98 protein-coding genes (1 of these 98 running past the window's edge) are annotated in these 111,019 nt (G+C 59.6%); 36 read left to right on the top strand and 62 right to left on the bottom strand.

All coding sequences use genetic code 11. The features are described from left to right. Window positions 1-735: 735 nt before the first annotated feature. The 3 genes from ISP19_RS04890 to ISP19_RS04880 all read right to left on the bottom strand — a co-directional run bounded on the left by ISP19_RS04890 (window position 736) and on the right by ISP19_RS04880 (window position 3,204). Window positions 736-948, bottom strand: a complete 213-nt coding sequence (locus ISP19_RS04890; RefSeq protein ID WP_239556523.1) for an EF-hand domain-containing protein — start codon at window positions 946-948, stop codon at window positions 736-738. Window positions 949-1,154: 206 nt separating this feature from the next. Continuing rightward, a complete protein-coding gene (locus ISP19_RS04885; RefSeq protein WP_204680222.1) occupies window positions 1,155-2,489 on the bottom strand; it encodes an ATP-binding protein in 1,335 nt (444 codons plus the stop codon). After that, a complete protein-coding gene (locus tag ISP19_RS04880; protein WP_284384672.1) occupies window positions 2,482-3,204 on the bottom strand; it encodes a response regulator in 723 nt (240 codons plus the stop codon). Before ISP19_RS04880 ends, ISP19_RS04885 begins: the two co-directional genes overlap by 8 nt. A 295-nt stretch (window positions 3,205-3,499) precedes the next feature. On the opposite strand from ISP19_RS04880, the gene ISP19_RS04875 reads away from it, so the two are divergent. From ISP19_RS04875 to ISP19_RS04865, 3 genes are read left to right on the top strand one after another with little or no spacing between them, the layout of a single operon-like run. Further along, window positions 3,500-4,333 (top strand): sterol desaturase family protein, encoded by an 834-nt coding sequence (locus ISP19_RS04875; RefSeq protein WP_239556521.1) that lies wholly within the window; start codon window positions 3,500-3,502, stop codon window positions 4,331-4,333. A gap of 60 nt (window positions 4,334-4,393) precedes the next feature. Further along, a complete protein-coding gene (locus tag ISP19_RS04870; protein WP_204680220.1) occupies window positions 4,394-4,723 on the top strand; it encodes a hypothetical protein in 330 nt (109 codons plus the stop codon). Window positions 4,724-4,741: 18 nt separating this feature from the next. Next, window positions 4,742-5,407 (top strand): DUF3313 domain-containing protein, encoded by a 666-nt coding sequence (locus tag ISP19_RS04865; protein WP_204680219.1) that lies wholly within the window; start codon window positions 4,742-4,744, stop codon window positions 5,405-5,407. Between the two features lie 24 nt (window positions 5,408-5,431). Here ISP19_RS04865 and ISP19_RS04860 read toward each other — a convergent pair whose 3' ends face one another. The 21 genes from ISP19_RS04860 to ISP19_RS04765 all read right to left on the bottom strand — a co-directional run bounded on the left by ISP19_RS04860 (window position 5,432) and on the right by ISP19_RS04765 (window position 21,055). Next, on the bottom strand, window positions 5,432-5,827 hold the full coding sequence (locus ISP19_RS04860; protein ID WP_204680218.1) for a hypothetical protein: 396 nt from the start codon (window positions 5,825-5,827) through the stop codon (window positions 5,432-5,434). Window positions 5,828-5,954: 127 nt separating this feature from the next. Further along, window positions 5,955-6,305: a hypothetical protein gene (locus ISP19_RS04855; RefSeq protein ID WP_239556519.1), complete on the bottom strand. Its 351-nt coding sequence runs from the start codon at window positions 6,303-6,305 to the stop codon at window positions 5,955-5,957. A gap of 353 nt (window positions 6,306-6,658) precedes the next feature. Continuing rightward, window positions 6,659-7,372 (bottom strand): glutathione S-transferase family protein, encoded by a 714-nt coding sequence (locus ISP19_RS04850; RefSeq protein ID WP_204680216.1) that lies wholly within the window; start codon window positions 7,370-7,372, stop codon window positions 6,659-6,661. Between the two features lie 139 nt (window positions 7,373-7,511). Beyond that, window positions 7,512-8,300, bottom strand: coding sequence for a nucleotidyltransferase domain-containing protein (locus ISP19_RS04845; protein ID WP_204680215.1), 789 nt, complete (start codon window positions 8,298-8,300; stop codon window positions 7,512-7,514). 105 nt (window positions 8,301-8,405) lie between these two features. Continuing rightward, window positions 8,406-8,630: an Imm32 family immunity protein gene (locus ISP19_RS21610; protein ID WP_425489214.1), complete on the bottom strand. Its 225-nt coding sequence runs from the start codon at window positions 8,628-8,630 to the stop codon at window positions 8,406-8,408. 90 nt (window positions 8,631-8,720) lie between these two features. After that, window positions 8,721-9,218, bottom strand: coding sequence for a hypothetical protein (locus ISP19_RS04840; protein ID WP_204680214.1), 498 nt, complete (start codon window positions 9,216-9,218; stop codon window positions 8,721-8,723). A gap of 150 nt (window positions 9,219-9,368) precedes the next feature. Continuing rightward, on the bottom strand, window positions 9,369-10,010 hold the full coding sequence (locus tag ISP19_RS04835; RefSeq protein WP_204680213.1) for a DUF6348 family protein: 642 nt from the start codon (window positions 10,008-10,010) through the stop codon (window positions 9,369-9,371). 238 nt (window positions 10,011-10,248) lie between these two features. Next, window positions 10,249-10,944, bottom strand: a complete 696-nt coding sequence (locus ISP19_RS04830; RefSeq protein ID WP_204680212.1) for a hypothetical protein — start codon at window positions 10,942-10,944, stop codon at window positions 10,249-10,251. 274 nt (window positions 10,945-11,218) lie between these two features. Beyond that, window positions 11,219-11,755 (bottom strand): SRPBCC family protein, encoded by a 537-nt coding sequence (locus ISP19_RS04825; protein WP_204680211.1) that lies wholly within the window; start codon window positions 11,753-11,755, stop codon window positions 11,219-11,221. Between the two features lie 118 nt (window positions 11,756-11,873). Further along, window positions 11,874-12,170, bottom strand: a complete 297-nt coding sequence (locus ISP19_RS04820) for a hypothetical protein (protein WP_204680210.1) — start codon at window positions 12,168-12,170, stop codon at window positions 11,874-11,876. A 173-nt stretch (window positions 12,171-12,343) separates the two neighbouring features. Further along, entirely contained in the window at window positions 12,344-12,913 is a 570-nt protein-coding gene (locus tag ISP19_RS04815; RefSeq protein WP_204680209.1) for a hypothetical protein, read from the bottom strand. Next, window positions 12,910-13,854 (bottom strand): hypothetical protein, encoded by a 945-nt coding sequence (locus ISP19_RS04810; protein WP_204680208.1) that lies wholly within the window; start codon window positions 13,852-13,854, stop codon window positions 12,910-12,912. The genes ISP19_RS04815 and ISP19_RS04810 overlap by 4 nt, the downstream gene beginning before the upstream one ends. Before the next feature lie 244 nt (window positions 13,855-14,098). Then, a complete protein-coding gene (locus tag ISP19_RS04805) occupies window positions 14,099-14,374 on the bottom strand; it encodes a hypothetical protein (RefSeq protein ID WP_204680207.1) in 276 nt (91 codons plus the stop codon). A 249-nt stretch (window positions 14,375-14,623) separates the two neighbouring features. After that, window positions 14,624-14,890 (bottom strand): SEC-C metal-binding domain-containing protein, encoded by a 267-nt coding sequence (locus tag ISP19_RS21605; protein ID WP_204680206.1) that lies wholly within the window; start codon window positions 14,888-14,890, stop codon window positions 14,624-14,626. A 185-nt stretch (window positions 14,891-15,075) separates the two neighbouring features. After that, window positions 15,076-15,336, bottom strand: a complete 261-nt coding sequence (locus tag ISP19_RS04795) for a hypothetical protein (protein ID WP_204680205.1) — start codon at window positions 15,334-15,336, stop codon at window positions 15,076-15,078. 24 nt (window positions 15,337-15,360) lie between these two features. Beyond that, window positions 15,361-15,813, bottom strand: coding sequence for a hypothetical protein (locus ISP19_RS04790; protein ID WP_204680204.1), 453 nt, complete (start codon window positions 15,811-15,813; stop codon window positions 15,361-15,363). Window positions 15,814-15,928: 115 nt separating this feature from the next. Next, a complete protein-coding gene (locus ISP19_RS04785; RefSeq protein WP_204680203.1) occupies window positions 15,929-16,396 on the bottom strand; it encodes a hypothetical protein in 468 nt (155 codons plus the stop codon). An 8-nt stretch (window positions 16,397-16,404) separates the two neighbouring features. Beyond that, window positions 16,405-17,301 (bottom strand): DUF4747 family protein, encoded by an 897-nt coding sequence (locus tag ISP19_RS04780; protein ID WP_204680202.1) that lies wholly within the window; start codon window positions 17,299-17,301, stop codon window positions 16,405-16,407. A gap of 92 nt (window positions 17,302-17,393) precedes the next feature. Continuing rightward, a complete protein-coding gene (locus ISP19_RS04775) occupies window positions 17,394-18,125 on the bottom strand; it encodes a TSCPD domain-containing protein (protein ID WP_204680201.1) in 732 nt (243 codons plus the stop codon). A gap of 200 nt (window positions 18,126-18,325) precedes the next feature. Further along, window positions 18,326-18,811, bottom strand: a complete 486-nt coding sequence (locus ISP19_RS04770; RefSeq protein WP_204680200.1) for a histidine biosynthesis protein HisIE — start codon at window positions 18,809-18,811, stop codon at window positions 18,326-18,328. Between the two features lie 96 nt (window positions 18,812-18,907). After that, a complete protein-coding gene (locus ISP19_RS04765; protein WP_204680199.1) occupies window positions 18,908-21,055 on the bottom strand; it encodes an adenosylcobalamin-dependent ribonucleoside-diphosphate reductase in 2,148 nt (715 codons plus the stop codon). Between the two features lie 360 nt (window positions 21,056-21,415). Between ISP19_RS04765 and ISP19_RS04760 the strand changes: the two genes are divergently transcribed. The 4 genes from ISP19_RS04760 (at window position 21,416) to ISP19_RS04745 (ending at window position 26,778) form a co-directional block, all read left to right on the top strand. Beyond that, the gene (locus ISP19_RS04760; protein WP_204680198.1) at window positions 21,416-22,789 is read left to right on the top strand and encodes a Do family serine endopeptidase; all 1,374 of its coding nucleotides are present in this window, start codon (window positions 21,416-21,418) and stop codon (window positions 22,787-22,789) included. Between the two features lie 202 nt (window positions 22,790-22,991). Next, window positions 22,992-24,386 carry a substrate-binding domain-containing protein gene (locus ISP19_RS04755; RefSeq protein ID WP_204680197.1) on the top strand — a complete coding sequence of 465 codons (1,395 nt, stop codon included), beginning with the start codon at window positions 22,992-22,994 and terminating at the stop codon, window positions 24,384-24,386. A gap of 90 nt (window positions 24,387-24,476) precedes the next feature. Further along, window positions 24,477-25,175: an HAD family hydrolase gene (locus ISP19_RS04750; RefSeq protein WP_204680196.1), complete on the top strand. Its 699-nt coding sequence runs from the start codon at window positions 24,477-24,479 to the stop codon at window positions 25,173-25,175. 217 nt (window positions 25,176-25,392) lie between these two features. Beyond that, window positions 25,393-26,778, top strand: coding sequence for a leucyl aminopeptidase family protein (locus tag ISP19_RS04745; RefSeq protein ID WP_204680195.1), 1,386 nt, complete (start codon window positions 25,393-25,395; stop codon window positions 26,776-26,778). Window positions 26,779-27,060: 282 nt separating this feature from the next. Here ISP19_RS04745 and ISP19_RS04740 read toward each other — a convergent pair whose 3' ends face one another. The 12 genes from ISP19_RS04740 to ISP19_RS04685 form a co-directional block, all read right to left on the bottom strand. Next, the gene (locus ISP19_RS04740; protein WP_204680194.1) at window positions 27,061-29,319 is read right to left on the bottom strand and encodes a carboxy terminal-processing peptidase; all 2,259 of its coding nucleotides are present in this window, start codon (window positions 29,317-29,319) and stop codon (window positions 27,061-27,063) included. Window positions 29,320-29,336: 17 nt separating this feature from the next. Then, window positions 29,337-30,347, bottom strand: coding sequence for a lipoyl synthase (lipA, locus tag ISP19_RS04735; protein ID WP_204680193.1), 1,011 nt, complete (start codon window positions 30,345-30,347; stop codon window positions 29,337-29,339). Between the two features lie 8 nt (window positions 30,348-30,355). Further along, window positions 30,356-31,024 (bottom strand): lipoyl(octanoyl) transferase LipB, encoded by a 669-nt coding sequence (lipB, locus tag ISP19_RS04730; protein ID WP_204680192.1) that lies wholly within the window; start codon window positions 31,022-31,024, stop codon window positions 30,356-30,358. Window positions 31,025-31,291: 267 nt separating this feature from the next. Next, window positions 31,292-31,579, bottom strand: a complete 288-nt coding sequence (locus ISP19_RS04725) for a YbeD family protein (RefSeq protein ID WP_204680191.1) — start codon at window positions 31,577-31,579, stop codon at window positions 31,292-31,294. Between the two features lie 28 nt (window positions 31,580-31,607). Then, on the bottom strand, window positions 31,608-32,846 hold the full coding sequence (locus tag ISP19_RS04720; protein ID WP_204680190.1) for a D-alanyl-D-alanine carboxypeptidase family protein: 1,239 nt from the start codon (window positions 32,844-32,846) through the stop codon (window positions 31,608-31,610). 65 nt (window positions 32,847-32,911) lie between these two features. Further along, a complete protein-coding gene (locus ISP19_RS04715) occupies window positions 32,912-33,814 on the bottom strand; it encodes a septal ring lytic transglycosylase RlpA family protein (protein WP_204680189.1) in 903 nt (300 codons plus the stop codon). Then, window positions 33,811-34,761: a lytic murein transglycosylase B gene (gene mltB, locus ISP19_RS04710; RefSeq protein ID WP_204680188.1), complete on the bottom strand. Its 951-nt coding sequence runs from the start codon at window positions 34,759-34,761 to the stop codon at window positions 33,811-33,813. Before mltB ends, ISP19_RS04715 begins: the two co-directional genes overlap by 4 nt. A 227-nt stretch (window positions 34,762-34,988) precedes the next feature. Beyond that, entirely contained in the window at window positions 34,989-36,104 is a 1,116-nt protein-coding gene (gene rodA, locus ISP19_RS04705; RefSeq protein ID WP_204680187.1) for a rod shape-determining protein RodA, read from the bottom strand. Further along, window positions 36,101-38,125 (bottom strand): penicillin-binding protein 2, encoded by a 2,025-nt coding sequence (gene mrdA / locus ISP19_RS04700; RefSeq protein WP_204680186.1) that lies wholly within the window; start codon window positions 38,123-38,125, stop codon window positions 36,101-36,103. Before mrdA ends, rodA begins: the two co-directional genes overlap by 4 nt. A 163-nt stretch (window positions 38,126-38,288) precedes the next feature. Continuing rightward, a complete protein-coding gene (gene mreD, locus ISP19_RS04695) occupies window positions 38,289-38,777 on the bottom strand; it encodes a rod shape-determining protein MreD (protein WP_204680185.1) in 489 nt (162 codons plus the stop codon). Continuing rightward, complete coding sequence (mreC, locus tag ISP19_RS04690; protein ID WP_204680184.1) at window positions 38,774-39,781, bottom strand: rod shape-determining protein MreC; 1,008 nt, start codon at window positions 39,779-39,781, stop codon at window positions 38,774-38,776. The genes mreD and mreC overlap by 4 nt, the downstream gene beginning before the upstream one ends. Before the next feature lie 227 nt (window positions 39,782-40,008). After that, window positions 40,009-41,055, bottom strand: a complete 1,047-nt coding sequence (locus tag ISP19_RS04685) for a rod shape-determining protein (RefSeq protein ID WP_204680183.1) — start codon at window positions 41,053-41,055, stop codon at window positions 40,009-40,011. Between the two features lie 326 nt (window positions 41,056-41,381). Between ISP19_RS04685 and ISP19_RS04680 the strand changes: the two genes are divergently transcribed. The 8 genes from ISP19_RS04680 (at window position 41,382) to ISP19_RS04645 (ending at window position 49,028) form a co-directional block, all read left to right on the top strand. After that, complete coding sequence (locus ISP19_RS04680; RefSeq protein WP_204680182.1) at window positions 41,382-42,317, top strand: carbohydrate kinase family protein; 936 nt, start codon at window positions 41,382-41,384, stop codon at window positions 42,315-42,317. Between the two features lie 24 nt (window positions 42,318-42,341). After that, entirely contained in the window at window positions 42,342-42,701 is a 360-nt protein-coding gene (locus tag ISP19_RS04675; protein ID WP_239556517.1) for a DUF1304 domain-containing protein, read from the top strand. Between the two features lie 25 nt (window positions 42,702-42,726). Beyond that, a complete protein-coding gene (locus ISP19_RS04670; RefSeq protein WP_204680181.1) occupies window positions 42,727-43,398 on the top strand; it encodes a M24 family metallopeptidase in 672 nt (223 codons plus the stop codon). 114 nt (window positions 43,399-43,512) lie between these two features. Further along, window positions 43,513-45,678: an elongation factor G gene (fusA, locus tag ISP19_RS04665; RefSeq protein WP_204680180.1), complete on the top strand. Its 2,166-nt coding sequence runs from the start codon at window positions 43,513-43,515 to the stop codon at window positions 45,676-45,678. Between the two features lie 93 nt (window positions 45,679-45,771). Then, window positions 45,772-46,029, top strand: a complete 258-nt coding sequence (locus ISP19_RS04660) for a type II toxin-antitoxin system Phd/YefM family antitoxin (RefSeq protein ID WP_204680179.1) — start codon at window positions 45,772-45,774, stop codon at window positions 46,027-46,029. Next, the gene (locus tag ISP19_RS04655; RefSeq protein ID WP_204680178.1) at window positions 46,017-46,322 is read left to right on the top strand and encodes a type II toxin-antitoxin system RelE/ParE family toxin; all 306 of its coding nucleotides are present in this window, start codon (window positions 46,017-46,019) and stop codon (window positions 46,320-46,322) included. The genes ISP19_RS04660 and ISP19_RS04655 overlap by 13 nt, the downstream gene beginning before the upstream one ends. A gap of 93 nt (window positions 46,323-46,415) precedes the next feature. Continuing rightward, complete coding sequence (locus tag ISP19_RS04650) at window positions 46,416-48,017, top strand: peptide chain release factor 3 (protein WP_204680177.1); 1,602 nt, start codon at window positions 46,416-46,418, stop codon at window positions 48,015-48,017. Between the two features lie 105 nt (window positions 48,018-48,122). Further along, a complete protein-coding gene (locus ISP19_RS04645; protein WP_204680176.1) occupies window positions 48,123-49,028 on the top strand; it encodes a CPBP family intramembrane glutamic endopeptidase in 906 nt (301 codons plus the stop codon). Window positions 49,029-49,033: 5 nt separating this feature from the next. Here ISP19_RS04645 and ISP19_RS04640 read toward each other — a convergent pair whose 3' ends face one another. The 3 genes from ISP19_RS04640 to ISP19_RS04630 all read right to left on the bottom strand — a co-directional run bounded on the left by ISP19_RS04640 (window position 49,034) and on the right by ISP19_RS04630 (window position 52,948). Continuing rightward, window positions 49,034-49,507 carry a hotdog fold domain-containing protein gene (locus ISP19_RS04640; RefSeq protein WP_204680175.1) on the bottom strand — a complete coding sequence of 158 codons (474 nt, stop codon included), beginning with the start codon at window positions 49,505-49,507 and terminating at the stop codon, window positions 49,034-49,036. Window positions 49,508-49,572: 65 nt separating this feature from the next. Then, entirely contained in the window at window positions 49,573-52,041 is a 2,469-nt protein-coding gene (locus tag ISP19_RS04635; RefSeq protein WP_204680174.1) for an acyl-CoA dehydrogenase, read from the bottom strand. Window position 52,042: 1 nt separating this feature from the next. Further along, complete coding sequence (locus ISP19_RS04630) at window positions 52,043-52,948, bottom strand: alpha/beta fold hydrolase (RefSeq protein ID WP_204680173.1); 906 nt, start codon at window positions 52,946-52,948, stop codon at window positions 52,043-52,045. 113 nt (window positions 52,949-53,061) lie between these two features. On the opposite strand from ISP19_RS04630, the gene ISP19_RS04625 reads away from it, so the two are divergent. The 5 genes from ISP19_RS04625 to ISP19_RS04605 all read left to right on the top strand — a co-directional run bounded on the left by ISP19_RS04625 (window position 53,062) and on the right by ISP19_RS04605 (window position 57,771). Beyond that, a complete protein-coding gene (locus ISP19_RS04625; protein ID WP_204680232.1) occupies window positions 53,062-53,640 on the top strand; it encodes a TetR/AcrR family transcriptional regulator in 579 nt (192 codons plus the stop codon). Window positions 53,641-53,786: 146 nt separating this feature from the next. Beyond that, on the top strand, window positions 53,787-55,556 hold the full coding sequence (locus ISP19_RS04620) for a phosphoenolpyruvate carboxykinase (GTP) (RefSeq protein WP_204680172.1): 1,770 nt from the start codon (window positions 53,787-53,789) through the stop codon (window positions 55,554-55,556). A gap of 283 nt (window positions 55,557-55,839) precedes the next feature. After that, window positions 55,840-56,391: an RNA polymerase sigma factor gene (locus tag ISP19_RS04615; RefSeq protein WP_204680171.1), complete on the top strand. Its 552-nt coding sequence runs from the start codon at window positions 55,840-55,842 to the stop codon at window positions 56,389-56,391. Beyond that, a complete protein-coding gene (locus tag ISP19_RS04610; protein WP_204680170.1) occupies window positions 56,388-56,846 on the top strand; it encodes a hypothetical protein in 459 nt (152 codons plus the stop codon). Before ISP19_RS04615 ends, ISP19_RS04610 begins: the two co-directional genes overlap by 4 nt. Before the next feature lie 19 nt (window positions 56,847-56,865). Next, window positions 56,866-57,771 (top strand): DUF4097 family beta strand repeat-containing protein, encoded by a 906-nt coding sequence (locus ISP19_RS04605; protein ID WP_204680169.1) that lies wholly within the window; start codon window positions 56,866-56,868, stop codon window positions 57,769-57,771. 102 nt (window positions 57,772-57,873) lie between these two features. On the opposite strand, the gene ISP19_RS04600 is transcribed toward ISP19_RS04605, so the two are convergent. Further along, window positions 57,874-58,746, bottom strand: coding sequence for a hypothetical protein (locus tag ISP19_RS04600; RefSeq protein WP_204680168.1), 873 nt, complete (start codon window positions 58,744-58,746; stop codon window positions 57,874-57,876). A 361-nt stretch (window positions 58,747-59,107) separates the two neighbouring features. On the opposite strand from ISP19_RS04600, the gene ISP19_RS04595 reads away from it, so the two are divergent. Next, window positions 59,108-61,921 (top strand): bifunctional diguanylate cyclase/phosphodiesterase, encoded by a 2,814-nt coding sequence (locus ISP19_RS04595; protein ID WP_239556515.1) that lies wholly within the window; start codon window positions 59,108-59,110, stop codon window positions 61,919-61,921. Window positions 61,922-61,998: 77 nt separating this feature from the next. Here ISP19_RS04595 and hslO read toward each other — a convergent pair whose 3' ends face one another. Further along, complete coding sequence (gene hslO / locus ISP19_RS04590) at window positions 61,999-62,892, bottom strand: Hsp33 family molecular chaperone HslO (protein WP_204680166.1); 894 nt, start codon at window positions 62,890-62,892, stop codon at window positions 61,999-62,001. A gap of 317 nt (window positions 62,893-63,209) precedes the next feature. Between hslO and mtgA the strand changes: the two genes are divergently transcribed. The 3 genes from mtgA (at window position 63,210) to ISP19_RS04575 (ending at window position 65,649) form a co-directional block, all read left to right on the top strand. Then, complete coding sequence (gene mtgA, locus ISP19_RS04585) at window positions 63,210-63,956, top strand: monofunctional biosynthetic peptidoglycan transglycosylase (RefSeq protein WP_204680231.1); 747 nt, start codon at window positions 63,210-63,212, stop codon at window positions 63,954-63,956. A gap of 251 nt (window positions 63,957-64,207) precedes the next feature. Beyond that, a complete protein-coding gene (locus ISP19_RS04580; RefSeq protein WP_204680165.1) occupies window positions 64,208-65,176 on the top strand; it encodes a glycosyltransferase family 2 protein in 969 nt (322 codons plus the stop codon). A gap of 44 nt (window positions 65,177-65,220) precedes the next feature. After that, window positions 65,221-65,649, top strand: a complete 429-nt coding sequence (locus tag ISP19_RS04575) for a CBS domain-containing protein (protein WP_204680164.1) — start codon at window positions 65,221-65,223, stop codon at window positions 65,647-65,649. A 24-nt stretch (window positions 65,650-65,673) separates the two neighbouring features. Here the strand turns inward: ISP19_RS04575 and ISP19_RS04570 are convergent, their stop codons facing one another. Beyond that, window positions 65,674-66,978, bottom strand: a complete 1,305-nt coding sequence (locus ISP19_RS04570; RefSeq protein WP_284384670.1) for an NTP/NDP exchange transporter — start codon at window positions 66,976-66,978, stop codon at window positions 65,674-65,676. Between the two features lie 35 nt (window positions 66,979-67,013). Here ISP19_RS04570 and ISP19_RS04565 point away from each other — a divergent pair, with 35 nt between their 5' ends. Beyond that, window positions 67,014-68,687: a GMC family oxidoreductase gene (locus ISP19_RS04565; protein WP_239556513.1), complete on the top strand. Its 1,674-nt coding sequence runs from the start codon at window positions 67,014-67,016 to the stop codon at window positions 68,685-68,687. 164 nt (window positions 68,688-68,851) lie between these two features. Next, window positions 68,852-70,168 (top strand): serine hydrolase domain-containing protein, encoded by a 1,317-nt coding sequence (locus ISP19_RS04560; protein ID WP_204680163.1) that lies wholly within the window; start codon window positions 68,852-68,854, stop codon window positions 70,166-70,168. A gap of 106 nt (window positions 70,169-70,274) precedes the next feature. Here the strand turns inward: ISP19_RS04560 and ISP19_RS04555 are convergent, their stop codons facing one another. The 7 genes from ISP19_RS04555 to ISP19_RS04525 all read right to left on the bottom strand — a co-directional run bounded on the left by ISP19_RS04555 (window position 70,275) and on the right by ISP19_RS04525 (window position 77,197). Continuing rightward, window positions 70,275-71,330, bottom strand: coding sequence for an energy transducer TonB (locus ISP19_RS04555; protein WP_204680162.1), 1,056 nt, complete (start codon window positions 71,328-71,330; stop codon window positions 70,275-70,277). A gap of 376 nt (window positions 71,331-71,706) precedes the next feature. After that, window positions 71,707-72,246 (bottom strand): met regulon transcriptional regulator MetJ, encoded by a 540-nt coding sequence (gene metJ / locus ISP19_RS21540; RefSeq protein ID WP_204680161.1) that lies wholly within the window; start codon window positions 72,244-72,246, stop codon window positions 71,707-71,709. A 581-nt stretch (window positions 72,247-72,827) separates the two neighbouring features. Then, complete coding sequence (gcvH, locus tag ISP19_RS04545; protein ID WP_204680160.1) at window positions 72,828-73,223, bottom strand: glycine cleavage system protein GcvH; 396 nt, start codon at window positions 73,221-73,223, stop codon at window positions 72,828-72,830. A gap of 105 nt (window positions 73,224-73,328) precedes the next feature. Continuing rightward, window positions 73,329-74,429: a glycine cleavage system aminomethyltransferase GcvT gene (gene gcvT, locus ISP19_RS04540; protein ID WP_204680159.1), complete on the bottom strand. Its 1,101-nt coding sequence runs from the start codon at window positions 74,427-74,429 to the stop codon at window positions 73,329-73,331. Window positions 74,430-74,520: 91 nt separating this feature from the next. Next, window positions 74,521-75,150, bottom strand: a complete 630-nt coding sequence (locus ISP19_RS04535; protein WP_204680228.1) for an alpha-ketoglutarate-dependent dioxygenase AlkB family protein — start codon at window positions 75,148-75,150, stop codon at window positions 74,521-74,523. Continuing rightward, window positions 75,131-75,718, bottom strand: coding sequence for a class I SAM-dependent methyltransferase (locus tag ISP19_RS04530; RefSeq protein ID WP_204680158.1), 588 nt, complete (start codon window positions 75,716-75,718; stop codon window positions 75,131-75,133). Before ISP19_RS04530 ends, ISP19_RS04535 begins: the two co-directional genes overlap by 20 nt. Window positions 75,719-75,799: 81 nt before the next feature. Further along, the gene (locus ISP19_RS04525) at window positions 75,800-77,197 is read right to left on the bottom strand and encodes an amidase (protein WP_204680157.1); all 1,398 of its coding nucleotides are present in this window, start codon (window positions 77,195-77,197) and stop codon (window positions 75,800-75,802) included. Between the two features lie 198 nt (window positions 77,198-77,395). On the opposite strand from ISP19_RS04525, the gene ISP19_RS04520 reads away from it, so the two are divergent. From ISP19_RS04520 to ISP19_RS04495, 6 genes are all read left to right on the top strand, one after another. Beyond that, on the top strand, window positions 77,396-79,012 hold the full coding sequence (locus ISP19_RS04520) for an electron transfer flavoprotein-ubiquinone oxidoreductase (protein ID WP_204680156.1): 1,617 nt from the start codon (window positions 77,396-77,398) through the stop codon (window positions 79,010-79,012). A gap of 24 nt (window positions 79,013-79,036) precedes the next feature. Next, window positions 79,037-79,915: a phytanoyl-CoA dioxygenase family protein gene (locus ISP19_RS04515; protein WP_239556510.1), complete on the top strand. Its 879-nt coding sequence runs from the start codon at window positions 79,037-79,039 to the stop codon at window positions 79,913-79,915. 67 nt (window positions 79,916-79,982) lie between these two features. Beyond that, window positions 79,983-82,106, top strand: coding sequence for a glycosyltransferase (locus ISP19_RS04510; RefSeq protein ID WP_239556508.1), 2,124 nt, complete (start codon window positions 79,983-79,985; stop codon window positions 82,104-82,106). 45 nt (window positions 82,107-82,151) lie between these two features. Beyond that, on the top strand, window positions 82,152-84,227 hold the full coding sequence (locus ISP19_RS04505; RefSeq protein WP_204680155.1) for a glycoside hydrolase family 99-like domain-containing protein: 2,076 nt from the start codon (window positions 82,152-82,154) through the stop codon (window positions 84,225-84,227). 201 nt (window positions 84,228-84,428) lie between these two features. Further along, window positions 84,429-85,175: an electron transfer flavoprotein subunit beta/FixA family protein gene (locus ISP19_RS04500; RefSeq protein ID WP_204680154.1), complete on the top strand. Its 747-nt coding sequence runs from the start codon at window positions 84,429-84,431 to the stop codon at window positions 85,173-85,175. A 28-nt stretch (window positions 85,176-85,203) separates the two neighbouring features. Then, entirely contained in the window at window positions 85,204-86,148 is a 945-nt protein-coding gene (locus tag ISP19_RS04495) for an electron transfer flavoprotein subunit alpha/FixB family protein (RefSeq protein WP_204680153.1), read from the top strand. Between the two features lie 67 nt (window positions 86,149-86,215). On the opposite strand, the gene ISP19_RS04490 is transcribed toward ISP19_RS04495, so the two are convergent. The 8 genes from ISP19_RS04490 to ISP19_RS04455 all read right to left on the bottom strand — a co-directional run bounded on the left by ISP19_RS04490 (window position 86,216) and on the right by ISP19_RS04455 (window position 96,805). Beyond that, window positions 86,216-87,388 (bottom strand): DegT/DnrJ/EryC1/StrS family aminotransferase, encoded by a 1,173-nt coding sequence (locus ISP19_RS04490; RefSeq protein ID WP_204680152.1) that lies wholly within the window; start codon window positions 87,386-87,388, stop codon window positions 86,216-86,218. 3 nt (window positions 87,389-87,391) lie between these two features. Then, the gene (cysN, locus tag ISP19_RS04485; RefSeq protein WP_204680151.1) at window positions 87,392-89,248 is read right to left on the bottom strand and encodes a sulfate adenylyltransferase subunit CysN; all 1,857 of its coding nucleotides are present in this window, start codon (window positions 89,246-89,248) and stop codon (window positions 87,392-87,394) included. Beyond that, window positions 89,248-90,144, bottom strand: coding sequence for a sulfate adenylyltransferase subunit CysD (gene cysD, locus ISP19_RS04480; RefSeq protein WP_284384667.1), 897 nt, complete (start codon window positions 90,142-90,144; stop codon window positions 89,248-89,250). Before cysD ends, cysN begins: the two co-directional genes overlap by 1 nt. A gap of 240 nt (window positions 90,145-90,384) precedes the next feature. Continuing rightward, window positions 90,385-92,211 (bottom strand): DUF6077 domain-containing protein, encoded by a 1,827-nt coding sequence (locus tag ISP19_RS04475; RefSeq protein WP_204680150.1) that lies wholly within the window; start codon window positions 92,209-92,211, stop codon window positions 90,385-90,387. A gap of 261 nt (window positions 92,212-92,472) precedes the next feature. Continuing rightward, complete coding sequence (locus ISP19_RS04470; RefSeq protein ID WP_204680149.1) at window positions 92,473-93,171, bottom strand: class I SAM-dependent methyltransferase; 699 nt, start codon at window positions 93,169-93,171, stop codon at window positions 92,473-92,475. Window positions 93,172-93,191: 20 nt separating this feature from the next. Beyond that, window positions 93,192-93,551 carry a GtrA family protein gene (locus ISP19_RS04465; protein ID WP_338082365.1) on the bottom strand — a complete coding sequence of 120 codons (360 nt, stop codon included), beginning with the start codon at window positions 93,549-93,551 and terminating at the stop codon, window positions 93,192-93,194. Between the two features lie 16 nt (window positions 93,552-93,567). Further along, on the bottom strand, window positions 93,568-94,713 hold the full coding sequence (locus tag ISP19_RS04460) for a glycosyltransferase family 2 protein (RefSeq protein WP_275577101.1): 1,146 nt from the start codon (window positions 94,711-94,713) through the stop codon (window positions 93,568-93,570). A gap of 94 nt (window positions 94,714-94,807) precedes the next feature. After that, complete coding sequence (locus ISP19_RS04455) at window positions 94,808-96,805, bottom strand: hypothetical protein (protein ID WP_204680146.1); 1,998 nt, start codon at window positions 96,803-96,805, stop codon at window positions 94,808-94,810. 514 nt (window positions 96,806-97,319) lie between these two features. On the opposite strand from ISP19_RS04455, the gene ISP19_RS04450 reads away from it, so the two are divergent. Both ISP19_RS04450 and galE read left to right on the top strand, forming a co-directional pair. Then, window positions 97,320-98,543 (top strand): acyltransferase family protein, encoded by a 1,224-nt coding sequence (locus ISP19_RS04450; protein WP_204680145.1) that lies wholly within the window; start codon window positions 97,320-97,322, stop codon window positions 98,541-98,543. A 130-nt stretch (window positions 98,544-98,673) separates the two neighbouring features. Next, entirely contained in the window at window positions 98,674-99,648 is a 975-nt protein-coding gene (gene galE / locus ISP19_RS04445) for a UDP-glucose 4-epimerase GalE (RefSeq protein ID WP_204680144.1), read from the top strand. A 286-nt stretch (window positions 99,649-99,934) separates the two neighbouring features. Here galE and ISP19_RS04440 read toward each other — a convergent pair whose 3' ends face one another. The 5 genes from ISP19_RS04440 to ISP19_RS04420 are packed head-to-tail and all read right to left on the bottom strand — an operon-like array spanning window position 99,935 to window position 108,785. Continuing rightward, the gene (locus ISP19_RS04440) at window positions 99,935-100,849 is read right to left on the bottom strand and encodes an NAD-dependent epimerase/dehydratase family protein (protein WP_204680143.1); all 915 of its coding nucleotides are present in this window, start codon (window positions 100,847-100,849) and stop codon (window positions 99,935-99,937) included. Further along, window positions 100,846-105,348, bottom strand: coding sequence for a glycoside hydrolase family 99-like domain-containing protein (locus ISP19_RS04435; protein ID WP_204680142.1), 4,503 nt, complete (start codon window positions 105,346-105,348; stop codon window positions 100,846-100,848). The genes ISP19_RS04440 and ISP19_RS04435 overlap by 4 nt, the downstream gene beginning before the upstream one ends. Next, window positions 105,345-106,745 carry an ABC transporter ATP-binding protein gene (locus ISP19_RS04430; RefSeq protein ID WP_204680141.1) on the bottom strand — a complete coding sequence of 467 codons (1,401 nt, stop codon included), beginning with the start codon at window positions 106,743-106,745 and terminating at the stop codon, window positions 105,345-105,347. Before ISP19_RS04430 ends, ISP19_RS04435 begins: the two co-directional genes overlap by 4 nt. Then, the gene (locus tag ISP19_RS04425) at window positions 106,735-107,565 is read right to left on the bottom strand and encodes an ABC transporter permease (protein WP_204680140.1); all 831 of its coding nucleotides are present in this window, start codon (window positions 107,563-107,565) and stop codon (window positions 106,735-106,737) included. The genes ISP19_RS04430 and ISP19_RS04425 overlap by 11 nt, the downstream gene beginning before the upstream one ends. A gap of 53 nt (window positions 107,566-107,618) precedes the next feature. Continuing rightward, on the bottom strand, window positions 107,619-108,785 hold the full coding sequence (locus tag ISP19_RS04420) for a trans-sulfuration enzyme family protein (RefSeq protein WP_204680139.1): 1,167 nt from the start codon (window positions 108,783-108,785) through the stop codon (window positions 107,619-107,621). Between the two features lie 203 nt (window positions 108,786-108,988). Here ISP19_RS04420 and ISP19_RS04415 point away from each other — a divergent pair, with 203 nt between their 5' ends. Continuing rightward, on the top strand, window positions 108,989-110,473 hold the full coding sequence (locus ISP19_RS04415) for a glycosyltransferase (RefSeq protein WP_204680138.1): 1,485 nt from the start codon (window positions 108,989-108,991) through the stop codon (window positions 110,471-110,473). Further along, window positions 110,470-111,019, top strand: partial view of a glycosyltransferase gene (locus ISP19_RS04410; RefSeq protein WP_204680137.1) — the 5' portion only. The gene runs 767 nt beyond the window's last position; only the first 550 of its 1,317 coding nucleotides appear in the window; it begins with the start codon at window positions 110,470-110,472; the stop codon falls past the right edge of the window. The genes ISP19_RS04415 and ISP19_RS04410 overlap by 4 nt, the downstream gene beginning before the upstream one ends.

The following is a 111,019-nucleotide window of genomic DNA, read 5'->3' as shown; positions in this document are numbered from 1 at the left end:
TGAAGCGATCGTATGGGTTGATGCGGATGCGTTACTGCGGCTTGGCACGTAACACGGTGGGCACCTTGCTCACCTTGATGGCTTGGAACATGGCACGAGCGGCAGATCAAGTTGCTTGATCACCGTGGCCACCGACAAGGTGGCCACGAGGAACTTCATGAATCCTTCTTTCTGACCTTTTGGGCGTTCGCTCGGCATGGATGCGGTATGCGGAAAGGGTTTTTCAAACATCCCGCGAAAGCGGGAATCCATGTTGCTTTAAGAGCAAGAGCAAGATGGGTTGACCAGCTTCGCTGTTGTAAGGCGCCTCCGCTTTCGCGGAAATGACGGCACGCAAGACTGATCTGTTTTGCAACACATATCCCCTTGTTCAAACGGCGAATAAGTGGCGATACCTCAGTGTCAGGTATGGATCATGGCCATGACGGCCAGGATGGGCATACCCCTCCTTATTCGCAGTGGCATTTATCACTGGCGTCGCTCGCATCGTCAGTCGATGCCTCGCAGACTGGAGCGACCCATCGAATTCCCGTCACTGACTGTGCGGTTACGCGAAAAACGCCGGAGCGTGAACTCCGGCGTTTTTGTGCCGACCTTTATTCCGCCACAAAAAACCACCCGCATGATGTGCAGGTGGACATAAAAGGTGGCAAGACGACACCGAGTCGTGGGGAGTGTCGGGGGTACTGATGCCGTCTTGCCGAAAAAACGTGCTAATAAACGTGCATATTGCGCTCAACCGCCGGCGCGGCTGGCCATGAAGGCCTTGATCTGGTCGAGCGTGATATAGCCCTGGTGATTCGTGTCGATATCAGCAAAGTGCTGCGCGACACGTGGCATGCCGGCCTGAGCCTCGGCCAGGGTCAGTTTGCCGTCGTGGTTGGTATCGGCAGCATCGAACCGCTGCTCCAGCATCCGCATCATTTGCTGCGCGCGCGGAGAATTCATGGAAGTTTGCGGCGCTGCGACTGCGATGGCGGGCAACAGCAACACCGTTAGAAAAATGGAATAAGTCTTACGCATAAACATGTACCTGTATCGAAGAGGGGCGGCCGCGGATTGGGCCGCGCCGGCCAGGGAGGTCGGCCGACGAAAGGCATGCTAAGGGCGAGATGTTGGGTGAATATTGCTTGCGTGACCCGAAATGTTTCAGGTCATGACAACGCCGTGGGTGCCGTGTCGGCCGTCGACGTGGCGAGCGAGAACACCACGCGTACTTCGACGCCCGTGGGTTGGCGGCGGATCAATTGCAGCCGGCCGCCGTGCAGGCGCGCAACGCGATCGACAATTGCCAGTCCGAGCCCCGAACCGCTGACGTTGGAGCGTCCGATGTCGCCCCGCGTGAACGGCTGCAGCAAGCGCGTTTCATCGCCTTCCGGCAGGCCGGGACCGCCGTCGAGCACGGCCAGCACCATGCTGTCGTGCTCCATGTAAGTCCGTACCTCCAGGCCGATCCCGGCGTATTTCACGGCGTTCTCCATCAGGTTCTGCACCAGGCGCATCATGGCAATCGGCCGGAATGGCCATGTCGGCAGCGGATCGAGCTTTAACACGAAAGGATGGCCTCGCTCGGCAAATCCGCTGGCCACCTGCTCCACCAGTACGTTCAATTCGCCGTCAACGATTTGCTCGTCGCTGCTGACACGGCCGAAGTCGATAAATTGGCCGATGATGGCGTCGATCTGGTCGATGTACTGGCCCACGGGTAGTTCGCTGGCGTGCTTGTCCATCGCCAGCATGAGCCGCAACTTGGCCAGTGGCGAGCGGATGTCGTGCGAAATGCCGGCGAGCATGACGGTGCGGGTCGCCTCCATCTCTTCCAGGTTATCCAGCATGGCATTGAAGCGTTTCGCCACGATCGCCAGTTCGCTGGCATGCGAGGTTGGCAAGCGCGCCGGCCGCCCGCCGGCACCGACGTTCTGCGCGGCATCGGCGATGGCGCGCAGCGGGCGATTGATGTGCCGTTGGATCAACAGGGCGCCGAGCGCGGCCGATAGCACCAGGCAAAACCACAAGACCAGCGCGGAAGTGAGCCAGCGATAAGGAAGCAACGCGTTGAGCGGAAGCTTGATCCAGTAATGCACGTCACTGATGTCCAGGTGCACCCAGATGCTCCGGCGCGGCATGCTGGTCAGGCGCAGGGTGATGCCTTTGGCCAGATTCCGCCGTACTTCACGAACGAACAAATTCGCCAATGGCGTGCCGTAATCAACGATGTCGGGCGGTGGTTCGGCGAGCTGGGCGCTGAGCAAACCGGCGCGGTTCAAGCGTTCCACGTAGGCGTCGCGGTCCGTCGCAGGCACCTGTGATAGCGCCGCATTGAGGATGTTCACCTGGGTGGCGACCAGTTGCGCCACCTCCATGACCCGGGGTCGCTGCAGCAATAGATAGAGCGCGATCGTGGACATCTGCGCGATCGCGATAAGTCCCAGCAACAGCAGCAGGTTACGGCCGAACAGCGAATGTGGCCACAGGCGCAGCTTAAGCATCGCCGCCTTCCGGCGTGAACACATAGCCGACGCCCCACACCGTGCGGATATAACACGGTGCAGCCGGGTTGTCTTCGATCTTGCGGCGCAGGCGCGAGATCTGCACGTCCAGGCTACGGTCCATGGCCTCGTGATCCCGGCCCTTTACCTTGTCCTGCAGGTGATCGCGGCTCATCGGCCGGCGCGGGTTGGCGGCAAAGACACGCAACAATTGGAATTCCATGTTGGTAAGCGGGATAGATGCACCATCACGCTGCAGCTCCATGCGCGAAATGTTGAGCGTGAACGGGCCGAACTCGGTGACTTCGTCGTTACCCCACACCTCCGCGCTGTGCAGCATGTGCTGGCGGCGGCGCATCGCATTCAGCCGCGCGATCAGCTCACGCGGATCGGACGTCTTTGGCAGGTAATCGTCCGCGCCCATTTCCAGGCCGATAATGCGATCGACGGAATCGCCACGCGCGGTGAGCATAAGAATCGGAATGGTATGCCCGTTCGCCCGCAAGCGGCGGCAGATCGAAAGCCCATCTTCGCCCGGCATCATCAAGTCCAGCACCAGGGCATCGAACGGCTCGCGCTGCAATAGACGATCAAGCTGCTCGGCGCTGTCGATGGCCTGCACCTGGAAACCGTTATCGGTCAGGTAGCGGCGCAGCATGTTGCGTATTTCGGCATCGTCGTCCAGCACGATGATGCGCGGAGGACGCTCGTTCACGGACCTGCTCCTCGTCAGTGCTACGGCGCGGCCATTATGCCACCCGCCTGCCGCGACACAGGCCGTGACGGTCCCATGTAAATAGCCATCGCGCCAGGCCGTACCGCCATCGCCCCGGGCACTGCGGGCTGCCCCATGGGGCGCCACCTTCCCCATTAAGAACAAGCACTTGGGCGATGTAACACCCTGTTACAAAGTTGGCCGCGGCAGACATCGCCAAGTTACGAGTCGGGACCAAGCTGTTGATCAGGCGCAAGACCTCCAGCGCTCAACCGTTCCCACTAAGAGTCCCGTCATGTCGCACATCCTTCATCACGCCCACTCGGTTCATATCCCCGGATTTCTGCCGTTTGCCTTGATCACGGTGGTGGTCGAAATGCTGTGGCGTCTGCCGGTGATCGAAAAGGGTTACAACTTTCTTAGCGCAGGCAGCACGCTGGTCATTGCCCTGGGCCACACCCTTACCGACGCCCTGACCGCGCTGATTCTCGCGCCGGTGTTTGCATTGGTTTGGCATTTTGCGCCATGGCATTTCTCGATGCATGACTGGCGCGTCTGGGTCATAGGCTTCTTCGTCGTGGAGTTCGCCTACTACTGGTACCACCGCTTTAGCCATGAAGTGCGCTGGCTGTGGGCCAATCACGCCGTGCATCACACGCCGGAAGAGATGAACTTGCTCTCGGCCATTCGCCTGGGCTGGACGAACCTGATCTCTGCCGGTTGGCTGGTGTATTTGCCGGTGATGTGGCTGGGCTTCGACCCGCGCATGGTGATCATTCTGCTGGCGCTGGATCTGCGCTTCCAGTTCTTCCTGCATACCGAAGCGCGGATCAACCTCGGTCCACTGGAATGGATTCTCAATACACCTGCGCACCACCGCATTCATCACGCCTCGAATGCGCCGTATATCGACAAGAACTACGGCGGTGCCTTGATCATTTTCGACCGGATGTTCGGCACCTTCGCCGCCGAACGCAAAGACGAGCCCTTGCGCTATGGCCTTGACCACCCGCTTGACACCAACAACCCGATCGGCCTGGTGTTCGGCGAATGGCGCCGCCTGCTGAGCGATCTTCGACGCGCACCCAACTGGTACGCCGCCGCACGCATCGCGCTGGGTCGTCCGTAGCTCTGCTTATCCATCGCGGCGATGCCGCGTGGTGTTCCCCTTCCCACGAGACTCCTCATCATGAACAAGACACCTTACTTACTGGCAAGCTTGCTTGCCGTTGGCATCGGCGCCTATTTGCCATCCGCGCACGCCGCCGCCGTCGTCACCTATTCGTCCGCGCCGGGCTATGCCGTCACCACTGTGCATACCACCGGCCCCTACTACGGCATCCACCCCGCACCTTGTTGCTATACCGGTGTCGTAGTGACCGGCCGTGCCTCGACCATAACCGTTGCCGCGGTTCCGCCGCCGCCACCGCTGGTCCGCATGGTATATGCCGCACCCGTAGTCACCGTGTATCCCCCGCCGCGCGTGGTGTATGTGCCCACTGCGTATTACGTGCCGTAAGCAGGGATGGAACCGACCATGATCAAGAGAAATGTATTGCAGTGCTTGCTGCCCGTGCTTTGCGTGGTTGCCATGGCCGGCTGCGCGGCCACCGCCCCGGTTCAATATAGAAGCCTGGATTCCACCGCACAGCTGGCTCCGAACCCGCAGGGCCAAAACAAACACGTCCCGTTCTATTACGCGGCACCGGATGCGCAGCTGCCCCGGTACACCCAAGTGATCCTCGATGCAGTAACGGTCTACGGTGGCGAAGATCAGCAGTTCGGCAAGTTGAGCGCCGCCGAGCGGCAGCAGCTCGCCGATTACATGCAGGCGCAATTCGGCCAGACACTCGGGCAGAAGTACGTGCTGACATCGGTGCCCGGTCCCGACACCCTGCGGATTCATCTCACCCTGACCGGTGCTTCCGCCAGCGTGCCGGTGGTGAGCACGGTCAAGCAGGTCCTGCCGATTGGCGCGGTACTCGGTACACTAAAGAGTGCCGCCGACAAACCGTCCAGAACGCTTGGATCGGTCTCGTATGCCGTGGAAATCTACGACAGTCAAAGCAATCGGTTGCTGCGGGCGTTTGTCGCGAAACAGTACCCGGCGGCTGAAAACATCCCCGCCAGCCTGGGTGCCTTGAGTGCCGCCGAAACCGGTATCGAGAAAGGCGCCAAGACCTTGTTGACGCAGCTTGAGTGACGAGGCGGGTGGCCGGCTATGCCCTTAATGCCCCACCGCCGCCCTGAGGGCTGCCACATCCGGTGCCGACACATAACGCTGAAGTGTCCGCGCTGGAATGGGCTCCTTGAGGTATGCCATCGCCGTGCCATCCTTTGCCTCGAACAACTGCAAGAAGCTTTGCCGGCCGGTGGGTCCGCGTATGGCAATGGCCAGGGTGATCGGTGCGGGAGCCGTTTCCATCAATGGCCGCCAACCCGCGTCGTGTGCTCTCAGCCAACTCGACAGCTGCGCCACTTCCCCCGGGCTTAGCGATCCGCCGGAAATGCCGGGACCGTAGACAGACGCGGTCGCTATCTCGGGCGTTTTGATGACGTCGTAACAGCCCGCAAGATTGAGCACCAACGTAACGATGAGGGCGACTCGCACGACCGCTCGCATGGCAACCCCTCCCCTGCTTTGGCGGCTCCAGTCTGCGCTGTTCCAGGGGCAACATCCAGCACAGACCAGGCCTCAAAACAAACGGCCCGGGGGAACCGGGCCGCTCTCGCCATGATGACGCATGCGATCAGTAGCCGTTGCGCTGGTAGTGAATGCGATTGCTGTCGTTGTTCAACGACCGGTTGAGGTGCTGCTGTTCCTGCGCGGTGAGATGACCACCGTGCATCGCCTCATCGCGCATTTCGCGGGAAGCGATGTTGGCGTCCTGCCGCTCGTCACGGAAGGCCTGCATGGGATTGATCTGCCCGTCGGCGATACCCGCATAGATACGGTTCTGCTGATTGGCCAGCCGCTGATTCACCTGGTTGATGCGCCCGTGACCGGGGTCATAGACGGGGTAGACCTGGGCCGAGGCGGCGGTGCTGGCAAGGGCGGCCACCAAGCCGAAGGCGATCAGTTTGTAACGCATGGTGTTCATAAGCATCGTTCCTCGCATGTTCGATAAGTTGGCGGGTATCGCGGCGCCTGGACACGCGTTCTCTGCGTGCCAATGCGACCGCACGGCCACTTTCGGGATGGATGACTTACGCTGGGGGACGGGAACCTGTTGGCGGTTGACGTGTGCGGCGTATCTTTCAAGCCATTCGTCGGTGAGCTGGCGAATTTAGGTTCGCGCAAACCCGGCCTTCGTGTTTGCCAAAACGCACGCTGGCGGTGCCCGTGTTAGCGGCAATTCAGGCAGGTTTTCCGCCCATGCGCGCTTTAGCCTAGCTTTCCTAGGCCGTCAGGCTTTGACGGGCCCGGCGGAAACCATGCATGTACGAGCATGCCTCACGCATGATCCGAAGGACCGCTAATCCTCGCGTGCATCGACTCACAGTGGTTCACCAGGTTCGGTCGATCGAGGACAAACTGCCTTAGTGGCGTACGGATGTCGTAGAAGTAAATGTTCGCGACAAAGCCATAAATGGCCGCGTCGATGGAACGCGGTGATGCACCGAACATGAAGGGGCCTTGCCCGAGCAGGTCGCTGACAACCCTCAGGTCAGCGATACCTCGCTCGTAGACCTGCTCCGGTTCGTACCGCCCGATGCCTTGGTAGTAGTACCGCTGCTCGTTGTAGTCGTGCGCGGCGGCCATATCGCTTTCTGTGATCCCCGGATGAGTAGAAAGAACGAGGTGGCGAAACGACGGCCAGTAACGTTCGTCCTTCCATCTGGAATAGCTCATGGACCAATACAGGTCATCCAGGGTCCGGCGCAGCAAGTAGTCGAGATTACGCTGCGCATCGGAAAGACCTTCGTCGATCGACAACCCGTAGCGGCTCTTGAGATAGGCAATGATGGCGTCGCTGTCCCCGACGCTCTTGTCCCCATCGATCAGGTAAGGCAACTGCCCGCGCGGGGCCATCTTCGTATCGAGGATGTGCCTGTGCTCGAAGGGAATGCCGCATAGGCGCATGAAGGCATAGACCTTCAGGCCAAATGGATTGTTGTCCGCGACGCCGCACAGCTCCGGGTAGGAGTAGAGGATGGGCCTGTTCATGATGCGAGACCTCGTCCGTTCAATGCATCTTGCCGCATTAGGCAACTGCTCGCTGACCCGCTCATACGAACTCTAGCCTCCATATCGGTTAATGGAAAGCGGGAACGCCCACTCAAGAGCACTTTACATGCGACTGTTTTTAGGACCATGCCTCCGCCACACATCGACGAAAAATGTCGCCGAGGCTCTCGACAGCCGATGAACCATAGGACTTGGACGGAACAGACTTCTCTAAGCGTTCAAGTTCGCCCTCAATAAATGAGTGAATGGATGTAACCGGGGGTTCGAGCCCCATTTCTGGAGCCGCCCTTTTCTTTTCCAGCAGCTCATGTATGTCGGCCAAAAGTGCGGAATTACCCCCAACCAGATGCAGCAGTTTCTGGAACTCAATTGGCGCAGCGGTGCCGTAGCGTTCAAGCCAGCGGACAGCTAGAAGCGGCCTCAGAACGTAGAAATATTTCTTCAAAGGAACCATCTCCGCTCTTAGATATCCGCGATAATTCCTCTTGGCCATGCTTCGATAGTGATAGACACCACTCTCACACGAGTAGACCGACGGCAGAAGCTCCAAAACCCTTTCGCGAAAGGGACCAAGACTTCGATAAGTGATTGGAGACTGAATCCATTCGACAAACGCCGGATTAGATTTCCAGAAGAGCCTCAGCGCTTTTCGCAGATCCCAACCATTCAAGTCAATGTCGTCGACGATCTCATATTCGATGACATCTCGCTGCTCCTCAAGGCTAACCGACAGATACCAATCTCTCGGATGCGCGTAAATGAACCGGGCGTCGTAATCGCTGTTAGGTGATTCAAAACCCCAAGCACGACTTCCCGACTCGACCGCTAATAACACTCGAACACCGTGCTGAGCTTCTGCCTGTTCAATACGCCTATTAATCTCGGATCGTACAGACTCTGGAATCATGATCCTCGCCACCCAAAGGCCGGACACCAATATCCGCCCCCTTAGACTCGTTATCGTCTTTGCGTCCACTGTGTCCGCTATCGAAAGCGGACACAGTGGCATTCATCAACTCGTCCTGGCCACAATGAATCGAGGACTGCTTTCAAGCATGGATATTCGATCGTTAAGATGCACATGGTCGAAATCGGATCGCTCCATCTCATTTGCGATATCAGCGAGAAGCTTAGCAATAGCCCTTATTTCCTCCGGACTAGCCTGCACGGTAACCTCAATCAACAAGTCGGGCCCGTGTTGGCCGAGTGAACATTCCCTATACCCGTATAACTTCATACGAACATCGGCTTGGAATCTTCATGATGGTGTCTCATGGCATCCACTTCGGATTGCGAAAGCTGACATCGCGAATACCTCATTTCTTATCTAAATGCAATTTCCCGTGCTCGGGTCAAAAGCCACTTTCCGACCATCTTCGCGTTCGACCACCAAATGCCCCTTAACATCCAGGTAAGCCCCTTTCTCCCACTCGTAATGCGATATCGTCTCGGTTAGCTGACTTTTGCTTTGGTAAATATCACGCAGGACAATGGACTTCACCAAACCCGTCGGTCCATAGATACGAAATACCTCCGAATCCATTGCCGCTTCCTTGGGGATCAAATTGAGTCCCGGGTAACCAATGATCATGCGACGCCCATCATCGGCAACAAGTATCCATGCATACGAGCCTGGAATTTTCCACAATGGGGAAGGCAGACCTCGGCGACTAAGGGTGGTTTCCTGCGTACCAGGATCGGATGTAGCGCAATATGCCCCTGAAGGCGAGCACACAGTGACCTTGGAAGGTGGTGCAATGGGATCGTCAGCAAAAGCGCTGCTGACCAAACACGTCAAAATGGCGCATAAGAATAATTTGCCCATGATTTCCCTCCAGCATGTCGCTTTTCGTGAAAACTGGGCCAAGTACTTCCATTAAACCTCTAGAGCTAGAAGTGAATCTGTCTCCGCTCTGACGGAGGGCTAGCCCCTGCTCTTCGTACGGCAAGAGAAGCCCTCAATATGAAGTGTGACTTAGTAATCCCGAATATCCAGCGCAATAAAGCAACGCGCGCTATATCCCTGCTCCGCTGACGGCCAGCTCAACTGACCCAGCAGGCGATCGCCGCCCGGCCAGGGCTGGTTATCCAGCAACGCCTCGGCAACCACCGAGCCGTCATCGGCGCGGCGATGGAACAGGCGAATCCAATGCATTTCGCCGCTCAATGACTCTTTGCGCAGGGCATCGTGCAGGGCCGGCAACAAGCCTTCCGGCGCGGCCAAGCCATCACGGCTGAAGGTCAAGGGGCCGACGAATACATCCCAGGTCCGCACGCCGAGATCCCAGCTTTGCAGTTGAATGCGTCGATCGTCGGTGACGTACCAGCATGCGGCCAACAGCACGTGCAAGACATTGCGTTCGAACGCTTTCAGCGCGTCGCGCACACCGGCGTCGCCACGTCCGTTGCCGGCAAAGCTTTCCTCGATGTGGCGCTCTTCACTGATTACTACGTCCACATCCAGCCGACCCGGCGCACCTTCACCCCCCTCACTCCAACTCGCGCGCACAGCGGGAAAATCGCCATCCGTCATCAGCCACTCTTCGTCCAGTTCCAGCTCCACGTCATGGCGCGCGAAAAGGCGAAGCAAATCAGTTTGCAGGGTGTGATCGTTCATCGGAATAACTCGTGGGTAGCAAGCCTTGATAGCGTCTCACAAACGCGCCGTTGCTCCCAGCCCACGGGCAGGGGTTGAACCGGCCACTATTGAACTTTCTTATCCACTCGTGACCAGCCATGTCAGCGAATTAAAAAAGAAAAGCTGGCTGGGTTCAGTTCCATTAAATCTCTGACGTTAGGAGTGCACCCGACCACGTTCTACCAGTTTCTGGCCAGCCACAATCGATCAAGGCAATTCAATGCCTGGACGGAGTTTCCCTGAGGGTTATGTTTTCAGCGCATTCACCAGGTTGCTGCGATAGATCAACTGACTTATCGCCGAATTCGAACGCCGGTGTGAGAAGAGCTCCATCGGTGGCGTAACCTAAAAGGGTGACATCTTTCCATCCCTTACCTTTGAGCGATTTAATTAAATCAGTCACAGCCATGCATTGCGGGGAAACTTGCGCTTGCAGTCTTCCAGTAAAGTCCAGGTCTATAGTCAAGGTCGCTTTTCGGACACTAAAAAGGCGCTTCGGACGAAGCCCCGGCACAAATCGATCAGGCCCTTTATTCGTTGGATAGAATGCCTCTCGCACCCAGACAAGCAGCTTCCATCCATCAGTCCCTGACAAGCTCATCAGGTAGTTCGAGATCCTGGTGTCGTCTGAAGTCGTCGTCATCTCGGGAATACCGAATGCCCTTTGGACTGTCTCGACACTGTCTATGGCACGCTTATCGGTACTCAATTCAGTAATTCGCTCAACCAACTCATCAAAATCATATGGGCATAGTGCGCTTCGCGTAGGCCGAACCCCCAGACGAGGATCACTTGGGAGCGACGACCCTTCTACACACACTGGCTTAGCCGCATGCGCAGAAGCTGAAAACAGTGCAAGAAGCATCATCGAGGCAAATAAAAGCCTTGCGCTGCCGAATGTATCTATAGCCATCCGATTCCCCTGTCATACCCACATCCGTGAACACCTGAGTGCCTATCTGCGCAAGGATCAGACCGAATTTTTGCTGGTCTACTTTGGGTGAACCAGGACATTGTTAGCTCCGACGAATCAGCATAAGCACAAACCCGCTATCGTCTAAACGATAACCACCCAAATTCCTCTGCGCATTTGGCGCAGGATGTATCACCGAATCGCGCGAGTTATTAAACCCAGAAAAGGCGGAGCTCTAAGCCATAAAGGCCGCCTTGCCTTGCCCAGGAACGATCTACTTCGTCGGCTTGCCGGTTTCGACGTAATTCTTGAGCCGCGTTATCTGATCGAGCAGCACCGCATCCACGGGCGAAGCCCAGGAAACCCAGCCGCCCTTGGTCCAGCCGCCGACAGAGTAGATCTCGGTGAGCTCGGTGGCGTTGCCCTGGGCTTTGAGGCTGAGGATCAGCACGCCGGTGGCAGCTTCGGTCTGTAACGGGCCGAGGGCGCCGTTGAGGCGCAGCTCGTGATTCGGGTCGGCATAGATCACCACCATGTGCTGGACGCTGCCGCCGTCCGCGAGCTTCTCGCAGAAGCACCCGCCGGCGCGGGTTTGCAGGCTCAGGTTGGCGGCCTTGCCGGAATAGCTGTGTGCGAGGTTCCACCACTGGCCGATGTTGGACAGGGCCTCGTAGACCTTGTCCGGGGTGCTGTTGATGGTGAGGGTGCTTTTAACCTGGAAGCCGCCGGCTTCAGCGGTGACGACGCTGGCGTGCGCGGCGGCGGTTGCGGTCAGGCCGGCTATTAAAAGGGTCAGGACGCTTAATCGCATGGCACCACTCCTTCTCTAAGTCAGTGATCGTTTCCTACCTTGAGCGGCGGCTCCGGGGATCGATAGCCGTCGTCGGCTCGCCCAAGGCACTACGTTCGCACTTTAAAGATGATCATGCTCAGCCCCACAGCTTCGCCGTCAACGCCAAGCCACCGATGCACGCGCAGGCTGCAAGAAAGACCACAAATCCTGCAATGGCGAACCGGCGGGATTTCTGTCCTTCCTCGCTGAGCAGGTCAGGCCGGAACACGGCGTTCATGGGGTTCCACAGCGTGGCGCGGGAGTAAGCCAGTCCCGCCTGCTTGAACTGGAAGGTCATGCGGATGGCGAAGACCATGGCCCAGATCAGGGCGACGGCACCGGTCAGCCATAGCGCGGTAAACAGTCCGGCCAAGACATAGCCGACAACGGCCATTTGCCCTCCCCTTTTGACGCCGCCGATGTCTGATCAGATGCGCCCGCTTTCGGGTTGGAAGCCGACGCTCTCCGCCCAGAATAGGCCGACTGCTAGCCACAAAAAAGGGGGCAAGGTGCTGCCCCCTTATGTGTAGAGTGGGCCCCTCGATTTTGCTTATCCGATCGAAGGCTTCACTGCATGTTTGGAGGAATAACGCCATCGGGTGCAGGCGGTCCACCAATGCGACGACCGCAAGCCGGATACGTTGTCGTGCCATCCGGGTGATCAATGTAGGGCAGATAGGCTACACGACCATCAGATAAGCGCATAACGCAGAATGCTCCGACGTAATTCCTGCTAACACGTTCGTTTGGACGATCACCGCGTTCGAGTACAAAGACGTATGTTTTACCCACGTCAAGCAGCCTCAATCCGTCATATTGTTCATAGCCGCTAATGCGCTTGCCAAAGGCCACACACTCACCAGGATGCAACGTCAGCGGTACGGAACCGGGGATCAGCTTAATGATCCATTGATGCTCAGCCGCACCTCCCCAGAGCGAGTTCTCCATGACGTAAGCGCGGTTCAATTGGATACTTTTACCGTCACCCTGCGGCAAACAGGCGCTCGGAACATCCATGATTTGCCTAATGCGCAACGGGTTTGGCAAAAATGATGTGGCGCTGGCGTTATCGCCCCCCATCACAGCAAGCAGCAAGAAGATGATGGCTCCGCGTTTCATGCCAAATATATCGATCATCTGGAAAGATGCCTTTTGTCGCGAGGACTGGCGATAAAGGGCTCCATGACTTTGCGCAATAAGTCCGGATCCTTACCCGGATTGAATGCCTTCGCTGGATTTTGCAAGACGCAAATCATGTAGTAGTCAGACATGATGTTGCCCTGCTGCTCCATATTGAAGTCGCACAGATGGCTGTCGGGCGTCAGGAGGTAGGCATAGGCGGACTCGCCACGACTGGTGACGGTAAGACCGTGCCGCTTGACGGCATAGTCCATTTGGTATTGCCAGACATGCACCATCTCATGCATGAACAAGGCCCTGTTCCTAGGATCAATTTCAGGAGATGCGAAGTCGTACTGGTAAATCGCATGTGGGTAATACATCTCCCCATTGGGCGTGACAGCCGTGTTCGGGTCCTGCTTACCCATAAAAAGCCACCAACCGCCGTGGTGCACCCAGACCTTTTCGTAATCCACGCCCTTTCCGAACACCGTACGCGCCATGGCTATTTCGCCGCAGCTAAGACGGCGCTTGCGGCCATCCGGTAGCTCTACTTTGGCAACGGAAGTGCCCAAATGGGTCTCATTGGTGGTGGCAATGGTGTGGATTTCAGATTTGATGTAAATGCGCTCCCAAGACATGTCTCTATCCTGCGCGGCACAACACGCCACCTCACGGGCGACTGGCGGCGGCGTCAGGGTGATAGCCATAACGCTGCATGGACGCTCTGTACCGATGCGTTGGGTACGCCCTTCACCGTCCGTTGCTCCAGACAGACTGTCACCAAAACTCAGCAGAATCGAGTAGGGAAGATTACAAGCCGGCTTGTTATCACAACTCACCAAGCGCAACTGTTCATCATAGGGCCACTCAGGTTTTCGCTCAGGCGTGCGTTCAGGTGGGGCCGGCTCAGCGCGGGGGTAGCAGATCGGGCAATTGCGGTTGCCGCAAGTGAACATGAGGTTTCCTTTCCTCGCTTGATGGCATCAAGTTACTGGCCTCATCGAAGCCTGGTGTTCTTCTACGTGAAGCCGGACGTCGACGAATGACACCATGACTTCCTTGCCGATCGAACGACCCCCAGAGATCGACTACTCGTGCATAACGCGGAAGCTACCGCGCGGAGAAGTCTAACGGCTGGCCACAAAAGAGGGAGCAAAATCCTGCTCCCTCTTTTGTAGAGCGCCTTCCTATTTTCCTCGCCTAATGACAACCATCCACCATCCTCTGCAACTCTGCGTTGGCCACGCACCGCCGCCCCATCTCGATCAGCAGGGCGATGCCATTCAGCGCAGACGACATGCGGTCGGGATTGATGTAGTGGTCAATGGACATCGCATCGCTTAGCGCCTGCGCGACGCCGTGTGCACTATCCAGGAAAGTCTGCGAATCCAGTAACAGCCCGTGATCGCTTGCGTCGGAAGAAACCAGATACTGCGTGTGCAAGGCGAACCATTCGTCGCGTGAGGTACGACTCATCGGAAACTCCGTATCCGTTAGGGAGGGAGCCGCCACGCCATAGAGGGATGGGTGGCGGACGTGCCGGAGTCAGAAACCGAGTTCAACGAGCCCGGTCAGGCTTGCGCCTGCCCGACACGTCCGCCATAGACGAATGTGCGACACACAAAGGCGCCTTGCGGCGCCTTGTGCGCGTTGAACTTCGGGTTCTGACACCCGGTCGCTGCACTAGCAACGACAGTTCGAAATTATGTCGTCAATACAGATGAGTCAATCGATTTTAGCCTGCTTGCGGACATTACGCACTTTGCAAGTCAGCGCACTTCTCGCAGTGGTGTAAGTACTAAAGAATGTTTCGGACCAATCCCTAAAAAACGAAGGGCGGCCGAAGCCGCCCTTGCCTATCTCACGTAGTGATGGCGTTCCACACCGTCGAACCGACCACCGCGCATGCAGCAGTTCTTGAAACAACCTCGCGGAACCGCAGGGGCATGGATCGTTTCGACCGAGTTTCTCGAAACAACTCCTTGTTGCCATGAACAACGCGAACGCCCTTCTTGACGCGTTGTTCGGAGGGGAAGCCTTTGCGGCGTTTACTGCTGCGCTCGAAAGCTGAAGTTATTGGTAGACATGACACGCTCCCTGTTTGCCCGCATATCGGGCCGGCGCATCATATCGGATGCTGTGCTGGCGAGCGCAACACCGCATGGGCATCCGCACGCCTACTTCAATCTACGCGCAAAGAACCCGAAGATAAGCGTCCAGATCAGCAATGAAACCAGCACGACAAAGATGTGGTGGCTAAGCTCCCCTGGCGCTAGCAGCCCTATTCGTAGAGCGATAGAAAACAGGATGTCACCCGGGCCAAAGATCAGCCCGTTCAGCCAATGCAAACCAAATTGTGTCGCCGCCCAAAAGCCCGCCACCACTAGGGCAGCTGAAGCCAGCAACCCGAATAACATGGCAGCGAGATAAGGCTTCATCTTTTCGACGGCCTGCGAATCACCTTAATTGTTTGAACGAAGTTCTTTGATGTACAGAGGAACCGGCACGATGACAAAGCAAAGCACAGCGATGGCTATCAGAAAATAAACCAGCATCTTGCCCCAGGATTGGACCGTCCCAGTGATGCTCCGCGCCGGGTCATCCGCGCGATAGGTAATCGGAATGACAACACCCGGCATCAGGCTCTGGCACGAGCCGTTGCCATCCCAGCCGCCCCATTGGGTGTCTGCGGTATAAGTTTGTCCATCCACCTCGTAGCTATAGGTGTAGCGGAAGCCTTTGCTCGCGCAGTGGTGTGCGACGACGGTGCCTTTTGATGCCACGCTGCCGTAGCTAAATGGCAGGACGTGGATTATCCAGAAGAGCAGGAGGACGGCGCTCGCCAAGGCCCAGGTGAAGACGAACTTGCGGCGTTCGCTAGCGTAGAACTCGAGGAATCCGTCGAACCAGTCCATTTTTCCCCCTGGCTTAACTGATAGCAGAAAAGGAGACAAGGTGATTTCCCGTTAGCAACGATAGCAGGGCGCTCTGTACCACACCTCGGCTTTTACAACCCGGCCCTTGTTACCGTTACTTCAAATCGCAATATTTAATGAGAATCTCAGGTAACTTCTGGGCGGCCTCATGCATGGTTAGCGCTGAAACCCCTGAAACGGCTGTTGCCTCTAAAAAAAGAAGGGCGGAAATCGAGCTACCGAGCCCCTCCCCCAATATCCACAAAAACAGACTCAAAACAAAACATAAAACGGCGTAAAGGATACCGACATACACCCTGTCAACCAACAAATTATAAAGAGGCCATTCGTAAAGAATTTTCCTTAACCTCTCCTTCGATGGCGCACGTATCTTAAAAGACATACTAAATGCATACGCAGCCAATGCGCTCGGCAAGGTAGGCAAGTACTTCCAGACCTCCTTGTCACTTACCAAGTGACGACCTAACACATCGAAGGTCGACGGGAAAAAGAAATAAAAACCATACAAAATTAGAGAAAGAAGAAATTCTGGCGATACAAATACAGCAAAAAGAAGCCACATTAGACGCCTCATTGACCGTGCTCCATATGGCGATCCTCCTTAATCTTATTAAAGATCTCCAGTGCTCGAATATATAGTTCATAGGGCTCTGGAGTCTTAGAGAAGGTAAAATTAATGGAAGTCTCGGAGGTTTTTATAACAACCGTCTCACCTCCATTTCTTCCCGTTATCTTCCCTAGACCATACCCGTCCGCAGCCATCAGCACCGCGGCGTCCCCTATAGAAATCAAATGCCCCGGGTCAAAAGGCTTCTCTGACGTTTGCTCCGACGCCTCTTTAACAAGCGTCGGAAGTTCCGTTTTAAGTAGACGCTTTAGAGGCGCGTCCTCAACTAGAGTCATCCTATCAACATTTCTCCCGCGCAAGTATTCCTCCAACCTCTTCCAGAGCGGTCCAAAAAGTGGATTCGGAGGTGAGATTCTTGCTTCGATTTTATAAATACCATCGAGAGAAGAGATTTTATTCGAAAAAGTTTTTAAATCAGTGACGAACTTTATTTCGCAATCAACAAAGAAATCATCGTAAGTTTTTTCAATAATTTGCGAAAAACGACGCGAAAATATCCATGGCTCAATGGAGCCAGATACATTTAAAAAAGCTATCCCGGAATGATCTGGAATATAGATAAACGGACTTGATGCCACCAGAAGATTTGGCTCAGACCTTTTTTTCTCTGACTTAGACGCTTCGTCGACAACCCCAACCTCGCCTTCTGGGGCATACTTACTCAGACGACCGAATATATAAAGTCCAGGCGGGCTGCTTTCTACAACATCGGTAAACGTCCACGCATTTTCCCGATATTTAATGGAGGCAGGCTTACGTATAGCCTCCATCAGTGCCCGTTGATGCAATGAACCCAACTTCAACACTCGGCCCGCGTAATAAATTCCGTCCTTGCTCATAGTCCGTCCGTCGTTGTGAATAAATTTAGAAGTAAAAAAAACGGGACGTGCTTTCGCCGTCCCGTTCTCTCAAATAACGCACAAGCTTTGAATCAACCACACTTCGAATACCCACAATTCAAACAAGTCTGACACCCATCCATCAACACCAAAGCCTTGGTGTTGCACTTGGCACACAACGTCGCCCCCGGCGGAAAGCCGGCCGAATCGTTGGTGTCGGCATCGGTGGGGCTCAGCTCAGTTTTTTTTTGCGCGGCGTTTTCGTAGGCAGCGCGCTTTTCGGCGATCAGGGCGCGCTGGGCGTCGGTCATCTCGGGGTCGTGGATGAGGCCGATGTTCTTCATGTGCTGCTCGATCACCGCACCGATCTCGGCGACGATGCTGGGCATGTAGACGCCGCCGGCCTTGAAGTAGCCGCCGCGGGGGTCGAACACGGCCTTGAGTTCTTCGACGATGAAGGTGACGTCGCCGCCTTTGCGGAAGACGGCGGAGAGGATGCGGGTGAGCGCGACGATCCACTGGAAGTGGTCCATGTTCTTCGAGTTGATGAAGATCTCGAAGGGGCGGCGCTGCTCGTAGGGGGTGCCGGCGTTGAGCACGATGTCGTTGATGGTGACGTACAGGGCGTGTTCGAACAGCGGGGATTTGATCTTGAAGGTGGAGCCGATCAGCGCCTCGGGGCGCTCCAGGCTCTCGTGCATCTGGATGACTTCCGCGATGGGCGCTTCTTTGGGTTCGGCGGCCGGTGCGGTGGCGGGCGCGGTTTTGTCCTCGGGTTTGACGACCTCGTAGCCTTTGATCTTCTTTTCGATCTTGATCGTCATTTGGAAACTCCTGAGGTGTCGCGGGCGCTTGGTGATGCGTTCTGGGGGTGTGGCTCGTTGCTGACTGCTGTCGCGAGGTTGGCCCCTCACCCCAGCCCTCTCCCCGGAGGGGAGAGGGGGAAAGCGGGCTGGCGTTTGCGACTGGGAAAAGCGGCAAATAAAAATCCGGCCCGACTCGCGCCGGGCCGGATGCTTATTGCTTACTTCTTGCGGGCGGCCTTCTTGGCGACGCGCTTGGTCGCTTTACGGCCTGCCTTCTTGCTGGCAGTGGACCTCTTGACCGCTTTTTTGGCGGTTTTCTTGCTGGCGGCCTTTTTGGCCGTCTTCTTACCGGCGGCTTTCTTAGCCGTCTTTTTGCTGCTGACCTTCTTTGCAGCTTTGCGGGCCGTCTTCTTCACGGCCTTGCTGGCTTTCTTGCTCGCCTTCTTGGCGACTTTCTTGGCGGCCTTCTTGGTTGCTTTCTTAGCAACCTTCTTGGCGGCCTTCTTGGTTGCCTTCTTTGCGGCGCCCTTCTTGGCGGCTTTCTTCACGGCCTTCTTGGCCGACTTCTTGGCCGGGGCAGCGGCCTTCTTGGCTGCGCGCTTGCGGCGAGCCTTTTTCGGTGCGGCGGCAGCTTCTTCGCTGGCCGGCGCAACCGGTACAAGCAGTTCTTCTTGATGAACTTCAAACTCAGTATCGATAGACATGCGGGTATTCCCCTCCGGTCGTTTGTTATGGAACTTGCCGTAAGTCTATTACGGTGTGAGCAAAAACGTAGCGCGAATTCGCGTTACATGCCACAACTAAAATTTTCCGTAATAGCCTTCCTTCAAGGCGTCGAACAGATTGGCAGCGGTGTGCATCTCTCCGTCGTACTCCACTTCTTCGTTGCCTTTCAGCTCCACAACGCTACCGTCTTCCAATTCGAAGCGGTAGAGGGTGTTCTCCAGGTCCGCTTCTTTGACCAGCACGCCCTGGAATGCGGCGGGGTTGAAGCGGAAGGTGGTGCAGCCCTTGAGGCCCTGTTTATAGGCGTAGAAGTAGATGTCTTTGAAGTCTTCGTATGGGTAGTCGGTGGGTACGTTGGCGGTCTTGGAGATGGACGAATCCACCCACAACTGCGAGGCCGCCTGGATGTCGACGTGTTCTTTGGGCGTGATGTCGTCGGCCGCGACGAAATATTCGGGCAGCTTGGTCTTGGCGTCGTCGCTGAATGGCAGCGCCTCGGCGTTGATCAGGGCGCGGTAGGCGAGCAGCTCGAAGCTGTAGACCTCCACCTTCTCCTTGGTCTTGCGGCCTTCGCGGATCACGTTGCGCGAGTAGTGATGGGCGAAGCTGGGCTCGATGCCGTTGCTGGCGTTGTTGGCCAGTGACAGCGAGATGGTGCCGGTGGGCGCGATGGAGGTGTGGTGGGTGAAGCGTGCGCCGACTTCGGCCAGCTCCTTAACAAGATTGGGCGCTACCGATGCCACGCGCTGCATATAGCGGCTGTATTTGGCGTGCAGTACGCGGCCGGGAATAAGGTCGCCGACCTTGTAGCCGTCTTCGGCCATTTCCGGACGCTTGCGCAGCATGTCGCCGGTGACGGTGTAGTTTTTGGTGAGCAGCGGAGCCGGGCCTTTTTCCTTGGCCAGGTCTAGCGCCATTTCCCAGCCGGCGACGGCCATTTCACGCGAGACGTCTTCGGTGAAGGCCACCGCTTCGGCGCTGCCGTAGCGCATCTTGAGCATGGTGAGCGTGCTGCCCAGGCCCAGGAAACCCATACCGTGACGGCGCTTGGAGAGGATTTCGTTGCGCTGCTGTTCCAGCGGCAAGCCGTTGATCTCCACCACATTGTCGAGCATGCGGGTGAAGATCTTCACGACTTCGCGGTATTCGTCCCAGTCGAAGCGTGCCTTGGGGCCGAACGGATCGCGTACGAAGGTGGTGAGGTTGACCGAGCCGAGCAGGCAGGAGCCGTACGGCGGAAGCGGCTGCTCACCACATGGGTTGGTAGCGCGGATGTGCTCGCACCACCAGTTATTGTTCATCTCGTTCACCTTGTCGATGAGGATGAACCCGGGCTCGGCGTAGTCGTACGTCGAGACCATGATCATGTCCCACAGGTGACGCGCGCGGATGTGGCCGTAGATTTTGCAGGCGACCAGGCCGTCTTCGCGCTCGATGTAGTTTTCGTGGGTGGGCCACTCGCGCCAGACGACCTTGCTGGCGTCGTTGAGGTCGAGTTCGTCCTTTTCCTTGACGTGTACCGGGAACACCAGCGGCCAATCCTGATCATGCTCGACGGCCTGCATGAAGCCGTCGGTGATCAGCAGCGAGAGGTTGAACTGGCGCAGGCGGCCGTTCTCGCGCTTGGCGCGGATGAATTCCTTTACGTCGGGATGGCTGACATCGAACGTGCCCATCTGCGCACCGCGACGGCCACCGGCCGAGGAGACGGTGAAGCACATCTTGTCGTAGATATCCATGAAGGACAGCGGGCCGCTGGTGTACGCGCCCGCGCCGGATACGTACGCGCCGCGCGGACGCAGCGTGCTGAATTCGTAACCGATGCCGCAGCCGGCCTTCAGGGTGAGGCCCGCTTCGTGCACCTTCTCCAGGATGTTGTCCATCGAGTCGCGGATGGTGCCGGACACGGTGCAGTTGATGGTCGAGGTGGCGGGCTTGTGTTCCAGCGCGCCGGCGTTGGAGGTGATGCGACCCGCAGGAATGGCGCCACGGCGCAGCGCCCACAGAAAACGCTCGAACCAGTGCTCGCGCAGTTCCGGTGTGGCTTCCACTTCGGACAGGGCGCGCGCGACGCGCTGCCAGGTCTCGTCGATGGAGCCATCGACCGGTTCGCCTGTCTTGGTGCGCAGGCGGTATTTTTTGTCCCAGATGTCCTGCGATGCAGGCTGCAGAGGAATGGCAGCGGCATCGAGACCTATGGTTGTTGCACGCAAGGTGCTCATCGGCTTCCTGACCTCCCGGTATAGCCTCACGGCCCCGTTGGTTTCTTTCTTTATAAGTGGATGTGGCGGCGTCAGTTGACCGGTGTCGATCCGGTCGAGCCCTGGTCCACGCCCCGCGCATGACCCAGGCCTGGCGTTGTTTCTGCGAACTTCGGCAGCCCCCTGCTGACGTTGCCCGTCCAGGTACCAGCATTAGGTCATCGGCCGGCACCTGCACACAAGATGTTGTGGTTGCGATTGTAGGCGAACGTTACCCCTGCGACCGGTCGATGTAAAGTGGTACGCCGTTCTCGTTTATCGGGAACCGCCTATGAGGCATCGAGTCGAAGAAGCCGGATTTGATTGTCACTAGGAGACTTCATGCACCGTCGTTTTCTGCGCAGCCTTGTGTCTGCTTTTGCCATCGCTTCGGTCGCCGCACTGCCGATTTGCGCGCATGCCACGCTGCCACCGGTGGTCGATGGCCAACCCCTGCCCTCGCTGGCGCCGATGCTTCAGAAAGTGACGCCAGCGGTGGTGAATATCTCCACCAAGACGCGGGTGCGGGTCAGCAATCCGTTTTTTGACGATCCGGTATTCCGGCAGTTTTTCGGCCTGAACGGCTCGCCGCGCGAGCAGGTGGAGCAGAGCCTGGGCTCGGGTGTGATCGTGGATGCGGCCAAGGGCTACATCCTCACTAATAATCATGTGGTGGGTGGTGCTGACGACATCACCGTGACGCTGCAGGACGGGCGCAATTTCAAAGGCACGCTGGTCGGTGCCGATCCGGCGACCGACGTGGCGGTGGTGAAGATCAACGCCGATCATCTGGAGGCGTTGCCGATCGCCGACTCTTCCACGCTGCGCGTGGGTGATTTTGTGGTGGCGGTGGGCGATCCGTTTGGATTGGGCCAGACGGTGACGTCGGGCATCGTCTCTGCGCTGGGGCGCTCGGGTCTGGGTGGATCGAGTTTCCAGAACATGATCCAGACCGATGCGTCGATCAATCCGGGCAATTCGGGTGGCGCGCTGGTGAATCTGCGCGGTGAGCTGATCGGCATCAATACGATGATCCTGTCGCCGTCGGGCGGCAATGTCGGTATCGGTTTCGCGATTCCCACCAAGATCGCCAGCAACGTGATGGGGCAGTTGATCACCAAGGGCAAAGTGAGCCGCGGCAACCTCGGCGCGCAGACGCAGGACATCACGCCGAATATCGCCAGGCTGCTTGGCTTGAAGGACAACAACGGTGCGGTGGTCACGCGCGTGCTGCCCGGTTCTCCGGCCGATCGCGCCGGCTTGCAGGTGGGCGATGTGGTGACTGCAATCAATGGCACGTCGCTGCAGAGCTCCGATCAGCTCAACAATGCCGAGGGTCTGCTGCCGGCCAACAGCACGGTGAATCTGACGGTGCTGCGCAATGGCAATACGCGGCAGATCACCGCGCAGCTCGCACCGGAAAAGCTCGCCACGCTGGATGGTGGTCGACTCGATCCACGCCTGGTTGGTGTTACGTTCAGTGATCTGAGCGATCAGCAAGTCAGCCAGGGCCTATCTGGTGTGACGGCGGCATCCGTCAATCCAGGTAGTCGTGCCGCACAGGCGGGACTGTCCAACGGTGACGTGATCGTAGGCGTCGGCAATCGACGCATTACAAATCTGCGGGATTTGCAGGGGCTTGCGGGAGCCCGGCCACGTCAGCTGGTGTTATTGGTGGCGACGGATGATGGGCTCAACTACGTCGTAATTCAGTAAGAGTTTGGGACGGAACGTGTCTGAAATCACTTACAAACCGTTCCGTCTCAATCAAGTGTTTGACGCAAATATATGAACGCGCTTGATGTTTTTGCTTGATGTTTTGCCTCCGGGCCGCTGAAATACAGCAACCCCGTCACTGCAAGTGCTTGCGGTGCACGGCACACTCGCATTAATTCCCCTATGTAGGTTGTGTCCTCCTATGCCAGTCCGCCTTACCCGCCTGCTCGCCGCCGCCCTGATCAGCGCCGGTATCTCCTCCGTGGTGCTCGCTGCGGCCACGCAGTCACTGACATGGCGCGGTGACGTCGTCACGGGCAATGGTGTGGTCAAGGGCATGGTGAAAGCCTGGCAAGCGACCGGTCACGGCACGATCGAGCTGCAGCCGTTCAACACCGCGTCGGGTCTGGATGCGGTGGCCAGCGGCGCCGCCGATATCGCCGGTAGTGCACGCCCCAGCTCGGGCAGCGCGACGGATAGCGGCCTGACCTTTACGCCGGTGGCATGGGATGGCCTGGTGCTGGTGACCAGCCCTTCCAATCCGGTGAGCAGCCTGACGCTGAAGCAGGTGCATGACATCTACTACGGCAAGATCACCAACTGGAATCAGGTCGGCGGCAACGATGCGCCGATGGATGTGTTCGCGGTGGCGAGCCCAGGCGATGGCGTGGAGTTCAGCCTGCGCAAGCTGCTGTTCGGCCGCGGCAGCCAGCCGGTGGCAGCGCCGCGTCTGTATGTAAACACCACGCAGTTGGAAGCATCGGTGGAGCTTGATCCGCGCGCGTTCGGCGTGACGACGCTGTCGAGCGTGGCGGGCAATCCGAAGATCAAGATGCTGCGCATCGAAGGCGTGGCTCCCAGCACGGCCACGGTGGCAAACGGTAGCTATCCGCTGTTTACCCAGCTGTATCTGGTGACCAATCCGAGCAGCCCGAACGCCGCCGCGGCAAAAGCGTTTGTCGATTTCACGCAGAGCCCGAAGGGCGTCGCCGTGCTGCGCTCGCATGACCTGCTGCCCTACTCCGATGGCAGCACGCTGATCGCGATGGACGATTCACGCCGCAGCCGCATCCTGGCTGACGTGGGCGCGCACGCCAGTGCGGAGCCGACCCAGGTTGCTGCCGCCGCCGCGCCCGCGCGCCCGGTCGTGACGCCTGCCAGCGCCGCCACTGCGTCGCGCACCGTTGTGGCCGCTACGCCGAACCTGAAGAATGTATCGGGTAACGCCACGGTCGCTCAGGAAACAACCAGCCTGAAGGGCGTGCGTGGCGATGCGTTTAGCATGGCCGCCACGCACGGCACGGATTTCGCCAAGGTCACGGCGGAAGCTTTTGTGAGCTACGGCAAGGTCATCGCGAAGGCGCCGGCGAAAGCGGCGCGCAAGAGCGCCATCGTCGCCGATAAAAAGGCCGACATGAAGAAGCTCGCCAAGGTCACCAAGGCCGCGCCGGCGCGTACCTATCGTGTCGCTGCGGGCGAAACGCTGTACTCGATCGCACGCAAGCACGGCGTCGATGTGGCGGAGATCCGCAGCTGGAATCACCTGAAGGACAACACCGTCCGCACCGGCCAGGTGCTGCGCATTGAAGCGCGCTGATAGCACGCGGAAAACGGCGAGGAACGAGTCAAAGCTGTGCGAGCCGTAGGCCACTCTTACCCCCTCGCCCCTGAGCACTCGCTACGCACCATGCGCATCCTCGCTATCACCCTCGATCTCGACGATACGCTATGGCCGGTGTTGCCGGCCCTGGAGCGGGCGGACCGCGATCTGGACAGCTATCTGCGCCAGCACTTTCCGCAAGTTGCTCGTGCGTGGCCGATCCCCGCCATGCGTGAACTGCGCGCGCGCGTCGCCGCCGAGCGACTCGACCTGGCGCATGACTTCACCGCACAGCGCTACATCACCATGCAGAAGGCGTTCGATGCCTGCGGCATTGCCGACGCGCCACTGGATACGCTGTGGGAGATCTACGCCACGGCACGCAACAGCGTGGAGCTGTACCCGGATGCGTTGCCGGCCCTTGAGCGCCTGCGCGCGATGTGGCCGGTCGCCAGCCTGACCAACGGCAACGCCGATCTGGAACGTATCGGCCTGCACCGGCATTTTTTGTATCAGATTGCCGCGCGCGATGTCGGCTCCGCCAAGCCGGAGGCCAAGATCTTCCTGGCCGCGGCCGAGCGACTGGGCGTTGCCCCGGAAAACATCCTGCATGTCGGCGACGATCCGGAGCTGGATGTGGCCGGCGCACGCGACGCGGGCTTGCGTACCGCGTGGATCAATCGTGCCGGGCATCCGTGGCCGGGTGCCCTGGGTGCCGCACCGGATCTGAATCTGCGGGACCTGACGGCCCTGGTGGATTGGGTGGACACCCAAGGCCAGCCGTAGGTTGGGGTAGGTTGGGTTAGCGCAGCGTAAGCCAACGGTGTTTATCGCTTCGACCGAATTCCGTTGGGTTACGCTGCGCTAACCCAACCTAACCCAACCTACCAACCTGCGCGGCGTGCGTATGGCTGGCTCGATTTTGATCACCCCCCGAAAAACGCGCATCATGTGTGGTCAATAACCACGACGCGCGCATGCCCAGACATGCGCAAGGATTTGCATGCCTGCCCTGATCGAACTTCGCTCCAATAATCGCCGCGCCCTGACCCTGATCGAGGCCACCGATGTCACGCAATTGGCTGCCACGCGCAAGCGCCTGAGCACGGCGCAACGCAGCTGGCTGGATGAAAACCGCTTCGATGCCGCACCGGGCAGCGTGTGCCTGCTGGCGGATGAACACGGCAAGCTGGCACGCGTCATCGTTGGCGTGGATCGCAAGGAGCCCCTGGCGGCGCTGGCGGCATTGCCGATGAGCTTGCCGCAAGGCGAGTACGTCGTGGCGGCGGAAGGCGTGGCGCTCGATCCGCAACTTGCCGCACTCGGCTGGGCGCTTGGCGCCTATCAGTTCACGCGCTATCGCAAAGCCAAGCGCGCGCCGGCGACGCTGGCGGTGGATGCGAAGACGCTGGCCGCGCTTGCGCCGCTGATCGAGGCGACCGGCCTGGTGCGCGATCTGGTGAATACGCCGACCGAAGACATGGGCCCCAAGCATCTGGCCGATGCGGTCAAGCAACTGGGCAAGACCCACAAAGCCAAGGTGCGCGAATGGGTCGGCGACGAGCTGCTGGAAGACAACTTCCCCACCATCCATGCGGTGGGCCGCGCCAGTCATCGCCCGCCGCGCCTGATCGAATTGAGCTGGGGCAAGGTGAGCGATCCCAAGCTGGTGCTGGTCGGTAAAGGCGTGTGCTTCGACACCGGCGGCCTAGATCTGAAACCCAGCGACGGCATGCGCTGGATGAAGAAGGACATGGGCGGCGCGGCGCATGCGATCGCACTCGCCGGACTGGTGATGCAGGCGAAGCTGCCGGTACGCCTCACGCTGCTCATCCCGGCGGTGGAAAACTCGGTGGCCGGCAATGCCATGCGCCCGGGTGAAGTGGTGGTGACGCGCGCCGGATTTAGCGTGGAAATCGACAACACCGACGCGGAAGGCCGCCTGGTGCTGTGCGACGCCCTGGCCTACGGCGCCGAGCAGAAGCCGGATCTGATCATCGATTTCGCCACGCTGACCGGTGCTGCGCGCGTTGCGCTCGGCCCCGATCTGCCCGCGCTGTTCGCCAATGACGATACGATTGCCGACGAAGCACTGGCCTGTGGCCGCACGGTCGCCGATCCGCTGTGGCGGCTGCCGTTGTGGCGTCCGTATCGCAAGATGCTGGAGTCCTACCTGGCCGATTTCGCCAACGCCGGACCATCACGCCACGCTGGCGCGATCACGGCGGCGCTTTATATGGAACGCTTCATTCCGGAAGGCATGCCGTGGGTGCATCTGGATACTTACGCCTGGAACGACGGTGATCGTCCGGGCCGTCCGCGCGGCGGCGAAGCGATGGGGCTGCGTGCGATCTTTGCGCTGTTGCAGAACCGCTATCGGTCGCGCTGATCGACGTCGAGGACGTTATCTTGCGTCACCCTCATTCCCGCGACAGCCGGGATGAGGGATGGCAAGGTCCATATTCGACGCCACGGGTTCGGTGTCTTAGCCGAGTTGGGCAGATGCACCTGCGTCGCGCCGCCAAGCTTCAGGGATCAGATACAAGAAGGGCGCCGGATGCCGGCGCCCTGTAAATGCTGTGTGCTGCAAACGTGGTTCAGATAACCGGTCATGTGATCAACATGGTGTTGGCACATGACCGTGATGGCTGAGGCCTTCGCGGCGACTGAATTAATGCACCACCGCTGGAGTCGAGGCGGCCGAAGCCGGTGCACTGCTGGTATCCGCAAGCGCCTTGCCGCCATGCGGTAGCACTTCTGCGGCCAGCTTGGGATCGGCGTGAATCAGTCCCAAGGCGTCGTACAGGATGTGCGCAGCCTCGTGCAATTCGGGATCCGGCGCCTTCTTGGCTTCTTCCTCTTCCTTCAGTTCGCTCTTCACGCTGCGTTCGTTCGGATTGAGGCCGTCGTCGATCTGATCGTCGATATCCGCATCCACGCTGGCATTGCCGTCGATGGCCTTGTGACGGGCACGGAAATCAGCCTGAACCGCATCCAGCTGTTTGCGTTCAGCCTGGCGCTGATCGTAGTTCAACGAGATGGTGGTGTTATCGGCAAGTTTCTTGTACTGGGCGATTTCATCGAGCATCAGCTGCCACGCCGGCGAGGTGGCGACGCGGTTGTCGTGCATCAGCTCCAGCTGCGGCAGGTAGGCCTTCACATCAGCCACCGGCTTGTAGTCTGCGGGCGGGATCTGCGTCCACGGCAACGCGTTGTCGTAGGTGGACTCACCGAAATCCTTGTCGTCGCCGGTGGTCGGGAACAGCATGTCCGGCGTGACACCCTTGAGCTGCGTCGAACCGCCGTTGACCCGGAAGAACTCCTGCACGGTCATCTTGAGCGCGCCGTAGTTCGGGTTGCTGTTGGGATCAGAGGCGAAACGGTTGAGATCGATCAGCGTCTGCACCGTGCCCTTGCCGAACGTCGGCGTACCGATGATCAGGCCGCGGCCATAATCCTGGATGGCCGCGGAGAAGATCTCCGACGCCGAGGCGGTGCCACGATTGACCAGCACGGCCAGCGGACCACTCCAGACCATGTCTGTGTCGTCGTCACCCTGCACGGAAACCTGACCCCGTGCATCGCGCACCTGCACCACCGGGCCCTTGCCGATGAACAGTCCGGTCAGCTCGTTGGCTTCGTACAGCGAGCCGCCGCCGTTATTGCGCAGGTCCATGACCACGCCCTGCACGCCTTCGGCCTTGAGCTCGGCGAGCAGCTTGGCGACGTCGCGGGTGGCGCTCTTGAAGTCCTTGTCGCCTTCACTGCGTGCGCCGAAGTCGGAATAGAACATCGGCAGTTCGATCACGCCGATCTTCCGGTCGACACCGCCTTCGTTGATGTCGATGACCCGCTTCTTGGCGGCGGAATCTTCCAGCTTGATCTTGTCGCGTACCAGGGTAACGGTTTCGTACTTGCCGTCCTGACCGGCATCGGCAGGCCAGATTTCCACGCGAACGGTGGTGCCGGTCTTGCCACGGATCAGGTTGGTCACGTCATCAATACGTGCACCGACCACATCCACCATGGGACCGTCAGTGCCCTGACCGACCGCAATGATGCGATCACCCGGCTTAAACTTGCCGGACTTGGCGGCGGGGCCGCCCGGAATGAGGCTGAGGATGATGGTGTAGTCGTCGCGGGCCTGCAGTTGCGCACCGATGCCTTCCAGCGAGAGCTTCATCGAGATGTCGAAGTTCTCGGCGGCACGCGGCCCAAGGTAATCCGTATGCGGATCGGTGGAATTGGCGTAGGCGGTCATGAAGGTCTGGAAGGCGTCTTCGCCATCCAGCTGCTTGGTGCGATCGATGTAGCCGCTATAACGCTTGTCGAGCGTCTTGCGGATTTCGTCGTCGGTCTTGCCGGCCAGTTTCAGGCGCAGCCAGTCGTTCATGGTGCGCTTGCGCCACAGGTCGTCGAGCTCGGCCTTGTTCTTCGGCCAGTCGGCGTTCTTGCGGTCGGTGTTGTAGGTGTCGTTGCTATTGAAGTCGAAGCCCTGCTTGAGCAGGCTGCGCGCGTAGGTCATGCGGTCGATGGCGCGCAGGATGTACTGGTTGAAGATGTCGAACGGGCCGTTCAGGTCCTTGTTCCAGATCTCGTTACCGAACTGATCCTTGTACTTGGCGAAGTTCGCCATGTCTTCCTGCGTGAAGAACACCTTCTCGCTATCCAGCAACTTGAAATACAAGTTGTAGATCTTCTGCGACATCGCCTCGTCGAGCGGCTGCGCGTCGTAGTGGAAGCGAGTGAGCAGATGCGCCGAGATCAGCGCCGCGTCGGCCTGGGTATCGGTGGGCTTCAGCGGCAGCTCTGACACCTTGCGCGGCGCGGAAGCACCCATGTCGGCAGCTGACTGGGCGGCGGCCGTGCCGGTGATGGCGACGCTGAACGCGATCAGCAGTGCGAGCAGGGGACGAAGGCGGAAGGTCATGGAGTTCTGAGTTCTCTTCAGGCTTGCTCGGTGACGCCAGCGGCGTGAGCCTGCTGGTCGGCGTGGTAGGAGGAGCGCACGAGCGGACCGGAGGCGACGTGATGGAAGCCCATCTCCTCGCCAGCCTCGCGCAACGCGTTGAATTCATCGGGCGTCCAGTAGCGCACGACCGGATGATGATGCGGCGTGGGCTGCAGGTACTGGCCGATGGTGATCATGTCGACATCGTGCGCACGCAGGTCGCGCATGGTCTCGATCACCTGCTCGTAGGTTTCGCCCAGGCCCAGCATGATGCCGGACTTGGTGGGTATCTCCGGATGCTGCGCCTTGAAGCGCTTGAGCAGGTCCAGCGACCACTGGTAATCGGCGCCCGGACGCACTTCGCGATACAGGTGCGGCACGGTTTCCAGATTGTGGTTGAACACATCCGGCGGGAAATCCTTGAGCACTTCCAGCGCACGCTCCATGCGTCCCTTGCCGCGGAAATCCGGCGTAAGGATTTCGATGCGGATGTTCGGGCTGGCATGCCGCACGGCGCGAATGCAGGCAGCGAAGTGTTCGGCGCCGCCGTCGCGCAGGTCGTCGCGATCCACCGAGGTGATCACCACGTACTTCAGGCGCATGTCGTGGATGGTTTCGGCCAGGCGCGCAGGCTCGAGCGGATCGGGCGCGGCCGGGCGGCCATGCGCGACGTCGCAGAACGAGCAGCGCCGCGTGCACACTTCACCAAGGATCATGAAGGTGGCCGTGCCCTTGCTGAAGCACTCGTGGATGTTCGGGCACGAGGCTTCCTCGCACACGGTGACCAACGCGTTCTCGCGCAGACGTGCCTTCAACTGCTGCACGGCGTTGCCTTGTGGAAGACGCACGCGGATCCAGCTGGGCTTGCGCAGCGTTGGCACGCTGGTATCGAAGCCCGCGCGATTGAGCGCGATCTTGTCATTGCCCAACTGCTTTTCGGCAACCGGCGTAGTGCTGACGACGCTGATCGGAATGGTCTTCGTGGATGAAGCTGACGTATCGCTCATGAATTAGGTCAGACCGCCACGCGAGCGGGGAGTTCGGGAATAAGGGGAGCAGCCGGTTCGGCATCGAAGTCGAACTGCCGGCAAAACTCGCCGATCAGCACATCTTCGACGTCCGACAGCCGCGACGGACCGCCCAAGTCTAGCACTTGCGTGACCGCCAGACCCTTGTAACCACAAGGGTTAATGCGATGGAACGGTTCCAGGTTCATGTTCACGTTGAAGGCCAGACCATGGAAACTGCAGCCTCGCCGCACCCTGAGACCAAGCGCCGCGACCTTGGCGTCCGCCACGTAGACGCCGGGAGCGCCCTCACGCCGCACCGCTTCGATATTCCAATGCGCCAGCGTATCGATGATGGCCTGCTCGATCCTATTGACCAGCTCGCGCACCCCGACTCCGGCGCGGCGCAGGTCAATCAGCGGATACGCCACGATCTGGCCGGGCCCGTGATAGGTGACCTGGCCGCCGCGATCCACGGGCACCACCGGAATCTCGCCGGGCGCCAGGACGTGCTCCATCTTGCCGGCCTGGCCGAGGGTGAAAACGGGATCGTGTTCGAGCAGCCACAGTTCATCGACGGTCGCAGCGGTACGGTTGTCGGTGAAGGCGGTCATCGCCTGCCAGACCGGTTCATAGGGCTGGCGGCCCAGGCGGCGGATTTTCAGCGGTTGAGACATGGGGTCGCGGGCCTGCGTGGGGATGGGGCCAATCTGTGGCCGGAACCTGTGGCTTGCAAGTGAAGGAAGTCGCAGTTGCGTCTGCTCACCGCTTGGGAGGGTCGGGAGTGCTGGGCGAGTGCTTAAAGCCCCGACCCGATGCGCGACTCCGAGTGTCGCTTTCCGCCAGATGGTCCCCTCACTCGGCCCCCTCCTCGCTCCTCAGAGCCGAGCACATCCATGTGCTCTCCCCGCGTGCCCCGATGGGGAGAGGGAAAAATCACATCGTCACAGGGTGAAGCGGATATCGGCATCAGCACGCAGCGCCGCATGCGCTGCGTCGTACTGTTCACGCGTATCGCAGCGGAAACTGACTGTGACCGAGAGGAAGTTACCTTCGCGTGAATGCTTGTGCCGCACGGTTTCGTGCAGCACATGCAGGCCGATGCCTTCGAGAATCTTCGGCACCCGGGCTTTCAGATCCGCGCTGGCGTTGCCCATCGCGGTGATCTCGAATTCGCCGGGAAACTGGAAACCCTGGCCTTCCTGCGCATTGATCTCGCCCAGTTCTTTCATCGGCCTTCTCCGCTCACATCGATCAACATCACTTCTTGCCGCTGCCGTGGAACCACAGCAGGATGCTGTCCCACAGGCGCTTGAAGAAACCGCCCTGCGGCGCATCGTTCATCGCGACCAGCGGCACGTCCAGCACCGGCTGACCATCTTCGGTGACATGCAGCGTGCCGACCTGCTGACCCTTCTTGAACGGCGCGATCAGCGTGGACGGAATGTCCATGGTGGCTTTCAGCTTGTCGTAGTCGCCGGTCTTCACGGTCACCAGCACGTCCTGCTCCACGCCCAGCGGCAGCTGGTCTTCTTCGCCCTTCCACAGGCGCGGCGTGACCAGGGCTTTGCCGGCTTCGTAAAGCTTGTGCGTTTCGAAGAAGCGGAAGCCGTAGTTGAGCAGCGCTATCGCCGAGTCGGCACGGGCTTTTTCGCTGCTGGCGCCCATCACCACGGCGATCATGCGCTCGTCGCCACGCTTGGCCGAGGCGTCAAGGCAGAAGCCGGCCTCGGCGGTGTGGCCGGTCTTCACGCCATCCACGGTGGAATCACGCCACAGCAGGGTGTTGCGGTTGCCCTGCTTGATGCCGTTCCACTCGAACTCCTTGATCGCGGAGATGGCGTAGTCCTCGGGATAGTCGTGGATCAGCGCGCGGGTGAGGATCGCGACGTCGTGCGCCGTGGTGTAGTGGTCGTCGACCGGATAGCCGGAGGCGTTTGCAAAGTGGCTGTTCACCATGCCCAGCTGCTTGGCGTAGGCGTTCATCAGATTTGCGAAGGTGTCTTCGGAGCCGGCGGTGTGCTCGGCCAGCGCGATCGCGGAGTCGTTACCCGACTGGATGATCATGCCGTACAGCAGATCCTTCAGCGGCACTTGGCTGTTGAGCTTGAGGAAGCTGGTCGAGCCATCCGTACCCGCGCCGCCGGCACGCCATGCGTGCTCGCTGATGGTGACCTGATCAGTGAGATGGATCTTGCCTGCGGCGATTTGCGCCGAGATCACGTAGTCCGTCATCACCTTGGTGATCGACGCCGGCACCACGCGTGTATCGGGTTCCTTGGACGCGAGGATCTGCCCGGTGGCGTAATCCATCAGCACCCACGCCTTGCCATCCACATCCGGCGGCGGCGGCACCGGGACCTGCATGACCGCGGGCGCTGGCACATTGGGTACCGGCTTGGGCGGCGTCGGTGTCGGAGTCTGCTGAGCGACAGCGCTGGCGCCGAACACCAGGGCAGCGGCGGCAATCACATACAGGGGGCGGCGGAACAGATTCATCGTGGGCTTACATCCGTTTTTGCTTAGATCACGGCGCACGGGGCGCCACAACAAGGGAGAAACGCTCAGTCTACCGCGACCTGCGGGTGTGGCAGACCCATTTGTTCGATCTGGGAAGTCACCCGGTCGGCGGTATCCACATCGGCCAGAGGCCCTACCCGTACACGGTGCACGAGGCGGCCGCCAATGGTCGCATCCACCACCTGCACCGGAGCGAAATTCGCCACGCGCAGCTGGGCCGCCACTCTTGCGGCATTGTCCGGATCGGCGAAGGCGCCGACCTGGAGATAAATGCCGGGCGGCGGAGCAGACGGCGCGACCACCGGGGCTGGCGGCGCCTGGTCATCCGTCGGCGCGGACGGATCGATGCCCTGCACTTCCACCAGGCCCGTACCCTTTGGCCACACGCCGATCTTCACCGCGGCGGCGTAGGACAGATCGATCACGCGATCCTCATGGAACGGGCCGCGATCGTTGATGCGCACGATCACGCTCTTGCCGTTCTCCAGATTGGTCACCCGCGCGTAACTCGGCAGCGGCAGCACCTTGCTCGCGGCGGTGAACTTGTACATGTCGTAGTCCTCGAGATCCGAGGTCTTGTAGCCATGGAACTTGGAGCCGTAGAACGAGGCGATGCCACGTTCCTCATAGCCACGCGCCGTCGGCAGCACCGTGTAGGTCTGACCCAGCACGGTATACGGCGACTTGTTGCCGTAGAGCGCACGCGGCTCCACCTTGGGCACCGGCTCAGGCAGGTTGCTCACGTCAGGTGGCGGACCTTGCGGGACACTGTCGCTGCCGTCGCGATAACGGCTGCTCTGCGGGAGGCTGGTGTTGTCGTAAACGCCGCCGGAGCTACCACCTTGCGACGATGACGAGGAATACCGGCGCGCGTTGCTGTGGCCGCCACATCCGACCAGCAGCAACATGGTCGCGAGCAGCCAGGACAGGCGCCAGACACCCCTCATTGCGTAGCGCTCTCCTGCGCGTTGGCGCCTTCGGCGATGGCTTGCGCCAACTGGTTCACCGCCATCGCATACATCGGGCTGCGGTTGTAGCGCGTGATCACGTAGAAATTCTGGAAGGTAAACCAGTACTCCGGACCGTTGAGGCCCTGGAATGTCTGCAAGCTGCTGTTGGCGCCGGGATCGAGATGCTGGATTGGCGCATAACCCCATGCTTCGAGCTGCTCGATGGTCCATTGTGGCGTGGAGTCTTTGACGGTGAGTGGTTTGGCCGCCGCATCGGGCTGGGCACGCGCGGCCACCATGCCGCCAGTCACCCAACCATGCTTGGCGAAATAGTTGGCTACGCTGCCCAGGATGTCCGGCAATGAATTCTGCAGATCGATGCGGCCATCGCCGTCTTCATCCACGGCGAAGTCGCGGATGCTGCTGGGCATGAACTGACCCCAGCCCTGGGCACCGGCATAAGAACCGGTTAGCGTGCCGACCGGACCGGCGAGCTGATTGTCCGGCAGCTCCAGCAAGGTTTTCAGCTCACCGCGGAAAAACGTCGCGCGCGGCGGGTAATACAGCCCCAGCGTGACCAAAGCATCGAGCACTTTGTACTTGCCGGTATTGCGCCCGTAGAACGTCTCCACGCCGAGGATCGCCACGATGTATTCCGGCGCAACGCCGTACTGCGCACCGATCTTTTCCAGCAAGGCGCGATGCTCGCGATAGAAATCAATACCGGCATCGATGCGATCGGGCGTCAGGAAGATTTCCCGGTACTCGCTCCACGGCTTGGCTTCCGCCGGACGGCTGATCGCATCCAGAATGCTTTGCTGGCGCTGCGCGCTATCGAGCAGCGCGTTGAGCGCGGCAGGATCCTTGCCGGTGTCCTGCGCCACTTCCTGCACGAGTTGCGCTTGCCCCGGGTGGTCGGCCCACGCCGGTGCAACGACTGCCATCGACAGCGCTGCGAACCCCCACCAGAGACGAAAACGCGCCGGCTTGATGACCGGCTGCACTATGAAATTTGCTGTCGTGATCGGCATTGAGCAGAGCGTAACATGCTATGAGCCGGGAATCGGAACAGCACAAAATCCACGATCAACAATCGACGGCTATTTATCTCAAAACCTGCAGCCGCGAAGCATACGCAGCATGGCTCCGCTAACCCTTGTCCGTTGCCAGGCTAGTCATGCACCTTGCGATTGGCGTGGATCGACATCAGCACGCCGAAACCCACCAGCAACGACACAGCCGAGGTACCACCGTAGCTGACCATCGGCATCGGCACGCCCACCACGGGCAGCAGTCCCGCGACCATGCCGCCGTTGACGAATACGTAGACGAAGAAGCTCATGCCGATCGCGCCGGCGAGCAGGCGCGAATAGGTATCGCGCGCTTCCATCGCGATCCATAGGCAGCGTCCGATAATGAATGCGTACAGCACCAGGATCGCGCAGACGCCGATCAGCCCGAATTCTTCGGAGAAGACCGCAAAGATGAAGTCGGTGGTGTGCTCGGGCAGGAAGTCCAGGCGCGATTGCGTGCCTTGTTCGAAGCCCTTGCCGAACACGCCACCCGAACCTACCGCGATCTGCGACTGGATGATGTGCCAGCCGTTGCCGAGCGGATCGGATTCCGGATTCAACATGGTGAGAATGCGGTCGCGCTGATACTGGTGCATGAAATGCCAGGCAATCGGCACCATTCCGCCCGCCGCCGCCAGCAGCATGCCGATGCGCCACCACGCCATGCCCGACAGAAACAAGGCGAATGCACCGGCTGCGGTGACCAGCAAGGCGGTGCCCAGATCCGGCTGTTTGGCGATCAAACCGGCCGGAATGGCGATCAGCGCACCTACTACCACAATGTCTTTCCAGCGCGGCGGCAGTTGGCGCGGATGCAGGTACCAGGCCACCATCATCGGCATGGTCAGCTTCATCAGCTCGGATGGCTGGAAGCGCATGATGCCCAAGTTGAGCCAGCGATCGGCGCCACGCCCTTCGCCCAACACCGCTACTACCACCAGCAGCACCGTGCTGCCGACGTAGAGCCAGGGCGTCCAGTTGCGCAGGGCCGACGGCGGAATGCGCGACATCAGCAAGATGAAGACGCCGCCCAGCATAAAGCGTGCGGCCTGTCCACCGACCAGCGCGATATTGCCCTCACCGGCGCTGTACAGCGTTGCCAATCCCACGCCGCACAGCACAACCAACGCAAACGCGAGCGGCAGGTCGATGCGCGGACGCGTCCAGACGCGCCGGAAGAAACGATAGAGACGGGTGCGCCAGGTATCGATCATTGCGAATCGTCTCCTGCACTGGAGCTGTCCGATGCGGGCGGATCGCTTTGCGGTGTGTCTTCCGGCATCACATCGGCAGGCGTTGCCGTCGTGGTAGCAGATGCCGGCGCGGCATCGGCTTCAGACTCCGGCAACGGATGGTTCGGCGGTACGGCACCACCTTGCGTTGCGAGCCAGGCGTCGAGAATCTTGCGTGCGATGGGGCCGGCGTCTTTTGCGCCCCACGCCCCGGCTTCAAGCACTACCGCGACAGCAATGCGCGGATCTTCGGCAGGCGTAAAAGCCTCAAACCATGCACGATGGCGCGCAGCGAGATAAGCGGTATTGCGGTTTTCGTTGTATGCGTCGCTGGTTCGCGAGAAACGTTCAGCCGTACCGCTCTTGCCAGCAATGCGATAAGGGAAGCCATCGCCGAGCTTGACACCACTACCGGTGGAAAACGGGTCAGTGCCGTAGATGACCAATTGCATGCCATCGTTGACGGCCTGCCAGTCTTTCATGTCCTTGATCAACGACGGCCCTGCAGGAGGGTTGGCCAGCGGCACCGACCGTTTGCCTACATCGGCGGTTGCCATCACTACCCGCGGCGCATAGGGCACGCCACGACCCGCGAATGTTGCCAGGGCATGCGCCAGCTGTATGGCGGTGACCGACCAATACCCCTGGCCGATACCTGCGATAACGGTTTCGCCGGGATACCACGACGGCTGCTTGGGCGAATGCTTGGCCTTCCATTCGCGCGACGGCAGGATGCCGGATACTTCACCAGGAAGATCCACGCCGCTGGGCCGCCCGAATCCATACGAACCCATGAATGCACTGATCCGGTCGATGCCCAGATCCAGCGCCAGTTTGTAAAAGTACGTGTTGACCGAATCTTCGATCGCGCGATACAGGTTCACCGTACCTACGCCGCCACGCTGGTCATCGCGATAACCGCGCGACTGGCCTGGAATGTAGAACACGCCGGTGGAAAGCACCGTGTCCTGCGGCGTGCGCACACCGTATTCCAGGCCTGCCAATCCCATGAACGGCTTTACCGTCGAACCAGGCGGATAAGCGCCTTTCAGCGCACGATTGATCAGCGGTTTGTCGGGCGAGGTGATCAGCGCCTTGTAGTCCGCCTGACTGATGCCATTGACGAACAGGTTCGGATCAAACTCCGGCACGCTGACCATCGCCAACACCTGGCCGTTGCGCGGATCGATCGCCACCGCCGCGCCGGGTCGCCCTTCGAACGCTTCCTCGGCCGCCTTCTGGATGCGCGCATCAATGCTCAGATAGAGGTTCTTGCCCGGTATCGGCGGATGCGTTTCCAGCACCTGCTGGATACGGCCGTCGGCGTTCACCTCGTCCAGTTCATAGCCGGGTGTGCCGTGCAGCATGTCCTCATACGAACGCTCCAGACCACTGCGCCCGATGTGCGTAGTGCCCTTGTAGCGATCCGGATCGAGATTGGCCATGTCGTCCGCGTCGATGCGGCTCACATAACCCACGACATGCGCGAACAGCGGCCCCAACGGGTAATAGCGGGTGAGGTAGGGCACCACGTCCACACCCGGGAACCGCCAGCGATTGACGGCGAAGCGCGCGATATCGTCTTCGGTAAGCCGCATCTTCAACGGCACGCTGTCGAAACGGTGCGATTGCTTGAGCTGCTTGCGGAAGGCATCGAGATCATCCTGATCCAGCGGCACGACCCTGCCCAGCTGGAACAGCATCTCGTTCATGTTCTGCACCTGGTCCGGCCGGACTTCGAGCCGGAAAGCCGGCACGTTGTCGGCCAGCAGCACGCCGTTGCGGTCGTAGATCAGTCCGCGGGCGGGCGGAATGGCACGCGGCTTCACGCTGTTGTTCACCGAACGCAGCGCGAATTCGTCGTGATGCAGCACCTGCAGAAACACATAGCGCCCGACCAGCGCGCACAGGCCAAGCAGGATCAGCGCAAAACCGGCGAGCGCGCGTCGGCGGAACATCTCGCCTTCACCACGCGTGTCCTTGAAGCGGCGCAGGTGTTTCATGGACGGCTCTCGCCGCCGCAAGCGGGCAGCGGCCGGACAAAGTGCGGATAGTGCTTACGGATCGATGCTGTTGCTTGCAGATCGGCTGCATACGGCAGCGCGCGAAAAGCCGCTACCCGCGCCACCTGCACGCTTCCCGCTCCGCGCTCCCGGTTCCCGGCCTTCATTGCAACCTCAACCGCATCCGTAGATCGTCAAGCAGCAGGAACAGGAACGGCCACAGCAGCCCACTGACGAACGGGGATGCCCACCACAATGCAGGCGGCGTGGACTCACCGGCAAAAGCACGCACGACCAGCAGCAGGAAGCGATCGTTGAGCAGTAACGCCAGCACCGCCAGCGTCTGTTGCCACATCGGGAAGAAACGCAGGCGCGAACGAAAGCGCAGCGCGATAAATGCCAGCACGCACAAACGCAGCGCCTGCTCGCCCAGCAACACGCCATTCAACATGTCGGCGCACACACCCAAAATAAACGCCAGGCCGAGTGTGACGCGCTGTTCACCTGATTCCATCGCCCAATACAGCAGCACCAGCGCGGGCCAGTACGGCTTGAAGGGTTCGAGTACATGCGGCAACGGAATCAGCATCAGCAACAACGATGCGAACAGCGTGCCGACAAACCACCAGAATGAAACGCGCTGGCGGTTCATGGCTGCGGTACTTCTGGCGGGGCGGCGGCAGTCTGTGCCGAAGCCGGCTTGCCGGATGGGGCAAGTGTCGTGGGATGCGCAACTGTGGCGGTGGTAGCTGGCGCCGGGGCTTCGTCAGAGGGCGGTCCCGCAGGCGACGGCGGCGGCGGCGGACCGACCGGCTCGGCCAGATCGTGCAATACCAGTACCTCGTCGCTGCGATCGATGTCCGCACTGGGATTGGCCTTCGCCTCCAGGAACATGCCACTGGCGGCCGGCGCTACGTTGGTGATCTCGCCCACCGGGAAACCTTCGGGGAAACGGCCGCCCAGGCCCGAGGTGAGCAGCTTGTCACCCACCCGCACGTCGGCCGCCATCGGAATCGTCGGCAAGGCGAGCTGTTCACCATTACGCGAGCCGTAGGCGATGGTGCGCAACCCGGTGCGCTCCACCACTACCGGCAGCGCATGATCAGGATCGGTCACCAGCATCACCGCTGAAGAGGTGGGCAGGACATCGATGATCTGCCCCATCACACCATGCGCGTCGATCACCGGCTGGCCCGACTTGATGCCGTCGCGCGCACCGAGGTTGATCATGATGCGATGGCGATATGCGCCCAGATCCATGCCAACAACCCGCGCCATCTGTACATGGAGCTCCAGACTGTGCTGGGTATCGAGCAGTTCCTTGAGACGCTCGTTCTGTTGCGCGACCGCCGCCATGCGATTGAGCTTGGCGTTGGCCAGCAGCAAATCTTCACGCAAGCGCTGGTTTTGCTCGGTCAGCATGCGCCGGTCCGCAAAAGCCACGCCCAGCGCATGCATGCCATCGACCGGCAGGCTGGCCAGCCGGTAAACCGGTTCCACCACGATCGCCGTTGCATAGCGCATGCGCCACAACCACCCGTTACGGTGATCCAGCACCATCAACACCACGGCCATGGCAAGGTAGAAGATCAGCCGTAACGTGCCGGCTGCGGTGCCGGCGAACAGGGGCGATGATTCCTCGCGCGTCAGCGCCATGGGGAAAATCCGTCCATACCCGAGTCCAGCGCCCGCTTCCTTCCGGGAAGGGAGCCTGCCCCGGAGGTGATCCGGAGGTTGAGGCGAAGGGGCCACCTCGCGAGAAACCTCACGGCGAGTGCCTTTTTAGATGCGCTTCGAATCACCATTAACGCAAGCCCTGGCCCCTCACCCTGCCCTCTCCCTGCGAGGGAGAGGGGACAATGAGTCCTCGCAAACGAGGACAGTTATTCAGGTGCGAAGAAGTCGCTGCCGTGCTGATCGATCAGCTCCAGCGCCTTGCCGCCGCCGCGGGCGACGCAGGTCAGCGGATCGTCCGCCACTTGCACGTGCAGGCCGGTCTCTTCGGAAAGCAGGCGATCCAGATCACGCAGCAGCGCACCGCCGCCGGTGAGCACGATGCCGCGCTCGGCCACGTCGGAGCACAGCTCCGGCGGGGTCTGCTCCAAAGCAGCCTTCACCGCGGCCACGATGCCGGCGAGCGGCTCGTGCAGGGCTTCCAGGATTTCGTTGGAGTTGACCGTGAACATGCGCGGCACGCCCTCGGCCAGGTTACGACCGGAAATCTCGATCTCCTTGACCTGGCTCTGCGGGAACGCACAGCCGATTTCCAGCTTGATGCGTTCGGCCGTCGACTCGCCGATCAAGGTGCCATGGTTACGGCGCACATAGTTGATGATGGCTTCGTCGAAGCGGTCGCCACCCACGCGTACGGACTGCGAGTAGACGATGCCGTTGAGCGAAATCACCGCCACTTCGGAGGTACCGCCGCCGATGTCCAGCACCATCGATCCGCGCGCTTCATGCACCGGAATACCGGCGCCGATCGCGGCGGCCATCGGTTCCTCGATCAGAAACACATCGCGGGCACCGGCGCCTTCGGCCGATTCCTTGATCGCGCGGCGCTCCACCTGAGTCGAACCGCATGGCACGCAGACCAGCACGCGAGGACTTGGGCGCAGCAGGCGCGAGCGATGCACCTGGCGAATGAAGTGCTGCAACATCGCCTCGGTCATGGTGAAGTCGGCGATCACACCGTCCTTCATCGGGCGCACGGTTGCGATATTGCCAGGGGTACGACCCAGCATGCGCTTGGCTTCACCACCTACGGCGGCAACGGTGCGCGGGCCGCCCGGTCCACGATCCTGGCGGATGGCCACGACGGAAGGTTCGTTCAGGACAATCCCCTGACCCCTCACGTAAATAAGCGTATTGGCGGTGCCAAGATCGATGGAAACATCGTTCGAAAACATCCCGCGAAACTTCTTGAACATGGGTCCGCCGCGTGTCCACTCTGGCTAAAAAGTAAGCGCGCCAGTCTAGTCAGCAAACCCCTCCTCCGCAAGGACATCCTCGTTAAGAAAGGCTTGTTTTGGCTGGAGAACCGGGATCGGGAAAGCCGGAACATGCCGCTCGTGCCAGCGGCAGTTTTTTGCCTCGGCCCGGTTCCGGAGGGCCCGACGCAAGAAAGTGCATCGCCGGGCCCTGCGGCGCCCCAAGTTCCCCGCCCCCTGTTTCCCCTTTGCGGCTCAACGGTTACGATGTCATGTTTGCCAGCTGCGGCTGTGACACATAAGCCAAACCGGGGTTATCAACCATCATGTCTGCCGTTATCTGCGGATCGTTCGCCTACGACACCATCATGGTGTTCCAGGACCAGTTCAAGAACCACATCATTCCCGACCAGGTGCACATCCTGAACGTGTCGTTCCTGGTGCCGCGGATGCGCCGCGAGTTTGGCGGCTGCGCCGGCAACATCGCCTACAACCTGAAACTGCTTGGCGGCGAGCCGCTGCCGGTGGCCGCCGTCGGCCAGGATTTCGCGCCGTATCGCGAGCACCTGGAAAAATGCGGCATCCGCATGGATGGCATCCGCGTGTTTGAGGATCAGTTCACGCCGCAGTGCTTCATCACCACCGACCTGGACAACAACCAGATCACCGCCTTCCATCCCGGCGCCATGTCCAGCGCGCATGAAAACCACGTGCGCAACATCCCCGACATCAGCTTCGGCATCGTCGCGCCCGATGGCCGCGAAGCCATGCTGCAGCATGTGGACGAGTTTGCCGCACGCGGTGTGCCGTTCGTGTTCGATCCCGGCCAGGCGATGCCGTTGTTCAACGGCGATGAATTCCGCGCGATGATCGAAAAAGCCACCTACGTGATCGTCAACGATTACGAATCGCAGCTGCTGCAGCAACGCACCGGCTGGAGCGCAGCCGATATCGCTTCGCGCGTGAAGGCTTATATCGTCACGCTCGGCCCGCGTGGTTCGCTGATCCACGCTGACGGCACCACGTACGAGATCCCTCCGGCGCGTGAGCGCCAGGTGATCGATCCCACCGGCTGCGGCGATGCTTATCGCGCCGGCCTGATCTTCGGCGTCATGAAAGGCCTGGACTGGCCGACCGTCGGCCGCATGGCTTCGCTGATGGGCGCGCTGAAAGTGGAACATCCCGGCACGCAGAATCAGCACTTTACCTACGAAGAATTTGCGGCCCAGTTCAAGGAACAGTTCGGTTACGCGCTGGCCTGAGGCCGCGCATCCGGAGAGCAGCACATGTCGATCCTCGCCAGCATCGTCGTGACGATCATTGCCTTGATGCACGTGTGGTTTCTGATCCTGGAAATGTTGCTCTGGGACAAACCCACTGGCCGGCGAGCCTTTGGCCTCACCGCCGAATTCGCCGCACAGACCAAGGTGCTGGCCGCCAACCAGGGGCTCTACAATGGCTTTCTTGCGGCGGGCCTGTTCTGGGGCCTGCTGCTCGGCGGCAGCGAGGGCGCTCACGTGAAGCTGTTCTTCCTTGGTTGCGTACTGGTCGCCGGCCTCTTTGGCGGCTTCACTGCCACGCGCAAGGTGCTGTGGATCCAGGGCTTGCCCGCCGCCATCGGCCTTGCGCTGGTGCTGCTGGCTTGAGCTTTGTGGTGTGGATGACCGTGCCATGACTTCTCACCATCGCGAAGCTGTCGGCCAGCGCTTCGATCCCGCACGCATGCAGCATGCACGCCGCAAAAGCTGGGCGGCTTTGCAGGGTATCCAGGCGCGCATGCGTCCGGGCATCAGCGAGGACGAGGCCAGAGCCGAGGCTGAACAGGTTTTCGCCGAGCTGGGCATGGAGCGGCTTTGGCATCCGGTGATCATCCGCATCGGCCCGAACACCACCAAAACGTATCGGGAGCGCTCCATTCCCGATGTACGCCTGGGCGAGAACGACATCTACTTCATCGACCTGGGGTTGGTGTTCGACGGCCATGAAGGCGATGTGGGCGATACCTTCACGGTCGGCCAGGCGTCCGAGCAGCAAGCCTGCGCTCAAGCGGCGCGCGACCTGTTCCGGGACGTGGCCGATATCTGGCGCAACGAGAGCCTGAACGGCCCCTCGTTGTATAATTACGCGCATGAGCGCGCCGAGGCGATGGGATGGCGTTTCAACCACGCCATCAAGGGTCATCGCGTCAGTGATTTCCCGCACTCAGTACACAAGGGTGGTGATCTGGGCGATTTCGAGCACAAGCCTGCCGAAGGCCTGTGGATTCTGGAAATCCAGATTGCCCACCCAACCGAACCATTCGGCGCCTTCTACGAGGACCTGCTGACCCAGGCAGCCCCTTGAGGGGGCCGGGCGGGATTCGGAAACGCCAGATACACATTGAAAACGTACGCTGCGGACATGGCTATTGCGTCCGCCCCTGTCGCCCAACGACTTTAACTCACGGAACCTAAGACTGTGGCTCGTCAAAAACCCCTAAGCCTCTATCGCAACATCGGCATCATTGCCCACATCGACGCCGGTAAGACCACCACCACCGAGCGTGTGCTGTACTACACGGGCAAGAAGCACCAGATCGTCGACGTGCATGACACCAAGGACGGCAAGGGCTCGACCACCACCGACTACCTCGAGCAGGAACGCAAGCGCGGCATCACCATTCAGTCCGCCGCTGTGTCCACCGAGTGGAAGGGCCACCAGATCAACGTGATCGACACCCCAGGCCACGTGGACTTCACCATCGAAGTGAACCGCAGCCTGCGCGTGCTCGACGGCGCCGTGGTGGTGTTCGACGGCGTGGCCGGCGTGGAACCGCAGACCGAAACCAACTGGCGCCTGGCCGACCAGTACAACGTGCCGCGCATGTGCTACGTCAACAAGATGGACCGCATCGGCGCGAACTTTAAGCACGCCGTGGAAGGCATCAAGAACCGCCTCGGCGCCAATGCCGTGCTCTGCCAGGTGCCGCTGGGCAGCCACGATGACTTCATCGGCATGGCTGACCTGATCACCGGCCAGGGCTACATCTGGGAAGGTCACGACAAGGACAGCAAGTGGGAAGTCATCCCGCTGGACCAGATCGCCAACCATCCCAAGGTGCAGGCCTTCACCACCGCCGCAGACAAGGAATGGGTGGCCAATCTCGCCCAGCTGCGCGATGAAACCATCGAAAAAGCGCTGGAAATGGACGACGAAGCCTTCGACAAGCTGCTCAATGCGGGCGATGTGGAAACGTTCCTCAAGAGCAGCGACTTCAGCCTGGAACTCCTGAAGAAGTGCGTCCGCACGGGTTGCGTGCAAGGCAAGCTGGTGCCGATCTTCTGTGGCTCCTCCTACCGCAACAAGGGCGTGCAGCAGCTGCTCGACGGCGTGGTCGACTACATGCCGTTCCCGGGCGAGAACGGCGGCATCGGCCTGGTGGACGAAGACGGCAACGTGGTCGGCGAACAGGGCGTGGTTGACGAGGCCCCGGCGCGCGCGCTGGCCTTCAAGGTGATCAACGACCAGTTCGGCACACTCACCTTCTGCCGCATCTACTCGGGCGTGATCAAGAAGGGCGACACGCTGCAGAACGTCACGCGCGGCAAGAAAGAGCGCATCGGCCGCATCGTGGAAGTGCAGGCCAACGCCACCAAGGACATCGAAGAAGTGCGCGCCGGCGACATCTGCGCGTTCGTCTCGATGAAGGAAACCGAGACCGGCGACTCCTTGACCGATCCGGCGCATCCGGTGCTGCTGGAGCGCATGCGCTTCCCCGACCCGGTGATCAGCGTCGCCGTGGAACCGAAGAGCCGCAACGATGTCGACAAGCTCTCCACTGCGCTCTACAAGATGGTGAAGGCCGATCCGTCGCTGCGCATGGAAGTGGACAAGGAAACCGGGCAGACCGTGCTCAAAGGCATGGGCGAGCTGCACCTGGAAATCACCATCGACCGCATGCGCACCGAGCTGGGCGTGGATGCGAACATGGGCAAGCCCAAGGTCAGCTTCCGCGAAGCCTTTGGCCAGTCCGTCGAGCACACCTACACGCACAAGAAGCAGTCCGGTGGTTCGGGCCAGTTCGCCGAAGTGAAGATGATTTTCGAGCCGGGCGAACCGGGTAGCGGCGTGGTGTTCTCTGACGAAATCGTCGGCGGCCGCGTGCCGCGCGAGTACATCCCGGCCGTGGAGCACGCCATCATGGTGGAGTCGCGCCAGGGTCAGGTAGCCGGCTACGAAGTGCTGGACTTCAAGGCTCGCCTGATCGACGGCAAGTTCCACGACGTGGACTCCTCGGCACTGGCCTTCGAAATCGCCGGCCGCGCCTGCTTCCGCGAAGCTCAGAGGATGTCCAAGCCCAAGCTGCTCGAGCCGGTGATGAAGCTTGAAGTGGTGACCGAAGCCGACTATCTCGGCGACGTGATCGGCGATATCAACCGTCGTCGCGGCTCGGTCAGTGAGCAGGGCCAGAAGGGCACCAACGCCTTCGTGCAGGGCTTCGTGCCGCTGGCGGAAATGTTCGGCTACATCAACTTCCTGCGTTCGGCCACCAGCGGTCGCGGCACCTTCTCGATGATCTTCGATCATTACGAAGAAGTGCCGGCGAGCATGGTCGCCAAGCTGATGGAGAAGGAAGCGAAGTAAGCCTTCGCTCCAGGCTTCATGCAAAAAAGCCCGGGCTAGCCCGGGCTTTTTTGTAAGTTGCACCCGTCGCAAGTGATACTTTAGTATCACTCCATGCGCACCGAGCTGGTCACCACCCTCAAACGTCAAGCCACTGAATTGCTCGCAGAGCTGGAGCGTGATCGCGAGCCGATCCTCATTACCCAGCACGGCCTGCCCAGTGCTTACCTGATCGATGTCGAATCGTTCGACGCCATGCAGCAGCGCATGCGGTTGCTGGAAGGCATCGCACGCGGTGAGCGCGCACTGGAAGAGCAACGCACCCTGACACAAGACCAGGCAAGGACCCGCCTGAAACGATGGCTGAAATAATCTGGACCGAACCAGCGCTCAGCGAACTGGACGAAATCGCAGACTACATCGCGCTGGACAATCCGCAGGCCGCTTGTGATCTGGTCCAGCGCGTTTTTGCACACGTGGCTCAGCTGGCCAAGCATCCAGCCGGTGGCTCCAGGCCGCCTGAGCGGAAGGGTTTGCGCTATCGGCAGATCATCGAACCTCCGTGCAGGATCTTTTATCGCGTCGATGGTCAGTCTGTAGTGATCCTCTACGTCATGCGCAGCGAACGCCCACTGAGGCGAAACCGGCTGTCCGGTCGCCGCTGACGCCCTTTCCCGGCTCTACCTTGGCCCCTTTCGGAGCCTCCGGGATCAATCCAAGCTAAAATTGGCAGTTCGCGCTTCGACCGACGCCCTCATATGTCCGCCCACCTCCAAGAAACCCACCGCCGCCGCACCTTCGCCATCATCAGCCACCCCGACGCGGGCAAGACCACGTTGACGGAAAAGCTGCTGCTGTTCGGCGGCGCGATCCAGATGGCCGGCTCGGTGAAAGGCCGCAAGGCGGCGCGTCATGCCACTTCGGACTGGATGGCGCTGGAAAAGGAACGCGGCATTTCGGTGACGTCGTCGGTGATGCAGTTCCCCTACGAGGGCAAGATCGTCAACCTGCTCGACACCCCCGGCCACGCGGACTTCTCCGAAGATACCTATCGCGTGCTTACCGCGGTGGACTCGGCACTGATGGTGATCGACTGTGCCAAGGGCGTGGAGGAGCGCACCATCAAGCTGATGGAAGTGTGCCGCCTGCGCGACACGCCGATCATGACCTTCATCAACAAGCTCGACCGCGAGGGCCGCTCGCCGATCGAATTGCTGGATGAAGTGGAATCGGTATTGGGCGTCGCCTGCGCGCCGCTGACGTGGCCGATCGGCATGGGCAAACGCCTGAAGGGCGTCTACCACATGCTGCTGGACGAAGTGCATGTGTTCGAACCGGGCAAGAATTTCACCCGGCAGGATTCCACCATCTTCAAGGGCCTCGATGCACCAGGGCTGGAAGAAGCTATCGGTACCGACGCGCTGGACGAACTGCGTGAAGAACTGGAACTGGTGCAAGGCGCCTCGCATTCGTTCGAGATCGACAAATACCTGGCCGGCAAACTCACCCCGGTGTTTTTCGGTTCGGCGGTGAACAACTTCGGCGTGCAGCTGTTGCTGGACTTCTTCGTCGAACACGCCCCCTCGCCGCGCTCACGCAATACGCTCGGCCGCGAAGTGAAACCGGAAGAAGACAAGCTCACCGGCTTCGTATTCAAGATCCAGGCGAACATGGATCCGGCGCACCGCGACCGCGTGGCCTTCATGCGCGTTTGCTCGGGCACCTATACCGCCGGTATGAAGATGATGCAGACGCGCACCAACAAGGAAGTGCGTATTGCCAATGCACTGACCTTCATGGCCAGCGACCGCGAAATCGTGGAAAGCGCCTATCCCGGCGATGTAATCGGCCTGCACAATCACGGCACCATCAGCATCGGCGATACCTTCACCGAAGGCGAAGCGATCAGTTTCACCGGCATCCCCAACTTTGCGCCGGAACTGTTCCGCCGCGCGCGTCTGCGCGATCCTCTGAAGATGAAGGCGCTGCAGAAGGGGCTGGCGCAGCTTTCCGAGGAAGGCGCCACGCAGTTCTTCCGCCCACTGATGAGCAACGATCTGATCCTGGGCGCCGTCGGCGTGCTCCAGTTCGACGTCGTCGCCTATCGCCTGAAAGACGAATACGGCGTGGACGCCAGCTTCGAGCCGGTCGGGGTCGTCACGGCGCGCTGGATACATTGCGACGATGAGAAAAAACTGGAGGAGTTCCGCGAGAAGAACATCATGAACCTCGGCATCGATGCCGCTGGCGAACTGGTCTACCTCGCCCCATCCCGCGTGAACCTGCAATTGGCGCAAGAGCGCGCGCCGGCGGTGCGCTTCTCGGCGACCCGCGAGCACGCTGCCTCCATCGCCGTCTGACCTCACTGCGTGCCGGGCAGCGCCGGCACGCGTGACATATGGCATTGCGTTGCCTGCTGATGACATCCTAGCCTGCGTATCGTCATCGTCTTGAGCGAGATACGCATGGCCCAGAGCATCGACTTCGCCACCCCGCCGTCCGCCCCGGCATGGCAACGCTGGCTGGTGTTTTCTCCCGCGGCCCGTATCGTCATTTATGCCGCTCTGGTGTTCGTTGCGGGCTACCTGGTTCACGCCGCCCTGCCGATGTCCGGCTGGACCGGCCTGGCCGCCAGCCCGGCGCAACATGCCTTTGCCCGCATGACGGCGGAACTGGTGCCGACGGTGCTGGGCTATCTGGTGCTGGTACTGCTGATCGAGCGGCGGCCCGTCCGTGAGCTGTCCCTGCCCGCTGTGGTCACACGCGGCCTACCCGGATTTATTGGTGGCGTCGTGTTGTTCAGTACCGTGGTAGGCCTGTTGTGGTTGCTCGGCAGCTATCACGTACTGGGCGTAAACCCGAACGTGGATTGGCTACCCGCCGTACTGATCGGCGGTATCGGGGCTGGCATCAGCGAAGAGGTCCTGACACGGGGCGTCCTGTTCCGTGTCGTGGAAGAAGGACTCGGCACCTGGTGGGCGCTGGTGATTTCCGCGGCCTTTTTCGGCATCGCGCATATCTTCAATCCCGGCGCGACATGGTGGAGCTCGCTCGCCATCGCCATCGAAGCAGGCATCCTGCTTGCGCTTGTTTTTCATGTCACGGGTTCGCTGTGGAGCTGCATTGGCCTGCATGCCGCGTGGAACATCACGCAGGGAACGATCTATGGCATTCCGGTCTCTGGTGACCGTGCCGATGGCTGGCTGGTTTCCACTCTCACCGGTCCGGATTGGCTCAGCGGCGGTGCGTTTGGCGCCGAAGCTTCGGTGGTTGCGCTGGCAACCTGTTCCCTGGTGTCGCTCGCACTGCTGATTATCGCGCTGTGTGGCAAGACCATTGTTCCGCCGAGCTGGCGCAGGAACAAAGCCTGAGAGAATCAGTGCCGCGTGCGCGGAGAGAGCCACATGCTGATGCGCGCCTGAAAAACATCCTTTCCGGCCGGATCGCTGACGCGAACAACCACCGGCCATTCGTAACCTTCCGCAGATTCCACCGGAGCAATCTCGGGCGTGGCCACGGCGTGCATGGTGCCGACGGCCTTCGCCAGGTATTCGACGGCCATACCCTTGGGAATCCAGCGCATGCCCGCGGGAATGGTTACTTCCGTCATCACGCCCGCACTCAGCTCGGCGAGATTGCATAGCGCAATCGCATGCACCGTGCCGATGTGGTTATGCACGCGGCGACGATCACGTATGTGCACCTCGCAACGCCCAGGTTCCAACGCGACAAAGCGTGGCGAGATCGTCGAGAAATACGGTGCCCGGAAACATACTGCGCGTGAGAACAACCAATGACCCGCGGGCCAACGGGTGATGCGTTGGTACATGGACAACAGTGACGCGCTCATCGCACACCCTCTCCTCGACGGCGACCTGAGTCGCCGTCAACGCCTTGAACCGCTTGTGCCGCGCGTCAGGCTGCGTCGGCCAGTTTCTTCGGATCCTTGCGGGTGATCGCCGAGCGCAGTTCCGCCGGATCGAAATCATCCACGGAGATGAATTCGAACACGCCTTCGCGCACGCGTTTGAGCAGCGCCGCCTCGCTGCGATCGATCACACCCGCTCGCACCGCCTCATCCAGCTGGGCGAGATAATCGTGCGAGGTGAACTGACCCGCTTTCAGCGCCTTGCCGAACTTGCGTTCCACCGGCTCAGCGGCAATCACATCGGGCAGCAGCTCATTCATGCGACCGACGGTGTTGTTCTGCGTCGGCGTGAGATAGGCCCATTCCAGCAAGCGGTCACGCGCTTCACCCGGTGCCGTGATGATCGCAGCCACGCGACGGCCCAGGCGATCCGACGGTGGCACTTCGCGGCGGCCGAACGGGAACACCAGCACATGCAGCAGCCAGGCCACCGGACGCACCGGGAAATTGCGGATGGCACCATCCAACGCCATCTGCGTACGCCACATGCACTCGTGGAACGCCCAGGCCAGCAGCGGGCGATCCGCTTCCGGACGACCGGTATCCTCGTAGCGCTTCAACATGGCACTGGCAATGTACAGATAGCTGAGTACGTCACCCAGACGCGCGGAGAGCTTTTCCTTGAACTTCAGCTTGCCGCCCAGCACGCCCATGAAGGTATCGGCGCACAGCGCCAGCGCAGCGGAGTAGCGGTTGAGCTTGCGATAGTAACGACGTGTGTAGGCATCACCAGCGGCGTCGCCGATATGCGCGGCCGTCACGCCCAACACGAAGCTGCGCACCGCGTTGGAAACGCCAAAGCCGATGTGGCCGAACAGCGCGCGGTCGAAAGCCCGCAGACGATCGCCGTAGTCGGGGATCGACATCGCCTGCATTTCCTTGAGCACGTAAGGATGGCAGCGGATGGCGCCCTGACCGAAGATCATCAGGCTGCGCGTCATGATGTTCGCACCTTCCACCGTAATCGCGATCGGCACGCCCTGCCAGGCGCGGCCGGCGTAGTTCTTCGGACCGAGTTGCACCGCCTTGCCGCCGTGCACATCCATCGCATCACCGGCAATCGCGCGCCCCCACTCGGTAGCGTGATATTTGGCGATGGCCGAAGGCACGGCCGGCTTTTCGCCGCGATCTACGGCGGCAGCGGTAGCACGTGACAATGCGGCGGTGGCATAGGTGAGACCGCCGATACGCGCCAGCGCTTCTTCCACGCCTTCGAAACGCGCAACCGCCAAGCCGAACTGCTTGCGCATGCGCGCATAGGCACCGGTGGCAGCAACCGCCATGCGCACACCACCCGTCGCGTTGGACGGCAAGGAAATGGCGCGGCCGACCGAAAGGCATTCCACCAGCATGCGCCAGCCATGACCGGCCATGTGCGGACCACCGATCAGGGTCGACATCGGCACAAAGACATCCTTGCCACGTACCGGTCCATTCTGGAACGGAATATTGAGCGGCAAGTGGCGTCGGCCGATTTCCAGGCCCGGCGTGTTACGCGGCAGCAGCGCCAGCGTAATGCCCAGGTCGTCCTTGTCACCGAGCAGGTGCTCGGGATCGTACAAACGGAAAGCCAGCCCCACGACCGTAGCAATCGGCGCCAGCGTGATGTAACGCTTGTCGAAGTTAAGCTTCATGCCGATGGTTTCGACACCATCAACCATTTGCTTGCACACCACGCCGTAGTCGGGAATCGACGTGGCATCCGAACCGGCATAGGGGCCGGTGAGTGCGAAGCACGGAATTTCTTCGCCTACCGCCAAACGCGGCAGATAGAAATTCTTCTGCTCATCGCTGCCGTAGTGCAGCAGCAGTTCGGCCGGCCCGAGCGAATTGGGCACTGCCACCGTGGAGGCCACCGTTGCCGACATGGTCGCCAGCTTCTGCAACACCGCCGAATGCGCCAGCGCAGAGAAGCCCAGGCCACCGTACTGCTTGGGAATGATCATGCCGAAGAATTTGTTCTTCTTGATGAAATCCCACACTTCCGGCGGCAGGTCGGCCAGTTCGTGGGTAATCTGCCAGTCGTCGAGCATGCCGCACAGCTGTTCCACGGGGCCGTCGAGGTAGGCTTTTTCTTCCACGCTCAATTCGGGCTTGGGCTGCTTGAGCAGCTCATGCCAATCCGGCTTGCCGGAGAACAGTTCGCCCTCAAAGCCAACCGTGCCGGCTTCCAGTGCGGTCTGTTCGGTGTCCGACAGTTTCGGCGTGACCTTGGCGAACATCTTGAGCAGCGGTGCGCTGATGTTCTTGCGGCGAAAGTCGGTCATCAGCAACGGCACGGCGACCAGCAACTCGAGCACCAGTAGCAACACCATGGTCTTTGGCGCAGCCGCCAGCAAGCCGACCACCAAGGTAACCACGATGGTGGTGACAGCCCATGCGCGCAAACTGCTCCGGTGATAAGCGCATGCGCCGGTCGCAAACAATGCCGCCATCACAGTTAATAGTACGGACATCTCAACACCTCGTTGCGGGTTGCTCGATCGCCTCGTCGGCGTCGACGGATTCCAGGCTCGCGATAAAGCCTGCTATCTGGGCCGTGAATGCATCGTTCGCATCACCGGCCAACATGTGGGTGGCGCCTGGCACTTCGGCATGCCGGGCATGCGGCACCAGGGTCATGAATTCATCGACGGTGCGATGCGACACCACATCGCTGCGCTCGCCGGAAAGCAGCAGCACCGGTACCTCGACCTTGGCGGCGGCGGCGAGCAGACGTGGCTGGTAACGCTCGCTTTCGCCGATCAGCTCGCCGGCCAGCAACGCGGGATCCCAATGCCAGCGCAGGCGTCCGTCCGCACCTTCGCGCAACAGCGGGCGCAGTTGCTGTTCGCTCTTGCGCTCGCGTCGTTGCGGCAGATACGCCGCAATCTGCTCGGCTGCCTCGGCATAGCTGGCGAAACCATCCGGATGCGCTTGCATGAAGGCAAGGATGCGCTCGACACCGGAGGTTTCCCAGCGCGGCGTGATATCTATCAGCACCAGTGCACGGAAGGGCGCAGGCCGGATTTCCCCGGCGACCACCAGACCCAGCAAACCACCCATGGACGCACCGACCAGGATCGGCGGCTCCGGCTGCGCGCGGGCCAGTCCAATCAGATCGTCGACGAACTGCTGCATGTGGTATTCGCCGCCCGGCATGCGGTCGCTTTCGCCATGGCCGCGGCTATCAAAAGTGACGCAACGGCAGCCTTGAGCCGCCATGGTCGCTGCTGCCGTATTCCACGCTCCACGGGTCTGCCCAAAACCATGCGCAAACAGCAGCGTCGGCCGGCCCGAGGCATGACGAAGATCCACCGCCAAGGACAAGCCATCGGCGGCGGTGTAGGAAGTTCGAGTGGCTGGATTCAATTCCATACGCATGAGTATGGATGGCTCGCGGGGTTGTCGTCAATCGCCCGAAGCTACGGCGTTTTCCCCGGGCCTCGATCCGGCGATGCCCACAGTTTCGCGCCGGTCTGGGCTACCATACGGGAATGAATGTCCGCCAAAAACCCGAACGTACGCGCCTTTCCGCTGAAGATTGGGAAGATGCCGCCCTCAATCTGATCTCCGAACAAGGTGTCGGCGCGCTGGCCGTGGAAGCGCTGGCCCGCCAACTCGGTGTTACCAAAGGCAGTTTTTACTGGCATTTCCGTACACGTGAAGCGCTGCTTCAGGCCGCCCTGGAACGTTGGGAACAGTACGGCGAACGCGAAATCATCAGCCAGATCGAGGCGATCCCCGATCCGCGCGAGCGCTTGCCTGAATTGTTCCGCCGCGTCGCCCATGAGCTGCAACCTCACCGCGTCTACGCCGCCCTGTTGAAGGCATTGGACCACCCCTTGGTGGTGCCGGTGATGGCGCGCGTCTCAAAGCGGCGCACTGAATTTCTCCATACGGCCTATTCCGAGGCCGGTCTGGAGACTGACGAGGCACTTAATCGCGCCCGCCTGACCTATGCCGCCTATGTCGGCTTTCTGCAGCTGAATTTCACATTGGGTCTGCCAAGGTTGAGCCATGAAGAGTTCGACGCTTACGTCGAACACATGATCGCGACCCTGATCCCGGGCTGAGTTCTCAATAAAGCGTTTCCAAGCCTCGGACGGGTCCCCCTGCGACCCGCAGCCGTATGCGGTTTGCTGCATGCAACCTTGCAATGCCAGTTTTCGTAACTTACGGTTGTGGCTCTTTTTTGTGGGTAGACCAAGGCGAGGAAAACATGGCGAGCAAGCTGGATTCGCTCGAGCAATGGGTGAAAGACGTGGCGGCTATGACCCGCCCCGCGACAATCCATTGGTGTGACGGCTCCGATACCGAATATCGGTCGCTTGTACAGCAAATGCTGCAGAGCGGAGATCTGATCGAACTCAACCAGCAGACCCATCCGGGTTGCTATCTGCATCGTTCCAGTCCATCCGACGTGGCACGCGTGGAGCATCTGACCTTCGTCTGCACCAAGGACGAAGCCGATGCCGGCCCGAACAATCATTGGATGGCCCCGGCCGACGCGCACACCAAAATGGATGCGCTGTTCAACGGCTGCATGGAAGGCCGCACCATGTACGTGATTCCGTACTGCATGGGGCCGATCGATTCGCCGCTTTCGCGATGCGGTGTGGAAATCACCGACAGCCCGTATGTGGTGGCGAACATGCGCACGATGACGCGCATGGGTGCTGCGGCGCTTGCCCGTATCGAGCGTGAAGGCAGCTTCGTGAAGGGCCTGCACTCCACAGGTGAGCTGGATCCGGAGCGCCGCTTCATCATGCACTTCCCGGAAGAGCTGTCGATCCAGTCGTACGGCTCTGGTTACGGCGGCAATGCATTGCTCGGCAAGAAGTGCCATGCGTTGCGCATCGCCAGCTATCAGGCCCGCACCGAAGGCTGGCTGGCCGAACACATGCTGATTGTCGGCATCGAGAATCCGCAGGGCCAGACGCACTACATCGCCGCGGCATTTCCTTCCGCCTGCGGCAAGACCAACCTGGCCATGCTGATTCCGCCGGAGGGCTATCGCAAAGACGGCTGGCGCGTGTGGACGGTCGGCGACGATATCTGCTGGATGCGTCCGGGCGCCGATGGACGTCTCTACGCCATCAACCCGGAAGCCGGCTTCTTCGGCGTGGCTCCCGGCACCAGCGATAGCAGCAACCCGAATGCGCTGACGACGATCGCGCACGACACCATCTTCACCAACGTCGCCGTGACCGCCGACAACCAGCCATGGTGGGAAGGCCTGCCCGGCACGCCGATCACCGACTGGCAAGGTCGTCCGTACGACCCGGCTAACGGTCCGGCGGCGCATCCGAACTCGCGCTTCACGGTCAGCGCCAAACAGTGCCCAACGTGGTCAGCGAAAGCCGAAGATGCGCAAGGTGTGCCAATCAGCGCCATCGTGTTCGGCGGCCGCCGTCCATCGCTGGTGCCGCTGGTGATGGAAGCGCGTGACTGGACCCATGGCGTACTGCTGGGCGCCGCGATGGGCTCGGAAACCACTGCCGCCGCCACCGGCGCCGTGGGCGTGCTGCGCCGCGACTCGATGGCCATGAAACCATTCTGTGGCTACCACTACGGCGACTACTTCACGCACTGGCTGTCGTTCGACAAACCCGGTGCCAAGCTGCCGAAGATCTTCCACGTGAACTGGTTCCGCAAAGGCAAGGACGGCAAGTTCCTGTGGCCGGGCTTCGGCGAGAACCTGCGCGTGCTGGAGTGGATGATCGCCCGCGTTGAAGGCAAGGCGCGCGGAACTGAAACACCGATCGGCATGCTGCCTGCCAACGGCGAGTTGAAACTCGACGGGCTGGACCTGCCGCGCGAGACGCTGGTGGAACTGCTCGATGTCGATAACGCCGGCTGGCAAGCCGAGCTGCACGCCATCGGCGAGTACCTCGACACCTTCAGCCCACGCCTGCCGGCGCGCCTGCGGCAAGAGCAGCAACGCGTCGCCCATGCGCTGGAAATACCGCGCAAGGCAGCCAACGCCTAGCGTTTTGCCTCTCTCCCCGGGGATCCCAAAGCAGTCCCCGGGGCAGAGAGGATCGAGGTGAGACCAGCCTTGCGATGAGGCCCTTCGGAGCGTGCTGCGAAGCGACCTGATCGCAAGATTGTCCCCTTACCGCAAGCTTTACTCGCTCCTCAGAGCCAGGCACATCCGTGTGCCCTACCCGCCTGCCCATCGGGGAAAAGGCGACAGTCATCTAAACCCATCGGCCACCCGCCGCATCCAAGCTGGCAAGATGATTGCTGCTTGCATCGCCAACGGAAGCGCCATGCCACCTGCGCTCGCTGCGGGACATAACGACGATACGGATGACGTGCGCGCGGCCGCCGCAGGCGACCGCCAGGCCTTTCAACGCCTGTACCGCCTGCATGCGGGCCGCATCCATGGCGCCATGTTGCGGTTGTCCGGCTACGATCACGCACGTGCCGAAGACCTTACGCAAGATGCGTTCGTCCGTGCCTGGCAGAAGCTGGACAGCTTCCGCGAACAGAGCGCCTTCGGTACATGGCTTTACCGACTGGCGGTGAATGTGGCACTGATGGACATACGGGCGCGCGGTGCCGATCCGGTCGGCTATGTCGACGAGGACAGCGTTCCCGAGCACGGCGAGACACCGTTCTGCGCAGCCGAACGCGAAGAACTGGAACGTGCCATCGGCAAGCTGCCGCCACGGGCTCGCGCCGTATTGGTTCTGCACGACGTGGAAGGCTGGCGCCACGAGGAAATCGCCAGAGAGCTGGACATGGCAGTAGGGTCGTCCAAGGCGCAACTGCATCGTGCACGTGGCTTGTTGCGCAAAGCGTTGGGAGAAGTGCGATGAATGAATTCGAATGGCTGCGCCAGATGCGCGAACTGAACCAGCCGGTCGCTCCCCGCAACGACCTGTGGGCACGCATCGATGCTGAGCTCGATGAAACCAAGCCAGGCGAAGCTGCGGCAGTTACACCGATCAGGCCGGCACATCGCCATCCTCAGGTATGGGCGGTAGCTGCCAGTATCGCCGCACTGATCGTATTGGCCTGCGGCGTGGTGTGGCACACGCAGCCTGTGTCACAACCTGGCTCAGCCATCGCGCTGAAGACGGTCAACGAAAATACCGCGTGGAAACCCAGCGACCCGCGTCTTGCCGGTGCGGCGGTTGAACTGGATGCCGCGCGCATGGAATTGCAACAGGCGATCCAGCAAGCTCCCGACTCCCCTGCCCTGCAGCGTTTGCTGCAGCGGACCGACGCACAGCGAACCATGCTGCGCGAACTTGAGAAACATGCCGGCTGAAGATCAGGACAGAATAATTATGAAAAACGCCCGCTATCTGCCGCTGCTGCTCTGCCTGTGCTGGGGAGGGCAGGCCTTTGCCGATACCCCGCTCGACCTCAGTCATCCGGCTGCACCCACGGTGCATGTCGAAATCAACAACGTCAAAGGCAAGGTCACGATCATTGCCTGGGATCGCAACGAGGTTCACGTAGGTGGCCTGCTCGGCGATGGCGCAGCACCGTTGTCGATCGAAGGCAGTGAAAACAACCTGTCGATCAAGGTGCAGGCGCAAGGGCACAACGGATGGTTCAATTGGAGCGGCGACAAGGCCATGTCCGATACCGAGCTGAACATCAACGTGCCGCGCGCTGCCTCATTGAAGGTCAACGTGGTGAGTGCACCACTGAGCGTAGATGGCATCGATGGTGGTGATATTGCGGTGAATTCAGTGAGCGGCCGTGTGCGCATCGACGCACGGACACCGATGCTTGAAGCGGTGACAGTCAGCGGCAACGTCGCGTTCTCCGGTCATGCGAAACAGGCCAAGCTGCAAACCGTGAGTGGCGACATTCTCGCCCCTTCGCTAGGCCAGAACGCGGATCTGCAAACGGTTTCCGGGCATATCCAGGCCAGTGGCGGTCCCTGGGCACAACTGAATCTCAGCACGGTATCCGGTGATGTACAGCTGACTGGCGAACTCGCCCCCAGCGGCACCATGAGCATCGACAGCATGAGTGGCGACGTGCAACTGCAATTCCCCGCCTCGCTTTCCAGCAGCGTGCACGCCAGCACCTTCAGCGGCGACCTGCGCAGCGACTTCGGCACGCCCAAACAGCCCGAACACGGGCCGGGTAGCACTCTTGATACGGTTGCCGGCAACGGCAACGGCAAGATCAGCGTTGAAACATTCAGTGGTGACCTGCGTATCCGCAAACAGGATTGATCAAGACATTGGCAACACCAGGCAAGCGCGTTTCCACGGCGTCGCCCCCACAACAAAACGCCTCCGGACCGGAGGCGTTTTGTTTTCCATGCTGTGAACGAATCAGAGATCCTGGTGATATTGCACGTAAGGCGTACGTGACTGATCCGGTTCCGGCGGCCCCACCGGCGTGTTGGTCGCATTGCCGGAAGACCAAAGGTTCTGCGCGCCGAAGCTCAGCGAACCCTGCCATGGCAAATGCCAGGTCACACCAAGATCTATGCTGTTCCAGCGGCGATCGGTCAGGAAGCTGCTGGGCAAACCCGGTTCGGGCTGCATGGTGCGACCGATGATGCTGCCGGTGATCGGACCGTGATCGATACCGAAACTCAACGCCTTCTGATCCAGCGTGGAGAGTCCCATCAGATTGCCCGGCAACAGACGGATACGGCCCATGCTTGCGCCAAGCAGCACGCCGCTGTTGTTGTTGAAGGCGAAGCGGCCGCTCGCATTAACTTGCGTGCTGCTGTCGAAATCCGACAGTCCGTTGACGCCGGTAACAGCGCCTGGCAACACGCGCGGCAGCGGCGTGCTGTTGGGCACCTGATCCTGCGCCACGCTCAGGCCCAGGCTGTAACGGCCAGCGCTGTAGGTAGCGCCCACCTGGGTACCAACGATGCGCGGCTGCGTCACCCACGAACGCTGGGTAACCCCCACCTGCGCCGAGACATTCGGCGTGATGCCGTACTGCAAGCTGGTGGAGCTGACCGTGCCGCCCGAGAGCGGATTGAGCGACAAGCTGCCATTGTTTTGCGCACCCGCCGTTGGGCCATTCTCCGACTGCACCAGCAAGGAGCCCGGCGCGGGCTTACCCGTGTTTAACGTTGTCTGCTGTTGCAGCCATGCCGCCTCACCGGCCTGATCAGCGCCCACCGTCTGACCCGCCGCAAGAAGCGGCGCGCACAGCAGCGGCAATGTCAGCAGCAATCGGCGCATGAAAGTTCAGTAGTGGCGTAGCAGACCTCATCCGGCCTTCGGCAAAGGCGGACTCCCGAGGATCAGTATATCCCATTTTACTTTTTACTAACACCCCGAACAGATCGCGTTTTCTGTGTATCACCCACCAAAACAGGCCCCTGAACAAGTACTTGCTGGCACGGCCAATGCATGATGCCGGAACCGCAGCGATCCGGACCCCAGCAGCCATGAGCGACGACGACATGACACGATCGTCACGAGATATAGTCATCCTGTATACAGCGCATGGACCCGCTCACAGGTCATGAGTTCAGTGCCTGAAAGCCCTAATTTCACAGCCGCCTCACCGGGGATTTTTCCGGGGGAGCTACGCGACACTATGGAGCGGCTCTTCCGGGCGGTGGACGCCGGGAGCGTGCTCGAAACCTGTCAGGCCGCGCTGACCCACCTGAGCATCCGCGGTGAACTCCGCTGGCTCCCGCCGGACACCGATGACCCCGCCTTGCAGGCCGGCCTGACCCTGGCCAAGGATCCGCAAAGCCTGCAGACCCTGATCTTCAGCGGCGACCTGACCAAGCTGAACGACGCCGCTCACGCCGAACTGAGCTGGCTGGGACGGCTCGCCGGGACCCGTCTGCGCCAGCTGAGCGAAACCGGACGCCTTTACGAGGCCATCTCACGCCTGGCCATGGCCGAGCGACTGCAGCGCGCGCTGTACGCCATCGCCGAGCTGGCCGGCAGCGCACACAACATGACCGAGATGATGCAGTCCCTGCACGCCATTGTCGGCATGTTGATGTACGCGGAAAACTTCTACATTTTCCTGTACGACCCGGCCACGGACAGCGTGCGCTTTCCGTACTACGTGGACACGGTCGATCCCAAGCCACCGGCGCCGGACGAAAACTATCCGCTGCAGGACATGCGCCATAGCCTGACCTGGAACCTGTTGCAAAGCGGACAGCCCATCATGGGCTCGGTCGAGGAACTGGCGCGGCAACTGGAAGGCCGCTTCACTCTGGTCGGCCCGGTCTGCGAGCACTGGCTGGGTGTGCCGCTGCTGCGCGGCAACCAGGTCGTGGGCGGTATCGCCGTGCAGACGTATCGCACCGACACCCGCTACACCCGCCATGATCGCGACCTGCTCAGTTACGTGGCGCAGCACATGCAGACCGCGCTTGAGCGCCGCGAAGCGCACGCCGAGCTTGAGCGCCGGGTTGCCGACCGCACCGCCGCGCTGCGCGCCACCAACCGTGTGTTGCGCCAGCAAGTACTGCAACGGCAGCGCGGCGAGCGGCTGCAATCGGCCCTGTTCCGTATTGCGGAGCTGGCCAGCGCTCCGGAAAGTCAGCAGAACTTTTATGCCGCCGTGCATCGCGTAGTAGGTGGACTGCTCTACGCGCGCAACTTCTACATCGCCTTGCTGGACGAAAGCGGCGAGAACATCACCTTTCCCTATTCGATCGACGAAATCGAAACCAGCCGCGCCCCGCGACGGATTGGCGACGGCGCGACCGAATACGTGCTCAAGCACGGTAAACCGCTGCTGGCCGATCGCCAGACCTTCGAGCACCTCGCAGCAACCGGTGAGTGCTTTGAGGTCGGTTCCACGTCGGTATGCTGGCTTGGCGTACCGCTGGTTTGGGACGACAAGGTGATGGGCGTATTGGCCGTACAGAGCTACTCGCCCAAGCATATTTACGATACGCGCGACCAGGAACTGCTCACCTTCGTGAGCTACCACATCGCGAACGCGCTGCAACGCAAGCAAACCAGCGAATCGCTGAAACAGGCCTACGTCAATCTGGAACGCCGCGTCACCGAACGCACCCGCGCGCTGGCGCTGGCCAATCGAGATTTACGCGAGCAGATCGCCGAGCGCGAGCGCGTCGAACGCCGGCTGATGTATGAAACCCTGCACGACTCATTGACCGGCCTGCCCAATCGCACGTTGCTGCTGCAACGTCTGGGCCAGGCCCTGCAGACCTACCACGCCGATCCGAACAAGCTGTTCGCGGTACTGTTCATCGACCTGGATCGCTTCAAGGTGATCAACGATTCGGTAGGCCACCTGATAGGTGATGATTTGCTGTTCCAGGCGGGCAGCCGAATCCGTGCCTGCCTGAAAACCCGCGACCTGGTGGCCCGCCTCGGCGGTGACGAATTCGCCGTGCTGCTGGAAGGCATCAGCGACGGCAGCAAGGCCAGCGTGGTTGCCGAACGCATCATTGCGGAACTGCACGTGCCGTTCCGTCTTGGCGTCAAGGAAATCTTTACCTCGGCCTCGATCGGTATCGCCCTGCCCGGCCCGCATTACCAACAGCCGGAAGAACTGCTGCGCGATGCCGACGCCGCGATGTACCGTGCCAAGGACGAGGGCCGCCATCGCGCCGCGGTGTTCGATGATCGCCTGCGCCGCGAAGTACTTTCGCTGCTGGAAATGGAAGGCGATCTGCGCCGCGCGCTGAGCCGCAATGAATTCGTGCCCTTCTACCAGCCCATCGTGTGCATGGAAGATGGACGCACCGTGGGTTATGAAGCCCTGCTGCGCTGGCGTCATCCCGATCGCGGCCTGCTCTGCCCCGGTGATTTCCTGGCGGTCGCCGAAGAAAACGGCAGCGCCGAAAACATCGACTGGCAGATCTTCGAACAAGTCGCTTCGCAGGCGAGCATGCTGGCCGGAGTGGATGGCTTTGTGAGCTTGAATGTCTCGGGCCGCCATTTCCGCATGCCCGATCTGGACGAGCGGCTGCTGAACCTGCTGCGCGCGCATCGCGTCAATCCGCGTTCACTGCGTATCGAGGTCACCGAGCGCACGCTGCTGGAAAACCCCGCGCAGGTGAAACGCATTCTCGACAACCTGCGCCAGCATGGTGTGGGCATTGCACTAGATGACTTCGGCACGGGCTATTCGTCGCTGAGCTATCTGCATCAGTACCCGATCGAGACGCTGAAGATCGATCGCAGCTTCATCACCGAACTGGCACACCCGGGCAGTCATAGCCAGCCGGTGGTGCGCGCCATCCAGGTACTGGCTGACTCACTGCAAATGCAGGTGATTGCGGAAGGGATTGAAGACGAAGCACAGCAGCAGGCGCTGCGGCAAATTGGTTGCCGCTACGGCCAGGGCTTTTTATTTGCCCGGCCGCAGGCGGCGGAGGTATGGCTGGGGAAAGTCAGCGCCGTCGGATGATTGCGCCATGTGCGGAGAAGGGGAAAGCGCGCGATCTGCTATTAGGTTTCCCGTGCTCGACACCCTTCGCTCGACTACTACTGCACCGTCGAACTGGTCGCGGTGCCACCACTCAACAAGTGCTGTGCATCGACACGATCGAAGGTGTAGCTGCGCGCGCAGAACTCGCAAGTCACCTCGATGGTGCCCTGCTGCGCTTCCAGTGTTGCTTCAATTTCATCGCGACCTAGCGAGCGCAACATGGATTCAACGCGTTCACGCGAGCAACTGCAGCCGAACGCCAGCGGACGAGGCTGGAACAAGCGCACCGTCTCTTCATGATAGAGACGATAAAGCAGCTGTTCGGAGGGCGTCTTCAGCAATTCCTCACTACCCAGCGTGGCAGTGAGATGATCGATGCGTGTCCAGGCATCTTCATCCTGCACCGCATCGCGTCCACCCTCACCCGGCAGTTTCTGCAGCATCAGGCCCACCGCGCATTGCTCGTTGGCCGCCAGCACGATGCGTGCCGGTAACTGCTCGGACTGCTGGAAATAATTCTCCAACGCGCCGGACAGGTCGTCATGACTCAAATCGACCAGGCCCTGGTAACGCTGCCCACGCTCGGCATGACCGATGGTGATCGCCATGATCGCATCAGGCAGCTCTTTCAGCGGCAAGCTGGCCGGCAAGGAACCATTCCAGCGCGCCAGACCACGCAGGCGCCCGGCATCGGAGCATTCCGCAAACAACAGCCGCAGCGCACCCGCGCTCTTCAGTTCGATCGACAATGCGCCTTCAAGCTTGATATTTCCGGTCAGCAGCGCACTCGCCGCCAGCGCGTGCCCCAGCAGATCCCGCAGCGGCGCGGGATAGTCCGCCCGGCCCGCTACTTCGCGCCAGGCCGGCCCCAGGCGCACGATCACGCCTCGAACGCCTGCACGTTCAAGTAAAAAGCGATGGAGCACATCCTCGACAAGCACGGTTTCCACGTGGATTACCTCTCAAAAGCTCAAGGGGCGTTAAATGGGGACTCCCCCTGGGGCGGACAATAGCCCATCACACCGCACGCTGAGAAAGTGCGGTCCTGCACCCTTCTCAACTCACCGAGGTCTTCGCCCCCAAGATGGGCGCATCCATGCGTCCTTCCGCGTGTGGCGCATGACCGACCTCGTCCCCCGACCCATCAAGCACGTGAAATGCATGATTCGCGGCGGGCTGTCCATGACCAGCACTAACCATGCCATTTCTCGACAGCCTGTTCAGCATCGCCGCTTATAATCCGGCGGGCTTTTCTGCACGGTGGGCCATGCCGCATCTTCCTCCATTCCGCCGGCTGCTGCGTTACGCCGGCATCGTGATCCTGTCATGGGTGGCATTGAGCTGGTTTGTCGTGCTGGTGCTGCGCTTTGTGCCGCCCTGGACGTCTGCGGTGATGATGGAGCGCCAATTCGACGCGCTGATCCACGGTGAGCGAAATTTTCGCCTGCAACACCATTGGGTGCCGTGGTCGCGCGTTTCGCCGTGGGTACCGATCGCAATGGTGGCGGGCGAGGATCAGAAATTTCCGTTCCATCACGGCTTCGACTTCGACTCCATCCATAATGCGATCGATGCGGCTGACGATGGCAAGCGCCTGCGCGGCGCCAGCACCATCAGCCAGCAGACCGCCAAGAACCTGTTCCTGTGGAATGGCCGCAGCTTCGTCCGCAAGGGGCTGGAGGCGTATTTCACGGTGCTGCTGGAAATGACCTGGCCGAAGCGCCGCATCCTCGAGGTCTACATGAACATCGCCCAGCTCGGCGATGGCATCTACGGGGTGGGCGCGGCCAGCGATGCCTTTTTCCACGCATCCCCCGCCCAACTTGGTCCCTCCCAGGCCGCCCGGCTGGCCGCCGTATTGCCCAACCCGGACCGCTTCCACGTCGACCGGCCTAGCTCCTACGTCATGGAACGCAGCCGCTGGATCGAGCAGCAGATGAACCAGTTGGGCGGCCCGGCCTATCTTGAAAGCAAAGAACCGCCGCGTGACACCGCGCGAGCGCGGCGGCACTGAGTACCACGTCGCTCGCGGCGGCGCGCGCACTTCGCTAGCATCTAGGTATGCCCTGATCCACTCTCCGTGGGCGTCACCGGCTCCGTCCGTTCGCAAGCCACAGACCATCGGCGAGGGTGCGACGATGGGCTGAAGGGCGCGGCCGGACAGAACCAGCCCCAACGTGTTGAGTTGCAGAACTTATGGGGATTCCTGCCACCGACGTAGCGTGGATCAGGGCATCCTCAGGCCCCACCTTTTGGACCCGCAGCATGCCGCGACTTACCGTTGTCGTTCCCGCCTACAACGAATCGGCCGTTCTCACGGCATTTCACGAGCGATTGTCCAAAGTGCTGGACCTGTTGCCGCTGCAAACCGATGTGCTGTACGTCGATGACGGCAGCCGCGATGACACCTGGTCGATCATGCAATCGCTCGCCGCCGCTGATTCGCGTGTTGGCACACTCAAGCTCTCGCGCAACTTCGGCAAGGAAGCCGCGCTCACCGCGGGTCTGGACCATGTGGATGCCGATGCGGCGGTGGTGATCGACGCCGATCTGCAAGATCCCCCGGAGCTGATTCCACAATTGATCGAGCAATGGCAGGCCGGTTATGACGTGGTCTATGCCACGCGCAGCGCACGCGCGGGTGAAACCGGTTTCAAGCGTTTCACCGCGGCGGCCTTCTATCGCACGATGGAAATCATGTCCGATGTTGCTGTGCCGCGCGATACCGGCGATTTCCGCCTGCTCTCCCGCCGCGCGCTAGCCGCCTTGTCGCAATTGCGCGAGCGACAGCGCTTCATGAAGGGGCTGTTTACCTGGATCGGTTACCGCCAGACCTCGGTCAAATACCTGCGTGATGCGCGCCTGGCCGGCAAAACCAAGTGGAATTATTGGCGCCTGACCCAGCTCGCTATCGAAGGCATTACCTCGTTTTCCAGCGCGCCGCTCAAGCTGGCGACCTGGACCGGCCTGGCAGCCTCATTGCTGGCCTTTCTGCTGGGGCTGAAGGTGTTGATCAAGGCCCTGCTGCACGGCGATCCGGTGCCCGGTTATCCAAGCTTGATGGTGGTGGTGCTGTTCCTGGGCGGCATCCAGCTGGTGGCGCTGGGCGTCATCGGCGAATACATCGGCCGCAACTACGCCGAGAGCAAGCGGCGGCCGCTGTATTTCATTGAGGAGGAACATCTTCCGGCCATCCACGGCGCGGTTCACACCGGCGCCACGGAGCGGCGCTAAACTGTCCCCACGCGGCCATGCTGCGGCCGCCCGGGAGGTTTGGCATGCGTCAGGTCAAGCATTTGCTTGCTACGAAAGGCAACGACATCTTCGCCATTGCGCCAGAAGCACCCGTACTGGAAGCGATAAAACATATGGCCGAGCGACGTGTCGGTGCATTGCTGGTAATGCGCGGCGAGCAATTGGTCGGCATTGTTTCCGAGCGCGATTACGCACGAAAGGTGATCCTGCAGGGACGTTCGTCCGCGCAGACCGCCATCTCCGAGATCATGAGCACCCCCGTGCTCACGGTCGAGCCCGAGACGGACGTGTTCGACTGCATGCGGATGTGCACCGACAGCCGCGTCCGCCATCTGCCAGTGGTGCAAGGCAGCCGGGTGTTGGGCGTAATTTCGATCGGCGATCTGGTGAAGGAAGTGATCAGCGCACAAGCTGAGCAGATCGATCAGCTGCAGCGCTATATCACCAGTTAAGCGGGGAACGGGGAACGGCAAGCCTCAGGCAAGACTCGCATTCCCCGTTTCTTGTTGCCTGCCGGCCGACTCAGACGCCAGATCAGGCGAAGTGGCTGCCTTGCGCGCGATCCAGGCCGCGAGGGCAGACGCGCCTGCGCCGATCAAGGCGATGCCGGCCAGGCCGACACCGAGCTTGGCCAGCCCACTGATCCCGCTGGTAATCACCAGATCGCCGAATCGCCACACCGCCGTTTCGATGAAGTTCTTGCCCTTGTAGCGCGTTTCGCGGGGCACTCGGGTGTAAAGCGCGTCGCTCGCGGGCTTGGTCATGCCGTACATGAAGCCGCGTGTACCCACCATCATCAAGGCCAGCAAGGGCACGCTATAACCCAGCCACGTCAGTTGGGCATGACCACCGATCATCACCATCACCAACAGGCCCAGGTTAACCACCTGCGGCAACACCACTGCCCATACCACGCCACGACGCACCAACAGCCAGCGCGACAGGGTCAGCTGCAAAAAGGCGCCCAGCAGGTTCACCGCCAGATCAATATCCGCATAGAACGCCGTGCGCAGCGGCGACGAATGCAGGTGCGCCTTGGCGTAGTCGGCCACCAGTACGTAGGCCAAGGTGCCGACGCCGTCGCCCAGCAGCATCAGGATCGCCATATAGCGCAGGAACGGCCGCGACCACAGCTGGCGTATGCCAGCCCACAGCGAACCACCGATGGGTTCCTCGGCGGCTTGGTCATGCGCCTGCCGGGCGGAAAGGCGCAACAGCAGCAGCAAAGCAAAACCAAGCATCGCCGCGGATACCAGCAACAACGGCGCCACACCGATCAGGCCTACCAGTTCGCGAGTCAGCGCCGGCCCGAATATCGCCCCCGCCATGCCGCCCAAGGCAATCAGCGGAAACACTTCGCGCGCACGCTGGCTGTCGAACACGTCCGCCATGAAGCTCCAGAACAGCGACACAACGAATAGATTGAATACGCTGACCCAGATGAAAAACACCACGCCGAGCGCGCGTGCGCCAATGCGGTCCTGCGCCAGAAAGGCGGGAATGAAGGCGATCAGGCAAAGTATGAAGAAGCTATAGCTCCAGCCCAGCAAGTGCCGCCGCGGAAACCGTGCCACCAATGCGCCGAAGATGGGCGTGAGCAGCAACATGGCCAGGAAGGTGGCGGCGTAGAACAAGGGCAATTGCGCCGAACCCACCGCGCCGCCAAGCTGATCGCGCACGGGTCGCACGATGTAGTACGCGGTCAGCACAAAAAAGAAAGCAAGCGCGGCAACCACCGGCGTGGCGTCTTTGCGTACGGCGGCGGGATTGGGCAGGCTCACTGGTCGCTTCCAGCGGAGGGCGGCGCAAGACTAGCATGCAGGAACTGCAGGGCTACGCAAGCATGCGCTTTTCATCGGGGGATGATGTGGAGTTCGACTATCTGATTGTCGGCGCCGGTTCCGCCGGATGCGTGCTGGCCAACCGCCTCAGCGCGAACCCCGCCAAGCGCGTTCTGCTGCTGGAAGCCGGAGGCTCGGATTGGAACCCGCTGATCCACATGCCGGCGGGCATTGCACGGCTTGCCACTAACCGACGCCTCAACTGGAGCTACGAAACCGAACCCGAGCCGGCACTGCAAGGCCGTCGTTTGTGGTGGCCGCGCGGCAAGGTCATGGGTGGTTCCAGTTCCATCAATGCCATGTGCTACGTGCGCGGCGTGCCCGCTGATTACGATGCCTGGGCCGAAGCGACCGGCGACGTGCGCTGGTCATGGCCGCAGGTGCTGCCGTGGTTTCTGCACAGCGAAAACAACACCCGCGGCGAAAGCGCCTGGCATGCGACAGGCGGCCCGCTCAGCGTGTCGGACCTGCGCCATCACAATCGGCTGTCGGCCACGCTGATCGACGCCGCAACAAGCGCCGGTTTCGGCCGCAACACCGATTTCAATGGCGCGCAGCAAGCCGGCTTCGGCTTCTATCAGGTCACCCAGCGCGACGGTGCGCGTTGCTCATCGGCGGTCGCCTTCCTGCGCCCTGTACGCACGCGTCCCAACCTGCAAGTGCGCACGCACGCGTTGGTGGAACGCGTACTGATCGAACAGGGGCGCGCTATCGGCGTACAGCTGCACCGCCCGCGCGGTCGGGAAACCATTCGTGCCGGCGAAGTCATTCTTGCCGGCGGCGCGATCAACTCGCCACAGCTGTTGATGCTTTCGGGCATCGGCGCGGCGGATCATCTACGCGAACATGGCATCACGCCCATCGTCGATTCGCCCGGCGTCGGTACCGGACTGCAGGATCATCTGGATATCTGCACGCTGGTCGGCTGCACGCAGGACATTACCTACGATCATCTCAATGAGTTGGCCGCGGGCTGGCGCTACCTGCGTCATCATGATGGTCCCGGCAGCTCCAACGTGGCCGAAGCGGGCGGCTTTGTGCGCAGCCGCCTGGCCAGCGATGCGCGCTGCGATATCCAATTTCACTTCGTGCCAGCCTTGCTCGACGATCACGGCCGTCATCGCCTGCCCGGCATCGGCTACACCTTGCATGCCTGTTACCTGCATCCGCACAGCCGCGGCCAGTTGCGTCTGCGCTCCGCCCATCCGGCTGACCCTGTCGCCATCCACACCGGGTATTTGAGCGACCCGGAGGGTCACGATCTGGCGCGCATGATCGAAGCAGCGAAGCTTTCGCGCGACATCCTGGCCCAGCCTGCGTTTGATCCGTATCGCGGCGGTCATGTCTTTCCGGAGTCGGTGCTGCATACGGATCGCGAGTGGGAGAGCTTCATCCGGCGCAAGGCCGAAACGATTTATCACCCGGCCGGCACCTGCCGCATGGGTCGGGATGCACTTGCCGTGGTGGACAGCGAACTGCGTGTGCGCGGGGTGGAAGGCTTGCGGGTCGTCGATGCCTCGGTGATGCCGACGCTGCCCAGCGGCAACACCAATGCTCCCACCATCATGATGGCTGAACGGGCCGCCGCCCTCTTGCTGGCCCAGGCCGGCCCGGCCGAAGGAACATTGGTGCGCGCCGCCGGTCTATAACTACTTGGGTCACGCACTCCGCGGCAGAGCCATCCAGGGGGATGGCCTGGCGTTGTGGCCTTGTCCGAAGTGCAGGACAATCGGCCATTAACTCCCATGGAAGACCCCTAAGCCAGCCCCATGACCGAGGGCGTATTTCCACGCCTGTAGTACCGCGGAGTCGCATGCAGTTTCTCAAGCTTCCCCTGTTGATCGCCGGCGCGCTCGGCGTCACCACCGCACTGATCGGTGCATCAGCGGTACATGCTGCCTCTCCCGCTCAGCCCACTCCGGTTGCTCATCCGGCGCAGCACGATGCTACCGATCTGGATGCAAGCTCCAGCATTCCACCGGAGCGAATCAAGGCCGCCCTGGATGACTATTCACATTGGCTGGATGTCGTAGCGCAGCGCAACGAAGTCGCGGGGCTCGCGACCGCGGTCGTCGTCGACAACAAAGTCGCGTACGAGCGCGAAATCGGCTACGCAGACGCGGACACGCAAGAACCCGTGACGGCGGATACCGTGTTCCGCCTCGCCTCGCTCTCCAAGGCTTTCGCCACCGCCGTGGCCGGCCTGCTGATCGACGATGGCCGCTTCAGCTGGGATACCAAGCTGGCCGACGTGCTGCCGTTCTTCCAGCTGAAGAACGCAGAGGCGTCCAGTGAAGCCACGGTCAGAGACATCCTTGGACAGCGCCTGGGACTGCCGCATAACACCTACGACACCTTGCTGGAGGACAACGTCCCCTACGAGGAACTGGTGCGCAAGCTGGACGAGGTCAACCTCACCTGCAACGTGGGCGAATGCTATGGCTACCAGAACGTCGCCTTCAGCCTGATCGGTGACCTGATCTATGCCGAGACCGGGGACTTCTTCTATCACGAAGTGGACAAGCGACTTTTCTTTCCACTCGGCATGACGTCGGCCAGCTATGGCCGCGAAGCGCTGGAAAGCAGCAAGAGCTGGGCGCGTCCGCATCGTCCCAAGGGTGCGCACGGCTGGGAATCGTTCGATCCCAAAGAAGCCTACTATCGCGTGGCGCCCGCCGCTGGCGTCAACGCCAGCCTGCATGACATGGAGCAGTGGCTGATTGCGCAGATGGGCGGTCGTCCGGATGTGCTGCCACAGCCGCTGCTCGACTATCTGCACGCACCAGGTGTGCCCACCCCCACCGAACTGCGCGCTACGCCATGGCGGCGTGCCCGCCTTACTTCCGCCAGCTACGCGCTGGGCTGGCGAGTGTTTACCTATGGGGGCGAAACGATGATCTTCCACGCCGGTGAAGTGGAAGGCTATCGCACCATGATCGCGTTCTTCCCGAAGTATCACGTCGGCATGGTGTCGATGTGGAATTCGCCCGGCGCCATCGGCACCGACCTGATGCCAATGGTGTTCGACAGCATGCTGGGCCTGCCGCATGTGGACTGGGCCGGCGTGGAAAGCGATCCACCCGCTAACAGGGCGCCTGCCAAGACACACCATAAGCATCATCAGAACTGACGTTGCGTGAGACGCCTCGCGAGTTTTGATGCGGCCGGACACGCAAAAGAAAGAGGCGGTGCCAGGCTGGCACCGCCTCTTTCCCGATCCTGATCCTTGCCAAGAGTTACTGCGTTGTGCTCAGCTTGAATTCGATCCGCTTCTGCTGCTGTGAGGCGATCGCCTCACCGTCGCGCAGCGCCGGCGAGAACTTGGCGCGGCGCAAGGCATCCATGGCGGCGCCGTCGAAGACATGCCGGGGCTCGGCGCTTACTACCGTGATATCGCTCACGCTGCCATCGACATTGACCGTGTACTGCACGTCCACCCAGCCTTCCTGGCTGTTGCGCAGCGCCGTGGCGGGATAACGCGGGCGAATGGTTGAGATCGGAATGGCGTCTCGCGTCTCGCCACCCGCGGGTGCGGCGTTGGTGGCGCTGGCGGTTTCAGTCGTCGTCGCCGCCTCCTTCGCCTTGGCCTCTTGCTCTTCCTTGGCCTTTTCCTGCTGCTGCGCAACGAGCGCGGCCTGAGCAGCAGCCTTGTCCGCCGCCGCTTTCTGGGCAGCCGCCTGATCCGCCGCAGCCTTGTCGGTAGCCGCCTTTTGCGCGGCGACATCGGCCTGGCGCTGATCATCGAGTTGCTTCTGTTGTTCTTCGTCCAGCGTCTTGCGCTGCGCATCCAGCTTGGAACGCAGGATGGTCAGCGTGTAGTTGGTGGGGTCCACCTTTGCCAGCAGGTCGATTTCGCGCTCGGCTTCGTTGAAGTCGCGCTGGTTGATCACCTGCTCGACATTGCTGGCCGCAAACGGGAAGGTCTCGCGCAGGGCATCGGCCGCCGTCTGATTACCCGGCTGCTTCTGCAGCACCTTCAGGTAGAACTCGAAGGCATTGTTGCCGGCCGGCGAAATCACGCGCTGCTGGTTCATCGCCTTGCGGGCCTCGTCCAGCAGATCATTAAGACTCAGCGCCTCCACGTTAACCGGCGGTGCTGCCTGCTGGGTGGCCGCGACTGGCGTGGACGGATGACCGCCGGCATCGGCGCCTACGATGTCCTCGTGGGGCTTGATGATGAAAATCCAGGAAAGGATCGCCAGACCCGCAACAATGGCAAGTACCGCGATGGTGATGGGCTTGATGGCCCCGCGCGCACGCGAACGCGCATAACGACTATTTCGGGTATCCATGATCTCTCACTGACTACGTGGCATCAGATACCCGCGCTTCCCCCCTGTTATCCAGGAGCGGCTACCCCAGGCTTGCCGCGGCGCGGATGGGCAAAAGGTAACTCGATTGTGGCGGCACGGCAAATGCGCTTTCGTTCACGGCCAGCGGGAGGAATAGCTGGTAGGTCAGAGAGGTAACGCCGCTTGTCGCCAGAGGCCTGAAATTGATCCGGGACAACGAGCGGCTTGGCCGGCGGAGATCTTCCGTGCTTTCGTTCGTTTTCGGAGGCCGAAAACGAAGCGTCCCGGCCTAAAGCCGGGACGAAACGCTTTCGAAGCACCTCCCTGCGCTGGGCACCGCAGGGAGACAAATCGACAGAACTACTTCTTGTTGTGCTTACTTCTTGGCTTTCGAGGTCTTGGTGGCCTTCACCACCTTGGCAGCAGCCGCGGTCTTGCGGGTAGCGCGCTTTGCGGTGCGCTTGCGGGCAGCCTTCTTGGTTGCAGTCTTCTTGGCAACGCGCTTGGCAGTCGCCTTCTTCGCGCCTACGCGCTTGGCAGCAGCCTTCTTGGCAGTCTTGCGCACGGTGCGCTTCTTAGCGGTGGCCTTCTTGGCGACCGGCCGCTTGGCGGCGGCTTTGCGAGTGGTCTTCTTGGCGGCTTTCTTAGCCGATTTCCTAGCAGTTTTCTTGGCAGTGGCCATAGTTCGTCTCAGCTCCTCATCAGTTGGCAGTGGTTGCCCAGTAAAAGCGTGGAGGAACGCCTCAACCAGCAGATCGCTGTTCGTGGCGTGCCTCAAATTGTTGACCTGTCGGTAGGTACGCAGGTCCGACAGCAGTCGCAGTACATGCATTGGAATCGAAACAGTGATCTTTCTCACCGCGCCGGCTTTTTCGCCGTGTTCTACGTATGGCTTGATGAATTTCGATGCCACCATTGGTGCCGTTCCCCGTTATATGGTGCGAAAGCTATTCCTGAACATTTCAACTGTCAATAAATTTTCGCCATGAAATCAATCTCTTCGATCCGGCGGCTTGCTGATCACACCCGCCTCGAAGGGCTAATTCCGATCACGAAAATCGATTTGAAGCACAGTAAAAACATCCAAAGAAGCGACTTTGCACATTTTCAAAAAAAGCCAAAAACAAGCTAAAAATTGTTATTTTTCTCACCGCCGCTGATACATCCGGCGTGTCGGTTGTCGTTCGATTGCCGCGCACTGCACGATGCCATTTCGACCACCGGAAGGGGCCGATCCGGAGCATGAACGAATTTAGACTGAAATGCGTCCGGGCGATGCCGAAAGTGGTCGGAAACATCCCCGAACACCCCGGTGCGCACCCCGCAGACATCGGCAAGCACGCCTGCAAAGGATCACCATCATGGTGATGCGCACACCTCCTTGCATGCACATCCCTGCGCTGATCGAGAAACCTGGCGGCGCGTTTTCATGGGTAGCGCACGGTCAAAAAGCAACGGCCGCTTAGGCGGCCGTTGCGAAACCCACCGATCAGGCGATCAGTCGTCCTCGTGCTCGATCAGCTCGGCGTAATCGTCCGCGCTGAGCAGCTCGTCAAGTTCGCCACGATCGCTGGCCTTCACCACGAACAGCCAGCCTTCGCCGTAGGCGTCTTCGTTGATCGTTTCCGGCTTGTCGCCAAGAATCTCGTTCACTTCGACCACTTCGCCGGAAACCGGGGAGTAGATGTCCGAAGCGGCCTTGACCGATTCAACCGTCGCAGCGCTGCTGCCGGCTTGCACGCTGGCGCCGACTTCCGGCAGCTCGACGTACACCAGGTCGCCAAGCTGCTCCTGTGCATGGTTGGAGATACCCACGCGAATCAGGCCGTTGTCTTCGACACGGGCCCACTCGTGGGACTTGAGGAATTTCAGATCGCCGGGAATGTCGCTCATGGTCAGGTCCAGTCGTCGTTGGGGTTTTCGATCAGGGTGGAGGCGTGGATTCTAACCGCTTCTGCGGCGGCTCCCATACACCCACGCCAGTCTAGACACAGCTACTCAAATGCCTTCGCAAGGCTTACCGTCACGCACGAACGGAAACTTGACCAGGCGCACCGGCACTTCGCGGCCGCGGATGTCGACCCGCAGGTTGCCGGCGGTGCTGGCAGGAATCCGTGCGAACGCCACCGATTTGTTCAACGTCGGCGCGAAACTGCCCGAAAGAATTTCGCCATCGCCATGGTCAGTCAGCACTTTCTGGCCATGCCGAAGCACGCCCTTGTCATCCAGTACCAGACCCACCATCGCGCGCGGCACACCGGCCGCCTTCTGCGCCTCGAGCGCCTTGCGGCCGATGAAGTCGCGGCCTTCATCCAGCGCGATGGTCCAGGCCAGCCCGGCTTCCCACGGCGTCACGTCTTCATCCATGTCCTGGCCGTAGAGATTCATGCCGGCCTCCAGACGCAGGGTGTCGCGCGCACCGAGTCCACACGGTGCCACGCCAGCGTCAGCCAGTTCTTTCCAAAACGCCTCGGCTTGCTCTTCCGGCACCATGATCTCGAAGCCGTCCTCGCCGGTATAGCCAGTGCGCGCAATAAACAACGGCGCGCCATGCGGCCCTTGCGCCGCCGCAGCGGCAAAGCGCCCAAGCTTTTCAATGCGGGCGCGATCCACTTCATGCAGCAGGCCAACGACCTTGGCTCGCGCGTTCGGACCCTGCACCGCGATCATGGCGAAATCGGGACGTTCCTGTACGGCTACGTTGAAAGCCTTCGCCTGCTGTTCGATCCAGGCCAGATCCTTGGCGCGAGTGGCGGCGTTGACGACCAGGCGGAAGAATTCGTCCCCCAGGAAATAGACGATGAGGTCGTCGATCACCCCGCCCTGCTCGTTCAGCATGCACGAGTACAGCGCCTTGCCCTGCACCTTCAGCTTGTCGACGCTATTGGCCAGCAGATGACGCAAGAAATCCCGCGTGCGCGCCCCGTGCAGGTCGACGACCGTCATATGCGACACATCGAACATGCCGGCATCGCGACGCACGGCATGATGCTCTTCAATCTGCGAGCCATAGCTGATCGGCATGTCCCAGCCACCGAAATCGACCATGCGAGCACCCAGCTCGCGATGCGTGGCGTTGAGTACGGTCTTCTGGGTCATTGCAAGCCTGCCAAGGGTAAGAAAGGGGGAGTAGCCCCGCATTATCGCCACCGCTCCACGGCAATCCAAGTGCACGGCATCTTGGGCAGGTTTATGCCGGCACCTTGATAAAGCGGAACGTAAGGTTGATGCGCGCCCCGGTCACCCCAGCCACCTTGGGCAAATCGTGCTGGTAATAGCGCTGGGTATCGCCAGCCATGTACAGCACGCTGCCATGCGCGAGCGAAAGACCAAGCGGCAGTGCCGCCCGCGTACCACGCGGCGATTTTCGCCGCAGGCGAAAACGGCGCTCGGCGCCGAGACTTACCGAAGCGATAACGGGACACGTTCCCAGTTCTGGCTCATCGTCGCTGTGCCATCCCATGGAGTCCTGGCCATGACGGTAGAGATTGGCCAGCACGCTGTTGAAGCGTGTACCGCAGAACGCTTGCACTCGCTCGCGCAAGGGAAGCAGCGAGGCCGTCCATGGGCACGGCTCAAAACGACTGCGCGAATAGGTATAGGCAGTACCCGGGTCACCGATCCAGCAACTCAAGCGCGGCGAGTCGACCTCGCGGCCGAACAGGTTCAGCCGATGTCGCTCCCATGTGATCTCGTGCATCAGGCGTTCAAACAGTGCATCGGCCTCATGCCTGCCCAACCAGGATGCCGCGTAGCGAATGTCTGCGTCGGCCAGCGGCAAAGGCTGCCAGCCATCCAGTTCATTGATCGTCGCGAACATAGACATACACGTGCGCCGGGGGCAGATTGCGCCACACCATGCCGATCCGGCGACAACGCAGACCCAGTTGCTGGCGCACCTGCTCATCCAAGGGACTACGCCAGCCATACGTGTATTGCACGAACACGCCGCCCGGGCGCAGCACGGCAAAGGCCGCCTCGACGATATCCCGTTGCAGCGATGGCGGCATGGCCAGCAAACCCAGGCTGCTGAGAATGGCATCAGCACCTTCCGGCGCCAGCACACCGGTTCGCTGTGCCAGCTCATTCACATGACGTGCATCGGCGCATAACACCTGCGCCTGGGGAAAGCGACGGCGCAGGATGCCGTGCATCGTGGCATTCATCTCCAGCACCAGCAGTTGTGCCGGCGATACGCCGTAATGAAGCAGCGCCTCGGTGATCACGCCCGTGCCCGCGCCTAGTTCGATCACGCAGCTGGCATTGGCGGGCATGGCAGACACCATCATGCGGGCCAGCGGCCGGCCGGAAGGCAAGACGGAGGCCATCTGCAGCGGATGCTTGATCCACTCCCGAAAAAACGTGAGCTGTTGTTCGTAAGCAGGCATGAGGGAAGGCCGTCTTGTTTCAGCACACTTTACCTGTCAGGGTGTAACAAAACGTTGTCAGTCCTCCGCCGGCTGACAAAATCAAGCCAAAACCGGGTATTCCGGTGCCGCATCCAGGGTCGCCGACCACACGGCAGCGAGTTCCAGCAGACGTAGATCCGAGCCCCGCGCGCCCACCAGTTGCATGCCGATGGGCAAGCCATCCGGCAAGGTGCCCATTGGAATGCTCATGGCCGGACAACCGGCCAAGCTGGCGAAACTGGTGAGATCGGCCTGCGAATCGGGCACAGGTCCGCCCAATGGGAAAGCACCTTGGGGGGTGGTCGGCATGACCAGCACATCGACCTGCGCGAACAGCCGGCGCATCTTGAGTGCGGCAGCATCGAGCACGCGCTCGGCCTGGGCATAATCGGCTGCGGTCTTATGCCTGGCGTAGTCGAGCAGGTCGCGAAAGCGGGGGGATACGGGATGTTCGGCATCGGCCAGTTGTGGCGCGAAGGTAACCAGCATCTCCGCTTCCATCAGCAGCAAACCGGCGCGCCGCCCACGGGCAAAATGCCAGTCTTCGAAATCCACCTTGCGTCGCTCACCCAATTCACGATCCAGTTTGGCGAGCGCTGCGTCGAAAACCTCGATCACCTCAGGCCGCACACCCAACGCCGGTAAATTCGGCAACACACCACAGCGCAATTTGCCCGGCTCCCAATCCGGCGGCGACAGGGCCACACGGCGGCGACGCGAACGCGGGTCGTCTGCGTCGTACCCGGCCAGCACCTGCAGCAGCACCGTAAGATCGTCCACGCTGCGCGCAAGCAAGCCGGCGGTATCCAGCCAACGCGCGGCGGGGATCATGCCGCGCGCCGAGATTTCACCCTGCGTGGGCTTCAGCGCAAACACACCGCAATAGCTTGCCGGAATGCGGATCGAGCCCAGACTGTCCGAGCCAATCGCCGCAACCGCCAGGCCTGAGGCCACCGCCGCTGCCGCACCGCCTGACGACCCGCCAGCGGTGTAATCGCGCCGATGAGGATTGTGGGTCGGGCCGAAATGCGGGTTATCGGTGACGGCGCCAAGGGCGCCCTCGTCCATGTTGGTCTTGCCGGTCAGCACCGCACCTGAGGCACGCAACCGCGCCACGACGTGCGCATCGTGCTCGGCAGCTCGACCGCCATACGGCAAGCCGGCTCGGGTGGGCAAGCCGGCGACATCGAAATTGTCCTTGAGGGCGATGGGAATACCATCCAGCCGGCCAATGATGCGTTCGCGACGGCGATGCTCTGCCGAGCGCGCCTGATCGCGCGTCATGGCGGGACTGAATTCCACGTACGCGTTGAGTTGTGGATTGAGGCGTTCGATCGCCTTGAGATACACCTCGGCCAGCATGGTCGGCTGCACGCGCCCCGCGGCCAGCCAATGCAAAAGCTGGCAGAGCGAGGCGCGGCGGAGGTCGGTATCGGCAATCGGCGGTTGCAAGCTCATGCGCACTCCGGCACAGGTCTAGCGTGATGATGTCCACCCCATTATGTTCACCCCCGGCAGACCTCCCACAAGCAGGCACCGGTTTGCCGCGCAGTAGGTGAACCCGGAGAATACCGTCCGAGCGGCCGCTGGAACACCTCGCGGCCACCTCCTTTCCCAGCCACGCCCTGCAGCCACTAGCCACACGATGGAGCCCTCATGACCGAACGCGAAACGATGGAATACGACGTTATCGTCGTTGGCGCCGGCCCGGCCGGACTCTCATTCGCGATCCGACTGAAGCAGCTCAAGCCGGATGTCACGGTATGCGTGATCGAAAAAGCCTCCACCATCGGCGCGCAGATCCTGTCCGGCGCAGTGATCGAACCGCAGCCGCTGGACGCCTTGCTGCCCGGCTGGCGCGATAACCCGCCGCCGATTTGTGTCCCCGCGGCAGAAGATGAGTTCTGGCTGCTCAAGAAAACCGGTGGTCGCAAGCTGCCGGTGCCGCCGGGCATGAAGAACCATGGCAACTTCATCGTCTCGCTCGGTGCGTTGTGCGCATGGCTGGCCCCGCAGGCCGAAGCCCTGGGCGTGGACGTGTTCCCCGGTTTCGCCGCTGCCGACACTATCTACAACGAAGATGGCTCAGTGGCCGGCGTGCGTATCGGTGACATGGGCGTGGCCAAGGATGGATCGCACAAGCCCGGCTACACGCAAGGGATCGACATCAAGGCCAAGGTCACCGTGCTGTCCGAAGGTGCGCGCGGCAGCCTCACCAAGCAACTCATCAAGCGCTTCGCACTGGAGAAGGGCAGCGATCCGCAGGGTTATTCGATCGGCATCAAGGAACTGTGGCAGTTGCCGGCAGGACGCGTCACGCCGGGCAAGATCGTGCACAGCTTCGGCTGGCCGGCCGACAGCCATACCTACGGCGGCAGTTTCCTGTATCACCTGGACAAGGACCGCATCGCACTCGGCTACGTCAGCGGTCTCGATTACAGCGATCCGAACTATCAACCGTGGGAAGCCTTCCAGCAGTGGAAGAACCATCCCATGATCAAGCCGCTGCTCGAGGGCGGCAATATTGTTTCCGCCGGCGCGCGCGCGATCGTCACCGGTGGCTACCAGTCACTGCCCAAGGTGGAAATGCCCGGCGCGCTACTGATCGGCGATACCGCGGGACTGCTCAACGTCCCCAAGATCAAGGGCACGCATCAGGCGATCAAGAGCGGCATGCTGGCCGCCGAACACCTGGCCGCCAACGATCTGCAACCCGCCGGTTTCGACAGCAAACTGCGCGGCTCCGAGGTGATGGCCGAGCTGAAGAGAGTTCGCAACATCAAGCCCGGTTTCAAGAAGGGTTTGTGGTTCGGCATGCTCAACGCCGCCTGGGAAACCCTCACCGGCGGGGCATCGCCGTGGACGCTGAAGAACAAAGCCGACTGGTCCTCGCTACACAAGCTCGGCCAGCAGGAAGAGCCCAAGCGCGATTACGTGCAACGCGAATTGCCGCCACGCGACCGCCTGGCTGGCGTCTATTTTGCCGCCACCGAGCACGATGAGGATCAGCCCATCCATTTGCACGTCGCGGATACATCCGTCTGCGTGACCAAGTGCGCCCAGGAATACGGCAATCCCTGCACTCGCTTCTGCCCGGCCAACGTCTACGAAATCGTCAACGACACCATGCCTGATGGGAGCAGCGGCAAACGCCTGCAGATCAACGCCGCCAACTGCGTGCACTGCAAGACGTGTGATATCAAGGACCCCTACCAGATCATCAACTGGGTCACACCAGAAGGTGGTTCGGGACCGAACTATCAGAACCTCTAAGTTTGCACGCCAACGTTGGTGACCATGGACAGTACGCTGACAACAAGTGCTTACACACAACTGATGGAACAGGGCTTTGCCGTGGTTCCGCAGGCGCTGGATACCGCGCACTGCGAGCGCGCGTTATCGGCCATCGATGCCTTCAAACGCGAGCACCAGGCCGCCGTGACGCCGAATGCGGATGAGTTCGGGCATCTCTATCGCGTGGTGAATACGCACCTGGCCATCGACAGTGTCGCCGATGCGTTTGTAGAAAGCCGCAAGGCCCTGGCGGTAGCCGACCGTTATTTCGGTCGGTCGACATCGCTTTACACCACGCTTTACTACGAGCGTGGTTCAGAACAGAGCCTGCATCGCGACACGCCCTACTTCTGCACCAAACCAGCCGATCAGTATCTCGGCATGTGGCTCGCCCTGGATGACGTGGATGCGGAAAACGGTCCCCTGCGGGTTGTGCCCGGCAGCCACCAGTTGCCGCCCGTCGATGTGGAAGCCCTGGCCCGCGAACTGTTTCCCGACCAAGAGAAAATTCCCAAGATTTCGGATGCTGCCTTTTCGCGATATCAGGCAGAAGTTCAACGCCTGAGCGACGCGCATGGGTTGGTCGCACAAGAAGTGCATGTCCGCCGGGGCGATGTGATCATCTGGCACCCATCCATGTTTCATGGCGGCGCCCCGCACCTCGCCAAGCATCGCCCGAGGCGCAGCCTGGTCATGCACGTGACGCCCCAGGGTGTTCCGGTCTACCAGATCGACGTGTTCTTTCAGCCATCCAAGCCCGTGCCTGAGCGGGCAAGCTGGCGCTACTACCGGCATCACGATCGCAAAATCGCCAAATTCGACCAGATCGACTTCGGTCACCAATATGTGATGCCGGTACGCCGACTGCGCTGGCCGTTCTGACCACATCCGCACAGAGCCAGCTCCTGAATGTTCGGGTGGAAGCGAACTCGCCGTATCGCTGATGTTGATGGATAATCGCTCCATTCCGGTAATTGACGAGGACCCCGCCCTGAGTACGTCTCTGCAATGGCGGTACAAACGCCTTTACTATTTGTGGAGTCGTGTCATTGGCAGTCTCGCCCAGCGCGGCATGCGCGGCACCGTGGCGCGTATTGCCCAGGAGTTCCACCGCCGTCCGTCGCGTGACGACACATTGCAACTGCTGCCGCTCGACAGCAGCACCGATGGCTTGATGTTTGCCAACCCTGCGCTGCCGCAGGTATCCATCATCATTCCTGTCTACGGCAAACTCGACTACACCGTCACGTGCCTGCGCTCGCTCGCGCTGCATATGGGCAACATCACGACCGAAGTGATCGTGGTGGATGACGCATCACCCGATGGCAGCGCCTCGGCACTGAGTGCGGTCGATGGATTACGACTGCTGGTCAATGCGCAAAATCAGGGTTTCGTCGGTAGCTGCAACGCAGGCGCAAAGGCAGCGCGCGGCGAATACCTGGTGTTTCTGAATAACGACACCCAGGTAACCCCAGGATGGCTGGATGCCTTGCTGCGCTGCTTTGCCGATGAACCCGATTGCGGCATCGCAGGCAGCCGGCTGATCTATCCCGACGGCCGCTTGCAAGAGGCCGGCGGGTGGGTGTTCAGCGACGGCAGCGCCTGGAATGTGGGGCGCTTTGAGTCGCGCCATGCGTCTGCCTATCGCTATCGCCGGCGCACCGATTATCTTTCGGGTGCGGCCATCATGATCCGGCGTGATCGCTTCTCTGCCGTGGGCGGCTTCGACGAGCGCTATGCGCCGGCCTATTACGAAGATACCGACCTGGCCTTCGCCGTACGGCAGGCCGGGCTCTCGGTATTCTACGAACCCAATAGTGTCGTGGTGCACTGCGAAGGCATCAGCGCAGGTACTGATCTTGGTACGGGCATGAAGCGCTACCAGGCGATCAATCACGTCAAGTTCGCCCAGAAATGGCGACAACAGCTGCAACAACAACCCGCGCCAGGCACTCCGCTCTCGCAGCTATGGGGACGCCATGCTCGCGGACACATCCTGGTGGTGGACGTGACCACGCCGGACCCTTCGCGCGATTCCGGTTCATTGCGACTGTTCGCCATGCTGCGCATCCTTCACCAAGAGGGATGGCAACTGAGTTTCGCCCCCGATGACGGCTTTGCCAGTGACGCATCCATCGCTGCCCTGGGTGACCTGGGCGTACAGGTGTTGTGTCGCCCGGAGGTCGCCAATCTGCCCAAATGGCTGAGCCAACATGGCTCGTCGTTGCACGCTGTCGTGCTCTGCCGGCATACCGTGGCGGGACAATACGTCCATGCAGTACGGCGACATGCGCCCCGGGCGAGATTGATCCTGGATACCGTCGACCTTCACTTCGTCCGGGAACAACGCGCCGCCGAGTTGGATGACAGCCTGACGTTGCGGCGTCAGGCCGAGGCGTCACGGCGTAGCGAACTGGCCCTGATCGAACAATGCGACGTGAGCTTCGTAGTCAGTCCCAAAGAACAGGAACTGCTGCATCGCCTGGCACCGCAGGCCCAGGTGGAATTGCTCAGCAACATCCATGATGTTCACGGACGCCGGCAACCCTACGCAGGCCGGGGTGACCTGGTCTTCATTGGTGGCTATGGGCATCCACCGAATGCCGACGCGATCAAATGGATCGCCGAAGCACTGCTCCCCGCATTGCTTGCCGTGATGCCGGACATGCATGTGCATATCCTGGGAGATGTCCCGGATGTCGCGCGTGCCACGCTGCAACGCCCCGGCCTGACATTGCACGGCCGGGTACAGGATCTTGCGCCCTGGATGGATCGCTGCCTGGCATCGCTGGCGCCGTTACGGTTCGGCGCTGGCGTCAAAGGCAAGATCAATATGGCGATGAGCTACGGGCTACCGGTCATCGCCACAAGCATCGCGGTGGAAGGCATGCAATTGCAGGATGGAGAAGACGTCTTGATCGCCGAGCAGCCTGGTGACGTCGTGCAAGCGGTACGCCGTCTTCTCTCAGACGGAGAACTATGGACACGCCTATCAGATGCAGGACTGAATAACGTAGAGCAGCATTTTTCTCCGGCTGCGGCCCGCAACACGCTGCGACGGGTACTTGGCTGAACGTCCGTTGCAGCGTTCCCGCCGCGTTCCCGCTACGATTCATGCATGCCCCTGCCCTCCCTAGCTAAAACTGCTGTCTTTCACATTCTGCGTACGGGCTTCCGACTGATGCCCTTGCCATCGGCTACGCGCGATCGCATGCGGCAGCGCTTTCTGGACAACCATTACGATCTGGTGCCTGCCGGCCCACGCGGTCAAACCGGCGCATCCGGAACGCGTGAGCACCGGCAGCGTGCCACAGCTGCCGGGCCGGCGATCGGTTATCAGCCACAGCGTCCAGGGCAGCTACCCGAGCCGCTTCCCGCGACACTGGTAGCGTTCTACCTGCCGCAGTTTCATCCCATCCCAGAGAACGACGCATGGTGGGGCGAGGGCTTTACCGAGTGGCAAAACGTAACGCGCGCCTTGCCGCAATTCGAAGGGCATGCTCAACCACGATTGCCGGGCGCCCTCGGTTTTTATGATCTGCGCATTGCCGACGTCATGCGCCGCCAGATGCAACTCGCGCGTGAATACGGTATCGCCGCGTTCTGTACCTACTTCTACTGGTTTGGCGGAAAGACCTTGCTGGAAGGGCCATTGCTGCAATGGCTGAATGATGCATCGCTGGATCTTCCGTTGTGCCTGTGCTGGGCCAATGAAAATTGGTCGCGCCGCTGGGATGGCCGTGCTGACCAGATTCTGATCGGCCAGCAACACAGCGCCAGTGATGACCTCGCCTTCATCGCCCATGTGTCGCGTTACTTATCCGATCCACGTTATTTGCGCGTGGATGGCAAACCGTTGCTGCTGGTCTATCGCCCGGGCCTGTTGCCCGAAGCGCAATCGACGGCAGAGCGTTGGCGAAAGTGGTGCCGTGAACATGGCATTGGGGAAATCTACCTGGCTTACGTGCAGAGTTTCGATCGCGTCGATCCTCGCGATATCGGCTTTGACGGTGCAGTTTCCTTCCCACCGAACAACATCACACTTGCGCCGATCACCGATCGACAGCAACTGCTTAATCCCGATTTTCACGGGGATATCTACGACTGGCGCGAACTCGTCAGCAAGGTCAGCACCCAGGCAGACCCCACCTACACGCTGTTTCCATGCGTGAATCCCGGTTGGGACAATGAACCACGTCGAAGTGGTGCGGGGCGCGTATTCGCGCATGCATCCCCACGAGGTTATCGCGACTGGCTGCAACAAGCCATCCACACGGCGCAACGGCGCAAGCCGAGTTCACCGCTGGTCTTTGTCAACGCCTGGAACGAGTGGGCCGAAGGTGCCGTGCTGGAGCCCGACTCCCGCCTCGGTTTTGCATGGCTGCAAGCAACGCGTAACGCCCTGTGCGGCGCGTGTGAACAAAAACCCGTACCGTCGCCGCAGCCCTGTGTCGTTATCCACGTCTGGTACGTGGATGTTCTGGATGAAATTGCCGCCGCCTTGCGGACCAGTGGCTTGGACTGGCGCGTTTTCATCACGACAACAGTCGAACACGAACAGATCGTGCGAGAACGTTTAGCTCGCCTGGACCTGAAAGCGGACATCACGACGTTCGAGAATCGTGGGCGGGACATCCTGCCGTTCCTGCATATCGCAGATCGCCTGCTTAACGAAGGCGTCGACGTCGTACTCAAGCTGCACACCAAGCGTTCTACGCATCGACGCGATGGGGAGCTGTGGCGACGAGAGCTGATCGACAAACTGCTGTCGCCTGAACGGGCTGCCAGCACTCTGGCCGCTTTCCGCAATACACCCAAGCTCGGGCTGGCCGCAGCGGATGGTCACGTACAACCGCTGCAGTTTTACTGGGGTGAAAATGAATCAAACGTGCAATATCTTGCCGCGCGGTTAGGCATTCCCGAACCATCTCCGGAGCAGGACCAATTTATCGCGGGCAGCATGTTCTGGGCGCGGCTGGAAGCGCTGCGGCCGCTACTCGACGCGCATTTGGGTGTATGGGAATTCGAGGACGAGGCCGGCCAGGTCGATGGAACACTGGCGCACGCCGTCGAACGCATCATCGAACTGTGCGCCGAAGCGGCAGGCTATGCGATCAGTGATACCGCCACGCTAGGCGGCATTGCGGAGGGCAACGCCACTCAGCGTTACCCCTATGCCCGCCGCAGTGGCTGAACGCCGGGCACCGGCCGTCAACACTGACAGTCGACGACGCTGGTAACTGCCGGCGGCCAGTATCGGGTCTTGTGAATTCCCCCCGCCCCAGCAACCCGTCGCCCACCCTACGCATCCGCATGGTGACCGGAATCCGGTTAGAATAGGCGTTTGCTCAGCAATCCCATACGCCCACGGGCGTCCGGTAAGAAGGAAAGGCAGATGAAGATTCTGGTCGGCTACAAGCGCGTGGTGGACTACAACGTCCGCATCCAGGTCAAACCCGACGGCACCGGCGTGGTGACCGACGGCGTGAAGCTTTCGGCAAACCCGTTTGACGATATCGCGCTGGAAGAAGCGCTGCGATTGCGCGAAAAGGGGATCGCTGAAGAGGTTGTCGTTGTAGGCGTCGGCCCTGCCGATCTCACCGCACACTTGCGCAACGGCTTGGCCATGGGCGCGAACCGCGCGATTCATGTGGTCACTGCCGACGCCGTCCAGCCGCTGACCGCGGCCCGCGTGTTCCAGAAGCTGATCGACAAGGAGCAGCCTGGCCTGGTCATCCTTGGCAAGCAGGCCATCGACGATGACGCCAACCAGACCGGCCAGATGCTGGCCGCGTTGTGGGATCGCCCGCAGGCAACCTTTGCCAGCAAGCTGGAGATCGCCAATGGCAAGGCCACCGTTACGCGCGAAGTGGACGCCGGCCTGGAAACCATCGAAGCCGAACTGCCGGCGGTCATTACCACCGACCTGCGTCTGAACGAACCGCGCTTCATCAAGCTGCCGGACATCATGAAGGCCAAGTCCAAGCCCATCGATACGATCGAATTCGCCTCGCTCGGCGTCGACACGCACGATCAACTCACGACCACGCACTACGCTGCACCAGGCAAGCGCAGCAAGGGTGTGATGGTGAAGGATGCGGCCGAACTGGTCGCCGCGTTGAAGCAGAAAGGCCTGCTTTAAGCAGCCGACCGGACTTTAGGAGACACCCATGAGCAAGATCCTGGTTATCGCCGAACATCTGGACGGCAAGCTGAATTCATCCACCGCCCGCGCCGTGAGTGCTGCCGCAGCGGTGAAGCCTGAAGCCATCGATGTGCTGGTGCTCAGCGACAACGTTGGCACCATTGCCGCTGAAGCGGCGAAGATCGATGGCGTAAGCCGCGTGCTCACCGTTGCGCGCGCCGAGAACGCCCACCCGCTCGCCGCCGTGCTGGCTCCGCAGATCGCCAAGGCGGCCGCCGGATACAGCCACGTATTCGCTCCGTCCACCACCTTTGGCAAGGACGTCGCACCGCGCGTCGCTGCCTTGCTCGGTGTGGCTCAGGTCAGCGATGTGATGAGCGTGGAAGGCAGCCATACCTTCAAGCGCCCGATCTACGCCGGCAACGCCATCATCACGGTGGAGGCCGACGCCGCGCACGCCGTGGTCGCCACCATCCGCACGGCCTCCTGGCCGGCCGCTGCCCAGGGCGGCCAAAGCGCGCCCATCGAAGCGCTGAGCCTGGACGTCAGCCTTCCCTCGCATACGCGCTTCGTCGAGCTCAAGCAGGGCAAGAGCGACCGCCCCGACCTGCAGAGTGCCAGCAAGGTCGTCTCCGGTGGCCGTGGCGTAGGCTCGAAGGAAAACTTCGACATCATCTACAAGTTCGCCGACAAGATCGGTGCAGCGGTAGGCGCCTCGCGTGCTGCCGTCGACGCCGGCTACGTCCCGAACGAGCTGCAAGTCGGCCAGACCGGCAAGATCATTGCCCCTGAGCTCTACATGGCCATCGGCATCTCGGGCGCCATCCAGCACCTCACCGGCATCAAGGACGCCGGCACCATCGTCGCCATCAACAAGGACGCCGAGGCGCCGATTTTCGAGATCGCGGATATCGGTCTGGTGGGTGATTTGTTCAAGCTGATTCCGGAGCTGGAACAGGCCATCGGCTAAGACCCGCGCGTAGCTCGCCAGTTAAAAAGGCGGCCGATGGCCGCCTTTTTTTATGCCCGTCCACCAATCAAGCATGCAAGATTTGACGAACGGCGCCGATCACCCGTTCCACATCGTGATCGGTCAAAGCTCGCGACATCGGCAAACTCACCGTCTCACGTCCAAGGCGCGTTGCATTCGGCCATTGCTCCGACCGCCACCCAAAGCGCTGCTGGTAATACAGATGTTCGGGGATGGAGAGGTAGTGCACGCCCGTACCGATTCGCGCCGTATTCATCGCCTCCAGAAATTCGTCACGCGCAATCCCGCAACGTTGCTCGTCAAGCATCACGGTGTACAAATGCCGCCCGTGGCGAGTGTTTGTCTCTGCGGGAGCCGGCAGACTGATGGGTAAATCCGCAAAGGCCTCGTCGTAGCGTTGCCAGATCGCCTCACGCCTGCGCCAATTGTTCTCGACGCGAGCCAACTGATGTAATCCCAGCGCAGCCTGCACATCCATCATGTTGTATTTAAAGCCGCACTCAACGACCTGATAATGCTTGTAGCCCTCGTCGCCGAAGCGATGCCAGGCGTCCTTGCTCATGCCATGCAAGGCCAAAATACGTGCCCGCGCAATCCGATCCTCGCTGCGTCCGAGAATCATGCCGCCCTCACCCGTCACCACGTTTTTTGTGACGTAAAAACTGAAGCAGCCAAAATCCCCGAAGGTACCCAGCGGCTGCCCATGGAATTCAGCCTCCACCGCATGAGCACAGTCCTCAATCACCGCCAGATCACGTTTGCGCGCGATGGCCATGATCTGATCCATGGCACAAGGACGTCCGGCAAAATGCACGGGGAGGATCGCGCGGGTACGTGGCGTAATCGCGGCCTCAATAGCCTCGGGAAGAATGTTTTGACTTAGCGGATCGACGTCCGCCAGCACGGGCGTCAGTCCGGCATGCAAGATCGCATTGACAGTCGCGCAAAACGTCAATGGCGTGGTGATGACCTCCGAACCAGGCTCAAGATCCGCCGCAAGCATGCTCACGTGCAAAGCCGCAGTACACGAATTGACCGCGGCAACTTGTGTGGCCTGCACATGCCTGAAGGCCGCAAACTCCCGTTCGAACTGCGCGACCCGTGGTCCCGTCCCCAGCCAGCCGGAGCGCAGGCAGTCCACGACTTCGGCAATCTCCTCCTCGCCAATCTGAGGCGCACCGAAAACCAGGAAAGGAGAGTTATCCAGTTCCGTGCTCATGCCTCAGCCATTTGCCTGCGGCAGAACGCAGGCGACAAGCCGTTCGACCAAGGCGTCCAGGTCCGCACCTTGATTGAGCAGGTGAAGTTCCGGCGCTTCCGGCACCTCGTAAGGCGAATCTATACCTGTGAAGTTACTAATTTCACCCGCGCGCGCCTTGCGATATAGCCCCTTCGGATCACGCCGTTCGCACTCGTCCAAGGGCGTGTCGACAAATACCTCGATGAACTCGCCTTGGTCGAACAAGGCCCGAGCAAACTCACGCTCACTATTGAAAGGCGAAATGACGCAGACCAACACGATCAAGCCGGCGTCGACCATCAGGTGAGCGACTTCGGCAACGCGCCGAACGTTTTCGACGCGCGCTTCAGCCGTGAAGCCAAGGTCCCGGTTGAGACCATGGCGAAGGTTGTCACCGTCCAGCAAATAGGTGTGATAACCGAGCGCGTTGAGCCTTCTTTCAAACAGATTGGCGATTGTGGACTTGCCCGCACCCGAGAGGCCGGTAAACCAGACGCAGCGTTGTTGTTGCCCTTTGCTGTGGGCACGCGTCTGCTTGTCCACATCCAGATGCTGCCAATGAACGTTGGTCGCACGATGCAGAGCGAAATCCAGCATACCGCATGCCACCGTGGCATGAGTGTGGCGATCGATCAGGATAAAGCCGCCAAGCGTTGGGTTGGTCGCATACGACTCAAAGGCAATCGCATGATCGAAGTCGATATTGCAGTAACCCACTTCATTCAACTGCAAGCGATGCGCGGCCAACTTCGCCTGCGTGTTCACGTCGACCTTGTGCTTGATCGAGGTTACACGCGCATTCACGGTCTTGCTGCCGATTTTCAGCCAGTAGCCTCGATTGGGCAGCAGCGGCTCGTCCCCCATCCACAGCACGTGCGCAGCAAACTGGTCTGCCTCCGGCGCCGGGCGAGCAGCGTCGGCAAGCACATCGCCTCGGCTGATATCCACTTCGCGATCCAGCGTCAGCGTGACCGCCTGGCCCGCGCTCGCTCCCGGCAAATCTCCGTCGGCCGTCACGATCCGCGCAATGCGTGCGCGCTGCCTACCGGGCTGCACCGCGATTTCATCATTGACCTTGATGTGACCACCGCAGACAGTGCCCGCATAACCACGAAAGGAATGATCAGGACGATTGACCCATTGCACAGGCATCCGAAAGTCGGACCGCTGCACCGGCTCAACAACAACGGTCTCTAAAAGCTCAAGCAGCGTAGGACCTTGATACCAAGGCATCTTCACGGAGCTGACGCCTACGTTGTCACCTGACAACGCTGCGACAGGCAAAGCGTGAACAGCATCGATGCCCAGCTGGGCTGCAAGCTCGTCATATTCGCTGCGGATGAGTTCATATATATCGTGCTGGTAATCAACAAGATCCATCTTGTTAACCGCAAGAATGACTTTTCGAATACCCAACAACGCACAGATGTAGGTATGCCGGCGCGTCTGCGGAAGCAAACCTTTGCGCGCGTCGACCAGCACGACGGCAAGGTCTGCGTGCGATGCACCGGTGGCCATATTGCGTGTGTATTGCTCGTGCCCCGGACAATCAGCCACGATAAAGCTGCGCCGTTCACTATGAAAATAACGATACGCCACATCGATCGTGATGCCCTGCTGGCGCTCTGCATCCAGGCCATCCGTCAACAGGGAAAAGTCCAGCACATTCCCGTCCGGATGTTGGCGCAGGCTATCGCGCCTCAGCGTCTCCACCTGATCATCAGGCAGCATGCCCGCGTCATACAGCAGGCGCCCCAGCAAGGTACTCTTGCCGTCGTCTACGCTGCCGCACGTAATGAAGCGCAGCAAGCTGCGCGAAGGCATATCAGGCGCAGCCATCAGAAATAGCCCTCCTGCTTCTTGCGCTCCATGGAAGCAGATGGATCGTGATCAATGACTCTGCCCTGACGCTCAGAGGTCCTCGACTCCGTCATTTCCGCGATGACCTCATCCAGTGTGCTGGCCGTAGATTCCACGGCGCCCGTCAGTGGATAGCAACCCAACGTACGGAACCGCACCATACGATGCTCGATCTTTTCCCCCTTACGCAGCGTGAAGCGATCGTCATCCACCATGATCAATGCACCATCGCGCGAAACTACCGGGCGTTTCTTGGCGAAGTAGAGCGACACCAGCGGAATATTTTCACGACGTATGTAGTTCCATACATTTAGCTCCGTCCAATTGGACAATGGGAACGCACGCACGCTTTCGCCTTTATGGATATGCGTGTTGTAGAGATTCCAGAGCTCGGGCCGTTGATTCTTGGGGTCCCAACGGTGCTGTGCACTGCGAAAAGAAAAAACACGTTCCTTGGCGCGCGATTTCTCTTCGTCGCGTCGCGCCCCGCCGATCGCAGCGTCGAAACCGTATTTATCTAGAGCCTGCTTGAGCGCAGCTGTCTTCATGACGTCGGTATGCACCGTTGCTCCGTGGATCAGCGGTGAGATACCTTGGCGCACGCCATCTTCGTTGATATGCACCAGCATTTGCACGTCCCCCTCCGCGGCAACCTGATCCCGGAATGCAATCATCTCGCGGAACTTCCAGGTGGTATCTACGTGCAATAACGGAATTGGCGGACGCGCCGGGTAGAAAGCTTTACGCAATAAACGCAGCAGCACTGATGAATCCTTGCCGATTGAATACAGCATCACAGGGCGCTGAAAGTTGGCAGCCACTTCGCGGAAGATAGATATACTTTCGGCTTCCAGGGCGTCTAGGAGGTCAGGCACGTCGATAACCAGTTTGCAGTTAACTGAACCGCCATTTTGGCACGAAGTTCGGGCTGTTTGCCCATGCTGAAGCCGGCCAGGCCCCGGCCTCACGGACGCACCTCACTGATGACGGGGACGCTCTGCTACTGCCTTGAGGCTCTGATACAAGGGCAATCAATTCGTTGGGAGAGGAGGCTTACCACGCGCAGACGCCGCAACCATCCCTGCCTCTAGCAGCGAATGGCCCATTTTGCGCAGTCAGTAATTCCTCGTCCACACGGTATAGGCCCCCGATTGGCGCTTCAAAAGAAACCCGGCTGAAGTCAAGGCGTGCTGATCGGCCTCATAGAAAGGCAGGTTATCCGCAATAACTATGGTATGAACGTTAAGACGATCAACCGCGCTCTTCAATGGGCCGCCATCCAGAGCAATCTCTCCATTGACATATTGCGCAAGGATCTTGCGATCCAAATAGTCCCGGTGGGACATGTAAGGGGCAAGAAAGTCGATATAGATGCTGCGTACGTTCACCAGCGGAGGGTGCTCTTCGTACATGGCGATGGTTCCTCCAACACGATCATCCCCCAGGACTCTTCCGTCTGGCGTGAGTGCTATCGCTTCTTCCGCCGCATTGGCCGCATTCAATTCCAGCTTTCTTGAAGCGAACTGCCACGTGACCTGATTAGCGGATCGCAAAGTGCCATACGGGATGGCTATCGTCGCCAGCGAAAGGGCACCTGCAATACCAGCACCGGCTCCTATTTTTTCGACCAAACGAGCGCCCCTGGCCAGACGGTCGAATAGCAAAGAAATAGATACACCTAAATAAATCACGACCGGAAACGACCAAGTTACCCTCCAATAGACCGGAGCAGTAGTTACGTAGCGAGAAATCCAGGGGGCGAGAACTGGATTGAGTAGGACACCAAGCAAAATGAGCGGAGGAAGGGCCATGCGCCAACGAAGTAGCGGTGTATTAGCCACGAATGGACCGATCAATAATAAGAAGGCAACAAGGAACTGTTGATGTGCTCCGTAGATACCTGTCCATACTTTAGAAGCTGATTCCTGGTCAAAGTGTGCAAAGATCCCAGCCCCATGAGAGCACACTGCAACGAAAACCAGATACGGAATAGCCACGCATGTAGTGCATGCAAGCATGAAAATTTTACGCAGATTATCTCGCGTAATGGGGGGGCAGGCGCTGATTGAGGCCACGGCACCAGCCATCGGGGCACCGAGCATTCCGAAGTTCGTCAATCCGATTGACGTAATCTGCGCGCACACCAGTAAATACAAATCAAAAGGCCGACCCTGGCGGGCGTAACGAAAGGACAGGCCGTAGATTAACGGCACCATGATCGACAAAAACAGGGCCTTACCCTGGAATATACGCACAAACCCGAAATTTCCGACGCTGCTGAGCTCTTCGCCAAGAATCAGCATCAGGATTACCGCGGCTGTTCCTGCACCAATCCACCATCGACAGAACATTTCGCGCGAACAGAAGAAAACGGAACCAACAATGGCAAAGCCTGCGAAAGGCGGCAGGACTCGATACATGACATCCATGGCCGGGATGCCCGCAACTTTTGCGATAACAGCAGCAAACGGCTCATACGCGCTAAACCGGTAGCTTGAAAAAAAGAGCGGCCACCCGGCCTCTCCAAACATGGGGTCGTTGACGAGTAACGGAGCATGCGGATGACTGGCCGCATATGCCGCTGCAGCAACGTAATAGCCATCGTCCAAGTCGCTGCGCGAAACAGACAGCGTAAGCAGCGCACAAGCCAGACCCAGCACAATCACCCATACCGTATTGGATCCGGTTGCAGGAGTGATTCCCCCATCACGGAGAGACGGAGTGGCAGCTACGGAATAGGCAGCCATGCATAGCAAGATGAGACTTCCGGCCCAAAATGCCGTCCAGGAAAAATGAAGGACGGCAATTACTACGAACACGCCAACAAGCTGGCGCATGTCCAATACCGGCGCTGCATGCGTTCGAAGAAGATCTTCCGGCACTTTCGCACGATAGGCCACAACTCGACCCACCAGCGCGAGCATCAGCGCCGTCACGGGCATTAGTACACATGCTCCGATCAACGAAATATGCGCGAGTGTTGCGATGTGGCACGCAAGGCTCCATGCGGCAAATAGGACGAGGCAGACAACGCCCACTCGATTCACAGGTAACAAGCCTCCACTATTGCCACTCGATCAGTGAGCCGATGGTCCCTAGCTTTTACGGACTTCCACAGCATGGTTTTGTCCAAGAAGCCACCAAGCACGGCTCAGTCCAGCGCCAGCGGCGAAGTTATATAGATAGAACCGGGATGACCTCGGCTAGGAAGCGCCATTCCCTTCGTTTCGTATTGTGAGAAGAAGATTGCTCGGCCACCCGCCCAAATACACGGACCTCACCGTGTAATCACGCAACCCGGCTTCCCGACATAATTGATGAATGTCCCGCGCGCCGAGCAAGTTGAGATTTTCCTCGCGCGAAAGTACGTCGTGTCCCATTCGTCGAATGATGCTGCGGAACGTTCTGGGCGGAAGCCAATGCAGCAGCGGAAGGACTGTATGAAATTCGACAGGAAACCACCGATTCGGCGTGGTCAGAAACGCAAATTTACGCGCTGTTCTTGCCAATTCGCAGATAAATGCTTTTTGCTGCTCTCGACTGCCAACGTGTTCCAGCACAGCACTTGAATGAACAACGTCGTATTCGCCATCGCCAAAAGGTAGCGAGCGTCCGTCTGCATGCACATACCGGACCCCTGGATAGCGCCGCTCCAGGAAGGATGCGTCGTCAATTCCACAAGCCGTGATCTTATCCTTGTAGGGATACCACGCTTCCAAATAGTTGGATGCTTCCAGCTCATCATCGGAAGTGACGCCTACATCGAGAAGCGTATCGGTTGGACTGACCCCTTCGGCCAGAAATCGATCGAACATGACGCGCCGCATCTTGGCTGCAACACGATCGGCAAATGAACCTGCGGCCATCGTGCTGTATTGGGCACTGACTTCGGTTTTTCGCATCTTCCCACCCTACTGAACCGTTAATTTGCGAAGAAAATCAATCTTGCCTGTACATAGTAAGAAATCACCGCACCAATCAGCCCGCACAGCGGAAAAACAATTACCGCCGGCAACCCGACAAACTTACCCAAGGCAGTAAGCATGGCAATAAATCCTGCGTTGCATACCTGCAGCGCAAAGTAGCGCGGAAATGAGCGGCTGTGCGATTCGTTACTCCTGAACGTAAGCTCTCTTTGCATCCAGAATGTCGGAAGAATTGGAAGCAACGTCCCGGCAACTACTGAAATTACCTCACCTACGTGGAAAAAATAATGCAACGTATACGAAATGACGAGATAGAGCGCAAAACCCGTGCCACCTGCTACCAGGAAGAAGAACACGCGACGCAACCCGTCATTAACTCCGATCGATGGGGTTGGCATGCTTGAAGAATTCGGTGAATGTCGTTGCGAAGAAACCCGTGAAAGCTATCTGGGCCGCGATCAGGACTGCCGCGAGTGAGAGGACGAATGGCCGGAGAAATTCACCATAAGCCAGCGCTTGATAATCAGTACCCGCCCATCTCAGGAAGCACCACGCAGCCCCTCCGACGCCGCCAAGGAAGAGAACGAGTGCAACGATCAGCAACGTTTCGAGATCGCGTGCCGCATTGAACCATCGCCTTTCCTTTCGATGGATACCGAAACTGCTCGCAAATGCTCGAGCGATGACGCCAAACAGCAGCATCTGTACGCCAAATACGGTCAGCAGCACGCATCCAACAAAACTATGGATATCCAGGGTTATGCCGTTGACGAAATGTCTCGGGCCGCCCACGAGAAATGCGGTACCGACGAGTCCGAATACGAACGAGACCAGCCCCGGAAACAGATAAAGATACCTAGGCGAAAAGATCAATAGGAATCGCAGATGACGCCAACCGTCGCGCCAGGTTCTCAAATGCGGCGGCCGGGAGCGGCCATCGGGTTTCAAAGTGGTGGGCACTTCTTCGATACGCTGTCCGCTAAGCGCCGCTTTCACAATCATCTCGCTGGCAAATTCCATGCCCGGGGTGACCAGGTTCAATCCATTCACCCGCTCTCTGTTGAACCCCCTGAGCCCGCAATGGAAGTCACCCACCTTTATGTGGAAAAAGAGCCTCCCAAGGAAACTGAGGACTGGATTGCCCAGATACTTGTGAAGAAAAGGCATGGCACCGGGTGCGATGCCACCTTTGAAGCGATTGCCGACAACCACATCGGCTCCCGCACGTAATCTTTCGACATACGGCATCAGATTGGAAAAGTCGTAACTGTCGTCCGCGTCGCCCATGATGACGAACTTCGCCCGAGACGCGGCAATACCGCCGAGCAAGGCTGCACCATAGCCGCGATCTCGCACGTTCACCACCACGGCCCCTTCACTTTTCGCGATTTCCTGAGAACCGTCAGTACTGCCGTTGTCCGCGATCATGACCTCGCCAACGACACCACTCTTCTCCAGGAAGGCACGCGCCTTGCGTATGCAAGTAGCCAAAGTCTCCGCTTCGTTCAAGCAGGGCATCAGTATGGTTAGCTCAAGCACTTTAATCTCTCTCAAAATCGCATTCTGTTATACGGGGGGGACACCTTCACGCATTCAATCAAAAGCGTGCGATCTATCGGACAAACTCAACTCGCCCGCCCACCATCTGGCGGACGGATACCAGCGCGAAGAGTGCATATATCGACAACACAGAAGCAATGACTGTCAGGATGAAGATGGGCGCCATATACGACGAATCCATCACGGTAAAAGAAGAGGCGTTCACCAGTATCAGGATCAGTGCACGCATCAGACTGGACACCCAGCATGTCGCCGCGATTCCGATAATGACAGGGTATTGTCGCTGGCGGATCGCCAAGAAACAGGCGAGTACGAATGAGAGAAGGCCTAGCACCAGTAGCGGCGGCTGCATCCAGGTGTATACGCTGTAAAGCCGCTGCCGAATCCGGCGCGCGAGCTTTACGCGAACGTCATCGTATACGCTGTTTGTGCGCCATACATCTTCCGCATCCAGGGCGAGCAAGCCCGTCCCGACCTTTGAAATTTGCCCCTGAATCGATACAGGCGGAATGATCGGAAAACTCTTGGGCGCGGCATCTGCGCCAGTAAAAATGATGGTGCACTTCGCAGCACAGGTCGCACTCAGGGAAAACCGCTGTCGGCTTGCACGCTCGTCATGGAAACTTTGCGGCAGATCGGGACTGTCTGACCTGACCAGGGTGTACGGGACATCCTTGCCTTGTTCATCCAGCACCTTCACCGTGAACCACCCCCCTTCCGAGCCCGGGAGATAGTACCAGCCGCGCATCTCAACATGAGTAACGAGTGTATTGGACAGTGGATAGTGGGCCGGGTGATTCAGGAAATCGACGGTCGACTGAAATTCATTTTCTGGGCCAAAGACATTCAATTCATCAGGAGCAGTGTCGGCACCGGGATGCATGACGTCACGGAAAAGGGTGCCTGCCGATACGGGGATACTCCAGAGTTGTTCCCGTGTCATGGATGGCACTTCCGGGATCAGCTTCTTGACACAATGCAGACGCCCATCGTTGCATGCAGCCTGGATCTCTGCCGTCATTCGGGCGTAGAAATTGGAGGCCGCCTTGGGCGAGTTGTATTGCCCCACGGCCGCGACTGCATCGCGCATCGCCCAAATGAAGAAGCCGGTACCAATGTCGCCGCACGCCGAGGAGTGCATCTTGCATTCGCCGGCTTCCCAGCGCGACGACCCCGATTCCGGGTCGATATAGGGCTTCAAAGACGCAAAGGAAGGACTGACTGCATAGGCCTTCATACGCACCTCGCGCGGCACGCTGACGTAGGCTGTTCGCTTGGAAGGCTGCACGCTCTCGAGTATGTGCCATGCCGCCTGAAAGTTGCGCTCCTTGAAATCGACGCCAGAAAATGATCCGTAGTACCTGAGATTGACGACGGCGAAAGCAAGCTGCGTTAAAAGAAACACCCCGATTACGCAAAGAGTGGGCAGCAGCCAGCTATTAGCGGCCGGCTGGGATCTTTTTCGCAGAATGGCGTAAAGCACCAATGTAACCAACCCTGGCACAAGCCAAATGCCTTCCTCTCTGGTTAACCAGAACCAGCCAAGCAAAAGGCCGCCCGCTATTGCCGACCAGAATCGGACACGGGAGCTGCGGGCAATAAACAGAGAATAGGAAAACACAGCCAGAACGAGGACAGTTTGGCTGACATATATGCTATCGCGAAGGATACGCGTGATTTCAAATGTCTTCGGGTCCAGCATCGGCGCCACGTAGACAAACATCGCCAGTACGCGAGACCCCGTCATCTTGAAGACTACGAACGACACCGACGCGACTGCAGCGCAGAACAGCAGTGCCCTGGTCAGAGTGATCGGGAGCCCGACCCAATAGTTGAATGCGAGGAATAGTGGATACCCCGGCCCCTTCATCAGCGTGAACTGATTAAACGGACCGAGCCATTGCCCCTTGGCCAGGTATTGGGCCAATCGAACGAAAAGCCCGTCGTCGTAGATCTGCCACGTCATGAGTACCAGCGGGGTATTCATGGCGATGAACAAATGCACCAGCGTTACGACAAGGGCAATTATCAGCAAGGTCCGTGTCTGCATGGGCTGCACCCACGGGAGTTTCCATTTGCTAGTCACGATTCTCTGCATCCCCAAGAGTAGCGATCAACCCCGCGAGCAAAAGCATCACCCGGCACATGGGGACCCTACGATTATGGCCTCCCAACGGGCACTCCAGCAATCGAAGGTCGAAAGCCACGAGCCAGGTGCATAGGGTAACTGGTAGGGCCAAAAAAATCTTATAAGCAGCAGGCTGCGGAAAAAAAACTGAAATTCAATGAACGCTATCGAACACCAAGCAAGAAATTTTCCAGCCCCCTTTTTCCCCCACAACAAGCACCTTCACCATTGCAGGTCGCCGGACCCAGTGCCCGCAACGAGAGAAATCCCGCCCGGGCATCGCGTTAGTGCAAATAGCGAGGCCCCGAAGGCCACTTGATGCGATAATTGGCGTGCTTCCCCATATTTACCAATAGCCCTTCCCAAAGCCTGTGGACAGGCTGTTAACATTTGTCCATCCAGGTCACTCGCAGCAGATTTCTACCGTCGGATCAGCATGGCAGACACACCACCTCAGAAGTCACGACTTCAATTCCTGGACGCGCTTCGCGGCCTAGCGGCGTTTTATGTGGTTCTTGATCACACCGTCTATGTCCCGGTGCCGCAACTCACCGTGCCCACATGGGCACAAGACATTGTCCGAATGGGTGGTTCTGGCGTCGAACTATTTTTCGTCATTAGTGCATTTTCTCTGTTTTACACGATGCCTTTGCGGCTAGCGAAACAGAAACCGACACTAAGCTTCTACATCCACAGATTTTTCCGAATCGCGCCTCTCTTTTATGTCATCCTGCTGTGGACCGTTATCCGCGACCACCATTTGTTCCGCGTCACCCCATCGCTAAAGGACGTCCTGACAAACATTTTCTTCATATTCAATCTGGACCCGAAGGGGCAAAGTGGGTTGCCATGGGCGGGCTGGACGATCGGTGTAGAAATGATGTTTTACGTCGTATTCCCCTTGGTCTACGCGAAGGTCCGCAGCATCTACGGCGCAGCCTGCCTATTTATCGGGTGCATTCTTCTTTGGCATCTGATTCAAGTGCTTCTATTTTATTCCCCGCTCAGCGCTGAAAACGTTGTGTCCATGCAGCAGAGATTCGTCTTCCTGTATCTCCCCATTTTTTCATGCGGGGCAATCTGCTTCTTTGCCTTAAAGAAACATTTGCATGAAGGCGTAACGAAAGTAAAACCAGAGATTGGCCTGCTCATTTTGTTATCCGGCGCTTTATTGTTCATGGGATTGATGCATAGCTGGCTGCCGAATATTTTTGGAAATGGCCTTTATTGGGAGGGCCCTATTTATGCGATGCTTACGATAGGACTTTGCTTCTTCCCACTGCGGTTATTTGTCAATCGCTTCATGGTTCACATGGGACAAATTAGTTATTCGCTTTACCTTATTCACCCCAGCGTCGTGTACTTCTTGATACCGGTATACCGATCGATCTACAAAACGATCCCAACCACATCGTTGGACTTGTTACTGTGCTACGCCATTACGCTGGCGATTTTGATACCCATCGCAGAGGTCAGTTTCCGGTTGATTGAAAAACCCGGTATCAAGCTGGGATCAAAGGTCTACAAGGCGCTGGTCAAGAGTGACCGCGCGCCATCGATGGAAGCGGTCGTTGAAGCAAAACATTCGCGGCGCGAAGCAGGCAATTTCATAAGGGCACCGCAAGACCGAGCATCCGCATCACGTGAATCCCAGAGTTGAGCTGCCGGAATCTTACGCAAAGCCACCACGAAGATTTGAAAGCCTCAACGGGACGTCGACGATAGTGCTCGGTTAGGCGCGATCGCCGACCCCGACTATAATTCAGCCACTGGATCAGTGGGGTAGCAGCATGAGGGTTTTGGTTTGTGGTGGCGCTGGCTATATCGGTTCGCACATGGTGCGCATGCTTCTAGCAGCAGGCCACCAGGTCGTAGTGTTCGACAACCTTTCTACCGGCCATTCCCTGGCCGCCGAGCCGGCCTCCTTGGTTGTCGGAGACTTGCTCGATGTCCCGTTGCTTGAAACCCTGCTGACGACGCAGCACTTCGATGCCGTGGTGCACTTCTGCGCCCGATCGCTAGTCGGAGAATCAGTAAGCGAACCCTATGCGTACTACGAGAACAATGTCATCGGTACGCTGAACTTATTGAAAGCCATGCGCGCCGCAAAGATCAATAAGCTCGTGTTCTCTTCTACCGCTGCAATTTTCGGAGACCCTGAGTCCGAACTTATCGCCGAATCCCACCCTGTCCGCCCAATCAATCCTTATGGCTCAAGCAAGGCAATGGTCGAGCGCATGCTAATGGATGCCGCGCGAGCATACGGCCTGTGCTCCGTGGCATTGCGCTATTTCAATGCGGCAGGGGCCGATCCATCCGGGGAGATTGGAGAATCACACGAACCGGAAACGCACCTGATTCCGAATGTACTTCGTGCCGCTCTTGACGGTCGCAACACGCTAAAGGTGTTTGGCCATGACTACGCGACAAGAGACGGAACCTGCGTTCGCGACTACATTCATGTTAATGACCTGGCCTCCGCGCACACGAAGGCCATCGAGTTCATGGCAAACCATGAGGGTGCTCACCAGTTCAACCTCGGCAACGGAAGAGGCTTCACTGTAATGGAAGTGATCGAGGCAGCGCGCCGCGTTACCGGCGTTCGTGTTCCTTTCGAATATGCGCCCCGGCGTGCCGGTGACCCGCCCGTATTGGTGGCCTCCAACGCAAAGGCACGCGAACAGCTGGATTGGTCGCCGACCTTCACCGAGATAGAGGCAATCATTGAAAGCGCCTGGCGCTGGCATCAGAACCCGCGCTTTTAAAGCCTCTCGACCGCTATTGCAGCTAGTCGGTCATAGCGCGCGGCACGCGATATCAGACCTGTGAAGGCTCAGTAACGCAAACGTCACCCTAATAGGTGACTGGCCGCATCTATGTCTTTCGAAGGACGAGGCAGAATTGATCGGAACGAGTCCCATCCATGCCGGCATGGATGATCCCGGAAACATGATCTAAATGGCGCCCCACCCATCCTCTCGGTATAAACCCTTCACCGTAGAAACTGCCATCGCGCAATGAATCCGTGGAACAGATTACCCGTCCATGGTTTCACGCAGTCGTACGAAGGGAGTCCCAGGTTCGAGCGAGTCCTTCTTGCAGCGAGACACCAGGGGCCCAGTCAAATCGCCGTTGCGCAGCAGATATATCCAGGACAATCTTGGGCACATCGAACTTTCGCGCCGGCAAGTATTCCACGGGTAACTCCGTTTCGGTGATCTCCCTTACCAAAGCGCAGATTTCGTTGAGCGACAATCCGATTCCAGTACCTGCGTTGTAAACGCCGCATGCATTGCTCAAGCCAGCCTTGATAGCCAGCGCAATGAGATCATCAACATATATGTAGTCGCGAACCGTCTCGCCGTCACCCCAAATGGTCACTGCCTGCCCCTGACGCGCTTTGCCCAGAAACGCTCCGACAGCCCCCTGAATACCAGCCGTGGATTGCCGTGGCCCATAGGGATTTGACGGCCGGAGAATCAATGGATCGAGCGTTCCCATCTGCTGATACATAAGCAGATAGTTTTCGATGGCGACCTTGGTGACGCCATACGAGGATATAGGCCTCAGGACATGACTTTCCGTCACCGGAAGGCTCTGGGGGACACCATAGACAGTGCCGCCCGACGAGAAGAACACGATGCGCCGCGTCCCAACCTTCGACATGGCGGCAATCAGGTTGAGGCTGCCGACGATGTTGCTGGTGACGTCAAACACTGGATCCTGGTTCGACGTACCCGGGACCGTCGTACTAGCCAGGTGGTAGACGACTTCAATGCCATCAAGCACATCAACCAGCAACTCGGTGGTGTCGAGGCCGCCCATACGATAGTCAATACCGCGCCAATCGAAATCGGGGCGTTGCGGCAAACGATCAAGCACCCTGACTTGACGTCCCGTTTCGCGCAATCTGCTGACTAGGTTCGACCCCAGGAACCCGTTGCCGCCGATAATCAATACGCTCATGTGTCAGACGTCGCAGTGTTGGCATCGGGCAGCCCCAGGGATGACCGCAGCTTGCGTGCATAAACGCGTGCGGCATCTTTGGTCGTCTCGTCCAGTTCGAACAACTCCTCCGCCGCGCGCTGAACTCGCACCACTTCCTGATAATGCTGCTCCGCCACCGACCCGAGTGTTACGCTGCGGGAGTGCCGGCGGTGCTGATTGCACGGGCTCGCGTCGTACACCAACTTACCCTTCTTCAGCATCAGCAGATAAACCAGCCAATCGCCTGCGATGCGATAACTGGCAATATCTTCGATATTGTTCCGTAGCACCTCAAGCAGAGCCTCCCTCCTAAACAACACCGCACTCACATTCGGCAAGGTGTTTTTCACGGCCAGACCGGCGGTCACTTCATCCACGCCATCTGCGAGGTAACTCTCGGACCAGCGCGCCAGATTCAAATCGTCCGTATAGCCGAAATAATTGGGCGACAGCACTTTGCCCGACTCATCGATCTGTTCCGATTGCGTGTATCCGAGTACCACTTCGGGGTGCGACTGCAGAAGGCGCGTCAGTCGCCTCAAGAAGTTCGGCTTACAAAGATCATCGGCCTCGGCGATCCAGACATAGTCACCCTTGGCCAGCTCCACGCCTTTCAACCATTGCCGGAATACAGAACCGCTATTGACTTGATTCCTGATGATCTGCGGCTCCGGGTGAATTTTGCTCCTGAGGTCTTGCAACGTACTAAGGCTGTCATCGAACGATGCATCGTCGAGCACGATGATTTCGTATACGGGCACCGTCTGATGGGAAATCGTTGCAAGCCGCTTCTGCATGTAGCGGGCGTAATTGTAGTTGGGCACGACAACAGACACTCGCGGAATATCCATGTCGGCGAGCGCGAGAAGATCCATCACGTACGACCGGAACGAAAAGGACGAATCGACCAACTTCACGCCAGTAGCACCCAGTTCGCTCCGCAATACGGGATTGCGAAGGATGTTGAGCAGCGCCTGCGCATAAGCCGCAGCGTCGAATGCAGGGACGCAAATGCCACCGCCATCTTGCTGGATCAAGTCGGCCGCGCCACCGGTTCCTGCGAATGCGACCACCGGAGTACCAACCGAAAGACTTTCCAGCACGACCGAGGGAAACGGGTCTTCGCGTGACGTCAGCGCATAAACATCCGCCCCTGCATAATAATCATCCGTCTCAAAATCCATGCCTACGAAATGGAATCGAGACTCATAACCCGCGGCGCGCAATGCAGCCAGCGCGCCCGCGACAGTATTCGAGTCGTGATGGCCGACCCAAACAAAGTGCAAGTCCGGCTCGGAAGCCATGCAGAAAATCGCTGACTGCGCGAGAAGATCCACACCCTTTCGCCGATCCGCGTAACCTACGGACAAGACGATCTTTGCATTTGCACTCAATGAAAGACGCTTGCGTAACTTAAGCCGCGCTTCTGAAAGGTCCGTGCAGCCCCTATATCTGCTGCGCGTGAACATGCCCTGCGGGCGTGTGACCAGCTTGTTCTTTAGGTCTTGCGAATTGACGAATTCACCAAGTCCTTTACCTACAACGGCAGCCGGCACAACGATGTGCTCAGCATAGACGCTCATTTCGCGTACGGCTTCCTGTAAGCCGTAGTCTCTGATTACGCCGGGTAATTCATGCACAAGCGAGAGCACTTTTAAGCCGGCCTCGTGCAGCTTACCCACAATCTTGCCTGAAACCGCCGTATTAGCAATAACTGCGCCGAAACCACGCGTGTGTAAATCGTTTGCCACCCTCTCGATGTCGCAACCATCGCCATACAGTTTATGGACTGGCGCCATGGCCTCAAATTCTTGAACGAGGCGCCCGCCCCCCAGCAGTAGCACCTCTACCTCAAGGCCCATGCTTTGATGAAGCTCTCGGACGAGGTGAAGCGCGAGATATTGAGCCCCATGCGGATGAGCGTCATGAGAGACCACCACCACGCGATTCTCGACGCCTGCTTCGCCAGCGTGACTTAGCAGAGCAGCACGTGTCTGTTTGAGATACGCGTAGCCGTAACGGCGATCCGGCTCCAGGTGTGCGCCTTCAGCCCACTCATTCCACGCATTGATAAAAACAATGCGCTCACCTTTCACAGGATGTCGCCGCGCATAATCCACTGCGAAATTGAGCCACTCCCGATAGCGGCGAGGAGTCGCATTGGCGAATGTATAACCACGACCCGGCTTACGGGCCTCATTATCCCAGGACGGGAAAACGCCCCGGAACATGCTGTATTCCACCTTGCCCATCTTGCGTGCGCGCTCGACGATGCTGGCGTAGTCGATAACCTGGCCAGCATAGTCAGGATTAACGATCTCGAGTGATCCATTGATGGGGCTCAAGTCGCGCGCAAGTTTATGCGGGGGAAACTCAATGGCGGCATCGAAACCAAACTGACGCGGATCCTCCACATCGAACTGCACCATGGCAATGAACAGCTCTCCTATTCCCACATTGCGGCAGTACTCTCTCCATCGAGCTATCGTCGCTGCCGCGTCAGGCAAAATTGACGGCCGGTAAAGAACGACAAGTGGGCGCCCATCTACCCGAATATAGCGTGCATCGCGCAACAGCGGCTCAAGCGAAGCAATGAATGCCATGTCGTCTTCGGGTGAATAGTTCTGCGAGATCAGCATCTCTTGATCGAGGCCGTCCCATCGCCGCGTCCAGTTTTCGTTTGCCCAGCAGATGCAAAATGGAAAGTCGATATCCTTGTTATCCAAAAACTGCTGAAGAGGCCGATCGAGCAAACGCGTTCCGGCAAACCAGTAATAATGGAAACAAAAACCTTGAACTCCATAATGCTTGGCTAACTCAACCTGACGACGCATGACCTCCACCACGCGCAAGTCATAAAAACCGAGTTCTCCGGGAAGGTGCGGCTGATAATGGCCGACAAATTGCGGAACAGCCTTGGACACATTGGTCCATTCCGTAAAGCCCCTACCCCACCACGCATCATTTTCAGGGATCGGATGAAATTGCGGCAAATAAAACGCAATCGCACGAACGTCGAGGCTACAAACATCAACGGGCTGATCATCCATCGCGACATAATCTGCCTGCTGAGCACCAGCAGACATTTGATATAGGTCGCCAACCACGCTCCACGCCGCCGCCTGCTTGGCTCCAACCGATTTTTGCCGATTCTGAAAAGCGCTTCGACCGCCACGTCCTATCGCCTGATTCATCCCGCTCGCTGATTGCTCGTGGGCGAGCCAAGCCCGATAAGTCGCAGTGTTCTTGACAAATACCCCACCCACTTGAAACAAGACCCTCTTCAATGCGAGTCGTCTTGAATTCGAAAGTGGAATCTTGTGATACGCAACACGTGCGGCGCGCCCCAGCCGGCTCTTCGAGCCTTTGATACGCAGCGCTCTACGCAGCCAACGAAGCGGCGCCGTAACTCGCCAACTTGTCGATGTTAAGATTGCGGTCATTTCGGCTTCCTTGCGTGCAAGCTGATCTGTAAAACTCTTTATCTCACCTTCTTTCTGACTGAGATCAGACTGTAAGCTGGCGACTTTTTCACGCAGCTGCCTGGCCGTATCTTCTACGTAAGCCATGTGCTGGGCCTTTCCTTCGGCGTCCCAGCGAAGCGTCAAAAGATCGTCTACGTGTGCTGCAAAGAGATTCGAAATTTCATTGAAACGATATTCAAGACCGTTCAATTCACTCCAATTCACCCCGCTATTGGCGATAGCCAGACAAGTCGAATACAGCTGCGCAGCAAATTCCGGCATGCCTCCGGCAAACCCCAACGCTTCAGCATCATGTTTCGCAACATGATGTCGACGCCCCTTGTTCAGGAACGCATTGACTTGCGCTGCAACACTTGTGACGTCATTTGGCCATTTGATGGACAAGTCAGAGGCAACCCTCTGCATCGTGCCTTCCCAGTCCAAAAGGAGCTGGTCAAATGTCACCATTGATCTTGGGAGATGCGTGGTTGCAGCAGCGGCAGCCAGGACATACTGAACCCACATGAGGAACAGTGGTTCTTTAGTCCACTGGTTGCGCGCATGTAATGATTTCGCAACCTCGTTGGGGTGGCGAATCACAAAAAGACAGGCAATCTCAAACCCCAGGGATTGAAATGCTTTAATCCATAAGGGCGCCGTCAGGCACATCCGGGGATCCTTCATCGCAACCAAGGAACACCCATTGAAGTCTGCCTGGATGAGCGCCGTCATCCGACTCAAAGCTTGTTCGGCGGCCTTGTGCTGCAGCCAGCCCTTCGGCATTTCACGCATGTCGTACCAAGTCCTGCCGAGCCCGCTCAACAGGTCTTCATTAATTGATACGGCGTCCGCGTGCTCCCAGAAACCATCCGGGTTGTCGGGACCCGGCGTGACGAGATTGGAACCAAGTTCTGCACCGAGCAAATTCACGACACGCGTCGCTGCGGACGTTCCGCTGCGATGCATGCCGAGCACGAAGAGAACTTTGCGTGGTTGGTCTTGCGCTACAGTCATGTATGGGCCATAGAAGTGTGATGCACACTAATTTCGGGCACTATGTTCAAATCAATGATCGTGGTACCGAGCTTTCCTGGCTCGTGAATAACTTTGAACATCGCGACATCCAGCCAGCGATCGAGGTAAATCTCTTCCTCGCCTATACAGCCCTGGACCCCGGCATTCAAGAAATACGTACCTGACGCGAACATGCAGGGAAACCGGAACCTGACTTCAACGAGCGTCCCCGCTTCAACATAAGGCACCCCCTCTCCAGACCACGACGTGACGGAGCCTGCGAGCTCCAGACCAGTAATGGTCTTAATCAGCATGCCATAGCGGACATTCGTTGCTGCACGCTCGAATGAAGTGGTGTAGACATACTCATACTCCACCCCCGCTTCCAGCACATTAACTCTTTTGCCACTCAGGGTTTCGATATGTGGGTCCTGGATGCTGGCACCGGCTGCTTCATATCGGAAGGTACTCTTGGGAACAAGCCCCTCTTCAAAGTAGGCCCTCTCACCGCTCTCGTTCACATCGCGCGAAACGGAACCTGCTTGTCCATCCTGCTCGGAATCTGACAAGTTGGTTATTGCAGCATCTGTCGGTGCCGAATTCGAGTTCGATTCGTTCCTGATCGCGTCCCGTATTGACGCCACTTTGTCCGCGGGCGAATAAAGCAGCTTCTGGTAGCGCGAAACGACATACTTGGGAGTGTCAATAGCCAGCAGCTCGCCAGCATCGAGCAAAATCGCACGATCACATAATTCCACGACGGTACTCGCGGAGTGAGAAACAAAAAGTATCGTTGCACCACTTTCGCGAATCTTATTGATGCGGGCAAAACACTTGCGTTGAAAAGCTTCATCACCGACGGACAGAGCCTCGTCGACAATCAGAATATCAGGTGACACATTGATCGCCACAGCGAATGCAAGTCTCACATACATACCGCTGGAATACGTGCGAACAGGCCGCTCCATGAAATCGCCGATCTCGGCGAAAGAAGCAATCAGATCGAAGCGATCATCAATCTCCTTGCGTTCCAGGCCGAGAACAATGCCGTTCAGGTAGACGTTTTCACGACCCGTAAATTCCGGATTGAATCCGGAGCCAAGTTCCAACAACGCAGCAACGCGTCCATTAACGTTAACTTCGCCCGCAGTAGGAGTTTGCGTACCGCAAATTATCTGCAACAAAGTGGACTTACCCGATCCGTTACGTCCGACGATACCCAGTGTCTCGCCATGCGGCACGCTAAAGGATACGTCACGCAACGCAACAAATTCGTTGTACCAGCGGCGCTTGTTCCGACGCGCAAGCATCTGCACGAGACGGTGATGTGGGCGCTCATATACTGGGAATGCCTTGGAGACATTCTTTATATCGATAGCGCACGATTCAGAGTACATCTGCGAATCCCTTGCGAGTCTTTTGGAACCACCAGTAGCCCAGCCAGGCCACTGTCGCGCTAATCAAGGTGTAAACGCCGAGACCCAGCCAATCTGGAGCGCGCCCCCAGACAAGGACGTAGCGCGCCTGCTCAATAATGAACGTTGCAGGATTGACAAGAATGATGGCCTTGAAAGACGGCGGCAAGTTATCGATCGAATAAAACACCGGCGCAAGGAACATTAACGCCGTTGTGATAATCCCAGTTGTTTGCGCCACGTCGCGCAAGAACACCCCAAGCGATGCAAGGAACCAAGTTGCACCGAGAATTCCTATGACAAATGGCAAAATTACCAAGGGAAATAGTAATGCCGTGAGATGTGGAACTCCGACCAAAAACAAATAAGCCAACAGCCACACGAGCAGACTGATGAAGCAGTGAAAGATGGAAGCCCCCATGGCGATCACCGGCAGCACTTCCAACGGAAAAACTACGCGTTTCACGTAGTTCACATTCATCACAATCAGCATCGGGGCGCGATTGATGTTCTCGGCAAATATCGCATACACGATCATGCCGACGAATAACACGATCGCGAAGTCGACTTTTCCCGCGGACTGCCCCGTTCCCCAGCGCGAATGAAACACCGTGGTAAATACGAACGTGTAGATCAACAGCATCAGTAACGGGTTGAAGAACGACCACGTCAGCCCCATGAACGAACCACGATAGCGCCCAACAACTTCACGCACCGTCATCTGTGTTATTAGCGTGCGATGACGCCAGACCGTTTTAACCATCGCCCACGGCGACGTCGGCTGAGAAATGTGCGGGTCCATTCAAACCACTCCAAACAAATCAGTTTTTATGCCAGTCGCTTGATGATCTGGCATCACTCCAGGGCCATCGAAAGCTCCGCTTTCAGATCTGCCACGTCTTCGACGCCCACTGATAGTCGGATCAGACCGTCACTGATACCGAGCCGTTTGCGGTTGGCCGCAGGGACGGATGCGTGAGTCATGATGGCCGGGTGCTCAATCAGACTTTCAACGCCCCCCAACGATTCCGCCAGCGCAAATAGCTCGCAGCGCTCCAGCATACGGCGTGCCTTTTTGAGCCCCCCCCTCACCTCGACGCTTATGATGCCGCCAAACCCCGCCATCTGTCTTCGTGCCAAGGCATGTTGCTCATGGCTTTTCAGACCAGGGTAGATCACCCGCTCCACACCGGGGTGCTTGGCCAGCCAATGAGCAAGTTCAGATGCGTTCTCGCAGTGAGCCTTCATCCGCAAATGCAGCGTTTTCAGCCCTCGCATGGCAAGGAAAGCGTCGAAAGGCCCGGAAACAGCCCCGACCGAGTTCTGGAGAAAGCCCATCTGCTCAGCCAGCTCGCGGTTTCCAGCAACAACCACCCCGCCAACCATGTCCGAATGCCCGTTCAGGTATTTGGTGGCCGAATGCAGGACGAGATCCGCCCCATGCTCCAGAGGGCGTTGCAGGAGGGGCGAACAGAAGGTGTTGTCCACCACCAGAATAAGCCCGTGCTTCTTGGCAAAGCGCGCGACCTTGGCCAGGTCAACCAGCTTCAGCATGGGGTTGGTAGGCGTTTCCGCCCAGATCATTCGCGTATTGGGCTTCAGCGCAGCCTTCAACGCATCCGCGTCATTCAGATCGATAAAGCTGAAATCCAGTCCCGCTGAGCGGCGCCGAACCCGCTCGAATAGGCGGTAGGTACCGCCGTAAAGATCATCCATGGCGATAACGTGACTGCCCGAATCCAGCAGGTCCAGCACCGTGGCAGCGGCGGCCAGGCCGGAGCCGAAGGCAAAGCCAGCCACCCCGCCCTCCAGGTCTGCCACGCAGCGCTCATAAGCCATGCGCGTAGGATTTTGCGTCCTGGAGTATTCATAGCCCTTATGCTTGCCGGGGCTCTCCTGCACATACGTGGACGTGGCGTAGATAGGCGTCATGATGGCGCCGGTGCTGGGGTCAGGCTGCTGGCCGGCGTGGATGGCCCGGGTTCCCAAGCCGTACGGGCGCGGCTTACTGGCTGTTTTCATTGTATCTATGCCCTTGATCCAAAGTAGCGCTCAGCTAAGAACTCTCCATCTTACCCTTTTCATCCCCAAATGGACTTGGGGCACGTGGCAGGCCGTTCAGATACATTGGGACCGGAGTTTTACGAGGATTAATTTGCTGGACGATAATGCCGACATCGGGTTAATCGCGCCCGCTGGGGCTGCGTTGGGGTAGCTAAATCAGCATGAAATTTCTTCTTTACGCCCAAGTAGACCGCAACAGCATCGGAGAGCACCTAGGGGCGGCCGATTACAGTTATTTCTTCCTGTTGAGGGCCTTTGCGCCCGTGCTGGCCGAGTTGGGCGAGGTGATCGAGCTTAGCGACAGCCAGCAGGCGGATGTCATCCATGGACAATGCACCCAACGGGGTGAGCGCTGTGTCCTGCTGTCGTTTGCCCCGCCACACAAGACCCCTTTGGGCCTCACCTGCCCCACGGTGCCCGTATTTGCCTGGGAGTACCCGGAAATCCCCGAACGCATCGAGGAGGCGTGCTGGCGCGACGATCCACGCCATGACTGGCGCTATGTCTTTTCCACCACCGGACGCGCCATCTGCCTATCCACGCATACCGTAGAAGCTGTTCGGCGCAGCATGGGGCGAACATATCCCATCGCCGCCATTCCCTCCCCCATTGCGCCCTCGTTGACTCCGCCGCGTACCCATCCCGCCTCGCTTTTGCCCGAAGGTATAACCTGGCGACTAAATGCCGCTGTGTCGGATAGCTATCGCATGGGTCTGAATGTAGACGCGATGCTGCATCCCGAAACGCAAGACGGAACGCCATTCGACCCGTCGGACCTCAGGGACTTCTCCGAGGTCAACGGTCTGTCCTTGGAAAAGGCGCCCGTCCATTCCCTTCGGTATATGGACGTAGGGGGAAGCTCTCTTGAGGACGATCCATACCAGCCCCCATTAGCGTGTGACTGGAACGTTCCGCCAAGCATGCCAGTGCGGCTTCACCTGCATGGCGTGGTGTATACCAGCGTACTGACGGCGTCCTCCGGCCGAAAAAACTGGGAAGATCTGGTCACCGCATTTTGCTGGGCATTCCGCGATACGGAAGATGCCACGCTTATACTGAAACTCACCGGCCGGGATCTTCCACATAATCACCGCCATTTGTTGATGATGCTGACCAAGCACGCTCCGTTCAAATGCCGAGTGATTGCCATTTACGGTTACGTGTCCGACGACGATTACGCAGCACTCGTCGGCGCCAGCACCTTCTACGTCAATGCATCGCTATGTGAAGGGCAATGCTTGCCGTTGGTGGAATTCCTTAATGAGGGTGTGCCGGCCATCGCACCCGACAACACCGCCATGGCCGACTACATCAGCGACGATATTGCCTTTGTCGTGAAAAGCTATCCCGGTACACCGACGATGTGGCCACACGGCGACCATGAGATCAACCGCACCTCTTACTGCCAACTGGACTGGGGATCCCTGGTGGAGGCCTATCGGCGCAGTTACTCGGTCGCGCATCAAGATCCCGGCCTCTACCGGCAAATGGCGCATTGCGCGCGCCAGACCATCCAGGATTACTGCGGCAACGATATCGTGACAACTGCCCTGCACACATTTCTCTGTCCCGAACTACCCTTGCCCATGCAGGCAACCTCGGGCGCAGTTGTATCAGACTCCCGCCTGCTTGCAGCTACGCCGTGATCCTACTTGTTCATACCAGCACGTCGGCTGACAACATCCCGCAGCAACTGGGGCGGCCCGAATACAGCTATCGATTTGTGCTGCGCGAGTTTATGCCGCTGCTGAAACAATTGGGCACAGTCGTAGAGGTTGCCGACCCGGCTGACGAAGTAGACCCCATTTATCGCGACTGCCTCGCACGTGGCGAATCTTGCCTATTCCTTTGCTTCCTGCCCCCCAACAAGACGCCAATCAACCTGGACTGTCCAACCATTCCCGTGTTTGCGTGGGAATTTGAAACACTGCCCAATGAAGCGTTCGGCGGAAAACCACGCAATGATTGGCGGCGCATTCTGGCGAAACTTGGTAGCGCCATCACGCACTCCAGTTACACCGTTGAATGCGTACATGCTCAACTTGGCAACGATTTTCCCGTGGCATCCATCCCCGCGCCCTTGTGGGATCGTATGCAAGCCTTGCACAACACCCCGTCCCCTTCGCGAGCGCTTACCGTAAATGGCTTGGTCGTCGACAGCACGCGCACCGATCTGTCCGCCTATTGCAAAA

The organism is Dyella flava (assembly GCF_016904955.1).
In the GTDB taxonomy this organism is placed as follows: domain Bacteria; phylum Pseudomonadota; class Gammaproteobacteria; order Xanthomonadales; family Rhodanobacteraceae; genus Dyella_B; species Dyella_B flava.
The sequence above is the reverse complement of the archived record's forward strand: the minus strand, read 5'-3'. Positions and strand labels throughout refer to the sequence as shown.

Bases quoted from the DNA above. Each gene is read 5' to 3' on its own strand.
- gcvT (WP_204680159.1), bottom strand. From the start codon at position 74,429: ATGACCCAGAAGACCGTACTCAACGCCACGCATCGCGAGCTGGGTGCT.
- ISP19_RS04525 (WP_204680157.1), bottom strand. From the start codon at position 77,197: ATGAGCTTGCAACCGCCGATTGCCGATACCGACCTCCGCCGCGCCTCG.
- ISP19_RS04610 (WP_204680170.1), top strand. From the start codon at position 56,388: ATGAATGAATTCGAATGGCTGCGCCAGATGCGCGAACTGAACCAGCCG.
- ISP19_RS04870 (WP_204680220.1), top strand. From the start codon at position 4,394: ATGAACAAGACACCTTACTTACTGGCAAGCTTGCTTGCCGTTGGCATC.
- ISP19_RS04720 (WP_204680190.1), bottom strand. From the start codon at position 32,846: ATGAATCTGTTCCGCCGCCCCCTGTATGTGATTGCCGCCGCTGCCCTG.
- ISP19_RS21605 (WP_204680206.1), bottom strand. From the start codon at position 14,890: ATGGCAACAAGGAGTTGTTTCGAGAAACTCGGTCGAAACGATCCATGC.
- mrdA (WP_204680186.1), bottom strand. From the start codon at position 38,125: ATGAAACACCTGCGCCGCTTCAAGGACACGCGTGGTGAAGGCGAGATG.
- ISP19_RS04535 (WP_204680228.1), bottom strand. From the start codon at position 75,150: ATGTTCGCGACGATCAATGAACTGGATGGCTGGCAGCCTTTGCCGCTG.
- ISP19_RS04575 (WP_204680164.1), top strand. From the start codon at position 65,221: ATGCGTCAGGTCAAGCATTTGCTTGCTACGAAAGGCAACGACATCTTC.
- ISP19_RS04645 (WP_204680176.1), top strand. From the start codon at position 48,123: ATGGCCCAGAGCATCGACTTCGCCACCCCGCCGTCCGCCCCGGCATGG.
- ISP19_RS04505 (WP_204680155.1), top strand. From the start codon at position 82,152: ATGCCCCTGCCCTCCCTAGCTAAAACTGCTGTCTTTCACATTCTGCGT.
- ISP19_RS04835 (WP_204680213.1), bottom strand. From the start codon at position 10,010: ATGAACGATCACACCCTGCAAACTGATTTGCTTCGCCTTTTCGCGCGC.
- ISP19_RS04750 (WP_204680196.1), top strand. From the start codon at position 24,477: ATGCGCATCCTCGCTATCACCCTCGATCTCGACGATACGCTATGGCCG.
- cysN (WP_204680151.1), bottom strand. From the start codon at position 89,248: ATGGCTGCGCCTGATATGCCTTCGCGCAGCTTGCTGCGCTTCATTACG.
- mltB (WP_204680188.1), bottom strand. From the start codon at position 34,761: ATGGCAGTCGTTGCACCGGCGTGGGCCGACCACCCGGGGCAAGCGCAA.
- ISP19_RS04755 (WP_204680197.1), top strand. From the start codon at position 22,992: ATGCCAGTCCGCCTTACCCGCCTGCTCGCCGCCGCCCTGATCAGCGCC.
- ISP19_RS04660 (WP_204680179.1), top strand. From the start codon at position 45,772: ATGCGCACCGAGCTGGTCACCACCCTCAAACGTCAAGCCACTGAATTG.
- ISP19_RS04725 (WP_204680191.1), bottom strand. From the start codon at position 31,579: ATGAAAGAACTGGGCGAGATCAATGCGCAGGAAGGCCAGGGTTTCCAG.
- ISP19_RS04890 (WP_239556523.1), bottom strand. From the start codon at position 948: ATGAATTCTCCGCGCGCGCAGCAAATGATGCGGATGCTGGAGCAGCGG.
- ISP19_RS04650 (WP_204680177.1), top strand. From the start codon at position 46,416: ATGTCCGCCCACCTCCAAGAAACCCACCGCCGCCGCACCTTCGCCATC.
- ISP19_RS04655 (WP_204680178.1), top strand. From the start codon at position 46,017: ATGGCTGAAATAATCTGGACCGAACCAGCGCTCAGCGAACTGGACGAA.
- ISP19_RS04430 (WP_204680141.1), bottom strand. From the start codon at position 106,745: ATGTACTCTGAATCGTGCGCTATCGATATAAAGAATGTCTCCAAGGCA.
- ISP19_RS04595 (WP_239556515.1), top strand. From the start codon at position 59,108: ATGGAGCGGCTCTTCCGGGCGGTGGACGCCGGGAGCGTGCTCGAAACC.
- ISP19_RS04810 (WP_204680208.1), bottom strand. From the start codon at position 13,854: ATGTTCACTTGCGGCAACCGCAATTGCCCGATCTGCTACCCCCGCGCT.
- ISP19_RS04415 (WP_204680138.1), top strand. From the start codon at position 108,989: ATGAAATTTCTTCTTTACGCCCAAGTAGACCGCAACAGCATCGGAGAG.
- ISP19_RS04815 (WP_204680209.1), bottom strand. From the start codon at position 12,913: ATGATCGATATATTTGGCATGAAACGCGGAGCCATCATCTTCTTGCTG.
- ISP19_RS04455 (WP_204680146.1), bottom strand. From the start codon at position 96,805: ATGCAGACACGGACCTTGCTGATAATTGCCCTTGTCGTAACGCTGGTG.
- ISP19_RS04555 (WP_204680162.1), bottom strand. From the start codon at position 71,330: ATGGATACCCGAAATAGTCGTTATGCGCGTTCGCGTGCGCGCGGGGCC.
- ISP19_RS04580 (WP_204680165.1), top strand. From the start codon at position 64,208: ATGCCGCGACTTACCGTTGTCGTTCCCGCCTACAACGAATCGGCCGTT.
- ISP19_RS04840 (WP_204680214.1), bottom strand. From the start codon at position 9,218: ATGGGCAAATTATTCTTATGCGCCATTTTGACGTGTTTGGTCAGCAGC.
- ISP19_RS04785 (WP_204680203.1), bottom strand. From the start codon at position 16,396: ATGTGGCTTCTTTTTGCTGTATTTGTATCGCCAGAATTTCTTCTTTCT.
- ISP19_RS04515 (WP_239556510.1), top strand. From the start codon at position 79,037: ATGGACAGTACGCTGACAACAAGTGCTTACACACAACTGATGGAACAG.
- ISP19_RS04715 (WP_204680189.1), bottom strand. From the start codon at position 33,814: ATGAGGGGTGTCTGGCGCCTGTCCTGGCTGCTCGCGACCATGTTGCTG.
- ISP19_RS04775 (WP_204680201.1), bottom strand. From the start codon at position 18,125: ATGACGATCAAGATCGAAAAGAAGATCAAAGGCTACGAGGTCGTCAAA.
- ISP19_RS04530 (WP_204680158.1), bottom strand. From the start codon at position 75,718: ATGCCTGCTTACGAACAACAGCTCACGTTTTTTCGGGAGTGGATCAAG.
- ISP19_RS04685 (WP_204680183.1), bottom strand. From the start codon at position 41,055: ATGTTCAAGAAGTTTCGCGGGATGTTTTCGAACGATGTTTCCATCGAT.
- ISP19_RS04850 (WP_204680216.1), bottom strand. From the start codon at position 7,372: ATGAACAGGCCCATCCTCTACTCCTACCCGGAGCTGTGCGGCGTCGCG.
- ISP19_RS04490 (WP_204680152.1), bottom strand. From the start codon at position 87,388: ATGAGCACGGAACTGGATAACTCTCCTTTCCTGGTTTTCGGTGCGCCT.
- ISP19_RS04625 (WP_204680232.1), top strand. From the start codon at position 53,062: ATGAATGTCCGCCAAAAACCCGAACGTACGCGCCTTTCCGCTGAAGAT.
- ISP19_RS21610 (WP_425489214.1), bottom strand. From the start codon at position 8,630: ATGAAGTTATACGGGTATAGGGAATGTTCACTCGGCCAACACGGGCCC.
- ISP19_RS04605 (WP_204680169.1), top strand. From the start codon at position 56,866: ATGAAAAACGCCCGCTATCTGCCGCTGCTGCTCTGCCTGTGCTGGGGA.
- ISP19_RS04425 (WP_204680140.1), bottom strand. From the start codon at position 107,565: ATGGACCCGCACATTTCTCAGCCGACGTCGCCGTGGGCGATGGTTAAA.
- ISP19_RS04885 (WP_204680222.1), bottom strand. From the start codon at position 2,489: ATGCTTAAGCTGCGCCTGTGGCCACATTCGCTGTTCGGCCGTAACCTG.
- ISP19_RS04825 (WP_204680211.1), bottom strand. From the start codon at position 11,755: ATGCGATTAAGCGTCCTGACCCTTTTAATAGCCGGCCTGACCGCAACC.
- ISP19_RS04830 (WP_204680212.1), bottom strand. From the start codon at position 10,944: ATGGCTATAGATACATTCGGCAGCGCAAGGCTTTTATTTGCCTCGATG.
- ISP19_RS04860 (WP_204680218.1), bottom strand. From the start codon at position 5,827: ATGCGAGCGGTCGTGCGAGTCGCCCTCATCGTTACGTTGGTGCTCAAT.
- mtgA (WP_204680231.1), top strand. From the start codon at position 63,210: ATGCCGCATCTTCCTCCATTCCGCCGGCTGCTGCGTTACGCCGGCATC.
- ISP19_RS04790 (WP_204680204.1), bottom strand. From the start codon at position 15,813: ATGGACTGGTTCGACGGATTCCTCGAGTTCTACGCTAGCGAACGCCGC.
- ISP19_RS04805 (WP_204680207.1), bottom strand. From the start codon at position 14,374: ATGAGTCGTACCTCACGCGACGAATGGTTCGCCTTGCACACGCAGTAT.
- ISP19_RS04600 (WP_204680168.1), bottom strand. From the start codon at position 58,746: ATGCGCCGATTGCTGCTGACATTGCCGCTGCTGTGCGCGCCGCTTCTT.
- ISP19_RS04620 (WP_204680172.1), top strand. From the start codon at position 53,787: ATGGCGAGCAAGCTGGATTCGCTCGAGCAATGGGTGAAAGACGTGGCG.
- ISP19_RS04820 (WP_204680210.1), bottom strand. From the start codon at position 12,170: ATGGCCGTTGTCGGCTATGTCTTGGCCGGACTGTTTACCGCGCTATGG.
- ISP19_RS04760 (WP_204680198.1), top strand. From the start codon at position 21,416: ATGCACCGTCGTTTTCTGCGCAGCCTTGTGTCTGCTTTTGCCATCGCT.
- ISP19_RS04675 (WP_239556517.1), top strand. From the start codon at position 42,342: ATGTCGATCCTCGCCAGCATCGTCGTGACGATCATTGCCTTGATGCAC.
- ISP19_RS04845 (WP_204680215.1), bottom strand. From the start codon at position 8,300: ATGATTCCAGAGTCTGTACGATCCGAGATTAATAGGCGTATTGAACAG.
- ISP19_RS04520 (WP_204680156.1), top strand. From the start codon at position 77,396: ATGACCGAACGCGAAACGATGGAATACGACGTTATCGTCGTTGGCGCC.
- ISP19_RS04615 (WP_204680171.1), top strand. From the start codon at position 55,840: ATGCCACCTGCGCTCGCTGCGGGACATAACGACGATACGGATGACGTG.
- mreD (WP_204680185.1), bottom strand. From the start codon at position 38,777: ATGAACCGCCAGCGCGTTTCATTCTGGTGGTTTGTCGGCACGCTGTTC.
- ISP19_RS04765 (WP_204680199.1), bottom strand. From the start codon at position 21,055: ATGAGCACCTTGCGTGCAACAACCATAGGTCTCGATGCCGCTGCCATT.
- ISP19_RS04630 (WP_204680173.1), bottom strand. From the start codon at position 52,948: ATGCGTATGGAATTGAATCCAGCCACTCGAACTTCCTACACCGCCGCC.
- ISP19_RS04565 (WP_239556513.1), top strand. From the start codon at position 67,014: ATGCAGGAACTGCAGGGCTACGCAAGCATGCGCTTTTCATCGGGGGAT.
- ISP19_RS04500 (WP_204680154.1), top strand. From the start codon at position 84,429: ATGAAGATTCTGGTCGGCTACAAGCGCGTGGTGGACTACAACGTCCGC.
- ISP19_RS04680 (WP_204680182.1), top strand. From the start codon at position 41,382: ATGTCTGCCGTTATCTGCGGATCGTTCGCCTACGACACCATCATGGTG.
- gcvH (WP_204680160.1), bottom strand. From the start codon at position 73,223: ATGAGCGACATTCCCGGCGATCTGAAATTCCTCAAGTCCCACGAGTGG.
- ISP19_RS04435 (WP_204680142.1), bottom strand. From the start codon at position 105,348: ATGACTGTAGCGCAAGACCAACCACGCAAAGTTCTCTTCGTGCTCGGC.
- ISP19_RS04420 (WP_204680139.1), bottom strand. From the start codon at position 108,785: ATGAAAACAGCCAGTAAGCCGCGCCCGTACGGCTTGGGAACCCGGGCC.
- ISP19_RS04635 (WP_204680174.1), bottom strand. From the start codon at position 52,041: ATGTCCGTACTATTAACTGTGATGGCGGCATTGTTTGCGACCGGCGCA.
- ISP19_RS04855 (WP_239556519.1), bottom strand. From the start codon at position 6,305: ATGAACACCATGCGTTACAAACTGATCGCCTTCGGCTTGGTGGCCGCC.
- ISP19_RS04560 (WP_204680163.1), top strand. From the start codon at position 68,852: ATGCAGTTTCTCAAGCTTCCCCTGTTGATCGCCGGCGCGCTCGGCGTC.
- ISP19_RS04740 (WP_204680194.1), bottom strand. From the start codon at position 29,319: ATGACCTTCCGCCTTCGTCCCCTGCTCGCACTGCTGATCGCGTTCAGC.
- ISP19_RS04460 (WP_275577101.1), bottom strand. From the start codon at position 94,713: ATGCCCTGCTTGAACGAAGCGGAGACTTTGGCTACTTGCATACGCAAG.
- mreC (WP_204680184.1), bottom strand. From the start codon at position 39,781: ATGGCGCTGACGCGCGAGGAATCATCGCCCCTGTTCGCCGGCACCGCA.
- ISP19_RS04865 (WP_204680219.1), top strand. From the start codon at position 4,742: ATGATCAAGAGAAATGTATTGCAGTGCTTGCTGCCCGTGCTTTGCGTG.
- ISP19_RS04640 (WP_204680175.1), bottom strand. From the start codon at position 49,507: ATGAGCGCGTCACTGTTGTCCATGTACCAACGCATCACCCGTTGGCCC.
- ISP19_RS04475 (WP_204680150.1), bottom strand. From the start codon at position 92,211: ATGCCCGTGACGGCGCTGATGCTCGCGCTGGTGGGTCGAGTTGTGGCC.
- ISP19_RS04670 (WP_204680181.1), top strand. From the start codon at position 42,727: ATGACTTCTCACCATCGCGAAGCTGTCGGCCAGCGCTTCGATCCCGCA.
- ISP19_RS04510 (WP_239556508.1), top strand. From the start codon at position 79,983: ATGGATAATCGCTCCATTCCGGTAATTGACGAGGACCCCGCCCTGAGT.
- ISP19_RS04745 (WP_204680195.1), top strand. From the start codon at position 25,393: ATGCCTGCCCTGATCGAACTTCGCTCCAATAATCGCCGCGCCCTGACC.
- rodA (WP_204680187.1), bottom strand. From the start codon at position 36,104: ATGATCGATACCTGGCGCACCCGTCTCTATCGTTTCTTCCGGCGCGTC.
- ISP19_RS04470 (WP_204680149.1), bottom strand. From the start codon at position 93,171: ATGCGAAAAACCGAAGTCAGTGCCCAATACAGCACGATGGCCGCAGGT.
- ISP19_RS04450 (WP_204680145.1), top strand. From the start codon at position 97,320: ATGGCAGACACACCACCTCAGAAGTCACGACTTCAATTCCTGGACGCG.
- ISP19_RS04770 (WP_204680200.1), bottom strand. From the start codon at position 18,811: ATGTCTATCGATACTGAGTTTGAAGTTCATCAAGAAGAACTGCTTGTA.
- ISP19_RS04795 (WP_204680205.1), bottom strand. From the start codon at position 15,336: ATGAAGCCTTATCTCGCTGCCATGTTATTCGGGTTGCTGGCTTCAGCT.
- galE (WP_204680144.1), top strand. From the start codon at position 98,674: ATGAGGGTTTTGGTTTGTGGTGGCGCTGGCTATATCGGTTCGCACATG.
- ISP19_RS04440 (WP_204680143.1), bottom strand. From the start codon at position 100,849: ATGAGCGTATTGATTATCGGCGGCAACGGGTTCCTGGGGTCGAACCTA.
- ISP19_RS04495 (WP_204680153.1), top strand. From the start codon at position 85,204: ATGAGCAAGATCCTGGTTATCGCCGAACATCTGGACGGCAAGCTGAAT.
- lipA (WP_204680193.1), bottom strand. From the start codon at position 30,347: ATGAGCGATACGTCAGCTTCATCCACGAAGACCATTCCGATCAGCGTC.
- lipB (WP_204680192.1), bottom strand. From the start codon at position 31,024: ATGTCTCAACCGCTGAAAATCCGCCGCCTGGGCCGCCAGCCCTATGAA.
- ISP19_RS04780 (WP_204680202.1), bottom strand. From the start codon at position 17,301: ATGAGCAAGGACGGAATTTATTACGCGGGCCGAGTGTTGAAGTTGGGT.
- ISP19_RS04875 (WP_239556521.1), top strand. From the start codon at position 3,500: ATGTCGCACATCCTTCATCACGCCCACTCGGTTCATATCCCCGGATTT.
- metJ (WP_204680161.1), bottom strand. From the start codon at position 72,246: ATGGTGGCATCGAAATTCATCAAGCCATACGTAGAACACGGCGAAAAA.